The sequence below is a fragment of the Methylocystis sp. genome, assembly GCF_051061285.1.
Taxonomy (GTDB): Bacteria; Pseudomonadota; Alphaproteobacteria; order Rhizobiales; family Beijerinckiaceae; genus Methylocystis.
In genome coordinates, this window is the sequence record NZ_JBPFEA010000006.1 from 113,674 (window position 1) to 207,701 (window position 94,028).

The window sequence follows — 94,028 nt, forward strand, 5'->3', positions numbered from 1 at the left end:
ACGGCGTTCCGCAGTCATTCGCGATCGCGCTTCCCAATCTCAACGAAATTTTGGCCGATCTCGACGGCCGCCTGCTCCCCTTTGGCTGGGCGCGCGCGTTTAAGCGGTTCCGCTCGCATCAGTTCAAGTCGGCGCGGCTGTTGCTGCTTGGCACGCGCAAGACTCTGCAACGAAGCGCGACCGGCGGCGCGATCTTCCTGTCGCTCGTCGAAGAGATGCGGCGGCGCCACGCGAAAATCCGCGTTCCGCATCTCGAAGCGGGCTGGGTGTTGGAAAGCAACGCCGACATGCGCCGGCCGATCGAAATGTTCGGCGGCAAGGTCGACAAGATTCACCGCATCTATGAAAAGCGCCTCACGGTCGGCGGCGAGGCGATGCGTATGCGCGACGGCGTCACGGCAACTCAGCTACAGGATGCAACGTCATGAATGGCATATCCGTCACCGCCAATGGCGCTGACCGCTCGCATGTCGAACGGCGCAAGTTGATCCTCGAAAAATATCCGCAAGTGCGCCAGCTTTTCGGCAAGGACCCGGTGACCTTCAAGATCACAGCGGCGATTTTCGCCCTTCAGCTCGTCATCGCCGCGATCCTGGGTTCGCTCGGCCTCTCCTACTGGTGGCTGTCGCTCTTGATGGCGATCTGCGTTGGCGCCTTCGCCAATCACGCCAATTTCGTCATCATCCACGACGCCATCCACAATTGCGTCTTCGCGAGCCCGCTCGCCAATAAATGGACCGCGATCCTCGCCGATCTTCCCAACGCCTTTCCGACGGCGATGGGCTTTCGCTGCTATCACATCAAGCATCATTCGCATCTGTCGGCCTATGACTATGACGCCGACATTCCGAGTCGCTGGGAGGTCGAATGGGTCGGCAACAGCGCCTGGCGCAAGGCCGCTTGGCTCTTCTTCTTCCCCGCGATCCAGCTTGCGCGCCTGTCGCGTCTCAAGGGCACGGTGCCGATCTGGGGAACCTGGACCTATATCAATACCGCCGTCATCGCCGTCTTCGATCTTTTCGTGCTCTGGGCCTTTGGGCCGAACGCCCTGCTCTATCTTTTCTTTTCCTTCTGGTTCTCGGTCGGCGGGCTGCATCCCTTGAGCGCGCGCTGGCTGCAGGAGCATTTCGCCTTCGGCCCCGACCAGGGCACGTTCGACTATTACGGGCCGCTCAATACGCTCGCGCTCAACATCGGCTATCACAATGAGCACCACGATTTTCACGAGATCCCGTGGAACCGTTTGCCGGAGCTAAAGGCGATGGCGCCGGAGTTCTATGACGATCTGCGTTGCCATCGCTCCTGGGTGGCGCTGCTCGTCACCTTCATCTTCGATCCGACCTATTCGCTCGGCACGCGGTCGGAAAATGTGACGCAGGCGGCGGGGCGCGATGCCCCCATCGTCGCGCCGGCGGAGTAGCCCATGTCTCAGGACGCAAGAACGGAAGCGCTCGACGCTTCGCCCCGCCTCTTCGAGAGCGATCTCCTCGACAAGCTGTCGCGCGTGCACCATTTGACGCCGGTGATCGTCTATTGCCCGATCATTCTCGGCCTGCTGATCTATTCCCTCACGCTCAACAGCGTGACGCTGGTCGTGCTTGGCCTCGTCGTCGGCTATCTCGGCTGGACGCTCACCGAATATTTCGGCCACCGCTATCTCTTCCACACCGTGTTCGCCCTGCCCTTCGGCCTGGGGCCGCGCTTCCAGTTCCTCATTCACGGCGTGCATCACATCTATCCCAACGATCCGCTGCGGCTCGTCATGCCGCCGCTGCTCTCGGCGCCGATCATGCTGATCGCGCTCGTCTGCGCCCGCGTGCTCTTTGGCGCGACATTCGCGTGGCCGGCGCTCGCCGGCTTCATCACCGGCTATGTGATCTATGATTGCGTGCACTACTGGACGCATCACGGGCAGCCGAAATCGGAATTTGGCCGCTTAGTGAAGCGCCTGCACATGCTGCATCATTTCCGCGACGCCGAGAAAGGCTTCGGCGTTCACGCGATCTGGTGGGACTATGTGTTCGGCACCGCCTATCGGAAGGATGAGACGCCCGGCACGCGCGCGGTGTGACAAGAGAATTGACGGGACGCCCCTCGTGCTTCGAGACGCCTGCTGCGCAGGCTCCTCAGCATGAGGGGCTTTTTCGCTGCAATCGGTTAGGCCTCATCCTGAGGAGCGAGCGAAGCTCGCGTCTCGAAGGACGAGGCCGCCCTTCCGAGCTCCCCAGGCTCACCCCTGCCCCGTCCGCGCAAACCACTCGTCTTCGCTGATCACCTCGATCCCCAGCTCCGCCGCCTTTTTGAGCTTCGAGCCTGCGCCAGGACCGGCGACCACGAGATCGGTTTTCTTCGACACCGACGCCGCGACATGCGCGCCGAAACGCTCGGCCTGCGCCTTGGCTTCGTCGCGCGTGAGGCGTTCGAGAGAACCGGTGAAGACCACCGTCTTGCCGGCGACGGGCGACGTGGACGCGACCGCCGGCATCGGCTCCAGCGTGATGTGTTTGAGAAGCGCGTCGAGCTCGCGCTCATTATGCGGCTCGGCGAAAAAATCATGCAGCGCCTCGGCGACGACGGGTCCGACGCCGTCGATTGAATCGATGCGGGCGCGCGCCTCGCTGCCGGGCGCCGCATCGCGCGCCGTCTCGCGCAACGACTCGAAATCGTCGAAATGGCGCGCCAGCCGGCGGGCATTGGTCTCGCCGACATGGCGCATCCCGAGCGCAAAGATGAAGCGATTGATCGGAACGCTTCGGCGCGCCTCGATCGCCGCGAAGAGGTTGCGCACCGAGGTTTCGCCATAGCCCTCGCGCTCCGCCAGTCGCGGCGACATCTGCGCTTCGCGTTCGGGAAGCGCAAAAATGTCGGAAGCGGTTTTGATCAGACCTTCATCGTAGAAAAACTCGATCTGCTTGTCGCCGAGCCCTTCAATGTCCATGGCGTTGCGCGAGGCGAAATGTTTCAAGCGTTCGACCGCCTGCGCGGGACAGACGAGCGAACCCGTGCAGCGGCGCACGACATCCGCTTCGCCGGTCTTTGCATCGATTTCGCGCAGCGCCGCCGAGCCGCAGCGCGGGCAGACGTGGGGGAAATTGTAAGGCTCCGCGCCGTGCGGGCGCTTCTCCGTCACCACGGCGACGATCTGCGGAATGACGTCGCCCGCGCGCTGCACGACCACCGTATCGCCGATGCGAATATCCTTGCGCGCGATCTCGTCCTCATTGTGCAGCGTCGCGTTCTGCACGACGACGCCGCCGACCGTGACGGGTTCGAGCCTTGCGACCGGCGTCAGCGCGCCCGTGCGACCGACCTGAATTTCGATGTCGCGCAAAATTGTCGTGGCGCGTTCGGCGGGGAACTTGCGCGCCACCGCCCAGCGCGGGGCGCGCGAGACAAATCCAAGCCGCTCCTGCAGCGCGATGTCGTCGACCTTGTAAACGACGCCGTCGATGTCATAGCCGAGCGTCGCGCGTTGCGTTTCGATCGAACGGTAGTGCGACAGCATGTCTTCCGCGCGCTCGCAGAGAGTCGTCAGCGGATTGACCGGCAGCCCGTATCCGCGCAACGCCTCAAGCACGCCGATTTGCGTCTTCGCGGGCAGCGCGGACGTCTCGCCCCAACCATAGGCGAAGAAATGCAGCGGCCGTGATGCAGTGATCTTCGGATCGAGCTGTCGCAGAGAACCAGCGGCGGCGTTGCGCGGATTAGCGAAGAGAGTCTTGCCCGACTCCTTTTGCCGCACGTTGAGCGCGGCAAAATCCTTATGCGTCATATAGACTTCGCCCCGCACTTCAAAAACGTCGGAATGATCGCCCCGCAGCCGCTGCGGGATCTCGTCGATCGTTCGAACATTGGCGGTGACGTCTTCGCCCTCATAACCGTCGCCGCGCGTCGCCGCCTGCACGAGATGGCCTTTCTCGTAGCGCAGCGAACATGACAGCCCGTCGATCTTCGGCTCAAAGGTGAAGCGCAGTAGGCTTTCACCCAGGCCGAGAAAACGGCGCACGCGCGCGACGAATTCCAGGACCTCTTCGTCCGAGAAGACGTTGCCGAGCGAAAGCATCGGCACGGCGTGCTTCACTTTGGCGAATTTTTCCGACGGCTTGGCGCCGACTGCCTTCGTCAGCGACTGCGGGGTCGCGAGTTCGGGGAACGCCTTTTCCAATTCCTCGTAGCGACGGCGCAGGGCGTCATAGTCGGCGTCGGAGATCGTCGGCGCGTCTTCCCGGTAATAGCGGCGATCATGCGCCGTGATTTCTTCATGCAGCCGCGCATGTTCGGCGCGCGCTTCAGAAAGGGAAGGCTCGGGAGGCGAGTTGGCCATATGCTAGACTATCCGGTCGATAGGGCGCGCCAGGCGGCGCTTATTCTTTCAGGGCTGAAAGAGCGAGTTCTAATCGATCGCTACCCCAGAATAGTTCCTCCTTTGCAAAAAAGCTCGGCGCGCCGAACACGCCCCGACTCTTGGCCTCATCCGTGCGCGTTCTGAGCAATCGCTTTACGGACTCGTCATTGGCGCGGTTAAGAGTCGCCTCCGCGTCGAGCGAGAGACCCCGTAAAATTTCCTTCAGAACGGAGGGGTCCGAGATGTCGAGGTCATCGGAAAAATTGGCGCGATAAACGGCCCGAACGAAAGCAGCAAGCTTCTCCGCCCCATCCAACGCGGTTGCGATTCGAGCGGCCAAAAGGCCGTTGCGCGGAAAGGCGCTTGGCCGGCGCCACGCAATGCCCTTGCTCTGGCAGATACGTTCGATGTCGCGCCACATATAGGCGCCTTTTGCCGGAAAGAGATTAAACGGTGAATCCCGCCAGCCCTGCTCGGCGAAGATCGGCCCGAGAAGAAAGGGTCGCCACACCACCTCGATGCGAGCGGCGGCGGCCTTTTCCTCGATCTCTTCCGCGGCGACATAAGAATATGTGCTTGCGAATTCGAACCAGAACTCGATTTTCTCCGCCATCGTCGCCCTATGCCGCTTCCGGGGCGGCTCCGACGAGGCGGCGCGCATCCCGCGCGCTGATCGGGCGCCCAAAGGCGTAGCCCTGCGCGAAGCCGCAGCCGAGTTGATAAAGCTCGATCGCGTCCTGCTCGGTCTCCGCGCCCTCGGCGACGACGTCCATGCCGAGATCCTGCGCCAGCGCGATGATCGAGCGCAGAATGATGGGGCGCGCGCCCTTGCCGGACTGCTTGATGAAGGAACGATCGATCTTGATCGTGTCGAAGGGGAAGCGCTGCAAATAGGCGAGCGACGAATAACCGGCGCCGAAATCGTCGAGCGATAGCCCCGCGCCGAGTTCCTTGATGCGCGCCAGCATCTGCGCGGCATATTCGGGATTCTCCATCACCAGGCTCTCGGTCAGTTCGAGTTTCAAGCTGCCTTTGGCGATATCATTGCGCATCAACACGCTTTTGACGTCGCGCAGGAGGTCGTGACGCAAGAGCTGGCGCGACGAGACATTGACGGAGGCGAAAATCGGCGGATCGACCGCAAGCGCGCGCTGCCAGGCCGCGAGTTCGCGCGCCGTGCGCTCCAACGCCAAAAGTCCGAGATCGACGATCAGCCCCGTCTGCTCGGCGATGGGCAAGAATTCGGAAGGCTCGAGCCGACCCAGGCGCAGATGGTCCCACCGCAGCAAGGCCTCGAACCCGGCGATGGTGCGATCCTCGAGCCTGACGATCGGCTGAAAAAATACTTTGATCTCGCTGCGCTCCAGCGCCCGCCGCAGATCGGCCTCGAGCGTCAGCCGGTCGGAGCGCTGCGCGCGCATGGCCGGGCGGAACACTTCGATGCGGTTGCCGCCCGAGCGCTTGGCGTGGCGCATCGCGATCTGGGCGTCTTCCAGCATGTCGCCGGCGCCGGGATGCGTCTGCTGGTCGTAGAGCGCGATGCCGATCGAGGCGAACAGCGCGATCTCCCGGTCGGTGAAGCGCACCGGAATAGACAGCGAGCGGCGCACCGAATCGGCGATGGAGATGACATGGTCGGCGTGCGACTCCGAGACCAGGATGATCGCGAATGTATCGCCGGAAAGTCGCGCCAGCGTGTCTTGAGGCTGCAGCAGCCTCGTCAGGCGATGCGCCACGGTGAGCAGAATGCTGTCGCCCATGGCCATGCCGACCTGCTCATTGATCTGTTTGAAGCGGTCGATGTCGATGACGAGGATCGTCGGGCGCACGTCCTTTTCCATGCGCGCGAAAATCAGGGCGGCCTCCAGCCGGTCGAAGAAGAGTTCGCGGTTCGGCAGGCCCGTGAGATTGTCATGCACGGCGTCGTGCAGCAGCCGTTCCTGGGCGTTGCGCTCGTCGGTCACGTCATTGAGCGTGCCGACGACGCGGATCACCTCGCCGTCGGGGCCGACGACGGGCCGCGCCCGCAGCCGGTAGCAGAGATAGTGGCCGTCCGCGGCGCGCAGGCGGAAGTCCTGATTGATGCGGCCGCGCCGCTGCTCCAGGATGGCGTCGAGGCAGGCGCGATAGCGGTCCTGCTCGAAGGGATGCAGCAGATCGAGCCAGGAGGAAGCGGCGCCCTCGAGCCCGCCGCGGTCGAGCCCGAGGGCGGCTTCCGCTTCCGGGCTGACATAGATGTGATCCGAGGGCACGTCCCAGTCGAACACGATCTCATTCGCGCCGGTGAGCGCGAGGGCCTTGCGCTCGACGTCGCTGATGGCGCCATGCGACAGCCCGCCGGCCGCGAAGGCGTTTTGCATCACCGTGAAACCGATCAGCATCACGATGAGCACCAGGCCGCCGACGAGCGCCGGAGAGACAAGGTCGTTGGTGATCCAACCGGCGACCGCAAATCCCGCCGTCGCCACCCACACGGCCAGCAGGAACCATGTCGGGATCAGCATAATGGCCCGATCGAAGCCATGCGTCGCGAGATAGAGAATCAGCACGAAGCCGACGACGGCGGCCGTCGCCAGCGAGATGCGCGCGACGCCAGCGGCGACGGGCGCGTCGAACACCGCCAGGCCGACGAGGTCCAACAGGATCAGCAGCCACAGGGCGGCGACGTGCCAGGCGCGCACATGCCAGCGGTTGAGGTTCAGATAGGCGAAAAGGAAGACGACGAGCGTCGCCGAGAGAACCGTCTCGGCGCCGGCGCGCCAGATGCGGTTGGCGTTGGCGTCAAAGCCGAAAATCTTGTCCCAAAAGCCGAAATCGATGCACACATAGGCCAGCACCGCCCAGGCGAGCGCCGCCGCCGCCGGGAAAATGACGGCGCCTTTCACCACGAAGACGATGGTCAGAAACAGCGCGAGCAAGCCGGCGATGCCGATGACGATGCCCTTGTAGAGCGTCAGGCTCGTCACCTTGTCCTTATAGGCCGCGGGCTCCCACAAATAGAGCTGCGGCAGGTTGGGCGTGCGCAGCTCCGCGACATAGGTGACCGTGGTCCCGGGGTCGAGCGTCAGCCGGAAAACGTCGGCGTCCGACGCGTCTTCGGCCTCGGGCGGAAAGCCCTGGCTGGCCGTGATCGCCGTAATGCGCGTCGAGCCGAGATCGGGCCAGATGACGCCCGAGCCCTGCAGCCGATAATGCGGGGCGACGATCAGGCGCTCGATCTGCTCATCCGTGTCGTTGGTGAGCGCGAAAACGATCCAGTTGGGCTGGCTGCCAGCCTCCTTGGCGCCGACTTCGATACGGCGGACGATGCCGTCTGAGCCGGGCGCGGTCGAGACCTGCAGCCGGTCGCCCTGCGAGGAATGTTTCTCGATGACATTGGTGAGATCGATCGCCCGCGCGCCTTGCGGCACCCGCACCGACTCCATGGCGACGGCCTGAGCGGAGAGGACGAACAAAAAGAGCGCAATCAGGTATTTTTTCAGACGCACGAATTCTCTTCTCGATGCCGCAGGCTCGGAGAACGCGTCTGGCGCGGCCGATGGCGGGGGCCAAGCGCGTGGGCGGGCTGTCATCGCCAGACTCTGATCGGAAAGTGGTAGAGGCTTCGAGCCCTGCCGGCAAGCCGATTCGCCAAGCTTTGCAATAACGGTATGTTCCTTGCGTTGCTGCGCTTCTTGGCCGCGCTTGCGGAGCGCGGACGGCGCCAATATACGCTGCATGAAGGCCACCGTCGCAATCTGCAGGCGCATGGCGGTTTTTTTGCGGTGTGCACACCCGCGAAGTTCTGGGAAAACAGGAACGGATTGGATGCGAAGCGCTCTCGGCGGCCCTCGCCTTCTGCTGCGCCGCCTCCGCGAAATCAGCGCGGAACCGGTGAGCGCGCAGGCGCGGCTCGACAAGATCGTGGTGCAGATCGCCGCGAATATGGTCGCCGAGGTTTGTTCCGTTTATGTGCTGCGCGCCGACCAGCGCTTGGAGCTTTACGCCACGGAGGGCCTTAACCGCGAGGCCGTGCATCTCACCACGATGCACGCGGGCGAAGGACTTGTCGGCCTGATCGCCAAGAGCGCCGAGCCTCTCGCCCTCTCCGAGGCGCAGGAGCATCCCTCCTTCTCCTACAAGCCCGAGACGGGCGAAGACGCCTATCACTCCTTCCTTGGCGTGCCGATCCTACGCGGCGGCAACACGCTCGGCGTGCTTGTCGTGCAGAACAAGGTGCGCCGCGTCTATTCGGAAGAAGAGATCGAGGCGCTGCAGACGACGGCGATGCTGCTCGCCGAGCTGATCGCCTCGGGCGAATTGCAGGCGATCGAAGACCCGCGCGATCTCGCGCTTTATCGCCCGGCGTCGCTGAAAGGCGCGCCGATGGCGGAAGGCGTCGGCCTCGGCCATGTGCTGCTGCACGAGCCGCGCGTCGTCATCAAGCAGCTCGTCGCCGAGGACATGCCCTCTGAACTCGCAAGGCTCGAACATGCGATCGACGCGATGCGCCAATCGATCGACGAGCTCGTCGCGCATAGCGACCGCATCGCCGCCGGCGAGCCGCGCGACGTGCTCGAAACCGTGCGCATGGTCGCCTATGACCGCGGCTGGGTGCGCCGCCTGCGCGAAGCGGTGATGACCGGGCTGACGGCGGAGGCGGCGGTCGAGCGCGTCCAGAACGACGCGCGCGCGCGCATGCAGCGTCAGACCGATCCCTATCTGCGCGACCGCCTGCACGATCTCGACGATATCGCCAACCGGCTGCTGCATCAGCTGACGGGTCAGAGCTACGTCGCCGATCGCGACAGCGTGCCGGAAAACGCCATCATCGTGGCGCGCAACATGGGGCCGGCGGCGCTTCTCGACTATGACCCCAAGCGGCTGCGCGGGCTCGTGCTGGAGGAAGGCGGGCCGACGAGCCACGTCGCCATTGTCGCGCGCGCGCTTGGCGTCGCCACCGTGGGGCTCGTCGCCGGCCTGATCGACATCGTCGAAACCGGCGATCCGATCATCGTCGACGGCACCACCGGCGAAGTGCATGTCCGGCCGCAGCCCGACGTGCAGAGCGCTTATGCTGAAAAGGCGCGGCTGCGGGCCCGGCGTCAGGAGCAATACGCCAAGCTGCGCGACGTGCCGGCGGTCACCAAGGACGGCGTCGAAATCGGGCTGCACATGAACGCCGGCCTCGCGATCGACATGCCGCATCTGCGTGAGACCGGCGCGAATTCGATCGGACTCTTCCGCACCGAGCTGCAATTCATGCTCGCGCCGCGCTTTCCGCGCATGGACGAGCAATATCGCTTCTACAAAGCCGTGCTCGACGCCGCGCCGGATAAGCCGATCACGTTTCGCACGCTCGACATCGGCTCCGACAAGATCCTTCCCTACATGGCGAAGATCGAAGAGGAGAATCCTGCCCTCGGTTGGCGCGCCATCCGCATCGGCCTCGACAGGCCGGGGCTTTTGCGCATGCAGCTGCGCGCGATGTTGAAGGCGGGCGCCCATCGCGATCTGCGCATCATGTTTCCGATGATCGCCAATGTCGCCGAATTTGACGCGGCGAAAGCGATCGCGCTGCGGGAACTCGACCACATCACGCATCATCGCCATCCGCCGCCGAAACGCCTGGAGCTCGGCGCGATGGTGGAAGTGCCATCGCTCTTGTGGGAAATCGATCTTATCGCCGAGCGCGCGGATTTTCTGTCGGTCGGATCGAACGATCTGGTGCAATACATGTATGCGGCCGATCGCGACAACACGCGCGTTTCGAAGCGCTATGACAATCTCTCGCGGCCGGTGCTGCGCGCGCTCGAGCGCATCGTCACGGCGGGCGCGCGGCACAATGCGCCGGTGACGCTCTGCGGCGAGATGGGCGGCCGCCCGCTTGAGGCGCTGGCGCTGCTCGGCATCGGCTACCGCTCGTTGTCGATGGCGGCTTCCGCCATCGGACCGGTCAAGTCGATGATCCTCAGTCTCAATCTCGAAGAGACGCAGATGTATCTCGCCTCGCTGCTCGCGTCCGACGACGGCAGCGCTTCGGTGCGGGAGCAATTGCGCGATTATGCGATCGCGCGCGGCGTGCCCTTGTAGCGAGCCCCCTTTTCTTCTCGCCGTCGACGTCACCATTGCTCGGGAAGCCTCCTCTTCATGTTCGCTCAAGACAAGCTCGACCTCATTCTGCGCCGCTACGACGAGATCGGCGACAAGCTCGCCGTCGGCGCCGACGGGCAGGCGTTCGTCGCGCTCTCGCGCGAACGCGCGACGCTCGACGCGGTCGTCGACAGGATTCGCGCCTATCGCGCGGCGCAGAAGGAATCCAACGATCTTTCCGCCATGCTCGCTGACGCCTCGCTCGACGCCGAAATGCGCGCGCTGGCTGAAAGCGAGACGGAGGCCGCGCACGAACGACTCGCTGCGGCGGAAAGCGCGCTGAAACTGGCGCTGCTGCCGAAGGACGAAGCAGATGAGAAAGGCGTCATTCTCGAAGTGCGCGCCGGCACGGGCGGCGACGAGGCGGCGCTTTTTGGCGGCGATCTCTTCCGCGCCTATCAGAGATATGCGGCGCTCAAGGGCTGGCGCATTGAGATCGTGTCCGAAAGCCCTGGCCAGCTTGGCGGATTCAAGGAAGTCGTCGCCGAGATCATCGGTCGCGGAGTCTATGGCCGGCTGAAATTCGAGTCGGGCGTGCACCGCGTCCAGCGCGTCCCGGAAACCGAGACGCAGGGTCGCATCCACACGTCGGCCGCGACAGTCGCCGTGCTGCCGCAGGCCGAGGACGTTGACGTCGACATCGACGAGAAGGATTTGCAGATCGATACGATGCGCGCGCAAGGCGCCGGCGGCCAGCACGTCAACAAGACCGAGTCGGCCATCCGCATCACCCATATCCCATCCGGCATCGTGGTGATGATGCAGGAGGAGCGCTCCCAGCATCGCAACAGAGCCAAGGCGATGAACGTTCTTCGCTCGCGTCTCTATGACGCCGAACGACAGCGCCTCGACAAGGAGCGCTCGGACGATCGCAAGCAGCAGGTCGGCTCAGGCGATCGCTCCGAGCGTATCCGCACCTATAATTTCCCGCAGGGGCGCGTCACCGATCATCGCATCAATCTCACGCTCTATAAGCTCGACCGCGTGATGGAAGGCGAATTCGACGAGATCATCGACGCGCTGACGACCGATCATCAGCAAAAACTCCTCGCGCAGAGCGAGGCGTAGACGCGCGCCGTCAAATAACGTGCGCATGCGTCCTGTGCGCCGACGCACGAACGTCGTGGGAGGCTCTCGCTAGAGTGCGGCTACTCGCCAAATGACGAGTGAGAACGCCGAGGAGAACCTCATGTCCACGTTGAAAAAGATCATCTCTACGAGCCTTGCCGCCAGCGTCATGTTGGGGGCGGTCGCGAGCGCCACGCCGGCGTTGGCCTGGTCCAAGTGGCATCATCACGGCTATGGCTGGGCGCCTTTCGCCGTGGGCGGCGCGCTCGCGTTAGGCGCAGTGGCGGCGGCGGCCGCGAGCGAGCCGGATTGCGATTACGTTCGCGAGCCGATCTATAGCCGCCGCGGCTATGTCATCGGCTACCGCGCCGTGCCGATGTGCTGACGCGGCCAATATTCAATCGTCAGAATTCCAATCGTCAGGAAGGGGCCGGCCCACGCCGGCCTTTTCATGTCAAGCGCGCGCCGCTCACCAGCCGTAATCGAAATACTGACCGATTTCATTGTAGCGCTGCGGATCTTGCAGCGAGAAATCCTGCTGCTCCAAGAAGTAATTGTCGTTGGCGTAACGATTGGGCTGCAGATTTCCCTTCGCCGCGTCCGGCGCCGCGCCGTCGTCGAGCCAGTCTTTGCCGGTCGTCAGATTATGCGGCAGAGGAATCGGAAAATCATCGCCCTGCGTCGCGGTGACCTGCCCTGTCGCGACGGGCGCGCGTTGTTTCGATTTCGCCAGGGCGTCGCTCGAAGCAAGCGCGCAAATCAACGCGAGGCCCAACGCCATTGTCAAAGACTTACGCATTTTCGAACTCCGTTTCGCGTCAAGCGACCACTCTAGCTGGATCGCCCGCCGTATTGCTAGTGTCGGAAGTGGCGCACGCCGGTGAAAACCATGGCGAGACCCTGCGCGTCCGCCGCGGCGATCACGTCCTTATCATTCATAGAGCCGCCGGGCTGGATGACGGCCGTCACGCCTGCCTCCGCCGCAGCCAGCAATCCGTCGGCGAAGGGAAAGAAAGCATCGGAAGCGACGACGGCCCCTTCCGCGAGACTTGTCGTTGACCCCGCCGCGCGCGCGGCCTCTTGCGCCTTATGCGCGGCGATGCGCGATGAGTCGACGCGTGACATTTGTCCGGCGCCGATTCCTACCGTGGCGGCTCCCTTCGCGTAGACGATAGCGTTCGACTTGACGTGTTTCACGACGCGGAAAGCGAATTTGAGATCCGCGAGCTCCTCGGCCGTCGGCTGGCGCTTCGTCACAACTCGCAGATTCATCTCATCGACGACGGCGCTGTCGCGCGATTGCGCAAGAAAGCCGCCCGAAACTGAGCGATAGGTCAAGCCGGCCGCGCGCGCATCTGGAACGCCGCCGGTCAACAGCAGACGCAGATTCTTCTTGGCGCCGATGATCGAAATCGACTCTTCGTCGGCGTCTGGCGCGATGATCACCTCAGTGAAAATCTTGACGATCTCGCGCGCCGCGTCGGCGTCGAGCTTGCGATTGAGCGCGACGATGCCGCCGAAGGCGGACATCGGATCGCAGCGCAGCGCCTTGGCGTAGGCTTCGACAACAGTCGCGCCTTCGGCGACGCCGCAAGGATTGGCGTGTTTGACGATGACGACGGCCGCGGTGCGCGTCGGATCGAATTCCGCGACGCATTCGAAGGCTGCGTCGGTATCATTGACGTTGTTGTAAGAGAGCTGTTTGCCCTGAATCTGGCGCGCCGTGGCGACGCCCGGCCGCTTCTCGCCGGTGAGATAGAAGCCCGCGGATTGATGCGGGTTTTCGCCGTAGCGCATCGGCTCGGCGAGTCGTCCGCCGAAGGCGCGTAGCGGCGGCGAGGCTTCGCCGATCTGCTGCGCGAGCCAATTGGAGATCGCGGCGTCATAGGCGGCGGTGCGCGCGAACGCCTTCTGCGCGAGCCGCCGACGCGTCGCGAGCCGCGTTGCGCCCTTCGTCGTCGCGAGCTCCTCGACGAGCATCGCGTAATCATCGGAATCGACGACGACGGCGACGTCGTCGTGATTCTTCGACGCGGCGCGGATCATCGCCGGCCCGCCAATGTCGATGTTTTCGACGCATTCTTCGAACGGGGCGCCTTTCGCAAGCGCTGACTCGAAAGGGTAGAGATTGACGACGAGCAGATCGATCGGCCGGATGTCATGCGCAAGCATCGCCGCTTCATGTTCGGGATTCTCGCGGATCGCCAGAAGGCCGCCATGCACCTTGGGATGCAGAGTCTTCAGCCTTCCGTCCATCATCTCCGGAAACTGCGTGAGATCGGCCACATCGCGAACCGCAAGACCCGCCTCGGCGAGCGCTTTGCGCGTGCCGCCGGTGGAGACAAGCTCCACGCCATGCGTCGCCAGAACGCGCGCAAACTCGACAAGGCCGGTTTTGTCGGAAACGGAAATCAGCGCGCGCGCCACACGGCGCAAATCGACGGGCATTGCATACTCCTAACTCGCGCCGCGCTTATCATACCTTGCCGCCGGGAGGAACCTGCTCGCCGGCGCGCCGCCGGAAGCTCCAAGCGATCTCGGCCCCAGGAGCCGCCGCCCCTCGCACAATGATTTGGGCGCATTTGCGCGCGCCGCCGGGCGCGGCGAAAAAAATACTGTCTTCGATTTCGGGCGTCAGGTCTTGCGCTTCAAAGATGAGGAGTTCGCCATCGGCGAGCGTGAGCTCGATTGCGCCGTCGGCGTTCGGCGCGATGCGCACGCGCGGATGAATGTGAAAGCGCAGGGCGAAATCGCTCGCTGGCGCATGACTTCCGCCGCGCTCCGCAGCGATGAGCCGATCGACGCCCAGGAGAGCGGCGCCATCGGCCGGAAGGGTCAGTTCGCGCTGATGGACAAGGCCGAAATCGCGCACATAGCCGTCATGCGACAAAAGGAGCGTCGTCTCGCCGTCGAGACGGCGGCGCTCGACCTCGGTGTTGCGCGGGCCGCCAAGAACGCGCCCGGCGCGCCGGCGCGGCGCGCTCTGCGGCGCGATGCGGGCGCTGGAGCGGTCGCCGAGGACGAGCGTCGAATGCGCGGCGGTGGCGCGCGCCAGTTCACGGGCGTCGAGATGCGGCGCCGAGGGAGCGCCGCAATTGACGACGACCCGCTCGATTCCAAGCGAATATTCGAAAGACAGGCAGCCCGCGTGCGCGCATAGGGAAAATTCGAAAGGCGGCGGCCCGCCGGCGTCGACGAGGACGAGCGCGTCGCCAGCCTCCATGCGCTGATAACCGGCGTATGGGGCGTTGACGGGCGGCGCGCCGCGCGTGTCCTCGTGGGCGAGCGCGCTCGCCAGCCGGTCCAGCGCCGTCGCGCCCATGCCGTTGAACAGCGCCAGCGATCCGTCGCCATGCTGCAGCATCCGCAGCATCGGCATCATCCGGTCGATGGCGCGCAGGACGGCGGACGGCGTTTGCAGGCCGCGCGCCGCAATCACCTGCCGCAACGGCAACAGGTCGAGCAACAGGTCGACCGCGACCTGCGGATTGCGGCTGACATGGCCGCCATCGATGAGGATCTGGCGGTCGAGCTCCGCACTGAGCGCGCGCGACACATGCGGGGCGATTTTGCGGCCGGTGTCGGCGCAAACGGCGAATTCGGCAAGCGCGATGGCGCAGAAGGCGCGATCGGCGCCGCGCGCGCCATCGCCGGCCAGCGCCCGCCACAACAGCCGGGCGTTGCGCGCGAGCGCCAGCATGAACGCGTCATAAAAATCGACGTCGGCGCCGTCGAGCAGCGTCGGCGACTGCGAGAGAAATGAGAGGAGGCGCCGCGCGACGACGGCAGGCTCCATCGCCGGATCGTCAGCCGGCATTTTCGGAAGCGAAAGAAAATCCGCGACAAGCTCCTGCGCAGTGGCCAAGGCCACCCTGTTGTCCGAGGCCTGCAAATGCCGCAGCCAGGAGAAGCCTGCGAGGGAGCGCCGCCAGCATTCGGAAGGCGCGGCGATCAGAAAAGGCGATACGCCCCGCGCCTGTACGGTTTTGCCGTCGAAGGAGAAATAGCCGGCGTAAATCTGGTCGGCGACGGTCGAATCGGTGGTTCTGATGTCGGGAGGCGCGATGCGCAGCCGCTCCGGCGGCGCGATCGCCATCGACTTCATGAGGTGATAGGGCGCGGCGGCGCCTCGCGCGAAGGCCCCCGCCGCCCGCGCCGCGGAAACGCTCGCCAGCCGAACCCGATCCCGCAACATGATGGCGCTCAGTGGGCGTCCTCCGACAGCGGCTTTCGCGCGATAGATCCCCACCGGCAACGCGCCGACCGGCAATATCAAACCCCGCCGTCCGCTTATAGTCCAAATTTCCGTGACTTCCGAATGAGATCGCGCCGGCTTTGGCGCTACGCCATTGCATGCGAAAGGGGGAAAATGGCAATGTCGCGCCTCTTTTTTTAGGAGGCTTCGCCCATGCCGCTTTATACGATCGACGGAATCGCGCCGCGCCTACCGGCCCCCGGCCGGTTCTTCGTGGCTCCAGGCGCGCACGTCATCGGCCGCGTCGCGCTGGAGGAGGACGCCAATGTCTGGTTCGGCTGCGTGCTGCGTGGCGACAATGAGTGGATCACGGTCGGCGCCCGCACCAATATTCAGGAAAACAGCGTTCTCCACACCGACATGGGCTTTCCGCTCGTGATCGGGCCGGACTGCACGATCGGCCATGGCGTCATTCTGCATAGCTGCATCATCGGCGAAGCGACGTTGATCGGCATGGGCGCGACAATCCTCAATGGCGCGAAGATCGGCGCGAACTGCCTCGTCGGCGCCAATGCGCTGGTCACCGAAGGCAAGGAATTCCCGGACTTTTCGCTGATCGTCGGCTCGCCCGCCAAGGCGATCCGCACGCTCGACGAAGCGGCCCGCGACCGTCATCTCGACTCGGCGAAACATTATGTGGAGAACGGCCAACGCTACGCGAGCGGGCTGACGCTGATCGGCTGAAAGCGGCCTCACCGCGACACATACAGCGGGGCGCTGGTCGCCGGGCTGATCGCCACCCAGGCGTTCTGATTTTGCTGCGACTGACGCTTGACGAAGCGATAGGGAACGCGCGTCCAGGGCCGCATCTCGTTGGAAAGATTGTCGAGCACGAATTCGCCGCGATTGGTCTTGACCGTCAGGACCGAATGGCCGTCGCCGTTCTTCTCCTTCACCACCGTGAGCAGCAGCGCCTGCCGGGGAAAGCCTTCCTCGATCAGCATGCGGCGCTTTAAGAGCGCGAAATCCTCGCAGTCGCCTTTGCCGTCGCTGGGATAATCCCACTGATCGACCGCGCCCCAGTGCTCGGCGTCGGCGATCGGGTCGATATTCTCATTCACCCAGGCGTTGATGCGCGCGATCTTGCGGTAAACGGCGGCGGTGAGTTCGACATCCTGCGGCGCGGTTTCCTCGTTCTGGCATTCGCCCCGGTAGCGCTGGCAGAAGTCCACCCAGCCGTAAGGCACGCTTGTTTCGGGGCCGAGCGTGGCGAAGGTCGCGGTTTCGGGTCCAGCGAAACTTTTTGCATTGACGGCGACAAGCGCCGCGCCCGCCATCCCGAGAGCCACAACCGCCTTGCTAACGATGCCCAACATAACCCGCCTCCGTGACATGAGGCGAGGTTAGTTTTCTTGTTTTGCTGTCGATGAAAGTATTTCAGCCGCATTTTATCCGAATGCGTTCAGATTTTCCTGCGTCGTTGGTAAGTATAATTTCGTCTTATGGGAATGCATAAAATTTGATGTGATCTCCTATCACACTGAACTGCAACACATTTTTAGCCGCCTGGCGTCTCGTTTCCGGCCCTTCCGGCAAACCACACTTAAGCTTCGAGGAACGCCGGTTAATATACGACCGTGCTGGCGGTTAACGCGCCCGCTCGGCGCGAAAATTTTTTTAGCGCGTGTGACGGCGCGCCTTCGTGGAAGCGCAAATTCGTCACAGAGGTTTACGCGCTGGCCGAGGAATGGGACCGTCACGAGACCGGCTGACGCCCAGTTGGCGAGCAGGAAGCGGGCGAGCGCATTCCCGCGCGAATGCGTATAGCGTCGAAAAGAACAATCGGCCTTGGAGCGGATCTTGGAGAAGCAGCGGCTTGAAGCCTTCAGCGACGGCGTCATTGCGATCATCATCACGATCATGGTGCTCGAACTGAAGCCGCCGCATGAAGCGAGCTTCGCGGCGCTCGCGCAGCTCGCCCCGGTCTTTTTCAGCTATGTTTTGAGTTTCGCCTATATCGCAATCTACTGGAACAATCACCATCACCTGCTGCAGGCCTCGTCGCATGTGACAGGCCGGGTGCTGTGGGCCAATGTCCATTTGCTGTTCTGGCTGTCTCTCATTCCCTTCGCCAGCGCCTGGATGGCGGAGAACCATTTTGCTGGAGCGACGGTCGCGGTCTATGGCGCAGCGCTGCTGGCGCCGGCGATCGCCTATTTCATCCTCAGCCGAATGCTTCTGAAGACGCACGGACCCGAGTCGACGCTCGCGCGCGCGCTCGGCGTTGACGTCAAAGGCAAGGTCTCGGTGCTGTTTTATCTTCTCGCCATCGGGCTGACGTTCATCGATCCGCGAATTTCGCTGGCGATTTACGTGCTCGTGGCGTTGATGTGGCTTGCGCCAGATCCGAGAATCGAGCGCATTCTCACCGAGAAGCAACGAAGCGAAGCCGAACGGTAGAGCGCTTCCCGATCACATGGAATCATGTAATCGATAGGGAATCGCTCAAAATCAAAATGTTGGAGCAGGTTCTCATCGAAAAAGTCTGTCAACTTTTTCGGAACCTGCGCTAACGGTAAAGCCAGGCGTTGCGCGCCTGCATGCCGCCTCCGCCGAGCGCGCGGATCGCAAGATTGCGGGCGGCGGCCGGCAGTCCGCGCATATGGAAATAACCGCCCTGGCGACGCGAGACGCGCACGACCCGCTCGGCGCGGGGAAGCCTCGCATCCTCATAGGCGGCGAAGGCGGTTTCCACCGTCTCGCCCAATCGCATGAAGGCTTCCCCCAAAGCGTCGGCGTCTTCGATCGCCTGCGCCGCGCCCTGCGCCAGAAAGGGGACCATCGGATGCGCGGCGTCGCCGAGGAGCGTCACCGGTCCCTGCGTCCAGTGTTCCAGGGCCGGCCGCGTGAACAAAGGCCAATGCCGCCAAGAGGCGCCGGCTTCGATCAAGTCGCGCAGTTCTGCCGCGAATTTACGCGGCGCGAGTCGGCGCGCGAGCGCCGCGCCGTCAAGCGACAGGCTTGACGCGGCGTCCTCGGCCTCCGGCGGCGCTTCGATGATGACGACGGCGTTGATCAGCGAGGCGTCGCGCAGCGGATAATGCACGACATGGGCGCCCGGCAGCAGCCAGAGATTGGACGCGCGCGCGCGCAGCGCCGCCGGAACGCTCTCGGCGGGCAGAGTCGCGCGCCAGGCGACGCAGCCGGAATAGACGGGCGCGTCGCGCTCGGACGGAACGAGATGGCCGCGCACGCTCGAGCGCACGCCGTCGGCGCCGATCAGGCCCGCCGCCTCGATTTCCTCGACGCCGTCCTGGGTGTGCACGCGAAGGCGAACGCCTCGGGCGGTCGCTTCGAAATCGCCGACGCGGGCGCCGGCGCGGACATGAGTCTGCGGATTGTCCAGCGCCGCCTGCAGCAGCGCGCCCTGCAAATCGGCGCGGTGGAAAAGCCGGAACGGCGCGCCCCAGCGGGTCCTTGCGGCGGAAAGGTCAAGGCGCGCCAGAACTGCGCCGTCCCGCCCGCGGCGGATATTGATGGCCTCGGGCTCCAGAGCGACGGCGCCGAGGGCGGGCTCGAGCCCGAGCTTGGCGAGGATGCGCCCGGCGTTCGGCGCGATCTGCAGTCCCGCGCCGACCTCGTCGATCCGAGCAGCGCGCTCGAGCACCAGCGCGCGCTTGCCGGCGCGCGCCAGCGACAGGGCCGCGGCGAGGCCGCCAATGCCTGCGCCGGCGATGACGATCGGCGCGTTCACCCGCGATCTTCTATCAGACGGCGGTGTCTTCAGAGATGCGATAGACGCATTCGGCCGGGTCGGCGCCGCCGCGCAGCGCCGGCTCGTAGACGTAATGCGTCGAGCAATAGGGGCAGATCGCCTCCGAGCCCGCGCCCATGTCGAGATAGACATGCGGATGGTCGAAGGGCGGGAGCGCCCCGATGCACATGAATTCCTTGGCCCCGATCCTGATCTGCGCGACGCCGGGCTGATTGTGGAAATGGGGCGTGTAATGCTGGGCCATGATCCGCTCCTTGAGAGGCGCCGGGGCGGCGGGAACTGTCCCGCCCCTATAATCCAGCGGGCGTGCGTTGGATAGGGGCTTAGCTCAGGGGTTTAGCTCTTGGGCCGTTCCAAGTCCGAGACGCCCAGAGTTTTCAGTCGCGCGCGTTCTTCTTCACTGAGCGCCTTGGCGGGCGCGGCGGGGAAGCCTGCGCGTCGCCGCGCCGCCATCCAGATGGCGGCGGCGCCGGCGAGTAGCGCGATCAGCGGCGCGGCCCAGAGCAGCAGCGTGCCGGGCTTCACCGGCGGGCGGAGCAGCACGAAATCGCCATAGCGGGCATGGACGAATTCGCGCACCTGCGCGTCGCTCATCCCCTCCTTGAGCTTTTCGCGCACGAGCACGCGCAAATCCTTGGCGAGCGAGGCGTCGGAATCGTCGATCGACTGGTTCTGGCAGACGAGGCAGCGCAGCTCGGTGGTGATCGCCCGCGCCCGCGCTTCGAGCGCCGGATCGGCAAGCCTTTCGGCGGGCGTGACGGCGTGGGCGGCGAGCGGCAAGAGGAAGAGCGCAATAAACAAAATGGGGGCGCGCCCCCTCTCCCGGAGGGAGAGGGTGGCCCGGCGAAGCCGGGTCGGGTGAGGGGTTACGCCCTGCTCTTCAAAACCCTGTACGGTTCGTGCGACCGGCCGCGAAATTTTGCGAATAGGATACCCCTCACCCGGTCGCCTCCGGCGACCACCCTCTCCCGATGGGAGAGGGGCGCGCGAACCTACGTCATTCGCTGAAAGTCGGCTCATTCCGCCGGCTCCAGGGCTGGCGCAGCGGCGCGGCGGGCGACGCCGATGCGCAGACGCCGGTCGGCGAGCGACAGCGCGCCGCCCAAGGCCATGACCAGCGCGCCGATCCAGATCAGCGTCACCAGCGGCTTCCAGTACAGCCGCGCGTCGATCGTTCCATCCTCATGCGACTCGCCGATCGCGGCATAGACCTGGCCGAGGCCGAGCGTGACGATGCCCGCCTCCGAGCGCGACATGCGCCGCGCCTGATAGAAGCGCTTCGCCGGTTCGATCGTCGCGAGCGTCGCGCCGTCCTTGCGCACCGCCATCACCGCATAGACTTCCGAATAATTCGGTCCCTGGCGCGGCGAAACAGATTCGATGCCGATCTGATAGGGACCAACGTCATAGAAGCTCGCGGGCTTCATCGCGACGATGGTCTCGACGCCCCAGCCGGTCGCGGCGAGGCCAAGCAGCGTCAACCCCATGCCGGCATGAGCGATCGACGTGCCGAAGACGGACAGCGGCAGACCGGCGAACCGCTTCAAGCTCGCGCGCCCCGAGGTCCCCCGCACGCGCAGCGCAAGATCGCTCAAGGCGCCGACGACGAGATAGATCGCGATGCCGGCGGTAACGATGGAGAGGAAGGGCGTTCCGTACCAGGCGCCGAAAGCGGCCGTCGCAACGACGCCGACAACGAAGGCGATACGCAGCCGCTGCAAGGCGGCGGCGAGATCGCCGCGCTTCCAGGAGAGCATCTGGCCGATCGGCATCAACAAGGCGAGCGGCAGCGCGATCGGAACCAGCACGGTGTTGAAGAAAGGCGCGCCGACCGAAATCTTCTCGCCGGTGATCGCTTCGAGCGCCAGCGGATAGAGCGTGCCGACGACCACCGTCGCGCAGCACGCCGAAAGCAGCAGATTGTTGAGGACGAGCGCGCCTTCCCGCGAGATCGGCGAAAACAGGCCGCCGACGGGCAGCGCGCCGGCCCGCAGCGCAAACAGCGCGAGCGCGCCGCCGATGAAGAAGACCAGAATGGCGAGGATGAACACGCCGCGGTCGGGATCGCTCGCGAAGGCATGCACTGAGGTGAGCACGCCGGAGCGCACGAGGAACGTGCCGAGCAGAGAGAGCGAGAAGGCGAGGATCGCGAGAAAGATCGTCCAGACCTTCAGCGCCTCGCGCTTTTCCATCACGGCGGCGCTGTGCACGAGCGCGGTGCCGGCGATCCAGGGCATCAGCGAGGCGTTCTCGACCGGGTCCCAGAACCAGAAGCCGCCCCAGCCGAGCGTATAATAGGCCCAGTACGACCCCATCGCGATGCCGAGCGTCAGCGCGATCCAGGCGAAGAGAGTCCAGGGGCGAATGACCCGCGCCCAGCCGGCGTCGATGCGCCCGCCGATGAGCGCGGCGGCGGCGAAGGAGAATACGATCGAAAAGCCGACATAGCCGAGATAGAGCAGCGGCGGATGGATCGCGAGGCCGGGGTCCTGCAGGATCGGGTTGAGGTCGCGACCCTCCCACGGCGCCGGCGCGACGCGCGCGAATGGATTTGAGGTGAGCAGAATGAAAAGAAGAAAGGCCGCGCCGAGCAGGCCCTGCACGGCGAGCGCGTCGGCGCGCAGCCGGTCGGCCATCGACGTCGAGAAAATTGCGATCAGCGCGCCGCATAGCGAGAGAACGAGCACCCACAAAAGCATCGAGCCTTCGTGGTTTCCCCAGACGCCGGAGATTTTATAGATGAACGGCTTCAGCGAATGGGAATTCTCGATGACATTGACGAGCGAGAAATCGGAAACGACATGGGCGTAGGTCAGCGCGCCGTAGGAGAGCGCGACGAACAGGAATTGCGTGATCGCCGCAGGGCGCGCGACGCGCATCAGCGCGGCGTCATTCAAGCGAGCGCCGATGAAGGGGATGGCGAATTGCGCCAACGCCAGCGCCAGCGCCAGAACAAGCGCGTAATGTCCGGTTTCAACGATCATGCGAGGCTCGCGCGAATACCCTCTCCCATCGGGAGAGGGTCGGTCCGCAGGACCGGGGTGAGGGGTAACAATCTTTGGCGTCTTTCGCCGCCCTGATGTTCAGCGCCGCAACCCCTCACCCGGCCACTGCGCGGCCACCCTCTCCCGAAGGGAGAGGGCTGACGCGACCTTTCTTGACGCGCGCGAATATTGCTCACTTCGCGTCTCCCTGCCAGACGCCCTGCTTCTTCAAGGCGTCGGCGACGTCGCGTGGCATGTAGCGTTCGTCGTGCTTGGCGAGCACGCTGTCGGCCCGAAAGGCTCCGTCAGGCTGCAGCACGCCATCGACGACGACCCCCTGCCCTTCGCGGAAGAGATCCGGCAGTAGGCCTGTGTAGGACACCGTAAGATCGCTCGTCTTGTCGGTGACAGTGAAGCGCACATCTTGGCCATTCTTAACCACCGTGCCTTCCTTCACCAGTCCGCCGATGCGCAGCCGCGCACCGGAGGCCGTTTGCTTCTTCGCAAGCTCCGACGGCGTGTAGAAGAATACGATATTGTCGCGCAGCGCGAACAACATAAGCCCGGCGGCGAGGCCAAGAATCGCCATCGCTCCGGCAATCAACGTCAGCCGCTTTCCCTTACGCGTCATTATTCAGATCGCTCCCGTACGGCCACGCATGGCCGCTCTCGCGAAGAGGCAAAACGTCTAGCCTCCGATATTCAGCTCCTTCGCCAGCGCCTCGATGCGGGCCATGTCGTCCTGTTTGCTGGCGAGCGCCTTGCGCGCCTCGGTCACGGCCTTTTTGGCCTTTTCGGTCTCGGCGAGGACGCTATAGGCGCGAATGAGCTTTAGCCATCCCTCGACGTCGTCGCCCTTGGACTCGAGCCGCGAGGCAAGACGATCCACCATGCCGCGGATCATCGCCTGACGCTGATCGGCGGGCATCGCCGCGATCGCTTTACCCTGCTCGCTCGACGGCCCGCGCGCGACGACCGGCGGATTCGCCTCGCCGCGCAGAATGGCGAGTTGGGCGTTGACAGCCTTCAGATAAGCGGCGTCGGCCGGCGCGTCAGCAGCCATCTTGGAAAAGATGGCGATCGCCTTGTCCTTCTCGCCGGCCTGCGCCGCGGCGAGTCCAAGATAATACAGCGCCTCTGGCGCCGCCGCATCGAGCGCGAGCGCCGCCTCGAAATCTTTCTTGGCTTGGGGCGTCACCACGCCTTGAGCGACGACGACGCGCGCTTCGCCGAGCGCCGCATGTCGCGCCGCGGTTGCGCCCAAAAGTCGCAGCGCTTCCGAATAGGCGTGGACGGCGTCTTGGCCGCGCCCTGTGCGCAGCAGATATGGCGCGATGACTTCGAAGCCGCGGCCGTCTTCGGGATGCTCGCGCAAATGCTGTTCGATGCGCGCGACGGCGCCGGAGAGGTCATTGCGGTCCGGCGCGGAGTCGAGCCGCGCCGTCAGCGGCATGTCCGGCATGTCGGAATGGCCGAGCCGCGCATAAAGCATCAGCGCGACGGCGGGTATGACCACGATGGCCGCGAGCGCCGCGGCGAGCGCGAGTTTGCGCGAGGCGACGACCCTCGCCTTTGGCTCGGCTTCCGCGCGCAGCAGTCGGCGCGCCGCCTCGGTCTTCGCGGCGTCAGCGTCCGGCGCGTCGAGGCGCCCCTCCTCGCGCTCGCGCTCGATTTCGGCGATCTGCTCCTCGAAGAACGCAACGTCGGCGGCGCTTTCATCCTGCGCCCCATTCCGCATGGCGAGCGGCGCCAGCACCGCCATCACCGCGGCGCCGGTCAGCAAGGCGAAGATAAGCCAGATCATGCCTGCTCTTTAAGGCTTTGCGCTCCCTATTGGAAGGGCGGCCGTTGCCCGTTCGCGCCCGTCCATCGATATTGCCGCCAGGGAGGCATTGTGATCACGCGGCTCACGATTTCCGGCTATCGATCCATTCGCGATCTGGTCCTTGCGCCGGGGCGGCTCACGATCGTGACTGGCGCCAATGGCGCGGGCGAGTCCAGCCTCTATCTCGCCGGCCGTCACGGTAAGACTTGACTGACAGGCGCGCCTCATCGGAACTGCGCTGGATCCCGTCATGCGAGACCTCATGCTCCGAGACCCTCATGCTCATCTCCAACACGCCATCGATCGAACAGCTTTGATCTCGCAGGTCACTGGCGCCGCCTTCCTGCTTGCAGCCGAGGCGCAGCTCTTGTCGGTGCTCGTCTCACGGTTGGAGCGCATCGTCGATCGTTCGAGAAGCATCGACCGAACGGACAGTGACAGCGCCGAATACGCCGATGTGAAATCTGAACTGCGGATCCTCAGAAGGCGCGGCTTGCTGATGCATTACGCCATGTATTGGAGCGTGGCGAGCTGTATCGTGACGAGCGTTCTCGTCATCGTCAGCTTCGGGGCGGCTTACCTTCCTGTACGCCACGAGTATGGCGCGGGATTGCTGTTCGCCCTGGCGATGGCGCTCTTCACCGCCGCGCTGATCGCCTTCGCGAGAGAATTGCAGCTCGGATATATTGAGATTAGCGGCGGCGCTATGCCTCCCCAAACACCCGCGCGAAAATCGCGTCCACATGTTTGAAGTGATAAGAGAGGTCGAAGAGCGCGTCCAACTCTGACGGCGACAATTTCGCGCTCACGTCCTTGTCCTGTCGAAGCAGAGCGCGGAAATCCCCCTCGCCACGCCAAACCGGCATGGCGTTACGCTGCACCATGGCGTAGGCGTCTTCGCGCGAAACGCCTTTTTGGGTCAGCGCCAGAAGCACGCGCTGCGAATGAATGAGTCCGCCGAGCTTCTCCAGATTCTTGCGCATATTTTCGGGATAGACGACGAGATTGTCGATCACGCTCGTCAAACGCGCCAGCGCGAAGTCCAGAGTGACCGTCGCGTCAGGCCCGATCATGCGCTCGACGGAAGAATGCGAAATATCTCGCTCGTGCCAAAGCGCGACGTTTTCCATCGCGGGGATCGCCATGCCGCGCACCAGCCGCGCGAGGCCGGTCAGATTCTCGGTCAGCACCGGATTGCGTTTATGCGGCATGGCGGAAGAGCCCTTCTGCCCGGGGGAAAAATATTCCTCCGCCTCAAGCACCTCGGTGCGCTGAAGATGCCGGATTTCAATGGCGAGCCGTTCGACCGACGACGCCACGACGGCGAGCGTCGCAAAATAAGCCGCATGGCGGTCGCGCGGAATGACCTGCGTCGAGATCGGCTCGGGCGTAAGGCCCATCTTATGGGCGACATAGTCTTCGACGCGCGGATCGATATTGGCGAAAGTGCCGACGGCGCCTGAAATCGCGCAGGTCGATATTTCCCGGCGCGCCTCGACCAGCCGCTCCCGCGCGCGGGTGAATTCGGCATAGGCCTGCGCCAGTTTCAGCCCGAACGTCGTCGGCTCGGCGTGAATGCCGTGCGAGCGTCCGATCGTCGGCGTGTATTTGTGTTCGTACGCTCGCGTTTTGAGCGCCGACAGCAGCGCGTCGACGTCGGCGATCAGCAGATCCGCGGCGCGCGACAATTGCACGGCAAGACAAGTATCGAGCACGTCCGAAGACGTCATGCCCTGATGCACGAAGCGCGACTCGGCGCCGATGAATTCGGCGAGATGGGTCAAAAAGGCGATCACGTCATGCTTCGTCACCCGTTCGATCTCGTCGATTCGCGCGACGTCGAAGGTGACGAAATCCGCTTTGTCCCAGATCGCCTTGGCGCTCTCCCGGGGGATGACGCCAATCTCGGCGAGCGCGTCGCAGGCGTAGGCCTCGATCTCGAACCAGATGCGAAACCGCGTCTGCGGCTCCCAAATCACGGTCATCTCGGGTCTGGAATAGCGGGGGATCATCCGGCGCGCCTTGAAAATTTGAGGAAGAGAGAGGCGCCTAGCATGCGCGTTGCATCAAAGTCCATATATGGGCTGATCAGGTGGGAGGATTCATGCAGTCGACGGATGTCGTCGTTCTTGGCGCCGGAATTGTCGGGGTGAGCGCCGCGCTGCATTTGCAGGCCCGCGGCCGCGACGTCGCGCTCATCGATCGCGCCGGCACCGTGGGTCAGGAGACGAGCTTCGGCAACGCCGGCTTGATCGAACGCTCTTCGCTCATCCCCTATCTGTTCCCGCGCGATCCGGCGAAGCTCATCAAATATGCGCTGAACCTTCTCCCTGAGGCGCATTACCATTTCTCGGCGCTCCCGGCGGTGGGGCCATGGCTCCTGCGCTATTGGCGCGAGAGCGCGCCTGAACGGGTGCGGCGGAATATCGAAGCGCGGCGCCCGCTGATCGAACACAGCCTGAGCGAGCATGAGGCGCTGATCCAGCAGGCAGGCGCCGGCGAGCTGCTGCGCAGGACCGGCTGGATCAAGCTGCATCGCGGGGAGGCGACTCTGGCGCATGGCGTCGCCGACGCCGAGCGGCTGCGCGCCTATGGCTTACATATTGATACGCTCGACGCCGCCGGAGTCGCTTCGCTGGAGCCCGATCTCGCCCCGATCATGGGCGGTATCCATTACCGTGACACCGCCGCGATCATCGATCCCGCCGCGCTCTCGAAAGCCTACGCCGATCTGTTTGTCTCACGCGGCGGCCAGTTTCTTTCCGGAGACGCGCGCAGCCTTTCGCAAGAGCCGGATGGGCGTTGGCGCGTCGAGACGGCGAACGGGCCGCTCGTCGCGGGCGCGGCGGTGGCGGCGCTCGGCCCCTGGTCGGACGCCATCTACGGACCGCTCGGCTACCGCATTCCGCTTGGCTGGAAGCGCGGCTACCACATGCATTACGCCGCGAAGGACGGCGCAAAGCTCAATCATCCGATCCTCGACGCCGACGTCGGTTATCTTTTGGCGCCGATGCGGCGCGGCGTCCGGCTGACGAGCGGCGCCGAATTCGCCCGCCGCGACGCGCCGCCGACGCCGGTGCAGATCGAGGTTTGCGAACCGACGGCGCGCCGATTGTTTCCGCTGGCGGAGCGGCTGGACCCGGAACCCTGGCGCGGCGCGCGGCCCTGCCTGCCCGACATGCTGCCGATCGTCGGTCCGGCGCCGCGTCATCGCGGACTATGGTTCGATTTCGGCCATGCGCATCATGGGCTGACGCTTGGGCCGGTTTCCGGCCGGCTCCTCGCCGACATGATGACGGGCGAACAACCCTTCATCGATCCCGCGCCCTATCGCGCCGATCGCTTCTGATCTTTCCGCGCGCGGTTTTGTGAGATTTTCGCGAGCCTATTCGGCGCCGACAAGTTTAAGCGCGCGATCCAAAACCCGCACCACCCTCGAAAGATCATGGCCGCGCCGAAGCACGAGCCCCGTCGCTGCGATCACGGCATAGGCGCCTTGTCGACGCGAAAGCGCAGGATCCTTTTCGATTCGATACAGCGGCGCCTCGCTTGCGCGCCGAAAAATCGAGAACACGGCCTTCGCCGGCGTGAAGTCGATGGCATAGTCGCGCCATTCCCCCTGCGCGACTTTCGCTCCATAAACATTGAAGATGACGTTGAGTTCGGGGCGGCTGAACGAAACCGCCGCGCCGCGCTTGTCTCCCCGGGCCTGCGCCGCTTCCGGCGAAGCGCCGTTCACGACGACGAGCGCGGGTCGAACCCGGCTGGGCTCCGTCGTCTCCGACTCCGCCATGCGTCCGCTCTCCTCGATCTCTCTTAACCATGTTGGCCCGCAAGAATGCGCCGGGCAAGACTTAATGACTGGTTTACGACGAGAATCTTCGCGTCCTTGCGCGCTGATAAGATTTGGCTGGGAAGAATCATACTTTCGCCGACTTGGCGCCCCTTGCCAGCCAAACGCGCCGCCCAAAATGAAGTTCATTGCCTCGACAGCTCGAGGCCACGCGTTTTCGGTTTCGTCAGCCCCCCAGCCCCCCGAAGCGTGTGGTTCCGAGATATAGAGGTCGTGGCGATGGTCGGGCCGGCCGGGAGTTTCGCTCCCGCGCCGGCTCGTCTAGCTTTAGCGGGCTGCCTATCCGCCTTTAGCGGCCCCGCGGCGGCGCCCCGCCGCCGAGGCTCTTGCAAATTCCGCAACAATGACGAACTCAAGAGCCGCCGTCGCGTCGAGCGCGACGTGCCTTCTCTTTTTCTTTTCATCGGAGAGAACATGACCGACGACGCCGCATCCGTCGCCGCCGCGGCTCCCGCCGCCGATCCGCAAACCGCCGCCGACTTCGGTTTTGAGGCCGACGTCGCGCGGCTGCTCGAGCTGATGACGCACTCCGTCTATTCGGAGCGCGACGTCTTTCTACGGGAACTCGTCTCGAACGCCGCCGACGCCTGCGAAAAGCTGCGTTACGAGGCGCTTTCCGACGAAAAACTCGCCGCGCAAGCCGCCGCGCCGCTGGTCACGATCTCACTCGATAAGGAGAAGCGCACGCTGGCGATCGCCGACAATGGCGTGGGCATGTCGCGCGAGGAGCTGATCAGCGCCCTCGGCACCATCGCCAATTCGGGAACGCGCGCCTTTCTCGACAAGCTCGGGAAGGAGAAGGACGCCGGCTTCATCGGCCAGTTCGGCGTCGGCTTCTACTCCGCCTTCATGGTCGCCGACCGCGTCGAGGTCGCGACGCGGCGCGCCGGCCAGGATCAGGCCTGGCTGTGGAGTTCAGACGGCAAGGGCTCCTATCAGATCGCGGCTCTGCCGCTCGAAGCGGCGCCCGCCGTCGGCGCCCGCGTCACGCTGCATCTCAACGCCGAGAGCGATGAATTTCTCGACGGCTGGCGGGTTGAAAGCGTCGTGCGCGAGCACTCGGGCGCGATCACCGCGCCGATTGATCTCATCGCGGCGCCGGGCGAAGAGCCTCGGCGAATCGCCGAAGGCGTCGCCCTGTGGACGAAGCCCAAGTCCGAAATCACGCATGAGCAATATGTCGACTTCTATCGGCAATTGTCCGGTCAGCTGGACGAGCCCGCGCTGATCGCCCACTGGCGCGCCGAAGGACGCACCGAATATACGGTGCTCGCCTTTGTTCCTGGGACGCGGCCCTTCGATCTCTTCGACCCGGCGCGAAAGAGCAAATCCAAGCTGTATGTGCGGCGCGTGCTGATCTCGCGCGACATGGAGCTGCTGCCCGCCTGGCTGCGGTTCATGCGCATCGTCGTCGACAGCGCCGACATTCCGCTCAATGTCTCGCGCGAGATGGTGCAGAAAAGCCCCGTCGCCGGCGCGATCGGCAAGGCTATCGCAACGCGCATTTTGCAGGAACTCAAGAAGCTCGCCGACGCCGAGCCGGAAAAATTCGCGGACGTGTGGAAGAATTTCGGCTCGGTGATCAAGGAGGGGCTGCATGAAGACCCGAGCCGCCGCGACGCTCTGTTCGAAATTGCGCGGTTCGCCTCGACGAAGTCCGAGGAAAAAACCCGCACGCTCAGGGATTACGTCGCCGATCTGAGGGAAAATCAGACCGCGATCTATTATCTTGTCGGCGACGATATGAAGCGGCTGCGCGCCAGCCCGCAGCTTGAAGGCTTCCAGGCGAGAGGCGTCGAGGTGCTGCTTCTCGACGACGCGGTCGACGCCTTCTGGGTGACGAGCGCGCTCGGCTACGAGGGCAAGCCGTTCAAATCCGTCACGCAGGGCCAGGCCGACATCGACGCGGTCGCGCTCATCGACGAGGCGAAGACGGACACCGAGGCGCCCGCCGACGTCGCCGACCTGCTGGCGGCCCTCAAGGAGACGCTTGCCGAATATGTCGACGACGTGCGCGCCTCGACGCGGTTGACCGACAGCGCCGTTTGCCTGGTGGCGCCCGATACTGGATTTGATCGCCAATTGTCCCGCCTTCTGGCCGAACATGGACAACAGGCGGCCTTCGGAAAGCCAGTTTTGGAGATCAACCCGAGGCATGAAGCGATCGTCGCGCTGGCGACGGCCTTGCGCACAAAGGGGCGCGAAGCGACGCGCGACGAACAGCTCCTCCTGCTCGATCTCGCCCGCGTCGCCGACGGCGAGCATCCCATCGACGCAGCGGCTTTCGCAAAAAGGCTGACGGCGCTTCTCGCCAGCCGGGGGTAGAGATGAGTCTGGGCGCGAGGAAGGCCGCAACGAGCGATCCGCTGACGCGCGCCCAGGCGATCGCGACAGTTGCGGACTATCTCGGCGCGCGGGGGGTCGACGACGCGCAGGAGGACGCGCGCGTTCTGCTGCGCGCCGCCACAGGGCTAACGCGGCTCGAACTCGCCATGACGCCGCGCGCGCCGCTTTCTCAGGAGGAGGCGCGCGCCCTCTCCCGCTATGCGGCGCGACGGGCCGCCCGTGAGCCGGTGTCGCGCATTCTTGGAGAGCGCGGATTCTGGACGCTCGACCTCGCAGTCGCGCCGTCAGTGCTCGATCCGCGGCCCGACACCGAAACGCTGGTCGAGACGGCGTTGCGCTTCGTTGCGGAACGGCGCGACGCGCCGCTCTCGATTCTTGATCTCGGCGCCGGCTCGGGCGCTATCGCCTGCGCACTTCTCAGCGAGCTTCCGGCCGCGCGCGCCGTCGCCGTCGATCTCTCGGAGGACGCCTGCGCGGCGACCGCCGCAAATCTCGCCCGTTGCGGCCTGTCGGACCGCGCGGTGGTTGTGCGCGGCCGCTGGGCGGAGGCGCTTCAGGGGCGTTTCGACCTCATCGTGTCCAATCCCCCATACGTGCGCACGGAGGACATCGCAGGGCTCGATCCCGAGGTGCGGCTCCATGATCCGGCGCTGGCGCTCGACGGCGGGTCCGACGGGCTCGAGCGGTATCGGGAGATCATCGGCGACCTGCCGCGGCTTATTGACGAGGACACGGTCATCGTGTTCGAAGTCGGCTTCGATCAAGCTGCCAGCGTCGCGGCGCTGTTGGACGCCCAGGGCTTCAAAATCGAGCGTGTGGCGCGCGACATTGCAGGCCACGAGAGGGTTGTCGCGGCGCGGCTTTACCCGTCAAGGCCGTGACATATTGGCGACAGTGACCCCTTTTTTGGCCCCTCTCGCCGCGCTCGGCCTTGTTGGGGGCCACCCCCTCCACTATAGTCATCCCAGGTCCAACCGATCGCCAACTTCGAGAGTGAACTCGAAACGCTTTGGCTCCGCTTCGCGAACGGCAGCCCGAAACGACCGGCCAGGAGCAACGTCGAAATCGACATGAAAGCGCCGGAGTGAAGACCACTTCGATTGTCGGGGGCGTTGTGGTCCGTTAGGCAGGCATGCAGTCGCGTTGGACATCAAGCAGTTGCGCTGAGGGGAATTGGCGCAGAGCGACGTGGGGCCGCCGATTGCGGCCGACTTGAGGAAATCGACTCGCGCACAGCGTTATCGAAGCTTGAGGTCCGAAACGGATTGCTGTCGCCTGTCCGTTGGCGCATGCGCCGGGCGAAGGAATTTAGCGGCGACGTTGTTGGGAACGCCGCGCAGGCGGGGCCGAGCGCAGCAAGATTTCGGGGAGTTTGATGAGACCAGGGCAAAACAAGAGAATGCGCGGACGGAGCAACAACCGCAAGGGGCCCAATCCGCTTACACGATCCTATGAGTCGAATGGCCCCGACGTGAAGATCCGCGGCACGGCTCAGCATGTCGCCGAAAAATATCTTCAACTCGCGCGCGACGCGCAGTCTTCCGGCGACACGATCATGGCAGAGAGCCTGCTGCAGCATGCGGAGCACTATTTCCGGCTGATCGCCGCCGCGCAGCAACAGCAGCAAGTCAACGGCTATGGGCGCCCGCAGCTGGAAGCGGAAATCGACACCTCCGAGGACGATGACGATTTCGCCCCGCTTCCGGACCGTTTCGCGCCGCTCGCCGAACGGCTGCCGGCCCCGGCCTTCCAGCCGCCGCCGCCGTTCGCGCCGCAACCGCAGCCGCAGCCGCATTTTTCGCAGTCGCAGCCGCAGCCCCAGCCTTTCGAGGAGCGCCCGATCGGCGAAATGCGCGCCGGCGAACGCGCCGAGCGTCCTGAGCGGCAGCAGCGGCCGGAACGACCGCCGTTTAACCGGGACCGCAACGCCGAAGGCGGGGACCGTCCTCGCCACCAGGGATATGAGCGCGGCCGCGACCGCCGCTTCCAGCCGCGCCCCGAGGCCAGCGCCGCCGAGAGCGAAGCAGGGACGGCGCTTCCTTCATTCATCACCGCGCCAGTGGCGCGCGCCGCCCCTCCCAGCGAGAGCGCGGGAGCGGAACCCGTTCTCGAGCGCGAGAATGCGCCGCGTGAACACGAGGGCGGAGTCAATTATCATTTGAGTTCACGCCGGCGCCGGCGCCCGCGCCCGCCGATGGATGACGTCGCCGGCGGCGCACGGGACGATGACGCGCCGCAGGTGGGCGAACTTCCGCTCGAGCCAGATCGGTTCTAGAGCGGGTTCCGAAAAAGTTGACAGACTTTTTCGACGAGAACCTGCTCCAACATTTTGATGTTGTGCGATTCCTTATCGATCACATGAGTCCATGTGATCGGGAAGCGCTCAAGGGGCTTCGGGGTCGAAGCTGATCGCGTCGCCGGCCTTGATCCGGCCACCCTCGATCACCCGCGCGTAAACGCCGCAATCAATGTGGCCGAAGTTCTGGCGCAGCGTCTGAACGAGATCCATGTCGCGCCGCCCCGTGCCCGGCTCTATGCCGGTCGCCGCGCAGCGATCGGTCATTTTGAGCACCTCGAGCCGGGCGCCGCCGATCGACAGGGTTCGCCCCAGGAGCGCCGCTTCGGCCCATGCGCCGATGTCTGCGACATAGAGATTGGCGCGAAACCGCAGCGGATCGAGTGCGGCCCCCTGCGCCTGCGCAATCGCCGCGACGCTCGCCAAATTGACGATTGAGACAAATCCCGACTTTGAATCCGTGAAGCGAAAGCCGTCGGGCGCAGCCAGAAGCCGCACGCGGCCCCGGATTTCCGGCCCAAGAAAGCCGGTGAGGAAGGCCTCGATGGCGCCGCGCCCTTCGGCGGACCGCAAATCTCCTCGCGCGACCTCGCGCCCTGCCCTGGCGATCGTCAATGCGCCTGTCGCCTCGTCGTAACGCGTCGCAAGACCCGCAAGCGCGCCATTCCTCATCAGCATCAGGAATTTGATCTTGGGCTGATGCTCGGGCGCGGCGGGATCGAAGCCTGAAGGGCCGTTTTCCAGCGCAAACAGCCGATCTCCCGGAAAATAATCGCCAGTCCTCAGATCGGCGGCGTCCAGCGGCTCGGGCGAGAGGCCTTTGACGGGATAGCGGTAGAGAGTGGCGAGTCGCATGGACGTCCCTGTTTCGATGACAAGTCGAGGCGGTTTGCCTACACCCGCCCGCCCGTTAGGAAAACAGACTCGGCCATCGCCTCGGGCTTGGTCTATGCGATGACGTCGCTTGTGGCGCTCGCGCTCTATGGGGATGGCGCGCTGTCGGGGCGGGCGCGGTTAACCGATACATCTTTCCTTGCGGCCGAGTCCGCGCTTTCGCGCCGCACCCCCTTTACCAACGCCTAGCCGTTCCCATATCGACCACGAGGGCCGCCGCAAGGGGCCTTGAACGAGAAAATTTTGGACGCGAGGCGCGCCGCTAATTAAAGGGCCGCCTCATGGTCAGAGGGGCTAAAAATGAACTTTGAGAAATACACCGAACGCGCGCGCGGATTCGTGCAGTCGGCGCAGTCGATGGCGACGCGCGAAGGCCACCAGCAGTTTACGCCCGAGCACATCCTGAAAGTCCTGCTCGATGACGACCAGGGCCTGTCCGCCGGGCTGATCGACCGCGCCGGCGGGCGCTCGCGCGAGGCGCTGGCGAAAACCGAAGCCGCGCTCGCGAAATTGCCGAAAGTGATGGGGGCCGGCGCCGGCCAGCTCTATCTCGCGCCGGCGACCGCCCGGCTTTTCGACAACGCCGAGAAGATCGCCCAGAAGGCGGGCGATTCTTACGTCACCGTCGAGCGGCTGCTGTTGGCGCTGGCGATGGAGAAGGACTCCGAGGCCGCGAAAATTCTTGCCGCCGCCGGCGTGACGCCGCAGACGCTCAACGCCGCGATCGAAGATCTGCGCAAGGGCCGCACGGCGGATTCCGCTTCCGCCGAAAACGCCTATGACGCGCTGAAGAAATACGCCCGCGACCTCACCGAAGCGGCGCGCGAGGGCAAGCTCGATCCGGTGATCGGCCGCGACGAGGAGATCCGCCGCGCGATTCAGGTGCTGTCGCGCCGCACCAAGAACAATCCCGTGCTCATCGGCGAGCCCGGCGTCGGCAAGACCGCGATCGTCGAGGGTCTGGCGCTGCGCATCGTCAATGGCGACGTGCCGGAATCGCTCGAGGATAAGAAGCTGCTCGCGCTCGATATGGGCGCGCTGATCGCCGGCGCGAAATATCGCGGCGAATTCGAGGAGCGGCTGAAGGCGGTGCTGAACGAAGTCACCGCCGCCGAAGGCAATATCATCCTGTTCATCGACGAGATGCACACGCTCGTCGGCGCCGGCAAGGCCGATGGCGCGATGGACGCCTCCAATCTGCTCAAACCCGCGCTGGCGCGCGGCGAATTGCATTGCGTCGGCGCGACGACGCTCAATGAATACCGCAAACATGTCGAAAAGGACGCGGCGCTCGCCCGGCGCTTCCAGCCTGTCTTTGTCGACGAGCCGACCGTCGAGGATACGATCTCGATCCTGCGCGGCCTGAAGGAGAAATACGAACTCCATCACGGCGTGCGCATCACCGATAGCGCGATCGTCGCCGCGGCGACTTTGTCGAACCGCTACATCTCCGACCGCTTCCTGCCGGACAAGGCGATCGATCTCATCGACGAGGCGTCGTCGCGGCTGCGCATGCAGATCGACTCGAAGCCCGAGGAGCTCGACGAACTCGACCGGCGCATCATTCAGCTGAAGATCGAGCAGGAAGCGCTCAAAAAGGAAACGGACACGGCGTCAAAGGATCGCCTGGCGAAGCTCGAAGGCGAACTCGCGGACCTCGAAGAAAAATCGGCGGCGCTCACCGCGCGCTGGCGAGCCGAGAAGGACAAGCTCGGCGCGGCGCAGAAGCTAAAGGAGCAGCTTGAAGCGGCGCGTAACGAACTGGCGCAGGCGCAGCGGCGCGGCGAATATCAGCGCGCCGGCGAACTTACCTATGGCGTAATTCCCGATCTCGAAAGGAAGTTGGCGGAGACGGAAACCGAAGCCGACACGCTCGTCGACGAGGAGGTCACCGCCAATGACGTGGCGCAGGTCGTCTCGCGTTGGACCGGCGTGCCCGTCGACAAGATGCTCGAAGGCGAACGCGAGAAGCTGCTGCACATGGAGGACGAGCTCGCAAAGCGCGTCGTCGGCCAGCATGACGCGGTCGTCGCCGTGTCGACCGCCGTGCGCCGCGCGCGGGCCGGACTGCAAGACCCGAACCGCCCGATCGGCAGTTTCATCTTCCTTGGCCCCACGGGCGTCGGCAAGACCGAGCTGACGAAGGCGCTCGCGGCGTTTCTGTTCGACGACGAGACGGCCATGGTGCGGCTCGACATGTCCGAATATATGGAAAAGCATTCGGTCGCGCGGCTGATCGGCGCGCCGCCCGGCTATGTCGGCTATGAGGAAGGCGGCGCGTTGACCGAAGCCGTCCGCCGCCGGCCGTATCAGGTCGTGCTCTTCGACGAAATCGAGAAGGCGCATCCCGACGTCTTCAACGTGCTGCTGCAGGTGCTCGACGACGGCCGCCTGACCGACGGCCAAGGCCGCACGGTGGATTTCAAGAACACGCTGATCATCATGACGTCGAATCTCGGCTCGGAATTCCTCGTCATGCAGAAGGAGGGCGAGGATTCCTCCGCCGTGCACAGCGAAGTCATGCAGGTCGTGCGAGCGCATTTCAGGCCGGAGTTCCTGAACCGGGTCGACGAGATCATCCTGTTCAACCGCCTGCGGCGCGAGGACATGGGCGCCATCGTCGACATCCAGGTCAAGCGGCTGCAGAAGCTCCTCGAAGATCGCAAGATCACGCTGCATCTTGACGCCAAGGCGCGTGATTGGCTCGCGGCGAAGGGTTACGATCCGACCTATGGCGCAAGGCCGTTGAAGCGCGTCATGCAGAAGGAATTGCAGGACACGCTTGCCGAGCGGCTGCTCGCGGGCGAGATCATCGACGGCGCGAGCGTCGAAGTGTCGGCCGACGCCTCAGGCCTCGTCATCGACGGCAAGTCGGCGCATCGACATGCCGCGCCGCCGCTGCTGCGAACGGTGGGGAACGCGTAACCCCCTCCCCAACCCTCCCCCGCTGCGCAAACCGGGTGTTCCCGGTTTGGGCGGCGACGCCGAAGCCGGCAACAGCCGACTTCGGACGGGAGAGGGAGCAGAGCGCGCCCTCTTTTGTCCTGATCGCCAACGCCGGTCGTTAGCGTCCCCTCTCCCGCGAAGCGGGCGAGGGACAGGGAGGGGGCTCTTCACATTTCCCGAGCGCCGCATTCTTGACGCGGCGCGTCGCCCTACCCCAGCCGCTCTTTCCTCCGATTCAGCACATCCGCTTCGCGCAGATCGAGTTCGCGCTCAATCCGACGGCGGGCTTCGTCGGTGAGTTTGCCTTCCGGCAGCATGCCGTTGATCAGGTTACGCTCCTCGGCGATGAGCCGCAGGTCGATCTCGTCGTGAAGCGCCGTCAGCGCGCGGCGTTCTTCATTTTCCTCGCATTTCATGCGGACGCGCGACAGAAAGTAGTCCTGTTGCGCGAGCAGCGAGTTCATCGCTTCTTCGGGGACCTCATTCTCCGCGCCAAAGCGCGCGAGTTTCGCGCTCGACGCCTCGATCGCGGCGTGGCGGGCGCGCAGCTCTTCAGCGCGGTCGAGGACGCGTTCCCTCATGCCGGTTTTAACGAGGCCGAGTTTGCGAATGATCCAGGGCAACACCGACCCTTGGAAAACGAGCGTCACCATCACGACGCAGAAGGTGAGAAAAAAGATCGAGTCGCGATAGGGAAACGGCTCGCCGTCCGCGGCGGCGAGCGGGATCGCCAGCGCCGCGGCGAGCGAGACAATCCCGCGCACGCCGGTGAAGGAAATGATGAACGGCCATTGCCAGGGCGGCGAAGGATCGCGTCGCGCCAGCGGCGGAATGAGCCAGCGCGGCAGATAGGTGAGCGGAAAAATCCACACGAAGCGCGCAAGGATCACGACGAGCGAAACGATCGCGGCGGACGTCGTCAGTTCGTACATCGAATGGTCCTGGATACGCGCAAAGAGCGCCTGCGCCTGCAGACCGGTGAAGAGAAAAACCAGACCTTCGATCAAAAACAGAAAGAAATCCCAGAAGAACACGCCTTGCAGACGCGTCGCCGCGCTGATCAGCCTCGGCCCTTTCCAGCTGATGTAGAGACCGGCCGCAACCGTCGCGATGACGCCCGAGCCGCCGAGATGCTCAGGCGGCCAATAGGCCAAGAACGGCGTGATCAGCGAGAGGGTGATTTCGATGCGCGGATCGCGCATGAAGCGACGCAGCCGCAGCATCGTCCAGCCGACGCCAAGACCCCACACGATCTCGCCGGCGATAATCGCCGCGAACGTCTCGCCCCCCTGCGCCAGGGAAAAGGAGCCGACGCTGACCGCCGCCACCGCGAAGCGATAAAGCACAAGCGCCGTGGCGTCATTGGCGAGACCCTCTCCCTCCAAAATGACCGAAATGCGCCGCGGCAATTGCATGCGTCGCGCAATGGCGAGCGGCGCGACGGCGTCGGGAGGCGATACGATCGCGCCGAGGACGAAACCAACCGCCAAAGGCCAGCCGAGCAGCCAATTCGTCGCAACCGAAACGGAAATTGTGGTGAAAACGACGCAGCCGACGGCGAGCAGAAGTATTGGCCGCAGATTGGACCGAAACTCCCGCCAGCTCATGTTGATCGCGGAAATGTAGATCACCGGCGGCAGCACGAGGAGCAGCACAAATTGCGGCTCCAGCACGAAGGCGGGCACGCCAGGCGCCACTGCGATCAGCACGCCCGATGCGACAAGCAGGATCGGCGAGGCGACGCCGGAGCGCAAGGCGATGAAGGCGACGAACGCCACCGCCGCGAGAAGAAAGACGAGGATTTGCAAACCCGCCAGCATGCGCTCACCTCTTTGCCGCGCCCCAGCGGCAGAGCGAGCTCCGCGACGCCGATGAAGCCAAGCTTACAACTTCCGAAGCGCCACTTCCTCGATCCTGTGATCGGCGTCCTTGGTGAGGATCAAACTCGCGCGCGGACGCGTCGGGGCGATGTTCTGGCGCAGATTCTCGAGGTTGATGCGCGTCCATATGTCTTTTGCGACGCGCGTCGTCTCCTCTGCGTCGAGATCGGCATAGACGCGGAAGTAGGATTGCGGATCGCGGAACGCCGTCTGCTGAAGCCGCCGAAAGCGCTCCACATACCATCGCTCCAGCACGTCTTCGGGCGCGTCGAGATAGACCGAAAAATCGAAGAAGTCGGAGACGAAGGGAATTTCGCGGCCGTCGCGCATGCGCGGCGCAAGCAGAACGTTGACGCCTTCGACGATGAGAATGTCGGGCCGGTCGACGCAGCTCGCTTCGCCCTCGACGACGTCATAGGTCATATGCGAATAGACCGGCGCGCAGACGTTGCGCCGTCCCGCCTTCACGTCGGAGAGAAATCGCAGCAGCGATTTGTTGTCGTAGCTTTCCGGAAAGCCCTTCTTGTCCATGAGACTTTCGGCTTCAAGGATTCTGTTGGGCAAGAGAAATCCGTCGGTGGTGATGAGCTCCACTTTCGGCGTATTCGGCCAGCGCGACAGCAGGGCGCGCAAGACGCGCGCCGTCGTGGACTTCCCCACGGCGACGGAACCGGCGACGCCAATGATGTAGGGAACCTTGCCGTCCTCGGCGCCGAGAAAGCGCTGCGTCGCCTTGAAGAGGCCTTGCGTCGCCGCAACGTAAAGAGCGAGCAGGCGCGACAGCGGCAGATAGATTTCGATGACCTCTTCGAGCGAGATCGGATCGTTGAGCGATTTCAGCCGGACGAGATCATCGAGCGTCAGCGTCAGCGGCGTATCGGCGCGCAGCGACGCCCATTCGGCGCGCGTAAAATGCCGGTAGGGGGAAAGAGCCTCGTTGTTGGGGACGAGCTCCGCCACCGTCATTCCTTTGCTCCGCGCGCGGCTTTCTCCGCAAGCCCGGACTGTTTCGTGCGCCGCTCCAGTTCGCGCCACACGTCGCCCAGCGAAATATCCCGCGCTTCGAGCATGACCAGAAGATGGTAGAATGTGTCCGCGGCTTCATTGATGAGCGCGCTTCGGTCGCCCTCCATCGCCGCGATCACCGTTTCGACCGCCTCTTCGCCGAATTTCTTGGCGATGCGCGGCATTCCGGCGTCGAGCAGGGTCTTCGTATAGGAGGTCGAGGCGCTGTCGTTGCGCCGTGCTTTGATGAGCGCCGCGAGATCGTCGAGCGTGAAACTCATGACAGGCCCCCTCCCCAACCCTCCCCCGCTGCGCGGGAGAGGGAGTAGATTCCGCGCTTCATCGGGATTTCGATAACGCCGATCGTTAGCGTCCCCTCTCCCGCGAGCGAAGCGAAGCGGGGGAGGGACAGGGAGGGGGTCGTGGCGACGGCGCGATGACATTTTTGGCTCATCCCATCGCCTCCAGGCCGTCGAGGCGCATCGGCAGCCCCGCCGCCGCCATATGAAGCTTCGCCTGCGGGATCGAATATTCGCCGAAATGGAAGATCGACGCGGCGAGCACGGCGCTCGCATGGCCTTCCTTGACCCCGGCGACGAGATGATCGAGCGTCCCAACGCCGCCCGAGGCGATGACCGGCACCTGCACCGCGTCGGCGACGGCCCGCGTCAGCGCGATATCGAAGCCGCTTTTCGTGCCGTCGCGATCCATCGAGGTGAGCAGGATTTCGCCGGCGCCGAGTTCGCTGACCTCTCGCGCGTATTGCACTGCGTCGATCCCCGTTGCGCGGCGCCCGCCATGGGTGAAGATTTCCCAGCGTCCCTCGGCTGCGCGCTTGGCGTCAATGGCGACGACGATGCATTGCGCGCCAAATTTTTCCGACGCTTCGCGAACGAAGCCGGGATTGGCCACGGCGGCGGAATTGATCGAGACCTTGTCGGCGCCGGCGAGCAGCAGATTGCGGATGTCGTCCAGCGTGCGCACGCCGCCGCCCACAGTCAGCGGCATGAAGCAGGCTTCCGCCGTGCGCTGCACGACGTCCAGCAGAATGCCGCGGTCTTCATGGCTTGCGGTGATGTCGAGGAAGCAGAGTTCGTCGGCGCCGGCGGCGTCATAGGCGATGGCGCATTCGACCGGATCGCCGGCGTCGCGCAGATCGACGAAATTGACGCCTTTGACGACGCGTCCTCCTTTCACGTCCAAGCAGGGAATGACGCGCGCTTTCAGCATTAGGCGGCTGGCGCCAGAGTTTCCGCTTCGCGCAGATAGCTCCAGAATTTGGGCGCCATATTGCCCGCGCGAGCGGTTTCGCTGACGTCCGCGAGAAAAAACTGCGCCTTACCAGTCAGGCTCGACTTAAGACGCTCGGTGAGCGTTTCTACATTCTGCGCCGTCTTTAGAAACAGGATGTTTCCATCCAAAACATAAATGCCGTCGCCGTCGTTCAAGATGCCGGCAATCGGCTTAGCTTCCGTATGCACCCATGCCGCGTCAGGCGAGAAAACGAGGATGTATACTTTACGATTCATCGCTGTTGCTCCCAGGGTTGGGCTCGATTTCAAGGCGCGGCTCTTCGTCGACAACTTCCACGACTTCACTCTCCGCCTCCTTCCTATAAAGTATTTGCATGGCCTGGTGGCGCAACAAATATTCTTCCGATTGAAGGCGGTCGGGGTCTTTGAACAGAAAGATAAAGTAAGAAATAATTGTCACGAGCACAGGGATGGCGCCAAATGCTGCAAGCGCGTATTTCAGAACTACGTCATCGCGGAAAAAATACGCCGCGAGCAAACTCGTCGGAAAGACAACCGCCGTGGTCCAAAGCATGGGATTGAGCGCGTTTCGCACGCGCACGATTCCAGCACGGGAGGTGAAATTTCCGATTGCGTCGCCGGGCCTCACGTCGGCTGCGCCTCCCTCGCCATTCGAATCATCGCCAACGCCTGCCCCGGATCGAGCCGCCCGTCGTAGAGCGCCCGCCCGGTGATGGCGCCGGCGAGCTTGCGGCAGTCGGGCTGCAGCAGCCGCTCCACGTCGGCGAGCGACGCGAGGCCGCCGGAGGCGATAACGGGAATCGTCAAGGCGTCGGCGAGCGCCAAGGTCGCCTCGATATTGAGACCGGTCAAAACGCCGTCGCGAGAGATGTCGGTGTAGATGATGGCGCTCACGCCCGCGTCTTCGAAGCTCTTGCCGAGATCGAGCGCCGACATGCGTGTCGCCCGCGACCAGCCGTCGACGGCGACAAAACCATTCTTGGCGTCGACCCCTACGGCGACGCGGCCCGGGTGAAGGCGCGCCGCCTCGCGCACGAAAGACGGATCCTTGACGGCCGCCGTGCCGATGATGACGCGCGCAACGCCTTTTTCCAACCAGCGCGACAGCGTGCGCATGTCGCGAATGCCGCCGCCAAGCTGCACGGGAATCGTCAGCGCGGCGAGAATGGATTCGACCGCCCGAGCGTTGCGCGGCGCCCCCGCGAAGGCGCCGTCGAGATCGACGACATGCAGATATTCGAACCCGACCCGCTGGAAGGCGCGGGCCTGCTCGGCGGGGTCGTCATTGAACACCGTCGCGCGGTCCATATCGCCCTGGGCCAAGCGCACGCACTGACCTTCCTTCAAATCGATTGCGGGAAACAGAATCACGGACGCCACCTCAGGAAATTGCCGATCAGCGCTAGGCCCAGCCTCTGGCTTTTTTCGGGATGGAACTGCACGCCGACGAGATTGTCGCGCGCCACGGCCGCGGTGAGCGGCGCGCCATAGTCGGTCGTCGCCAGGACGTGGTCCGGCGACGCCGGCGTCAGCTGAAACGAGTGCACGAAATAGGCGTGCAATCCACGCTCTCCCGTCGGCACGCCGGCAAAGAGCGGATGTTCCCGGCTCAACGTCAGCGTATTCCAGCCCATATGCGGGATTTTCAGCGAAGGATTCGCAGGCTCGATCGCCGCGACGTCGCCTCGAATCCAGCCGAGGCCCGGCGTTTCGCCATGTTCAAGGCCGCGCGCGCCCATGAGCTGCATCCCAACGCAAATCCCTAAGAACGGCCGGCCACGGTCGATGACCGCCTCTTGCAGGGCGGCGTAAAGACCCTCGATCGCCATCAGGCCGCGGCGACAATCGGCGAAAGCGCCGACGCCCGGCAGCACGACGCGCTCGGCGGCGCGCACGACGTCGGGGTCGCTGGTGACGCGAATGTCGCCTTGCGCCTGCGACTCGCGGGCGGCGCGCTCAAAGGCTTTCAAGGCGGAATGCAGATTGCCCGACCCATAGTCAATGATCGCGGTCGTCAAGGAGCGGGCTCCCCAGCGACATCGTCTTTCGCGATCGGCTGAGACGGGCGATGGCGGTGGAAATAGGCCGCCTCCGCCTCGTCGAGGTCATCGCCAATGACGAGATCCTGCTCGACATAGCCGCGACGCGCCAAATTCCAGCCGACGAGCCGCTCCCCCTCGAAACCGAGCCAGACAGCGAGCCCGAGCGTCAGCCAGGACATCGCGTCGCGCGACACCCGCAGCTTCCAGGCGATGAGCGCGAGGGTGACGAGAAGAAGCGTCCACAGCCCCGCGACGAGCCAAGCTCTGCGCCAGGCCAGCCAGAACGGACCAAAAATAAAGGCCGGCCAGGAAAAGCCGTCGCGCAAGAAGACGATCTTGTCCGGCGCGGGAGGCTGGCCCGACGCCATTCGCGGAAAATGAACAGTGAATATCGCCATCGGCCGTCCCCTCGTCGGCGTCACCCGCCTCTTTTCAGGCGGTGAGCGTTCCCTTGGTGGAAGGCGCTTCCCCCTGCGTGCGGCGCGGATCGATCGCCACCGCCTTGCCGAAGGCGCGCGCGAAGCCCTTGAAGGCGCTTTCGGCGATATGGTGGCTGTTGACGCCGCGCAGACATTCGATGTGCAGCCCGACGCGGGCGTGAACCGCAAAGGCCTGGAAGAATTCGCGCATCAGCTCGGTGTCAAAGCCGCCGATCCGCTGCGCCGGAAATGCGACCTCGTAAACGAGGAAGGGCCGGCCCGAGACGTCCACGACGACGCGGGTCAGCGCCTCGTCGAGCGGCACATGCGCGTCGCCATAGCGGGAAATGCCCTTGCGGTCTGCAAGCGCGCGATCCACCGCCTGGCCGATGGCGATGCCGACGTCCTCAACCGTGTGATGACCGTCGATATGCAGATCGCCCTCAGCGCGCACGGTAAGATCCAGCGGCGCATGACGGGCGATCTGGTCGAGCATATGATCGAAAAATCCCACCCCGGTCGATATGTCCGAGCGGCCGTCCCCGTCGAGGTCGACGGTGACCGAGATTTTGGTTTCCTTGGTGTTGCGCTCGAGCGTGGCGCTGCGCATTTCCAGCCTTTTCTTGGGCCCTACCGGCGTTTCCGGCGACTGCGGCCGCAAGCGGCCAGCTTGTAGCAACTCCGCCCCGGATTCGCCACCCGAACCGCTCGGGCGTCAAAGAGAAGCGAGATGCGCGCCAACCAACGCCGCTTGTCGGCACATCGGACGCAAAACAAAGAATGCTCCGTCTATTCGCGTCGATTCCCTGGTTAAGCGCGACCACGGCAATTCAACCGACGCCGGCAGGCGCTTGTAGCTTGGCGACAACGCATCAAGAAGACGCTAAATGCCGCAGCGGCGGCGACTTCGGCCGGTGGCGGCCGGCGGAATCGCGAAGTCGCGGCGAGAAATCTATGGCGCCGCGGCGCCGTAAGGAGGCTTAAACATGCGACTTAGGCTCGGTTTCGCGCTCCTCGCGGCGTCTTTGATGTCCATTCCGGCGATCGCCGAGCCTTGGCGGGACGGCTTCGTGTCGCGCATCGAAGCGCTGGCGCTCATGCAAACGCTCAACGCCTCCCTGCTCGCAAGCCGCAGCGCGACGGCGACGCTTGAGAAATGGTGCGCCGATCACAAGATGTCCGCCGAGCCCAAGATCGTCGCCCGCCGCGTCGCTGGAATCGACCGGCGGCCGAGCGCGGAGACGCGCCGGCGGCTCGACGTCAGCGACGAGGAGCCGGTGAACTACCGGCGCGTGCAGCTCGCTTGCGGCGATCACGTGCTCTCGGAGGCTGACAATTGGTATGTGCCTGGACGGCTTTCCGATGAAATGAACCACGCGCTGGAGACGACGGAAACGCCCTTCGGCAAGGCCATCGCCCCGCTGCAGCCGTTCCGTCGCACTGTCGAAATGAAAGTGCGCTGGTCGCCCTTGCCCGAGGGCTGGGAGTTCTCGGCCATCCCGACGGCCTCGCCTGAAAATGCCGGCGGCGCGCTCTCCATTCCGCACGACCTCTTCGAGCACACGGCCGTGGTCTATGCGCGCGATCAACGTCCTCTCTCCGAGGTGCATGAGACCTATACGCGCGAGGTCCTGGATTTTCCCGCGCCGCTCGCCGGCGCCCCGCGCAAGTGAGTCTTGCAGTGAACCCCAGCCCAACTGGCGAATGGCGCGGCCGCCCTGTTACCGCTCCGCCCTTGCTCAAATCGCCGCCAAACCTTACATCGGCTGAACATCTCAGGCTGGATACGGCGAATGGATAGCGAAAAACACCGCTTTGCGGCCATGCACGCGACGACAATCATCCTCGTCAAGAAAGCCGGAGAAACGGTGATCGCCGGCGACGGCCAGGTCAGCCTCGGCCAGACGATCATGAAAGGCAACGCCAAGAAAGTGCGCCGTTTGGGCAAGGGCGACGTGATCGCCGGTTTCGCCGGCGCCACCGCCGACGCCTTCACGCTCTTCGAACGGCTCGAATCGAAGCTCGAGCAATATCCCGGGCAATTGATGCGCGCCTGCGTCGAACTCGCCAAGGACTGGCGCATGGACCGCTATCTGCGGCGCCTGGAGGCGATGATGCTCGTCGCCGACAAGAGCGTCGGCCTCGTGCTCACCGGCTCCGGCGACGTGCTTGAGCCGGAAGGCACGGGCGAAGGCGCGGTGGCCGCCATTGGTTCGGGCGGAAACTACGCGCTCGCCGCCGGGCGCGCCCTGCTCGATTCGTCCCTCGACGCCGAAACCATCGCGCGACGGGCGATGATTATCGCTTCAGAAATTTGCGTCTACACCAACCAGAATGTGGTGGTGGAGAAGATTTAGGGCAGTCGGTGTTCGGCAGTGGGATGATACGACTGCCGACTGCCTAATGCCGTTCCGAAGGAACTTCCCATGGCCGACTTCTCGCCGCGCGAGATCGTTTCCGAACTTGATCGCTACATCGTTGGACAAAGCGACGCCAAGCGCGCCGTCGCCATCGCGCTGCGCAACCGCTGGCGGCGGCTGCAGCTCGAAGGCCAGATGCGCGAAGAGGTGCTGCCCAAGAACATCCTGATGATCGGCCCGACCGGCTGCGGCAAGACCGAAATCGCGCGACGTCTCGCGCGTCTCGCCAATGCGCCCTTCATCAAAGTCGAAGCGACGAAATTCACCGAGGTCGGCTATGTCGGCCGCGACGTCGAACAGATTGTGCGCGATCTGGTCGAGGTCGCCATCCTGATGGTCAAGGAGCGCCGCCGTAAGGACGTGCAGGCGCGCGCGCAGCAAGCGGCCGAAGAGCGCACGCTCGACGCGCTGGTGGGGCCCGCCGCGTCGCCCGGCACGCGTGAAACGTTTCGCCGTCGCCTGCGCGCGGGCGAACTCGACGACAAGGAAATCGAAGTCGAGCTGACGCAGTCGGGCTCCTCGATGCCGATGTTCGAACTGCCGAACATGCCCGGCGCGAGCGTCTCCGCCTTTTCGCTTGGCGATATTTTCGGCAAGGCGATGCAGCGCGGCAAACCGCGCAAACTCTCGGTGAAAGAGGCGCAGGGGCCTCTGATCGCCGAAGAGAGCGACAAGCTGATTGATCAGGAAGCGAGCGTCCGCGAGGCGATCCACGAGGTCGAGAACAACGGCATTGTTTTCATCGACGAGATGGACAAGATCTGCGCGCGCGAAGGCCGCGGCGGCGCCGATGTCTCGCGCGAAGGCGTGCAGCGTGACCTGCTGCCGCTGATCGAAGGCACGACGGTCGCGACGAAACATGGAACGGTGAAGACCGACCACGTGCTGTTCATCGCCTCCGGCGCCTTCCATGTGGCGAAGCCCTCCGACCTGCTGCCGGAACTGCAGGGGCGCCTGCCGATTCGCGTCGAACTCGCCTCGCTCAACGAAGACGACTTCCGTCGCATATTGACCGAAACCGAGGCCTGCCTGACGAAGCAATATTCCGCGCTGCTGGGCACCGAGGGCATGACGCTCGAATTTGCGCCATCCGCCGTCGACGCCATCGCCAAGGTCGCCGTACAGGTGAACACTTCCGTCGAGAACATCGGCGCGCGGCGCCTGCAGACGGTGATGGAGCGCGTGCTCGACGACATCAGCTTTTCGGCGTCGGACCGCGCGGGCGACAGTGTCGTGATCGACGGCGCCTATGTCGAGGAGCATATCGGCGATCTGGCGAAGAACCGGGATTTGAGCCGTTTTATTTTGTGATCTTGCCTTGTGCGGCGAGGGCGCGTGCTCGATAGGCGTTGAGGCGCTGCTCTAACTCCGGCGCGGATAATGTCCGCAGGTCGGGCAGTTCGCCATCAGCCAGTTCACCTTCAGGCGCAAAGAACTGGCTCATGAATGCCCGTTTTTTTGGGCTACGACCTGCAACGCAACCCCAGGCGACCGATTGAGGGCTGGGAACCCAGGAACTACGTATCAAAAATCGCTCGACGTCGCGCCATGCCGTTTTTTGGGGCTTCAAGGATGTTCCGCCGGAAAGCGTAAAGCCTTCGTCGTCCAGCAGCAATTTATAGGGGCGAAGCAAAAGCCAGAGCAGCCTCAAGAGAGGAACGGCCAAAAATACGATGGCAAAAAGGCCAGCGGCGCGGGTAACGAAAAAAGACCCGACGATTAACACGCAGCCCAACAGCAGCATGAAAGAGACTTTGCGGGCTGATGTGACGTAGCGCTCCGGCCCGAAGATGACCGAATTCTCCACTTCGACGTTCGGTCGTTCACTCGCTGGCGGCTCCGAAACAACATGCAATTCGTCTGGATCGCCGGCGGACGCGAGGGCGCGCTCCCGATAGGCATTGAGGCGCGCGACCATCTCCTGGGTCGGCAATTCCCACTCGCCCGGCAATATCCTTGCCCCTGGAAGCCCGCGATAACGCAGACCGACCGTTCGAGATGAGGGAAAACCTTCGTGATTAACAAAGAATCGCTCAACATGGCGCCATGCCGTTTTCTGCGGCGTAAGGTTCAAGCCGCCGGCCAGCGTGAAGCCCGCGCTGTTCAACAGCAACGTCTCAGGACGCGCCAGAAGCGCTAGAGAGAGGCAAACGCCAAGACCAAAGAAGGCAACGGCAAACCAACCAAACATTGCGCCCCACGCACCTTCAGGGCGGTTAGAAGCGTTGATGAGAAGAAGAATGTAGATTGACGCTCCGGTCATCACGCAACTGAGCAGCAACATCAATAGCGTCCAACGAGGCGACTGGACGTAGCGCTCCTCCGATAGCGGCCGCTGATCCACCGAAATCTTCCCGTCCACGAAGTTCAATGGAAGTCCGGATACCACGACGCGTCTTCAAGCAAAAGCCGTCTCCATTCGGTCGCAAATCCGGGGCAAAGACTGCGCAGGCGCCTCGGACTTGCGCCTTCGCGCGCTTCTCGCCATAAGACCGGCCAAACCCAAAACCCTTGGCCGATCACATGTCCACATTTCCTCAGCGCGTCTTCTCGGGCGTGCAGTCCACCGGCAATCTGCATCTCGGCAACTATCTCGGCGCGATCGTCAAATTCGTCGAGCTGCAGAAGAACTTCGACTGCATGTATTGCGTCGTCGACCTGCATGCGATCACGGTGCCACAGGACCCGATCGCGCTGAAGGCGAATACGCGCGAAATCGCCGCCGCCTTCATCGCCTGCGGGATCGACCCGAAAGAGAACATCGTCTTCAATCAGAGCCAGGTGCCGGAGCACGCCGAGCTCGCCTGGGTGTTGAATTGCGTCGCGCGCATCGGCTGGCTCAATCGCATGACCCAGTTCAAGGACAAGGCGGGCAAGGATCGCGAGAACGCCTCGATGGGCCTGCTCGACTATCCGGTGCTGATGGCCGCCGACATTTTGATCTATCGGGCGACGCATGTGCCGGTCGGCGACGACCAGAAGCAGCATCTCGAACTCGCGCGCGACATCGCCCAGAAGTTCAACAATGATTTCTCGGAATCGATCGCCCGCAACGGCTTTGGCGAGGCGTTCTTTCCCCTGCCCGAGCCGCTGATCTCCGGCCCGGCGACGCGGGTGATGAGCCTGCGCGACGGCACGAAAAAAATGTCGAAGTCCGACGCTTCGGATTATTCGCGCATCAATCTCTCCGACGACGCCGACCAGATCGCGCAGAAGGTGAGGAAGGCCAAGACCGACCCCGACGCGCTGCCCTCCGAGGAAAAAGGCCTCGAAGGGCGCCCCGAGGCCTATAATCTCGTCGGCATATTCGCGGCGCTTTCGGGGCGCAGCAAAGCGGATGTGCTCGGCGAATTCGGCGGCGCCAATTTCTCGAGCTTCAAGAGCGCGCTCGTCGATCTCGCCGTCGCCAAGCTCGCCCCGATCACCGACAAAATGCGCCGCATTCGCGAGGATGAGAGCTATGTCGACGGCGTGCTGCGCGACGGCGCCGAACGCGCCCGCGCCATCGCCCGCGAGAACATGAATGCGGTGAAGGATATTGTTGGGTTTTTGCGTTAGCGACCGCTACTTCCCTGGATCTCTCCGAGAAGGCGCTCGGCTTCCGATTTCAGCGACGGGAGTTCGTTTCTCACGACGTCCCATACAAGCACGAGATCCACGCCCCAATAGGCGTGAATCAGTCGGTTGCGAAACGCGATAATTCTTTTCCAGGGGACGGGCGCGCCAGAGCGCAGTTCCGGCGTTAACCGGTTCGCAGCTTCCCCTATGATCTCGAAATTTCGGATGACCGCGTCTTGGATGATTCTCTCGCGCAGAAATGACTCTTCGCCATCGCTCACGTAGGTCTCAATGGCGGCGATGCTGTCGAGAATATGTTGAAGGTATAGGCAGTCAGATTTCACAGACTGAAAATTTCCTCTTCAATAAGTGGTTTCATATACGGACTGAGGCCACGCGAAGTGACGAGGTCGACTTTTCGACCTATCAGCTCTTCCAACTCCTCGGCGAGCGCAAGGAAATCAGAGAAGCCGCGGTCTCGCGCCAGATCGATCAAAATATCCACATCGCTTGAGGGCGTTTCAGACCTTCGAGCGACCGATCCGAAAAGCCGGACATTCGAGGCGCCGTGCCGACTCGCGGCGTTCAGAACTTCCGCGCGTTTGGCGAGCAATGTATCCAGCAGTGGCATCGCGATCATCCTCTGCCGCAAATCATATCAGATTTTCGTTAGCGCTGTAGGGTTTGGCCCCCCGCTCCCCCAGTCGAGCAATTCCACTGTGTGGACGACTGGCACGGGCGTACCCGACCTGATCTGTACGATGCAGCCAATGTTGCCGGCGGCCACAAGGTCCGGCGCGACGCTATCGATATTCGCGACTTTTCGCGACAGCAGCTCTCCCGCGAATTCTGGCTGCAGCACATTGTAGGTTCCCGCCGAGCCGCAGCAGATATGTCCCTCGGGAACGGCGACGACGTCAAAGCCCGCGGCGGCGAGCAGCGCGACCGGCTCTTGCGATATCTTCTGACCATGTTGCAGCGAGCAGGCGGAATGGTAGGCGACCCGAAGTTTCGGCGCGTCGCCCGACGGCGCAAAGCCAATCTCAGTCATCAGCTCCGTCACGTCTCTCGTCGTCCCCGAGATGTGCGCGGCTTTATCCGCGAGAGCCGGATCATTGCGGAACATATGGCCGTAGTCCTTCACGCTCGTTCCGCAGCCTGACGCGTTGACGACGACATGATCCAGCCCGCCGGAGTCGATTTCGCGCGTCCAGGCTTCGATGTTCGCGCGCGCATAGCGTAGAGAATCGTTGACCTTGCCGAGATGATGCGGCAGCGCCCCACAGCAGCCGGCGCCTTTCGCGACGACGACCTCGACGCCGTGGCGCGTCAGCAGCCGTATCGTCGCTTCGTTGATGGACGTGTCGATGACCGTCTGGACGCAGCCGCTCAGCATCGCAACGCGCATCTTGCGCGCGCCTTGCGCGGCAAAGACCTGCGGCGCATCGACGATTGAAGCGGGCGGAAGCTGCGAGGGCGCCAGCGCGAGCGCCGCCGCGATGCGGCGCGGCAGCGAGCGCGCCAAGGGGCGGATCGCGGCTGCGACGCGAAACAGCGGTCGCGCGAGCGAAGGTCGAGGCAAGACGAAAGCGAGCGCCGCGCGCATGGCGCGCTCCGTGAACGGTCGCGAATATGTCTTTTCGATATGCGCCCGGGCGTGATCGACGAGATGCATGAAATGCACGCCCGAAGGACAGGTCGTCATGCAGGAGAGACAGGACAGACAGCGATCGATATGTCGCGCCGTGCGCGCGTCAGCCGGCCGCTCCTTCTCGAACATCTCCTTGATGAGATAGATTCGGCCGCGCGGCCCGTCGAGTTCGTCGCCGGTGAGGAGATAGGTCGGACATGTCGCCGAGCAGAATCCGCAATGCACGCAGGCGCGCAGAATCTTCTCCGTTTCCGCCATTTCGGGATCGGCGAGCGCCCGCAGCGAGAAAAACGTCTGCATCGTCTCTTAAAACTCCGCGCGCATGCGGCCGCGCTCCAAAATATGCGCCGGATCGAAGCTTTCCTTGACGCGGCGCGTCAGCGCGGCGAGCGCCGCCGGTTGCGGATGGAAGACGTCGACCGTCGCGCGAGTCTCTTCACGCGCGCGGATCAGCGTCGCATGGCCGCCGCTGGCGTCCACCGCGCAGCGCACGACGGCGGCATGGGCGTCAGGCGCAGTCTCGAGGCGCAGCCAGATCAGTCCGCCGGCCCAGTCGTAGAAATGCGCGAGGATCGGCGCGCCGGCGCGGCGGATGCGCGCGACGACCGCAAAACCGTCAGTGGGCGCGACGGAAATGCGCCAGATTTGACCGGAGTGAGCGGCGACGGGCGCGGCGTCGCGCAGCCCGCGCCATAGCGCCATGGAGTCGCGCGCATCGAGCGTTTCGAATCGAACGCCGTCGTCCGCCAAGCGCGCCACGAGATCGTCGCGGCGCGCCGTTACGGAAATCGCCGGACCCTCGAGGCGAATCGCGGCCGCATCGGCGTCCAGCGCTAAGGGCGCGGCGCCGGCCGGCAGCATGGCGAGCGCCGAAGGCTCGCAGGGCGTCGCGGCAGCGCGGCGCAAGAGCGCGAGGCTATCCGCCTCAGCCGCCCCGATCGCCAGCAGCGTGCATTCCGTCTCAGGCTTCGGCAGCACCTTGAGCGTCAGCTCCGTCAGAAGCGCCAGCGTGCCGTACGAGCCGCAGACAAGCTTCGAAAGGTCGTAGCCGGTGACGTTCTTCATCACCCGGCCGCCGGATTTCACCTGCTCGCCGCGACCGGTGACGCAGCGGAACCCGAGCAGATGATCGCGCGCCGCGCCGGCTTTGATCCGCCGCGGCCCGGCGGCGTTCACCGCGATCACGCCGCCGATCGTGGCGCCGCCCGCTTCTGCGCCAAAGAGCAGTCCGTAATCCATTGGCTCGAAGGCAAGCTGTTGTCCATGCTGGTCCAATAGCGCTTCGATCTCGCTCAGAGGAACGCCGGCGCGCGCCGAGAGCACGAGTTCATTGGGCTCATAGAGCGTCACGCCGGTCAGCGCGGCTGTGGAGAGCGCCTGCGCTTGCGGCGCGAAGCGGCCGAGCCCCGACTTGGAGCCGCCGCCGACGATGGCGCAGCAGTCGCCTTTCGCCTTTGCCGCGCAAATGGCGTCAACCGCGTCCGCCTCGTCGCGGATTTCGAGCCTCGCGCAAGCGGAGTGCATCGCTAAAATCTCGGCAGGTCGGGAAAGGGCATTTTACCGCCCGAGACATGCATCATCCCGATTTCAGCGCAACGATGCAGCGTCGGAAACACCTTGCCCGGATTGAGCCGGCCCTCCGGGTCAAAGGCGCATTTGAGCCGCATCTGCTGCGCGAGATCCACCTCGGTGAACATCTCCCCCATGAGGTCACGCTTCTCGACGCCGACGCCATGTTCGCCGGTCAGAACGCCGCCCAGCGAGACGCACAGGCGCAAGATGTCGAAACCGAGCTTTTCCGCGCGTTCGACGTCGCCCTCTTTCGACGCGTCATAGAGAATAAGCGGGTGGAGATTGCCGTCGCCGGCGTGAAAGACATTGGCGACGCTCAGCCCCTGCGCCTTTGCGAGCCGATCCATGCCGGCGAGCGCTTCCGGCAGCCGCGTCCGCGGGATCGTGCCGTCCATGCAAAGATAGTCGGGCGCGATGCAGCTCACCGCCGGGAAGGCGTTCTTGCGGCCGGCCCAGAACTGCAGCCGCTCGGCCTCGCTCGTCGAAGCCCGTATCGTGGTTGCGCCTTCCTCGCGCGCGATATCCTGCACGACGCCGACGAGATGATCGACTTCGGCCTGCGGCCCGTCGAGTTCGACGATGACGAGCGCTGCGGCATCGAGCGGATAGCCGCAGGGCTGGAAGCGCTCGACCGCATGAATCGTCGCCTTGTCCATCATTTCGAGGCCAGCGGGGATGACGCCGCGCGCAATGATCGCGCCGACGCAGCGCGCCCCCGCCGCGACACTCGCAAAGCCGAGCAGCAGCCCCCGCGCCACGGGCGGCTTTTGGAGCAGACGCACCGTCACCTCGGTGACGACGCCGAGCAATCCTTCGGAGCCGGTCATCAGGCCGATGAGGTCATATCCCTCGCTGTCGAGATGCTTGCCGCCGAGCCGGATGAACTCGCCGCCCATCAGCACGACGTCGAGTCCGAGGATATTATTGGTCGTCAGTCCGTATTTCAGACAGTGAACGCCGCCGGCGTTCTCGGCGACATTGCCGCCGATCGAACAGGCGATCTGTGACGACGGATCCGGCGCATAATAGAAGCCCTGCGCTTCAACGGCCTTGGAGATCGCGAGATTTTGAACGCCAGGCTGGACGCGCGCGCAGCGGTTCTCATAGTCGATTTCGAGAATGCGATTGAACTTGGACATGCCGAGAAGAATGCCGTCCTCGAGCGGCATCGAACCGCCAGACAGCGACGTGCCGGCGCCGCGGGGCACGAGTTTGACGTTCATGTCGGCGGCGAGCGCCATAATCGCGCGCACCTGTTCAACGCTCTCCGGCAGCGTGACGACGAGCGGCAGCGCCCGATACATGGTGAAGGCGTCGCATTCGTAGGCGCGACGCGCGACCTCGTCGACGATCAGGCTTTCGCGCGGCAGTATGGCCCCGAGTCGCGCAATGAGTTCATTACGCCGCGACATAATCGCCGGCTCGGGCTTCGGCATGAGAAGCGTCATCGACTCAGAAGCGTCATGGACTCGCGCCTCCAACGCGAGCGAGAGCGCCGCTGAATCTGCAGCTTCGCCTAAGCGGAGCATGGAGCCTGCTCCGGGCCGCGCCCTATGGTCCGAACCGTTTAGAGGAGCCTCGAAGCGCCCGCAAGCGCGGCCCGATCGCGCAACCATTAGAAATGCGCGGATTTCTGGCGCTTTTCATTAATCCGCCTATGCTAGGTGAGATCGATCGCACGACGAAACACGGGCCGAAGGGAAATGACCAAGACCATCCTCATCGTCGAGGATAACGAGCTCAACATGAAGCTCTTTAATGATCTCTTGGAAGCCAACGGCCATGCGACGCTGCAAACAAAGAGCGGCTTCGAGGCGATATCCCTCGCGCGCAGCCATCAGCCGGATCTGATCCTGATGGATATCCAGCTGCCCGAGATCAGCGGCCTGGAGGTCACCCGCATGCTCAAGGAGGACGATGATCTGCGCGCCATTCCCGTCATCGCGATCACCGCCTTTGCGATGAAGGGCGACGAGGAAAAAATCCTTCAGGGCGGCTGCGAAGCCTATTTGTCGAAACCGATCTCCGTGGCGAAATTCTTGGAGACCGTGAATTCCTTTCTCGCAGAGAAGCGCTGAGAGCTCTGTCTTCACCAGCGCGCGTTCGCGTCATTGACGATCTGCCCGCAAGGGTCGCGCAGCCGTTACCATAACGGCTCTTGATCACCCGTCGATGGTCCGGCCACGGTAGAGCGGCGGCCTTTTCAAGCGGGCTTGCAGGCGACGCGCGGCTGAACTATACAGCGCGCGACGACGTCACGCCGTCCGGCCTCCCCCAAGAGGCGTCCGAATAGAACGGGGCCATAGCTCAGTTGGGAGAGCGCTTCAATGGCATTGAAGAGGTCGTCGGTTCGATTCCGTCTGGCTCCACCACTATCCTAGTTCGCTGTTTTAACGTGGCTTTTTCGAAGAACCAGCGAAATGGTTCTCGACAATCCGGGACTTGGCCCTAGCCGAATCGCAAGAACGCCTCGCAGCCTCTGAACCTGGCGGCCGGTCTCGGCGCGGGCAAATTGTTCTCGCGTCCAAACAGGTGATCCCGCGACGAAGCCCCGGCGCGAGAGACCCGTTCAAAGACGCTCACCAAATGGACGAACTGAATCCGAAATGCGTTCTCAAAGATTGGGTTGGCGCCGATCTCGCGACAACGGCGCTGCCTGCCAGCGACATCTGTTGACGCCCATCGGCGCACGCAGGGCGACACTTCCAAAGAAAAGGACATGCGAAATGAAATCACGACTATCCATTGCGACGATCATATCTTTGTTCTGCTCGGGTTGGGCCTTCGCTGAAGATGCGCCGGTGACATTTCAATGCGAGGTCTCGGCTCAACAGAGCGACTCAAGCCAGTCCGCGCCGTTTTCCATCGAAATAAGAGGCGCCGCGGTGAAGCTCAGCAACGTCAGCGCCCTCGATGGCAATTTTTCTCTCATTCGAAAGAATGACGCCTTTTACGTATTCAAAAATAAGAAGAATCAGGGAGGCAACCTCAACCGTTCCAACGGCGCAGTGGAATTATACGCCGTGAACGCCGCCTCCCATAAGATGACGGTCTCGATCAACGGCGCGTGTGTCGAACAGAAATAGACCCAGGATTTCGGGCGCCTCGACCACTCCTCCAAGATATCGATGCGATCCAGCGCCGGACGGCGCTGCAAGAACCCGTCCGGCATCGTGCTCACCACGGCCGCCTCCCACCAACTCGGGCGCGACACGTGAGCCTGGAAGCATATTCTCAATCTGAGTTGCGAATCGTCTCCTGAAGCTGCAAGGGAACCAATCCCGATGCTGGCGGTTCTAGTTCCGCGTTCTCGGATCAGCCATGCAGGGAAGACCACAGGCGACATCGCACCTTCCTGAGCGAAGCTTGCCGCCGAAGCTCGAGGTGGGCTTGCGCGTCAATGGCGTGGAACGCCGCGTGTTGCTGCGGCCGTGGACCACCCTGCTTGACGCCCTTCGTGAACATCTAGACCTCACCGGAACCAAGAAGGGTTGCGACCACGGTCAATGCGGCGCCTGCACGGTGCTCATCGACGGGCGGCGCGTCCTTTCATGTCTCACGCTCGCTGTGACGAAGGACGGCGCCGAGATCACCACCATTGAAGGATTGGCGCAAAACGGCGAGCTGCATCCGCTTCAGACCGCCTTCATTTCGCATGACGGCTTTCAATGCGGCTACTGCACGCCCGGACAGATCTGCTCGGCCGTGGGACTGATCGCCGAGGGCCGCGCCAAGACGCGCGATGAAATCAGAGAATTGATGAGCGGCAATATCTGTCGCTGCGGCTGCTATCCCAACATTCTCGCGGCGATCGAGGCGGTCATGCAAGGAGCCGAGACATGATCGATTTTGATTATGTCCGGGCGAACGACGTCGGCGACGCTCTTAGCCAGATCACGAAACACCAGGCTGCGAAGTTCATTGCGGGCGGCACCAACCTCATCGATCTGATGAAGGAGGACGTCGAGCAACCGTCCCGCTTAATCGACATCACAGGGCTGCCGCTTAACGAAATTCATGAGACGCAGACAGGCGGGCTGAAGATTGGCGCCCTGATGCCCAACAGCGACCTTGCTTACGACGAACGCATCACAAAGCGCTATCCCCTTCTCTCGAGCGCCATTCTTGCAGGAGCCTCGCCTCAACTGCGCAACATGGCGTCGACCGGCGGCAATTTGTTGCAGCGAACGCGTTGTCTCTATTTTTACGACACCGCGACTCCCTGCAATAAGCGACGTCCGGGGTCGGGCTGCGGCGCTACCGAAGGGTTCAACCGCATGAATGCGATATTGGGTTGGAGCAAATCCTGTATCGCCGTGCACCCCTCGGATATGTGCGTCGCGCTTTCTGCGCTTGACGCCGTGGTTCACGTGGCCGGACCCAAGGGCGATCGCGCGATAAAATTCCCCGATTTTCACCGTCTGCCGGGCGACACGCCCGAAATCGACACCAATCTCGCTCGCGATGAAATCATAACGGCGATTGAGCTGCCATCCGAGGAATTCCCTCGCAATTACAGCTATCTGAAAATCAGAGATCGGTTGTCCTACGCTTTCGCACTTGTTTCCGTCGCTGCTGCTCTGCGGATTGAAGCAGGCGCGATGACATGCGCTCGCGTCGCATTGGGTGGGGTCGCCCACAAGCCCTGGCGCGCGCCTGTCGCCGAGCAGAGTCTCAAGGGCAAGCAGCCTGATCGAAAGGCGTTCGTCGAAGCAGCCGATATCATCTTGCAGGCCGCTGTCGGCTTTGCCCATAATCGCTTCAAGATCGAACTTGCGCGGCGGGCGATCGTCCGCGCCCTCGAGCAGGCAGCCGCCGGAACGCCGCAGTCCCAGTCCGTGAAAGTGATCGTTTAGGTCGCGCTATGTCTGTCGGAACGAACAGCATCGGAAAGCCGGTCTCGCGAATTGATGGCCCGGCAAAGGTCACGGGCCGGGCGACATACGCCGCTGAATTCAGCGCGCCCGACCTCGCATATGGCTTTGTGGTCTCAAGCGTGGTCGCCAAAGGCCGAATTCAAAGCATAGACCGAAGCGCGGCGCTCACTGTGCCTGGCGTGATCGAAGTGTTCGCGCACGACAACAGGCCCTCCCTCCCCTCTTCGCATGAAAAATATACGGACCAAGTCGCCGCGCCGGGCTCGCCCTTCCGGCCACTTTATAACGATGAGATTTTGTTTTCAGGACAACCGGTGGCGCTGGTGATTGCGGAGGAGCCCGAGATCGCGCGATTTGCCGCTGGTTTGGTTGAAATTAAATATGAGACTGAAACGACGATCACCGATCTTGATACGCAGATCGACAAAGCTTTTGAGCCGCCGGAGAAGCGAGCGCCGGACTGGGATCCGCCCGCCCGCGGAGATGTCGACAGCGCCTTGTCGCGAGCGCAAAACCTCATTCGGAAGGAATATCGCACGCCCGTCGAGCACCATAACCCGATGGAAACCTTCGGAAGCACGGCGGTTTGGGAGAACGACGGCCGCCTCACGATTTACGACAAAACGCAGGGCGCGCCCAATTGCCAGGAATATTTGTGCAGCGTGTTCGGCCTGGCCAAGGACAAAGTGCGGGTCTTGTCTCCTTATGTCGGAGGCGCCTTTGGCGTCGGTCTTAGGCCAAACTATCAGCTGTTCATGGCGGCGCTCGCCGCCATTGGCCTCAAGCGATCGGTCAGGGTCACGCTGACGCGCCAGCAGATGTTCACGCTTGGCTATCGTCCGCAAACAATCCAGACGCTAACACTGGGAGCGGAGAACGATGGACGATTGGTGGCCGTGAAGCATGATGCAATCGCCAATACGTCCCGCTTTGAAGACTATCAGGAGCCCACCATCGTTTGGTCTGGAGCGCTTTATCCATGCGATCACTCGACGGTCGCTTCAAGGCTCGCGCGGCTCGATCTATTCACGCCTTGTGACATGCGGGCGCCCGGCGGCGCTGTCGGCATGTATGCGCTTGAAAGCGCTATGGACGAACTCAGCTATGCGGTTGGAATCGATCCAATAGAACTTCGCCTCAAGAATTATTCCGAGAGGGATCAGAACCAAAACAGGCCTATTTCGAGCAAGGCGTTGAAGGACTGCTACCTTCAGGGCGCCGAGCGCTTCGGCTGGTCCAAGCGGAAGCCCGCACCGCGTTCGATGCGCGAGGGGCGCGAACTGATCGGCTACGGAATGGCGACGGGGATCTGGTCAGCGTTTTTTGTGCCGACGAGCGCCAGGGCGATTCTCGCGCCTGACGGGACCTTGGAAATCGCCTGCGCCACGGCCGACATTGGCACCGGGACCTACACGATTCTGGCCCAGATTGGCGCTGAGATGCTCGGCCTTCCGCTCGACAAAGTCATTGTCAAAATTGGCGATTCCGATTTGCCGAGCGCTCCTGTCGAAGGCGGATCCTGGACGGCCGGCTCCGCCGGCTCAGCGGTGATGGAGGCATGTAACGGCATACGCAAAGAACTTCTCAAGCACGCCGGCGCGATCAATAACTCACCACTCCAGGGTGTCGACGTTGCGGATGTGACGATGGTCGATGGTCAAATCCGAATGAAGAGCGATCCCTCTCGCGCCATGCCGCTGTCGGAAGTAGTGATGGGTCTCAAGGAGCCCATCAGGTCGGAAGTGTCGGCGGCGCCAGATGAGCGGGTCTTGCAGGATTATTCACATTATGCGCATTCGGCAGTGTTTGCCGAGGTGAGGCTCGATGAGGAGCTTGGCATGCTGCGCGTCGCGCGCGTGGTCAGCGCGGTCGCCGCGGGCCGAATTTTGAATCCCAAAACGGCCAGGAGTCAGATCCTTGGCGCCGTCGTCGGCGGCATTGGCATGGCGCTACACGAAGAGACGGTGATCGATCATCGCTACGGTCGGTTCATGAATCATAGTCTCGCCGAATACCATGTGCCGGTGCATGCCGACGTGCACGCCATCGACGTTATTTTTGTCGACGAGCAGGAGCATCGTTTAAACCCGCTCGGCGTGAAAGGCGTCGGCGAAATCGGCATCGTCGGCACGGCCGCCGCGATCGCCAATGCAGTCTTCCACGCCACCGGCGTGCGAGTCCGCGATCTTCCAATCACCATCGATAAGCTGCTCGAGCTGAGGCAGCCCACGAACGACCACGCGGCGTAAATGAATTATGTCCCAGACCCCTGCCAGCCGAGAGACGCACTCACCAGCGCCCGCAGATGGCTGGAGGAATTCGGACAAGCGGCGCTGGCGACCGTCGTCTCCACCTGGGGCTCGTCGCCCGTACCGGTCGGCGGCCAAATGGCTATCGGACCAGGCGAACAATTCGAGGGCTCGGTGTCCGGCGGTTGCGTCGAAGTGGACGTGATTACCGAAGCGGCGAACGTTCTGGCGCGCGACAGGCCGAAGCTGTTGGAGTTCGGAGTCGGAGAGGAACTGGCGTGGAGGGCCGGCCTGCCCTGCGGCGGCGCTATCAGCATCTACGTCGAGCCGCTGCGTCGTGAACGAGATTCAGCTTTTCTGGAGAGGGTGTTTTCAGCGCGCCGCGCGCGGACGTCGCTTGCCGTGCTCACGACGCTTGCGACCGGCAAGCGGCGCCTATTCGACGCCAGGGAGCCGATGCCGGCAGAGATCGCCCAATGCCTCAATTCGAATGAGAGCCGGCTTCTCTCGCTCGGCGATGCTCCAGTCTTCTTGCACGCGCTCACCCCGCCAGTTCGCGTGGTCATTGTCGGCGCCACGCATGTCGGCCAGGTGCTTGCTGATCTGGCGAACCGCATTGGTTACGACGTCGTCGTCGTCGACCCGCGCGCCGCATTTGCGAGCGTCGACCGCCTCGGCGATTTCAAAAGTCTGACCGACTGGCCTGAAATCTCGCTGAAGTCCTTGGGGCTCGACCCTAGGACCGCAGTCGTCACCCTGACCCACGCCGCCGCGATTGACGATGAAGCGCTCACCGAGGCGCTGCGCTCGCACTGCCTGTATATTGGCGCCCTGGGCTCGACACGAACACACGCCAAGCGCTTGCAGCGTCTCGCCGCCGCAGGCTTCAACGATGCGGCGCTGGCGCGAATCAGCGCCCCGGTCGGACTGCCGATTGGCGCGAAGGGACCGGCTGAGATCGCCGTCTCGATTCTCGCTGAAATCGTCAAGGTCGCGCGAGAAACGGGGCAAGGGTGAATATTGCAGCTGTGCTTTTGGCTGCTGGAGCCTCAAAGCGGTTCGGGGAGAACAACAAGCTTCTCTCTAACCTCGACGGAAAGCCGCTCATCCGCAGGGTGGCCGAAGCAATCGTCTGCAGCGGCGTTGAAGTTGTCGTTGTTACCGGCTGCGATCGCCCGCAGATCGAAAAAGCCCTCGAAGGGTTGCCGCTGCGATTTGCACACAATTTGAACTGGGAAAGCGGCATGGGATCGTCGATCGCCGTCGGCGTAATGGCGCTCGGCCAGCAAACACAAGGGGCGTTTGTGGTCCCGGGCGATCTGCCCTTTTTGACATCAGATCTGATCAAAGACCTGACGGCCGTCTTTATGGAGAGCCGGGGAGCTTTGATCACTTATCCAACCACGCGCATGGGCGAGCAACGCAACCCTGTTTTGTGGCCCAGACGATTCTTCCCTTCGCTGGCGGTGCTTTCTGGGTCGTCGGGCGCCAAGCAGTTGCTGCAGAACTGCGAGGATTCTCAAAAGCAGGCGGCGCACGTCCTCGACGAAGGCGCTTTTATCGACGTTGATTTGCCTACGGATTTGGAAGCTGCCCGTTCGCGATGGACAATCGCGAGTCCTTAAAGGGCTTTTGCGCCGCGCATTGGTCAAGCGAGCGGAACCCTCGAGAGAGCCCTTACGACCCGCAAAGGTCGCGTAATGCCTCTCATCCCGTCTTCGCTGCGGCTATCGCTGGCGCTACTCGGTCCCGAAGGCGTTTAGCGAAGTTTGCTTCTTGGATCGTCGTTAGCGTCCATGTATTCGAGGCCCAAGGGACCAATGGCCGTCACCTGCGTGACGTACTCGCCCGACTTTGCCCAATGAAAATGCGCCGTATCGCCGGGCAGAACGATGACGCTGCCTGGTGGATAGGCGCTGATCTTATCCCCGTCGAATTGATCGCCGAGGCCGATATAGAACACGCCTGACATGACCGTGTAGACTCGGTCCTCAGGATGTCTATGCGGCATGAGTTTCACGCCCGAAGGCACCCTTACCCTTATCAAGTACGGTCCTGCTTGTGTGGGATCTCCAACAAGCACGGCCAGTCGCGCCTCTGGAGGAAAAGCAGGAAAAGGCTTCCAGTCGATGTCTTCCGGTAGAATCGTTCTGAAATCGGCTTGGCCTGGCTGGTGGCTTCGAAACATCGCACCCTCCGGCCGCGAGGGAGCCACGCGACTGCGTCCGGGCTCCATGCACCTCAAGAGCTGCGCGACCTTGATGTGTGCGGCTCAAGGAATATGTTGCAGCGTAAGCGGCCATCAAGCGATCAACGTTCGAGACGACCTCCGGCGCGGGATGGTTCCGGCGCCGCCGAAACTGCAGGCCCAGTCATGCCCTATGAGCTCTATTATTGGCCCGGCATTCAAGGACGTGGAGAGTTCGTCAGGCTCGTGTTGGAAGAGGCTGGCGCCAGCTACATTGATATGGCGCGTGAGCCAAACGCCGAGGCGGCGCTTGTAGCTTTTCTCGAACGAACCGACCTCGCCCATCCGTCATTCGCACCGCCGTTCTTGAAAGACAGACATGTGATCGTCGGACAGACCGCCGCAATATTGCTTTATCTCGGCGATCGTCACGATCTCGCCCCGAGAGACGCGGCGCGCAGACTTTGGGTTCACCAAATTCAGTTGACGATCGCCGATTTGGTTGGCGAGGCTCACGACACACATCACCCGTTGGGAGGCGATTTGTACTACGAGGAGCAGAAGCCCGAGGCCTCACGCAGAGCGAAGTGGTTCCGTAGGGAACGGATACAAAAATATCTTGATTGGTTCGAAATGATTCTCGCACGCAATCCCGACGGCGACTCGCATCTTGTCGGCGATACCTTAAGCTACGCCGACCTTTCCCTGTTCCAGGTTCTCGAAGGCTTGCTCTATGCGTTTCCCAAGACAACGAAAGCCGTTCTCGCCGAGTCGCCGCGCGTGTCCGCTCTTCACGTGAAGGTCGCGCAACGCCCGCGCGTTCGCGCGTACCTCGATAGCGATCGCCGGGTGAAATTCAATGAGCAAGGTATATTTCGTCACTATGCTGAACTCGATGACTGATCAGCGAGATCCGTCCTTACACGGATCTTAGATTGATCGGCTCGCCCTATATGCTCATCTTGTCGGGCGTCGCAGTTCGGGTTCGGCTTGCTTCCTGGAGAGATATTTATGGGCGGATTAGCCTCGATCCTCGATACGCAGCTTTCGGCGAGCGCCCACAGCGCCTTGAGCGACCGTCTTTTTGAAACCCGCAGACTTTCCATCGAACTTGCGGCCCCACTCAGCGCCGAAGACATGGTCGTCCAAGCGATGGATGACGCCAGTCCGACCAAATGGCATCTCGCTCATACAACTTGGTTTTTCGAAACCTTTGTCCTGACGCCCTATCTGACTGGCTATCCGCTGTTCGACGAGGCGTTCAACTATTGCTTCAACTCCTACTATGAGCACCAGGGCCCCCGGCAACCTCGGCCGAAGCGCGGACTTCTCACCAGACCGTCGCTCGATCGAGTCTTCGCCTATCGGCAGCATGTCGACCTGGCGTTGGCGCAGCTCCTTGCCGATCAAACCGACCCGCCGCCAGCCTTGATCCATACGCTCGAAGTCGGAATTCATCACGAGCAGCAGCATCAGGAGCTGATGCTCACAGACATCCTCTCACTTTTCGCTGCAAATCCCCTCAGGCCAGCCTACCGCCCGACCCAGCCGCGCTCCGTTCCGGCGCCATGCGAACCGCCACGCTGGATTGATATTGCCGGCGGCGTCTACCAGATCGGACACGAGGGAAAAGATTTCGCTTGGGACAATGAGGAGCCCCGCCACGAAGCGCTCCTCCGCCCGTTTCGGCTTGCTGACCGCCTGGTCACAAACCGCGAGTGGTTGGCGTTCGTCGCCGACGGCGGCTACGCGACGGCGACCCTATGGCTGTCCGATGGCTGGGCCTTGATCATGCGCGAAAACTGGCATGCGCCACTTTATTGGGAGTCTCGTGACGGAGAGTGGTTGGAGATGTCGCTCGAAGGACTACAGCCGCTAAGCCTCGATGCGCCGGTTGCGCATGTGAGCTACTACGAAGCCGACGCTTTTGCGCGCTGGTCCGGCAAGCGGTTGCCGACCGAATTCGAATGGGAGGTCGCGGCGGCCAAAGCGCCAAAGCAGGGAAACTTCCTTGGAACGGCGGCATTGCGTCCGATGCCGGCTAAAGCCGAGCCCGAGGGATCGCCTCGTCAGATGTTCGGCGATGTCTGGGAATGGACTCAGAGCGCCTATCTGCCCTATCCGGGCTATCGCGCCCCTGAAGGAGCGCTCGGGGAATACAACGGCAAGTTCATGGTTGGTCAGCACGTGTTGCGCGGCGGCTCCTGCGTGACGCCGCGAGATCACATCCGCCCGAGCTACCGCAATTTCTTTTACCCCCATCAGCGTTGGCAATTTCTGGGCCTGCGCCTCGCCTCGGAGGTTGCCTAATGTCAAAGGCGACGGAACGCTCAGCGCCGCTCGTACGGCAAGCGGACGACTTCGCCGTTAGCGTGCTGGAGGGCCTGTCCCGGCCAAAGAAGAGTCTTCCCTGTCGCTTCTTTTATGACGCTAAAGGCAGCGCGCTTTTCGAAGAGATTACGCGCCAGCCCGAGTACTATCCCACAAGAGTCGAGCTTGGGATTCTCACAGCCAATGCGACGCAGATGCTCGAGGGAGCGCTCGGAGAGACGGTTCTCGTCGAGTTTGGCTCGGGTTCGAGCATCAAGACGGAAATCCTGCTCGGACACATGCGGCGTCTACACGCCTATGTGCCGATCGATATCTCGGAGAGCGCTCTTACAGATGCTCGAGAGCGGCTGACGGCTCGATTTTCCGGACTCAACATTCAGCTGCTCTTGGCTGATTTTTCGCATCCGATCGAGCTTCCTCCCGAACTTGCGCCACGGCCTAAGCTGGGATTTTTCCCTGGGTCGACGATCGGCAATTTCGTCCCCGCGGAGGCGACGCGGTTGCTACGAGCGATGCGAGAGACGCTTTCGCCGCGCGGAAAGCTGATCATCGGCGTCGATCTGAAAAAGGACGTTCGCCAGCTTGTTGCAGCTTACGATGATGCCAATGGCGTCACCGCCGCATTCAATCTCAATCTCCTGGCGCGCATCAATCGTGAACTCGATGCGACGTTCGATCTTCAAGCTTTTCGCCATGCGGCGACCTACGAGCCCTTCGAAGGACGCATTGAAATGCATCTCGTCAGTGTGAAGGATCAGGACGTCTGGGTGGCGGGAAGAAAAATTCGCTTCCGGGAAGCGGAGACGATTCATACCGAGAGCGCGTACAAATACACGATCGAGGAGTTCCATCTGATCGCGCAGGCGGCCGGGTGGACGCCTCTGCGCGTGTGGAAGGATGAGCTAAATCTGTTCAGCGTACATGAATTGGTCGCGCCTTAAACGGAAGGCGACACAGCCGGGACCAGCTGAATGACTGCCACGAAGGTGAGCGAAGCAGAGCGAGACGCGTGGCCAGCATTGCCTTACTTCGCTTGGCGAGAGACCTATACGACTCTGCATCTTTGGACTCAGATCGTCGGTAAGATCCGGTTGTCGCTGACTCCCTGGCAAAACCACTCCTGGCATGTTGCGCTGTATGTGACGACGCGTGGCCTCACCACGTCGCCCATCGCATATGACGCAAGAGCCTTCCAAATCGATTTCGATTTCATAGACCATGTGCTGCGTATAACGACGAGCTATGGCGGAGAACGCCAAATGCAGCTCCAATCTCAAACTGTCGCCGATTTTTTCGCGCATCTGTTCAGCACGCTCGAGGAGTTGAACATTTGTGTCCATATCAATGAGCATCCCAACGAGATGCCTGATGCGCTTCCCTTCTCCATGGACCGGATTCATTCGGCTTACGATCCTGTTTATGCAAACTGCTTTTGGAGATTGCTTGTGCAAGCCGACCGCGTATTCAAAATCTTTCGCACGGGCTTCATTGGCAAGGCCAGCCCTGTGCATTTTTTCTGGGGCAGTTTTGACTTGGCGGTGACGAGGTTTTCTGGTCGCCGTGCGCCGCGCCATCCTGGGGGCGTTCCAAATCTTGCAGACGCCGTTGTGCGCGAAGCTTATTCGCATGAGGTGAGCAGCGCCGGCTTCTGGCCTGGCGGCGGCTCGATCGATTTTCCCGCTTTTTATTCCTATGCCTATCCCGCGCGGCCTGGATTCGACCGCGCGCCGGTTGCGCCGGACGGCGCGTTTTTTAGCCAAGATCTCAAGGAATTCATCTTGCCCTATGACATCGTGCGCAAAGCCGAGCATCCAGACGCGACGCTACTTCGCTTTTTGCAGAGCACATATGAGGCGGCCGCCGACGCCGGCGGATGGGACCGCGCCGCGCTCGAATGTCCGTTAGGACATGTCGGCGTCCCGCGTCCAGTTCAAGGATAAGGTCTTCGAGCGCTGCTCTCTGTCCTTTCCCACTCGGATCTCGGAGCACGGCGCGGGCCCCGCTTGGCGACGCCGCGGCGACTCGGCCCTCGACAGACCAAGGCTTTGCGCTAGATTTTGCTTAATTCACAGATTCATTGGTTCACCGACTGATGGAGAACTTAAATGCGGCATTCTCTTACACGCAAGCTTCTGGCTGAATTTCTTGGGACTTTTTGGCTCGTGTTCGGCGGCTGCGGCAGCGCGGTGATTTCCGCCAGCTTTCCACAGCTCGGCATTGGCTTCCTGGGCGTGGCGCTAGCCTTCGGACTCACGGTGCTGACGGGCGCTTACGCATTCGGCCCCATTTCCGGCGGTCATTTCAATCCAGCGGTGACGCTCGGCGTCGCGACGGCCGGCCGCTTCTCCTGGAAGGAGGTCGGACCGTTTTGGGTGGTGCAGCTTCTCGGCGCGACTTTTGCGGCTTTCGTGCTGCTCAAGATCGCGCAGGGCAACATCGATTTTTCGCTCACGAGCGGCTTTGCCGCTAACGGCTATGACGAACATTCGCCCAATGGCTACACATGGCAGTCTGGCCTGCTTGCCGAAATCGTGCTGACGGCTTTTTTTCTGCTCGTCATCCTGGGAACGACCGAAGGCCGTGCGCCAGTCGGCTTCGCGCCGATCGCCATCGGATTGGCGCTGGCGCTGATCCATCTGGTCGACATCCCCATCACCAACGCTTCCGTGAACCCTGCGCGTTCGACAAGCCAGGCGCTCTTCGTCGGCGGCTGGGCCCTCGAACAACTTTGGCTGTTCTGGGTCGCGCCGCTAGTCGGCGCCGTCATCGGGGGGCTCATTCATCGCTTCACGCTCGCTGATGACTGAGTGACACGAACCGCCACGGTCGTTGCGTGAAAAGCAGCTGATTCTAGACGCATTCAGTGGACGCTCGGCTTCGCCGCAGCGTCCCTGACACACTTCTTCGTGAAGCTCGTCCGAGCTGCGCCTGCCAGTTTCTTTTCAGCCGCAGCGGCGTCGCAGGCGCTTGCAGCGGCGTCTCTGTCGCACTTTCTCATGAAACTTTTCAGCGCGGCGCCGCGCAGCTTCTTTTCCGTCGCCTGGGCGGCGCAGTCCGGGCCAGCTGGCGTTGTTTGAGCGAAAGCAGCAGCCGAAATCAAAACGCCAGCGACGCAAATCCCGGCGGTCAAAATTCTTACCGACATGCTGTCCTCGCAAAAATTCCCGTAGCTCGGCGAAGAGACTAAGGTAAGTTGGCACGATGGCGACGCGATCTGCTGACTTGACCTGAGCCATGACAGACGACCCTGGCGCCAACGATGTCAGCGCTCTATGAGCGCATGATCGGCGTCGCTGTCTTCGCGCGCTCGCGCTTCCGCTAAAAAGAACGGCCTGTCCATTTCCAGCCCCTCCAACAGATCGCGCAGCCGATCGGGGAGCGGCTCTCGAAGAACGTCGTCGTACGTTTGCCGTAGCAATTCGGCAATTTGGTCGCCGACCTTTTGGCCAGACATAGGGGACCGACGCATGTTACGCCTCCACTCGCCCACAGCGGACGTCAGAGCGTCGACATAGGTTGCGGCCATAATGTGAGCGACGCTCCCCGGCGGGCCGGCAAAGGACGATTTGTACGATTTATGGTAAATTAGACACATCCAATCTTCTCAGTCTCGCGACAACTCGTCTTGGGGTCACTGTCCGAGGCTACGCCGCGCCGCGCGTGTTTAGTGCGTTACTTCGTCCCGGACGCGTGATGTTATTGATTGGCGCCGCTCTCGTTCTGCCCGACGATCTGCGCGAAACGTTCCCAATCGGGGCGCCCACGGGCAACACTCAAGACACATTCGAGCAAAAAGCTCTACGCGCTCTTCTGCTACAAAGATTTCCGCCACTTACATGATGATCCGGTAGCGGACGCCCGCTCCCCGTCTTTGCCCGCTATGCTACCGACTTGAGGCGGGCCTTTCGAGGCTTGCCTCTTTTTCTTGCACGGATCCGGTCGACGACGTTGCAGTCCGATTTGAGGAATATAGATGCTTGAATTGCTCGGCTTCATATTCAGCGAGGACGATCCGCAGGCTACGCATTATCGTGATGGTCGAAGCTACTATTTCTGGGAAGCGCGGCGCGGAAGAGAGTTGATTCACGTTTATGTCCGTCGCGCGGCCTTGGAAGAACGGTTCGGGCGCGCGCCAGGCGAGCGATATCGCCAGTGCCTGCTGAGATCGCGCCGAGATATTCAGGACGCGGCGAGCAACAAGTGGCGTCCTGGAGACGGCGAGGTCTTTCTCGAAGAGAATGATTTTTGAGCGCTCACATACACAAAGGGCTCACATCTCTCGATGATTGATGGCTCTGGCGGCAAAAAATGCTACCATTAGCGAAGCGTTTTTGCTCATCGCGGAGGATCGCGCATGTGTCAGGCTTGTGGCTTTGCCGATATCGTTCATGGAAGCAAAATGCGCCGCAGAGCCTTTGTCTTTGGCGCCGCCACGGCGGGAGCGCTGACCGTCGTCGCAAACGCGCACGCGCAGGATCTCAAATCCCAGTCAAAACAAACCAAGCAGAGTAGTGCGCCGCCCAAGCCTGAGAACGTGATGACTCCAGACGACGCGTTGGCGCGCCTGATGGAAGGCAATAGACGATATCAGAAAGGCATCGCAAAACGGCACGACTTCGTCGCGGAACGCGAGGCGCTCGTCGGCGGACAAAATCCTTACGCCGCGATTCTCAGCTGCGCGGATTCGCGGATCGCGCCGGAATACGCGTTTGACAGTTCGCGCGGAGATCTCTTCGTCGTTCGCGTCGCCGGCAACTTCGCCAACCCAGACAATATTGCGAGCATGGAATATGCCGTCGAGGTCCTAAAGACGCCTCTCATTCTGGTGCTCTGTCACGAAGCCTGCGGCGCTGTAAAATCGGCGATTTCCTCAATCCAGGATCATACGACTTTGCCTGGCCACCTTCCTTCGCTCGTCGCCGCTCTTGCCCCGGCGGTCAAAGCCGCCGCTGGGCGTCCAGGCGATCAATTAGAAAACGCGACGATGGAAAATGCCCGGCTCGGCGTTGAGACGCTCAAGACCGCAACGCCTTTGCTGAACGCCGCGTTCAATGAAAAGCGCTTCAAAATCGCAAGCGGCATTTACCGGCTTGGCGACGGTCGGGTCGATCTTTTTGCGTGAGGCTGAGGAGCTGACGCTGGCTTGTCGGCGCGGTCATGAAACGTAACGTCGATCGCGGCGCAGGAACGTCAATCGAGCGCGAAAGGCCAAGCGCGCCTGCCATCAAGCGAGAATCCGCCGATCGATCTGCGCAACCGAAGTGACGCCCGTCAACGTCATCGCCACGCGCATTTCCTTGGCGAAGATCTCGAGCATATTCTCGACGCCCGCCTGTCCGGCCGCAGCCAGCGCATAGGCGGCCACCCGGCCGAGCAGGACGCCCTTTGCGCCGAGCGCCAGCATACGCACCACGTCCAGTCCGGATCGAACGCCTGAATCGACAAATACTTCAAGATCGCTTCCGACGGCGTCGGCGATTGGAGGCAAGGCTTTGACTGTCGACAGCGCCCCATCGAGCTGCCGTCCGCCGTGATTGGAAACGATGATCCCGTTCGCGCCGAAGCGCACGGCGTCCCGTGCGTCCTCGGGATCCAATATGCCCTTGAGGATCAAGGGCCCTTTCCAGAAATCGCGGATCCATTCCAGATCCGACCAGCTGATCGACGGGTCAATGTTTTTTCCAAGCCAGCCGATGTAATCCTGCAGTCCGGTCGCCTTGCCGAGATAATTTGAGATATTGCCCAGATCGTGCGGTCGTCCGCGGATCCCGACGTCAAAGGCCCAAGCGGGTTTTGTTATCGCCTGCAGTATGCGCCGCGGCGCGGCGTAGGGTCCTGACAGCCCGGAATGGGCGTCGCGGTAGCGCGATCCATGCACGGGAAGGTCTACCGTAAAGACAAGTTTTTTTACGCCTGCGCGCTGGGCGCGCTCCAACATCGACTGCATGAATCCACGGTCTTTGAGCACGTAGAGCTGGAACCAGATGGTTCCTGCGCTGCATTGCGACGTAACTTCTTCGAGCGAACAGACCGAGAGCGTCGATAACACGTAAGGAACGCCCTTCGTCGCCGCAGCATTGGCCGCCTGGACCTCGCCTCGACGGGCAAACATTCCGCTCAGCCCGACAGGCGCCAGGATCACGGGGAGCTCAGAAGCCTGACCGAACCACTCCGTCGCGAGACTGAGGTCGGAAACGTTCTTCAGCACGCGCTGTCTGAGATTCACCGCTCTCAAATCAGCGACATTGGCCTGCAGGGTGTCTTCAGCGTTCGCCCCGCCGTCGATATAATCAAAGAGGAAGCGCGGCAGCTTTCGCTGCGCGACCTTTCGATAATCCGAAGCTGACGAAACGATCATTCGATTCTCCAAAGAGAGGTTGGACGCCGAAACGCTCGGAGCGGGCGTCCGTGCATGAACGCTCGGGGCGCGCCTCAGGCGCTCGCCCCGCTCCTTTGATCGCAGCCGCGCGGCGCCTCGTCAAACCGATCTATCGTCTTGGGATGTTTGCCGCTTCGCCACAGCTCAAGAGCGCTTCGCCTGCGAGCTGGCCTGGCGCCGCGAATGAATGGATTAGCAACATGCGGCGCGCGGCGCGGCGGAGGCGGCGTGCCGCTGCGCGTGATCCATGAGAAGATTTTGGACAAAGCCCAGTTTGTCTTTTACGACCGGCGAAATCACGAAGGGATAGATATCTGGCTGCCCCATCGATCGGTTGATGTTGTTCAACGCGAACGAAATGTCCAGCCAACTATCGACCATCTCATTGATGTCGGGATAGCCGTAAGGATCGAAATCGACCCGCGCCGGGGAACCGTCTTCCCGCCGCACGACGAGCCCTGCGCTGCGACCCGTTTCGAGCGTGTCGACGATATGGAGATAATGCGCGAATGTTTCCGCAAAATCTTCCCACGCATGACAGGAGGCGTAGGCGCTTATGTGCTTTTGTCGCCAGTCGGCTGGAGGCCCCTCCTCGTAATGTCTCTTGAGGGCGGCGGCATAGTCTTGCCGCTCGTCCCCAAAGAGCTCACGAAACGGCCGAAGATGTTCGGAGTGCGGCACGATGCGATCCCAATAATAGTGGCCGATCTCATGCCTGAAATGCCCGAGCAACGTACGATAGGGTTCCCCCATCTCGTCGCGCAGTTTTTCCCGAACCGGATCGTCCGCTTCCTTCAAGGCGATCGTAATCAGGCCCGAGCTATGGCCGGTCAGGACAGGCTTTTGCGATGGCTCCTCCGCCAAAAAATCGAAGATGAGCGGTTCGCCGTCGTTCGCGGACGCCGTTGGCGCAGGAAGATTCAGCCTGATCAGGCTGTAAAATAGCCGCCGTTTAGCGGCTTCGACTTTTTGCCAGTCGGCGTGGCGCTTCTCGTCCGACAAGTCGGGCACGGTTCGATTGTGCTGGCAGGCGAGGCAATATTCCGAAGGGCCGCCCTTCTCCACCATCCAATTACATCCGTGCAGCTCCCAGTTCTTGCAGAAGCGATATTCGCGGGTTCCGTCTGCGAGCGCGCGCCATCCGTCACCGACGGGTTCGACAGCGGTCATCTCGCCATGCGTCGGCAAATAGCCGAGCGCGCGCCCGCAACTTTCGCATTTGGCGTTCTCGAAAAGTATGCTTTGGCGGCAAACCTGGCATCGAAAGGCTTTCATGGAGGATCTTTTCCGAACCGCGCTTGGCGCCTTAACTGCGCTGCAGGCGGAATGTTCCTGGTCAAGCAGAGCGGTGATCGCTGGGGAGCCTCGGTCTTCCGGAGCATCCTATACCGGCGCCAGTTGAATGCGCAGCCCCTATTCACCCGCTAGGCTTATTGCCGCAATTTCGGACAAAGCCGCCATTTTGGCTGCTCTTCAGATTGACACTGCGCGGCGCGGCCCCGCTAAACTCTCAGTCGTGGCCATGCGCCAATTCGTAAGAGAATGGCGCTGAAATGAGACGCTGATTAACGTGTCGATCCAGATCGCCCTTCACCATATCACCCACTACAAATACGACCGCCCGGTCGCGCTCGGTCCGCAGATCATCCGCCTGCGCCCCGCTCCACATTGCCGCACGAAAATCTTGAGCTACTCGCTCAAAATCGTACCTTCGGAAAATTTCATAAACTGGCAGCAGGACCCCCACGGCAATTGGCTGGCGCGTCTGGTGTTCCCCGATAGCGCGAGTGAATTTAAGATTGAGGTCGACCTGCTGGCGGATCTCGCCGTCTATAATCCATTCGATTTCTTCATCGAGCCTTATGCCGAAGAATTTTCGTTCGCTTATCCCGACGAACAGAAAATTGAGCTTGCCGCCTATCTTAAACCCGAAGACGTCGGGCCTCTGACGGAAGACTTCGTCCGAAGCCTTCCGCGGCAAAAAATGCGGACAATTGATTTTCTCGTCGAACTTAATGCGCGGCTGCACCGCGATATTCGCTACGTCATCCGGATGGAGCCTGGCGTGCAGGCGCCGGAAGAGACTCTCGCGCTGGGGACGGGATCGTGCCGCGATTCCGCTTGGCTTCTCGTGCAGATCTTGCGCAAGCTCGGTCTCGCGGCGCGTTTCGTCTCCGGCTACCTCATCCAGTTAAAGGCCGATGTCGATCCTATTGAAGGCCCGAAGGGAACCGATCACGACTTCACAGATCTGCACGCCTGGGCAGAAGTTTTTCTGCCCGGCGCTGGTTGGATCGGTCTTGACGCGACGTCGGGACTGTTCTGTGGCGAAGGTCATCTGCCGCTATGCAGCGCGCCGCACTATCGCTCCGCCGCGCCTCTGTCGGGCCTCGTAGAGCCCGCCCAAGTCGAATTCGGTTTCGAGATGCGTGTCGATCGCATCAATGAGGCGCCGCGCATCACAGCGCCTTTTTCGGACGACGCATGGCGCCGGCTCGATGCGCTAGGCGAAAAGGTCGACGCCGATCTCGGCGCGCTGGACGTTCGCCTCACCATGGGCGGCGAGCCGACGTTCGTCTCGATCGACGATTTCGAATCCCCCGAGTGGAATACGGCGGCGACCGGCCCGACCAAGCGCGACCGCGCCGACGATCTTATTCGCAGGCTGCGCGAGCGCTTTGCGCCAAACGGGTTTCTGCATTACGGCCAAGGCAAATGGTATCCCGGCGAAAGCCTGCCGCGCTGGGCGTTTGGGCTTTACTGGCGCCGCGACGGCAAGCCGATTTGGTCGCAGCCGCAATTGATCGCCGATATCGCGGAACCGAAGGGCGCGACCACGGCGGAAGCGGAAGTCTTTGTGCAGGATCTGGCCGAGCGTCTCGGGGTGGGCGCCGAACATGCGTTGCCGGCCTACGAAGATCCTGCGCATTGGATGGTCAAGGAGAGCGTCCTCCCGATCAATGTCGATCCCTCCGATCCCAAGATCGACGATGCGGAGGAACGCTCGCGCATGATGCGGGTGTTCGAGCGCGGCCTGAGCAAGCCGACGGGTTTCGTCCTGCCGATTCAGCGCTGGAACGCGCGCGCCGAGTCTCAGTCGCGCTGGACCTCGGAGAAGTGGACGCTGCGACGCGGAAAGCTGTTCTTGGCGCCGGGCGATTCGCCTATCGGACTGCGGCTCCCGGTCGCGTCCTTGCCCAAGCTGCCCGAAGGCGAATATCCGTTCATCTATCCGCAGGACCCGTTTGCGCCCCGCGAGCCGCTGCCGGAACCCGGACATTTTCGCCGCATTCAAGGCGGCGGGGCGACGTTCGGCGGTCACGCGCGCCAGGACGTGCATGAACAGTCCATTGTCGAAGGGGCCGTGCGCACCGCCTTCACCATAGAACCACGAGACGGCAATCTCTGCGTGTTCATGCCGCCGGTCGAAACGCTCGAGGATTATCTCGAGCTGCTCGAGGCGGTGGAAGAGAGCGCCAAAGCGACCGGGCTGCCGCTCTATATCGAAGGCTATCCGCCGCCCGACGATCCGCGCCTCGAAGTGATCAAGGTGACGCCTGATCCTGGCGTCATCGAAGTCAATATTCACCCGGCCGCAACATGGCGGGAGGCCGTCGAAACGACGACCGCACTCTATGAGGACGCGCGGCGGGCGCGGTTGACGACGGCCAAATTCATGATCGACGGACGGCAGATCGGCTCGGGCGGCGGCAATCACGTCGTGCTTGGGGGCAAAGCGCCAGCCGACTCGCCCTTTCTGCGCCGGCCCGACCTGCTGAAGAGCCTTGTGCTTTATTGGCAGCGGCATCCCTCGCTATCCTATCTGTTCTCCGGACTATTCATCGGTCCCACCAGCCAGTCGCCCCGCGTTGACGAGGCCCGGCACGACTCGCTTTATGAGCTGGAGATCGCGCTGGCGCAGGTGCCGTCTCCCGGCGAGGGCCATGTGCCCCCGTGGCTGGTCGATCGGCTGTTCCGCAATCTGCTGGTCGATGTCGGCGGCAACACCCATCGCGCCGAAATCTGCATCGACAAGCTCTATTCGCCCGACGGACCGACCGGGCGTCTCGGGCTGGTCGAATTCCGCGCTTTCGAAATGCCTCCCGACGCCCGCATGAGTCTGGCGCAGCAGCTGTTGCTGCGCGCGCTCGTCGCCTGGTTCTGGCGGGAGCCGCAGCACGGCGATCTGGTGCGCTGGGGGACGGCGCTGCACGACAAATTCATGCTGCCGCATTTCGTATGGCAGGACTTCCTCGGCGTTATCGATGATCTGCGCCGCGCCGGCTACGCCTTCGAGCCGGAATGGTTCGAGGCGCAGCGCGAGTTCCGCTTCCCGCTCGCCGGAAGCGTCGAGCACGGCGGCGTTCATTTGGAAATCCGCGGCGCGCTCGAACCCTGGCATGTGATGGGTGAAGAAGGCGCGAACGGCGCCACCGTGCGCTACGTTGACTCATCGCTTGAGCGCCTGCAGGTCAAAGCGAAGGGTCTCGTTCCGGGCCGACACGTCATCGCCTGCAACGGACGTCGGGTCCCGATGACCGGCGTCGGAGTTCCCGGCGAGGCGGTGGCGGGCGTGCGCTTCAAGGCCTGGCAGCCGCCCTCCGGCCTGCACCCAACGCTGCCGGTCCATGCGCCATTGACCTTCGACGTCATCGACTGCTGGAGCAAGCGTTCACTGGGCGGTTGCGTATATCACGCGACGCACCCCGGGGGCCGCAATTACGACGCCTTCCCCGTCAACAGTAACGAAGCTGAAGCGCGGCGCTTGGCGCGATTTCAGGATCATGGGCACACGCCCGGGCCTGTCGATCCGCCGCGCGAGGAGCCGGGCCAAGAGTTTCCGCTGACATTGGATCTTCGGAGGAGCATTGTCCGCTGAGCGCCCCATCGAAACGGACAAGGCGTCGCAGCGCGTTGCCGCCTGGATCGCTCAATATGCGCCGATGCGCGACGCGCCGGATGAGCTTCTCGACCCAGAAGGACGGCCGCGCGCGCACTGGCTCCAATTCCTCGAATCGCTCGCCGCATTCGGCGATATCGGCCTTGAGCAACGCTTCGCCGCAGCCGGCCGCCGCATCGACGACATGGGCATTTCCTACCGGGTTCACGGAGAAACCAAGGAGCGCAGCTGGCCGTTAGGGCGTTTGCCGCTTCTGATCCCCGAATCCGAGTGGCGCGATATCGCGGCGGGCGTTGCACAACGCGCCGAACTTCTCGATCAGATCCTGCATGACGTCTACGGCGAGGCGCGCCTTGTCGCTGGGGGCGTCCTGCCGGCTGCAGCCATCACCGGGTCGCCGGACTTCATCCGACCGATGCGCGGAGTCGCGCCGCCCGGCGGACGCTGGCTTCGCTTTTACGCCGCCGATATCGGGCGCGGGCCCGATGGCGCCTGGCGGGTGCTCGGCGATCGCGCGCAGGCGCCTTCGGGAGCTGGTTACGCCTTAGAAAATCGGATGATCCTGTCGCGCGCTCTGCCGAGTCTCTATCGAGACATGAACGTCGAGCGCCTGGCGCCGTTTTTCCGAGAATTCCGTGCGAGCATTTCCGGCGCCGCGCAACGCGCCGATCCGCGCATTTGCCTGCTGACGCCTGGCCCTTGGAGCGAGACCTATTCCGAACAGGTGAATCTCGCACGCTATCTCGGCCTTACGCTGGTCGAAGGCGAAGATCTCGTCATGAGCGACGGCAAGCTGCATGTGCGCACCATCGCTGGCTTGAAGCGCGCCGATGCGATTTGGCGTCGCGTCGACGCGGACTGGTGCGATCCGCTGGAGCAGAACGCCGCGTCGCGTCTGGGCGTCGCCGGCATGTTTGAAGCCATCCGTCGCGGCGCCGTTGTCGTCGCCAACATGCCCGGCGCCGGTCTCATCGAATCGCGCGCGCTGATGAGCTTCCTGCCGGAGCTGTCTGAACGCGTGCTCGGCGAGAGCCTCAAACTTCCCAATGTCGCGACATGGTGGTGCGGACGCGAAAGCGAACGCAGTCAGGTTGTCGAGGCCTTGAGCGACTACGCGATCAGCGGGGCGTTCAACGACATGGTCCCGGGATTTGGCGAACGTCGTGAGGCGCTCGGCCATGCGCTCTCCGGCGAGGAGCGCGCGCGGCTGATCGAGGCCATAAATCAGCGCGGCGTCGACTATGTCGCTCAGGAACCGACCAACCTCTCCACGACGCCGGCCTGGGCCGACGGCAGGCTGACGCCGAGACCTTTCGCCTTGCGCGTGTTCGCGGCCGCGACGGCTGACGGTTGGACGGTGATGCCCGGCGGGTTCTGCCGAGTCTCCAACCGGCTTAATGCGCGCGCCGTGTCGATGGACGCCGGCGCGCAATCGAGCGACGTCTGGGTGTTAACGAGCCGTCCGATCGAATGGTCGACGCTGTTGCCTTCCGATGAAAATCCGCCGATCGTGCGCGCGCTCGGCAATCTGCCGAGCCGCGCCGCCGATAATCTTTTCTGGATGGGACGCTATCTCGAGCGCGCCGAAGCGACGTTGCGCGTCGTACGTTCGCTCGGCGCACGGCTGGGCGAACTCCAGCACATTGATCTGCATGGGCGCCAGTCGATCGAACGGCTTGCGCGACTGCTGATCGCCTGGGGCGCCGCGCCCGAAGACGCGCCGGACATGGACCCGACGCAGATCGCATGGGCGGCGGCCGCAAGCGCCGACAATTACGGTTCAGCGCTCTCTGTCGTGCGCTATGCAAGACGCGCTGCCTCGATCGTGCGCGAGCGTTTGTCCCAAGATGTCTGGCACCTCGTCGGACGTATCGAGACGCGTCTGACGCGCGCCGGCGCCGGCGCGATAACGGAGCCCGAGGCGCTCGAGATTGTGGAGCGTTCGCTCCATACGCTGGCGGCTTTGTCCGGACTGATCGACGAAAACTTTAATCGCGTCGCCGGCTGGAGTTTTGTTGATCTTGGTCGGAGAATCGAACGCGCCATCGGAACGTGCCGCTTTGCCCGACAGTTCGCCGGCGACGATGCGACCGTCGAGACGTTGGACGCTCTGCTGGATCTGCTCGATTCGCAGATCACCTATCGCTCCCGCTACATCGCCGGCGCCGCGCTGGCGCCCGTCCTCGACATGGCCATGCTCGACCCGTTCAATCCGCGATCCGTCCTCTTCCAGGCGATGCGTATTGACGAACATCTCGCGGCGCTGCCGAATCTGCGCGACGATGGAGTCATGGAGCCGCCGCGGCGACTCTCCGTCAAGCTGCGCGCCGAGCTCGAGTCGGAGGATGCGCGCCGCTTGGACGCGGCGATCATTCTAGCGTTTGAACAACGCCTGATGTCTCTCGCCGACAAAATCGCCGAGCGCTATTTCACGCATGGCGCCGATGGCGCCGCAAACTCTCAGCCGTCGCGGATCGCGTGATTTACGATATCGCCCATCGCACGATCTACAAATATGACGCGCCGGTCGCTTCGGCGCGCTGCGCGATGCGCCTGATCCCGCGCAACGATCGTGGCCAAACACTGCTGTCCCATCGAATTGAGCTGTCGCCATCGGCCGAAATCCTCAATGAGAGGATTGACTTTCACGGAAATCGGGTCTGCGAAGCGCGCATTCTCAAGCCCCACACGAAGCTGCAGATCGCCCTCGCGGCGCGCGTCGCCGTCGAGCGGGCGCCGCCGCCTGCTCCGGCGCTGACGCCGGCTTGGGAAATCGTGAGGAACGCCGCCTATGCGTCCGACTCGCTCGCCGCGACCTCTCCCGCCCATTACATTTATGCAAGCCGCTTTGCGCCGCTGTTCGATGCGGCGACGCATTACGCGCGCGAAAGCTTTTCGCCGGGGCGGCCGATTCTCGAAGGCGCCCTCGAATTGACGCAGCGCATTCACGCCGACTTCGCCTATGATCCGGAGGCGACGCATATTGCGACGCCGATCGCGCAGGCGTTCGAACGCCGTCGCGGCGTCTGCCAGGATTTCGCGCATATCATGATCGCGGCTTTACGCGGTCTCGGATTGGCGGCGTCCTATGTCAGCGGCTATCTTCGAACCTTTGCCGCGCCAGGCCAGGCCCGGCTGGACGGCGCCGATTCGACCCATGCGTGGATTTCTGTTTGGTGCGGGTCGGAATTTGGCTTCTTCGACCTTGATCCGACGAACGCCATTGTCGTCGGAAACGACCATATCGCCATCGCCATCGGACGCGACTATGCGGATGTTTCGCCGATCGACGGCGTGATTATCGGCGCCGGCGACCAAGATTTGGATGTCAGCGTCGACGTCAAGGAAGCGGCGATTTAGGAAGAACTCCTTTGCCGCTGTCTTTACACAAGCGCCTGTTCCTTCACCGCCATCCGTTGCGCGCGAATCCAGTCGTAGAGCGTCTGCATGCCCGCGCCGGTCTTGGCGGAGACTTCAACGATTTCAGCATCCGGATTGACGCGGAGGACGTTCTCCCTGGCCCGCTCCATCGAGAAATCGAGATGCGGCAGAAGGTCGATCTTGTTGAAGATGACGAGCTTCGCGGCGCTGAACATATGCGGATATTTGAGCGGCTTGTCTTCGCCTTCCGTGGTCGAAAAGATTACCGCCTTGGCGTGTTCGCCGAGATCGAACAGCGCCGGACAGACGAGATTGCCAACGTTTTCGATGAATAGGAGCGAACCGACGCTCGGCTTGAGTTCAGAGAGGGCGCGCGCGATCATCTCCGCGTCGAGATGGCAGCCCGTGCCGGTGTTGACCTGAACCACCGGCGCGCCCGCCGCGCGAATGCGTTCGCCGTCATTCGACGTCGCCTGATCTCCCTCGATGACGAACAGCGGCAGTTCGCCCGAAAGATCCGCAATGGCGCGCTCCAGCAGCGCCGTCTTTCCGGCGCCGGGCGAGCTGACAAGATTGAGCGCCACGATTTCGCGACCCGCGAGCCAGGCGCGGCATTTGGCGGCGATCGCGTCGTTCTTCGCGAGAATGCGCGCTTCCAGGTCGACGCGCCGGTGTGAGTGAACGTCAGCATCCGTGTGATCATGGGCGTGAGCGTGAGCATGTTCGTGATGGCTATGATCGTGCTCATGCGCATGATGATCATGTCCATCACGATGATGCTCATCATCAGCATGATGCGCGCCATGAAAATGACCATGGCCGTGGTCCCCAAGCGAATGGCCCACGCCGTCTTGCTCGGGCAGCGCCGCGATCTCCGCGCGTGCGCCGGTCTGCAAATTGGTCATCGTGGTCCCCTGCCCTTGGCAGCCGCAACTCGTGCACATTACGCAGCCTCCTCGACTTCGATGCTTTTGATGTTCAGCTCTTCGCCGCGCAGGCGCTGGAATTGACGAGAGCCGCATGGGCATGCCGAGAGCATGTCGGGTGTGGGAAACTCAGCGCCGCAAACATCACAGCGCGCCTCGGCGTCGACTTCACGGATGTCCAGCGTCGCGTCTTCAACCGGCGTGCCTCGGGCGACTTCCGGGAAACAGAAGGCGACGGCGTCCGGCTCGACGCCCGACAATTTGCCGATCTCGATCGTTACGCGGCGCACGCTGCGCCCTTCTGCGGCCTGCGACGCCAATTCGACGATGCTGCAAACGATCGAGAGTTCGTGCACGTCGGCTCCTTTCAGCAGATGCGCGGCAATTGCTCGCCGACCAGCATGTCGATGATGCGGCGGCCGCCGAAGATCGTGCGCATGGTGACGCGACCCGGTTCGCCCGCGACGACATTGCCGATTATGGCCGCCTGTCCGCCCAGCGGATGCGCCCGCATGGCTTCGAGCGCCTGTTCGGCCTCATCGGGCGGGACAATCGCGACGATCTTGCCTTCATTGGCGAGATAGAGCGGATCGAGACCGAGAATTTCACAAAAGCCACGCACCTCGTCCCGAAGCGGCGTCGCCGCCTCGTCGATGTCGATGGCGATCTGAGCGGCTTCGGCGATTTCATTGAGCACGGTCGCCACTCCGCCGCGCGTCGGATCACGAAGAAAACGCGTGTTCGGCGCCGCATTGAGCAGGCTTGCGATAAGACCCTGCAGCGGCGCGCAGTCGCTCTCGATCGGCGACTGCAACGCCATGTCGCCGCGCGCGCCAAGAATTGCCGCGCCATGATCGCCGAGCAGTCCGTTGACGAGTATGGCGTCGCCCAGTCGCGCGCGATGCGCGCCAAGCTCGACGCCGGCGGCGACGACGCCAACGCCGGTCGTGGTGATGAACATCTGGTCACAGGCGCCCTTGTTCACGACCTTGGTGTCGCCGGTGACGATCTTCACTCCGGCCTCCTGCGCCGTCGCTGCCATAGACCTGGCAATCTGACGTAGAAAATCGACAGAGACGCCCTCCTCGACGATCACCGCGCAAGAGAGATAGAGGGGAAGCGCCCCGCCCACGGCGAGATCGTTCACCGTGCCGCAGACCGCAAGCTTGCCGATGTCGCCGCCGGGGAAGACCAATGGGTCGACGACGAATGAGTCGGTCGTGAAGGCAAGTCGGTCGCCATATTGGGCGAGGTCCAGAAGATCGATGCGCGCTTGATCATCGAGCGGCGCGAGCAGCGGATTGTCGAAAGCCGCGACAAACACGTCGTCGATCAAATCCTTCATTGCCTTGCCGCCGCCGCCATGCGCCAGCGTGACGGTCGGCACATGCACTTTGCCGAGCGGACGTCGGGGCGGAAAGGAGATCATGTTCATGCGGCGCTCGCCTCGTCGTCGCGGCCCCGTTTTATGCCGCCATATTGATAATAGGCCGCGCATGCGCCCTCGGACGACACCATCAACGCGCCGAGCGGCGTCTCGGGCGTGCAGGCGCGGCCAAATACTTTACATTGCCATGGCTTGATGACGCCCTTGAGGACCTCGCCGCACTGGCAGGATTTGGGGTCGGCTATTTTGGCATTGGGCACCGCGAATTTGCGCTCGGCGTCAAAGACCGCATAGGCGTCGCGCACTTTGACGCCAGAGTGATCAATGGAGCCGAGCCCGCGCCATTCAAAGAATTCGCGCAGTTCATACACCTGCGCGACCGCCTGCAGCGCGACGGCGTTGCCTCCTGCCGGCGCGACGCGCGCATATTGATTTTCTATCTCGCAGCGTCCTTCGTCGATTTGCCTCAGCAGCATCCAGATCGACTGCAGCATGTCGAGGGGTTCGAACCCCGCGATCACCATCGGCCTCTTGTAGTAGCGCGCGATAAATTCATAGGGCGCGTCGCCGATCACCATGGAAACATGGCCAGGTCCGAGAAATCCGTCGAGGCGCAGGTCCGGACTATCGAGAATCGCCTTGATCGTCGGGACGATGGTGATGTGATTGCAGAAGATCGAAAAGTTCTTGATCCCTTCGCGCTCCGCCTGCAGCACCGTCAACGCGGTCGACGGCATGGTCGTCTCGAAGCCGATGCCGAAGAAGACGACCTCGCGATCAGGATTCTGGCGCGCAAGCGCCAGCGCGTCCATCGGCGAATAGACCATGCGCACATCACAGCCGTCGGCCTTCGCCTGCAACAGGCTCTTGCGTGAGCCCGGCACGCGCATGGCGTCGCCGAAAGTGGTGAAGATCACCTTCGGATGCTCGGCGATGGCGACGCAATCGTCGACGCGTCCCATTGGCAGCACGCAAACGGGGCAGCCGGGCCCATGCACCAACTCGATGGATTTCGGCAGCATCCCTTCAACGCCGTAGCGGAAAATCGTATGCGTGTGCCCGCCGCAGACTTCCATGATCTGCAGCGGCCGACTTTCATCACGCCCAATTCGCGCGAGCACCCGCTCAATCTCCTTGATCAGAACATCGGCCTTCGCCCGATCACGAAATTCGTCGACATATTTCATGCCGCGACATCCTTGTTCATGGCCGATCCGCGATCGTCGGCGAGCAGCGTATGAACGAGATCCCACAGTATGTGATAGGCGGCGACGTGACACTCCTGGATGCGGTGGACAGACGTCGTCGGCACGACGAGGCAGTGATCGCAGACGTGCGCGGAGGCCATCTTGCCCCCGTCGCCGCCGCTAAGACCGATCGTCGTCAGGCCCATCTCCTTCGCCTTGGCGAAGGCGGCGATGAGATTCGCCGAATTGCCGCTGGTCGAGAGGCCGACGAGCGCGTCTCCCGATCGGGCGTGAGCGATAAGCTGGCGCACGTAGATATGCTCGAACCCTACGTCGTTCCCCACGGCCGACGTCATCGCCACATCGGCGGTGAGATTTATCGCTGCAAGCGCCGGCCGGCCGGCGGTGATCGGATGGAGGAACTCGACGGCGATATGCGAGGCGTCACAACTCGAGCCGCCATTGCCCATGGTGAACATCCGGCCGCCGCGTCGATAAACGCCGGCGAGCGCCTTCGCCGCGTCGAGCAGGACCGGCGCCTGCTCGGCGAAGAATCTCACGCTTGTCTCGCGCGACTCGCGCGCTTTCTCTTCGATGGAGTGCAATAACCCCGCATCGACGGCGGCAGGATCCTGTTCCTTGCCATGTAGGAACGGATAAAGGACCTCCAGTGCGCTCTTGCTGGTCATGATCCTTATTCCTCCGCAGCGACAGCATCGGTCAGCGCTTGCATCGTCTCAAGCTCGGCTTGAAGCTCGCCGAGCTCTTGAAGCAATCTTAGCGTTTCCGCCGCCTCCGCCTCGTTGATCCGGCTCATCGCAAAACCGACATGGACAAGAACCCAATCGCCCACGCATGACTCGACAGGATGCTCTTCATCCACGATGCAGCTGATATTGATCTGACGACGCACCCCGCTCACGTCGACGGTCGCGACGAGATCGTCGGCATTGTCTATGCGAACGATGCAGCCGGGAATGCCGAGACACATGCGCCGTCCTTTCCATCTCTTGTCATGTCGGTTCTCATCAGATGCGCGGCGCCGATGGCGGCCTGACCCAGCGAGAGCCCGCCATCATTGGCGGGCGCGTCAGCATGGGTGAGCACCACGAAGCCAGCTTCGCACAAACCGTCGTAGACGCTTTCGAAAAGCAGGCGATTTTGGAAGCAGCCGCCCGACAGCGCCACCGTTTCAAATCGTCGCGCAGCCGCCAGCCGCACGGCGACTTCAGTGATCGACTGAGCCAGACCAAGGTGAAACCGGCGCGCAATGGTCTGCGCTGAAACGCCGTGCCGGAGGTCATCAAGAATTGCGCGCCACATCGGCGCCGCATCGATGTCGATGAGCTCGGACTCGGTAATCCTAAGCGCGTAGCCGCGCGCGTCGTTTGGCGCCGTCGCCGCAAGCGCCTCAAGTCGCGCCGCGGCTTCGCCCTCGTAGGCCTGACGATCGGCGCAGACGCCGAGCGCGGCGGCGACCGCATCGAACAGCCGACCGCACGAGGAGGCTAATGGCGAATTGAGGCCTTGCGCGACCATCCGGTCGATCGTGGCAAGCGGTTTGCCGTTCAAGGCGCTCCAATCGCCGGACGCAGAAGGCGTCGCATCGAACGCGCCCGCGGCCTTAAGATGCGAATAGAGGTTTCGCCACGGTTCGCGCACCGCCTGTGCGCCGCCGGGCATGGCGACCGGCTTCAAACGCGCTAGCCGCTCGTAGCCAAGATAGTCGGCGAGCAGGAACTCGCCACCCCATATCGCGCCGTCATCGCCAAAACCGAGTCCATCGAGCACGATCCCGAGCGCCGGCGGCGCATGGGGCGGTCGGCCGTTCTCAGCAAGGCAGGCGGCGACATGGGCGTGATGGTGTTGAACCTCAATCAGCGGCGCGCCGTGGTTTTCGGCCTCGGCGCGGCCGCGCTTCGACGAGAGATATTCCGGATGCCGGTCGACGACGATCGCCGACGGCGCGTGATCGAACAGGCTCCGATAGAGCGCCAGATTCTTTTTGTAATCATCTAACGTCGCCGCGTTCTCGAGATCGCCCTGATGCTGTGACAGGATCGCCTGCCCATCCTTGAGCAGACAGAATGTGGCCTTGAGCTCTCCGCCCATCGCCAACAAGTCGGGCGCATTCTCGAAGCCGCTCGGCAACCGCAGCGGCGCGGGCGCATAGCCGCGGGCGCGGCGAAGAACGCGCGATCGCCCGGCCATGACCCGCACGACCGAGTCGTCAATGCGATTGGCGATGGCGCGATCATGCGTCAATGCGAAGGAGGCGATTTCGGCAAGCTGTCGGTACGCCTCCGCGTCGTCGACGACGGCGGGTTCGTCCGAAATATTGCCGCTCGTCATCACGAGCGGATGTTCGAACTGATTCATCAATAGCAGATGCAACGGCGTCGTCGGCAACATGAAGCCGAGCATGGCAAGTCCAGGCGCGACGGCCTCGGGCAGACGCTCCTGGCCTGTTGCGCGTAGCAGCACGATCGGCGCCTTCACGCTTGTGAGTTCGCGTTCCTCGACGGCGTCGATTGCACAGTAGCGCCGCATGACATCAAGATCGCGCGCCATCAGCGCGAAGGGCTTTGCGTCACGACGCTTCAATCCCCGCAGGCGCACGACGGCCTCAGGGCTGGCCGCGTCGCACGCGAGATGATAGCCGCCGAGTCCCTTGACCGCGATGATATCGCCCCGAGCTATAAGCTCAGCGGCAAGTTTGACCGCGTCGGCGGCGCCGTCGCGCGGCTCTCCCTCCCGCCCGAAGGCAACGAGCGATGCGGTCGGACCGCAGGACGGGCAGGCTATAGCTTCTGCGTGAAAACGGCGATCATTCGGATTGCGATATTCCGCCTCACACGCCGCGCACAAGGCGAAGGGCGCCATCGTCGTCGTCGCGCGGTCGTAGGGAATGGCCTTCGCGATGCTGAGGCGCGGTCCGCAATGGGTGCAATTCGTGAACGGATAGCGATAGCGGCGTTCGTCCGGATCGCGTAGCTCCGCTGCGCATGCGCCGCAAAGCGCCGCATCGGGCGCGACCTGGGTGCGGGCGGGTCCGCCGATGCTCTCGGCGATACGGAACTCCTGTGGGAGCCGGCCGCTGTAGCGCCGCCTTTCGATGCTGTCGATATGCCCGAGCGGCGGCGGGTCTCCTTCGATTCGTCGAAGCAGCGCAGCGATCCGCGACTGGTCGCCGCTGACGCGCACCAATACGCCCTCGCCGTCGTTGAGAACCTCGCCGGCAAGCCCAAGTTCGCGCGCCATACGCCAGACAGTCGGGCGAAAGCCGACGCCCTGAACGCGGCCGCGCACCCTAAATTCGAGCGCCTGCGATGGCTCTACCGCCGCAAAACTCATGATCGCTGTCAGCCTCACATGTTGCTGATCTTGATATAGCGCCAAAGATCCTTCGCATTGATGACCAGCAATATGAGGACGATAATCCCCAGGACGATTCCTGTAATCTCCCATCCGCTCATGACGTTTCTCCCTTTGCCGATACGCGGCGCTTGTGCGAATTGCGCCGTGTTACGCCGCCATCATTCCATCGATCAGCTCTTCTACCGTCTCGGCGGCGACAGCCACCGCCGCCGTGACAGGCTCACTCAAACCCATGACGCCTTCCTCGCCGCCAAGCGTCAGGGGTTCGCAGGCGACCAGGAGCACGCGCCGGCAAGTTCCGCCGAGCGCCGACACCAGACGAAGAACTTTCGCCGGATCGAGCTCATGCGGCGAAAGCGCCAGATCCTCGGGTGTGGGGCCTCCCGCCTCGATGAGGTCGGGCTCGACCACTGAGACGACGCCCGGCGCTTGCCCCCGCTGCGCCGCGTCGACGAGAATCACGGCGTCATAGCCATCCATCAGCGCATAAGTGAGATCGATTCCGCGAATGCCGAAATCGATCACTCGAACGCCGTCCGGGAGCGTGACCTGTGAGAGCCGGCGCGCCACCTCGACTCCGAAGGCGTCATCGCCATTAAAGATGTTGCCGACGCAGGCGACGAGGATCGAGGTCATGGCCCATCTCCCGCGGCAATCGGCTCGATCTCCTCCTGACTGAAAAAGAACCGGTGTCCGGGAAAGCCCGCCGCGCCGAGATCCCGGCCCGGATCGTCAATCAACGTCACCGCGACATGGATCCGGTCCTCGAAATCGCGCTCAATCGCCTCGACGACCGCGATCTTGTCTTTAAGCGCAATATCCATGATGTCGCCGCCCGATTTTGGACGTAGCCGCACGCGGGCGCCGACACATAGACTGCGTCCGCTGTCGAGCAACGAGACGAGGCGAGGCTTCTCTTGGTCCCTGCCCATCCGCGGCGGTTCAATTTGGCTGGCCTGAGAGGGGTGATCGCGCATGACGCCATGAAGCCGCGCCATGTCCTCGGCGGTCAATGCATGCGTGCGCTCCAGAAGCGCGCGCGCACGGGCGTCGACAGACGCCATCTCGCGTTTTTCGGCGTCGGTCATCGCGAGGATTCGAAGCGTCAAAATTTCATCGATCTCAGTGCCGTCAAAGAGATCGCCGGGACTTTCCGGCGCAATCGCCGGATGATCATAGAGGATGATCGGCGAAGCGAGCATGGCGCTGTTGTCTTGTCTCCCGACCAGCACCGGAAAGGCGCCGACATTTCGGCACTGCGCCGCAGCCTCACGCAGATCGTCCGGAGGATCGAGCAACGAAACGAACGCGCCATCTTGAACGGTGAGGATTGCATGGGTTGACGCAAAGGCGCGAATTTGTGCGGCGGCGCGCTCTTCACGATCCGAGCCAGTAAGCGGCGTGACGTTCTCGATTCCTATCGTGAGCTTCCATACATCCGGCGCGAGCTTCTGTGCCTTCGCATCGATGACGCCCTGAATCTTATGCGACGTACGAATGAGAACGGCGGCTATGCAGCCGTCCTGGGCGCTCACCGGCTCGATTTCGCGCGCGCCTTCGAAGCGGAACGGCAAGACAGTCGCAACCTCTTGAATATCTGCCGGCCGCAGCGGCCCTAAGGCGATCTCCCGTTCGATCGCCTCCTCCCACGCCAGCAACTCCCGACCGTCGACGTTGAGACTCGGAACGCGCGTCAGCGCCGGTTCGCCCTCTTCCGGAAGCTCTTGCGCCGGCGTCGCCAACTGTCCGACCTCGCGCGTCATGACCTGCAAGAATCGAAAATGGACGTTGAACGCCGCTTGCTCTCCGCCCCGCAAGAGAACCTGCGTCTCCATGCGCGAGGCGTCGCCCTGCTGATCGAACGCCTTCGGAAAGACGCCCCCGATCGTCCAGCGCTGACGATTCTTTATTGACGATGGCCGATAGGGATAAAGGATGTAGCCTTCGTAAAGAACGGCGTTGGCGATCGCTTTGATGGAGTCGAGTTTCATGTCGCCTCCGCCGCGTTGGCTTCGAGTAGCGCCTGCAAGGCGCGTTCAAATGTCGGAAGTCCTTGCCGGCGCCGGTAACGGTCCAGGTCCTCAAAAGCGTCGCGATGCAGGCAGAGCCACATGCTCTGCGGATAGTAATGCTCCATCATCGCGCGCCATACGCCTAATGGCAGGCGATACGCGCATTCCTTGCTCCACGCGACCTGCTCAATCTGCAACCTGCCTTCGCTGTCGCGGTAAAAAATCGAGCCGCTGAACAGAAAATTGAGCGGAACGTCGCCCTGCTGCAGGCCATGAAAATATTTCGTCGCGGCAATATTGAAATCATAACTGCAAGGCGCCGGCAGATCGACTGTGCGCTCAGAGTCGACGGCGGGAATGGAAACGCTCGCATGCGTCCAAAGGAAACTCCGCATCGTCTCGCCCCAGCGCGACGGCTGACCGAAGAGATCGGAGAGCCGATCGTGCTCATCGCCGTCATAGCGCCGCCGCGCAGGCTGGATGCGGATCTGGCAGTTCAACATCACGTTGAGAATGGGCAGATCAGGCGTCTTGTTTACGACATGCAACGCAAACAGCAGCAGCGGCGCCGCCGAATATTTCTCGACTTTGACGTCTTCGATGCGAAAGTCGAGATCAACCATGAACCCTGTCCTTCGTCTCGACGTCGTCTTGCAGGTTCGTAAAATAGTCGCGAACAGCCTCCCAGACCTCTGCGCCGCCCGACAATCCGCGCCAGTGCCTTCGGATCAACCCGACGAGCGCATAGCAGCGATCAATCGAAACGAGATAGTATTCCCGTGCGCCATTCACTCGATTGACGAGCAACGCCTCAACGTCCGGATCAAGATGCGCCAACATCGGATTGGCGGCGATCAGTCGCGACCAGCCATCGGCGGCAAAAGGAGACTCGATCGCTCCGGCCGGACCTGGATAGATCGCCATGGGCCCCTGGGCCGGCGTGCTGCGGAACACGAAGGCGAGATCAATTGGGATGTGAAAACCCTCCCATTCGTCGTCGCTCAGATCGAAGTCGTGCAGCGCATCGGCGCGCGCGCGCAAGGCGGCAAAACGCTCTCCTCCGCCCAAGAGGAACGCACATTGGGGACAAGCGCAAAAGAACTTTCGTGTCGCGCGCTCGACCAAATGCGCGTGCCGAGACTCGATTGTCTTCGAGCAGAACTCGCAATGCTCTTCTTCGGTCGCGCGCAGGAAGCGCCGCAGCCGAGACGCCCAATTCCCCGATTCTATTCTTTCCATGCTGTCGCGCCTCTTTAGGCTCTAGGCGGCGGTTTCGGCGTAAAGGGCTGTCATGTCCATTTCGATCAAAATATCGTCGAGGTCGGGCGCGGCGTCGGTGAGAGCGTTCTCGATCTCTAGCCGCAACTGGTCGGTGGGCTCAGCAACGCCATTCCTTTGCAGCTGAACCATTGCAAAGGCTTTACCCGCGCTCATGAGACTCACATGGAGGCCGCGCGCGCTCCATTGCGGCAGCATGCGCGCGATGACATCCTGTAGACGATCCTCCACGCTCTGCGGATGTAGCCCGTGGAGGAGCAATATTGCCCGAAGGTCCCGATCCTCGACGATCTTCTCGAGTAAGGCGGCGCCATCGTTCGATGCTGCAATGATTGTGCTCAGTCGCGCGAGCGAACGCGCGTGCAAATCGAGCACGAGCGCCAGCAACTCGCGCGCCGCCTCCCGCCCCGTTTCGTCGGCGATCCCCTCAAGCGCGGCCGTCAGCTTCTCCAGCCGGGCTAGAGACTGCTCCAGCGTCTCCGTCTCGCGCGCCTCACCACTCATGGCGACGGCTTTCGCGACGCGCCGAACATGGGCGAATGCGTGGTCTTAACGGTTTTGCCGCCGCCAACATACATATGCACGCCGCATGGCAGACAAGGATCGAAACTGCGCACCGCGCGCATGATGTCGATACCCTTAAACTTGTCCGGACCGTTCTCTTCGAAGATCGGGGTATTCTGAACCGCGTCCTCGTAAGGTCCAGGCGTTCCGAAATCATCTCGCGGCGTCGCGTTCCACGGCGTCGGCGGATAGGGATGATAATTGGCGATCTTCTTGTCTTTTATGACGAGATGGTGCGACAGCACGCCGCGCACCGCCTCGTGGAAGCCACAGCCGATCGCCTCATCCGGAACCTGGAACTCCGTCCAGGTCTTTGTGCGGCCCGCCTGAATTTCTGTGAAGGCCTGTTCCAGGAAGTAATACGCCGCGGCGGCGCAGTAGGCTTGAAAATAGGTGCGCGCCCGGTCGCGTTCGATCGCGTTGCTCCACTTTGGGACCTTCCACTCGAACTCCACTGCAGGCTTGAGCGCCGTCTTGGGGAGATTAATCTTCACACTGTCGCCCGTCGCTTTGACATAGCCGTTCATGTCAACCAGACCCGCCAGCGCTGTCGAGAACAGACGCGCAAAGGCGCCGCCGCCGGTGTCAAGCGGAAGATGATCTCCGCTGCTCTTGTCGAGCCAGCGCGGACACATCACCCAGGAATAATTCTTGTCAAAATCTCGCTTCTGCGGTCTTGGAATCGTCGTCTGATTCCATGGGTGCTTTTGGTCGACCGGATTGCCCAGCGGATCCGTCTTGACGAAGGTTTCACAATTGTCCCAGTCGTCGTAGTAGGACTGCCCGCGCAATATGCGAATCTGCAAATTGATGTCGACGAGGTCGGTCGTGACAAGCTTGCCGTCGACGACAACGCCTGGAGTAACGAACATTTTTCGACCCCAGTCGGTCATGTGCTTATAATTGTAATCGCAATGGTTCGGATCCTGAAACGCGCCCCAGCAACCCAGCAGAATTCGTCGACGTCCGACTTCCTCGTAACCCGGCAGCGCTTCGTAAAAGAAGTCGAACAAATCATCGTGCAGCGGCACGCATTTTTTCATGAATTCGGCGTAGCGCACGAGGCGTGTCAGATATTCTGTAAAGAGCTGGTTCGACGGCACGGTGCCGACTCCGCCCGGATAAAGGGTGGAGGGGTGCACATGGCGCCCCTCCATCAGGCTGAACATCTCACGCGTGTATCGGCTTACAATCAATGTCTCACGATAGAATTCGCCGGAAAATGGATTGAGCGCGGTCATGATCTCGGCGATCGTGCGATATCCATGAGCGTCCGCGTTCCGCGCCGGCGTCCGTTGCGCCTTGACCCAGACGCTTGGATTAGTTTCCTTGACCATCTGCTCGCAGAAATCGACCCCGACGAGATTGTCCTGAAAGATGTTGTGGTCGAACATATACTCCGCGGCTTCGCCGAGATTGATGATCCAATCGGCGAGCGGCGGCGGCTTAATTCCGTAGGCCATATTCTGCGCATAGACAGAGCACGTCGCGTGATTGTCGCCGCAGATTCCGCAGATGCGGCTGGTGATGAAGTGGGAATCACGAGGATCTTTGCCCTTCATGAAAATGCTGTAGCCGCGAAAGATCGACGACGTGCTGTAACATTCGGCAACCAGCCGGTTGTCGAAATCAATCTTGGTAAAAATTCCCAGACTGCCGACGATTCGGGTAATCGGATCCCAATTCATCTCGACGAGATTGGGCGACGCTTTATTGGCGCGCGGAGGCGTGGCAGGACGGGTTGCCAGATCGACCATGGTCGCGGATCCCTTAATTAGAGTGGATGAGTCTTGTTCGGCCGATCGGGCTCATAACCGGTTGTGTAGGTCGGCTCCTTGTTGCGCCACTTTGGCTCCTTGTTGAGCGTGTGATTGGTGATTTTCCGCAAATTGCGGATCAGCATGCCGTAAGGCTTGATGAGAACCGATGAGATGCGGGCGCCGGGCGGTTCGTCCATGAACGGCATGAACTTGTCGGGAAAGCCCGGCATGGTGCAGCCGATGCAGATGCCGCCGACATTTGGGCACCCTCCAAGACCCGCGATCCAACCGCGCTTGGGCACGTTGCATTGAACAACCGGGCCCCAGCATCCGATCTTCACCAGGCACTTCCGCGAGCCATACTCCTGCGCGAAATCGGCCTCTTCGTAGTATGCGGCGCGGTCGCATCCCTCATGAACGGTGGGGCCAAACAGCCAGCGTGGGCGGCCGTGTCCGTCGACGGGAATCATCGGCGCCAGACCGGCGAGCTGGCGCAGCAGATAGAGGAATGTCTCCATGAAATTGTCGGGCTGGACAGGACAGCCCGGGACATTGACGATTGGCAGACCGGCTTTTGATTTCCACTCGGCGCCCAGATAATCCTGAAGGCCCATGCAGCCGGTTGGATTGCCTTTCATCGCGTGGATGCCGCCAAATGTCGCGCATGTTCCGGCGCCAATTACGGCAAGCGCCTTTGGCGCTAATCGGTCGATCCATTCAGTGGTTCTGATCGGCTGACCCGTCGCCGCATCCGTGCCAACTGCCGCCCAATAGCCATCGCCGCTGAGCTTCTCGTTCGGGATGGAGCCTTCGACCACAAGCACGAAGTTTTCAAGTTCGCCCCGCGCGCCTTGATAAAAGGCCTTCATGAAGTCATCGCCCACTTCGTAGGAGAGCACTGCATTGTGCAAGCGCACCTTCGGTAGGCCGGGGATCGCTCCGAGAATGACGTCTTCTATGCTCGGTTCGCTGGCGGCGGTGATTGAGACCGAGTCGCCGTCGCAACTCAGTCCCGCCGTAAGCCAGAGCACATCAAGCTCTTCAATTGTGGAGGAAGGCCGTTCTTGTCCTTTTGGGGCTGGATCGGAATCTGGAGCCATCGGTCAATCCTTTCACCAAAAGACGTGGCGAGGGGCGACACAAAGTTTCAACCCGGGCCAGCTTGCTCAGCTTTTGCTTGGCGACGCGCGCGCAACCATCGCCGACACGCAGCGGCGGCGGACAGGCCCGTCAGAGGCTGAAGGAAAACTCTGGAACTTGAGAAATGTTCCTAGGTGGGAACAAAATGCACAGCTCGTGCGTCCTCACGACCGTGGGAGCGAATTTCATTGTTGGACGTGATGGTTCGATCGCCTATGTCCGCTACCGCCCAATGCCTCTCGAGGAATTCGTTACTTTATCGAGACTCTCGCAGCCAAGTCGCCATTTCAGATTTCTCTCATGACTTGAGCGTATGAGATTAACGCGAACAGCACGGTTCCGCCGATGATATTGCCCGCCAGGACGGGCATTATGAAACGCCCAACCAGCGGGCCAGTCCCAAGTTCGCCCCTCAGCACAAGAAGAAAGGCCTCGACGCTCCCCGCGACGATATGGGTGAAGCCGCCGACCGCGATGAGATAGGTCAACAGGCTAATCATGTGAAATCGGGCAGTGTCGGCGTTAGGAACAAGCCAGACCATCGCCGCGATGAGGAAACCGGAAGGAATAGCCCGGAAAAACATCTCGCTTGAGCTGTTCATCAGCATCTGACGGCTGATCTCCAAGGCGCCGTCACGTAGTTCCGCCGAGAGCGCGGGCGTGAATGCAAAGAACAGAGCGGCGACGAACGCGCCGAGCATGTTCGCCGCGAAGACGACGCTCCACAGTCGAATAACGCGGCCAAGGTTCAGAGCGGTGAAGCTCTTGAACAGCGGCAACACGGCTGTAATCGTGTTCTCGGTGAAGAGCTGCTGGCGAGAGAGAATGACCAGCAAAAAGCCAGCTGGGTAGCCGGCTGCGACGACTAAAGGAGTCCAACTCTTCTCAGGAAGATGCGTTTGAAGCACCGCCTGAGCGAGAAGCGAGAAACTTATCGAAAGACCTGCCGCAACGCCGGACCACCAGAGCGAGACTGCCGGGCGCGCAAGTTCTTCTTCGCCCGTGCGACGCACCACCTCGTAGATGACGGGCGTGCGCGGCTGCGCGCGCTCCTCAATATCGATGATTTCACGCTTCGTAATGCCCTTTATGTCGCCCGAATCTGCCGGCTCGCGCGGAGCGGCGTGGCCCGGAGGCAAAGGCTCCTCTTGGGAGGTCTGCAGTTGTTGTTCGGGCAGTGGCACGTGTCGACCTTTCAACCACGTTCGCCAACATTTTCTTCCAGCATGGCAGGCGCAGTGTTGAACCGTGCAGCTGCAATCGCAGTTCCCGGCCGAAGGAAATTGAAGCCGAGAGCGCGACTGAAGCGCCCACGCAAGCGCGCTTCAGAAATGCACTGACGTTGCCTTAACTGACGCAGCGCCTCGCACTCCAGTTTGAGCCTACTTTGCTTCTGCGACGCTGATGAGATCGAAGTGACGGTTGACGCCGGCATGGATCAGGTTGCCGTTGAAGCGGGTCGAACTTGTCGCGCCGTAAGCGTAAACGCCGGTCGATTGCGCCGCGTAATTGAACCCTTGAGCGGCCCCGAGATCGTAGCGAAGATAGTCGATCTTGACGCTCCAGTCGGGCGTGAACATCCATTCAGCGCCGCCGCCCGCCGTCCAGCCG

At 62.6% G+C, this 94,028-nt stretch carries 88 protein-coding genes, 1 tRNA gene and 1 pseudogene (1 of these 90 running past the window's edge); 37 read left to right on the forward strand and 53 right to left on the reverse strand.

The genetic code is table 11. The annotated features are described in order from the left end of the window. The 3 genes in view from ACR65T_RS01485 to ACR65T_RS01495 are tightly spaced (at most 3 nt apart) and all read left to right on the forward strand, a layout consistent with a single transcriptional unit that may run on beyond the window. Nucleotides 1-428: the final stretch of a hypothetical protein gene (locus ACR65T_RS01485; protein WP_434494815.1), read on the forward strand. 781 nt of this gene lie to the left of the window's left edge; the window shows 428 of its 1,209 coding nt (coding positions 782-1,209); its start codon lies beyond the left edge, outside the window; the stop codon is at nt 426-428. Beyond that, complete coding sequence (locus ACR65T_RS01490; protein ID WP_434494816.1) at nt 425-1,420, forward strand: fatty acid desaturase; 996 nt, start codon at nt 425-427, stop codon at nt 1,418-1,420. Before ACR65T_RS01485 ends, ACR65T_RS01490 begins: the two co-directional genes overlap by 4 nt. 3 nt (nt 1,421-1,423) lie before the next feature. Next, complete coding sequence (locus tag ACR65T_RS01495) at nt 1,424-2,071, forward strand: sterol desaturase family protein (protein WP_434494817.1); 648 nt, start codon at nt 1,424-1,426, stop codon at nt 2,069-2,071. Nucleotides 2,072-2,230: 159 nt separating this feature from the next. Here ACR65T_RS01495 and ligA read toward each other — a convergent pair whose 3' ends face one another. From ligA to ACR65T_RS01510, 3 genes are read right to left on the reverse strand one after another with little or no spacing between them, the layout of a single operon-like run. Beyond that, nucleotides 2,231-4,324 carry an NAD-dependent DNA ligase LigA gene (ligA, locus tag ACR65T_RS01500; RefSeq protein WP_434494818.1) on the reverse strand — a complete coding sequence of 698 codons (2,094 nt, stop codon included), beginning with the start codon at nt 4,322-4,324 and terminating at the stop codon, nt 2,231-2,233. Nucleotides 4,325-4,364: 40 nt separating this feature from the next. Then, a complete protein-coding gene (locus ACR65T_RS01505; RefSeq protein ID WP_434494819.1) occupies nt 4,365-4,958 on the reverse strand; it encodes a 2-hydroxychromene-2-carboxylate isomerase in 594 nt (197 codons plus the stop codon). 7 nt (nt 4,959-4,965) lie between these two features. Continuing rightward, nucleotides 4,966-7,833 (reverse strand): EAL domain-containing protein, encoded by a 2,868-nt coding sequence (locus ACR65T_RS01510; RefSeq protein ID WP_434494820.1) that lies wholly within the window; start codon nt 7,831-7,833, stop codon nt 4,966-4,968. A gap of 319 nt (nt 7,834-8,152) precedes the next feature. On the opposite strand from ACR65T_RS01510, the gene ptsP reads away from it, so the two are divergent. The 3 genes from ptsP (at nt 8,153) to ACR65T_RS01525 (ending at nt 11,930) form a co-directional block, all read left to right on the forward strand. After that, nucleotides 8,153-10,417, forward strand: a complete 2,265-nt coding sequence (gene ptsP, locus ACR65T_RS01515; RefSeq protein ID WP_434494821.1) for a phosphoenolpyruvate--protein phosphotransferase — start codon at nt 8,153-8,155, stop codon at nt 10,415-10,417. A gap of 57 nt (nt 10,418-10,474) precedes the next feature. After that, nucleotides 10,475-11,545 (forward strand): peptide chain release factor 1, encoded by a 1,071-nt coding sequence (gene prfA, locus ACR65T_RS01520; RefSeq protein WP_434494822.1) that lies wholly within the window; start codon nt 10,475-10,477, stop codon nt 11,543-11,545. Nucleotides 11,546-11,666: 121 nt separating this feature from the next. Continuing rightward, the gene (locus tag ACR65T_RS01525) at nt 11,667-11,930 is read left to right on the forward strand and encodes a hypothetical protein (RefSeq protein ID WP_434494823.1); all 264 of its coding nucleotides are present in this window, start codon (nt 11,667-11,669) and stop codon (nt 11,928-11,930) included. 84 nt (nt 11,931-12,014) lie between these two features. On the opposite strand, the gene ACR65T_RS01530 is transcribed toward ACR65T_RS01525, so the two are convergent. The 3 genes from ACR65T_RS01530 to ACR65T_RS01540 are packed head-to-tail and all read right to left on the reverse strand — an operon-like array spanning nt 12,015 to nt 15,740. Then, a complete protein-coding gene (locus ACR65T_RS01530; RefSeq protein ID WP_434494824.1) occupies nt 12,015-12,344 on the reverse strand; it encodes a cellulose-binding protein in 330 nt (109 codons plus the stop codon). Between the two features lie 56 nt (nt 12,345-12,400). Next, entirely contained in the window at nt 12,401-13,993 is a 1,593-nt protein-coding gene (purH, locus tag ACR65T_RS01535) for a bifunctional phosphoribosylaminoimidazolecarboxamide formyltransferase/IMP cyclohydrolase (RefSeq protein ID WP_434494825.1), read from the reverse strand. Nucleotides 13,994-14,021: 28 nt separating this feature from the next. Beyond that, nucleotides 14,022-15,740 (reverse strand): heparinase II/III family protein, encoded by a 1,719-nt coding sequence (locus tag ACR65T_RS01540; protein WP_434494826.1) that lies wholly within the window; start codon nt 15,738-15,740, stop codon nt 14,022-14,024. Between the two features lie 213 nt (nt 15,741-15,953). On the opposite strand from ACR65T_RS01540, the gene ACR65T_RS01545 reads away from it, so the two are divergent. Next, nucleotides 15,954-16,484: a gamma carbonic anhydrase family protein gene (locus tag ACR65T_RS01545; RefSeq protein WP_434494827.1), complete on the forward strand. Its 531-nt coding sequence runs from the start codon at nt 15,954-15,956 to the stop codon at nt 16,482-16,484. 8 nt (nt 16,485-16,492) lie between these two features. Here the strand turns inward: ACR65T_RS01545 and ACR65T_RS01550 are convergent, their stop codons facing one another. Beyond that, the gene (locus ACR65T_RS01550; RefSeq protein WP_434494828.1) at nt 16,493-17,116 is read right to left on the reverse strand and encodes a transglutaminase-like cysteine peptidase; all 624 of its coding nucleotides are present in this window, start codon (nt 17,114-17,116) and stop codon (nt 16,493-16,495) included. A 484-nt stretch (nt 17,117-17,600) separates the two neighbouring features. Here ACR65T_RS01550 and ACR65T_RS01555 point away from each other — a divergent pair, with 484 nt between their 5' ends. Next, complete coding sequence (locus ACR65T_RS01555; protein WP_434494829.1) at nt 17,601-18,200, forward strand: TMEM175 family protein; 600 nt, start codon at nt 17,601-17,603, stop codon at nt 18,198-18,200. A gap of 109 nt (nt 18,201-18,309) precedes the next feature. On the opposite strand, the gene ACR65T_RS01560 is transcribed toward ACR65T_RS01555, so the two are convergent. From ACR65T_RS01560 to ccmI, 6 genes are all read right to left on the reverse strand, one after another. Beyond that, nucleotides 18,310-19,494 (reverse strand): FAD-dependent monooxygenase, encoded by a 1,185-nt coding sequence (locus ACR65T_RS01560; protein WP_434494830.1) that lies wholly within the window; start codon nt 19,492-19,494, stop codon nt 18,310-18,312. Between the two features lie 13 nt (nt 19,495-19,507). Then, entirely contained in the window at nt 19,508-19,759 is a 252-nt protein-coding gene (locus tag ACR65T_RS01565; protein WP_434494831.1) for a zinc-finger domain-containing protein, read from the reverse strand. Nucleotides 19,760-19,851: 92 nt separating this feature from the next. Beyond that, nucleotides 19,852-20,316, reverse strand: coding sequence for a cytochrome c-type biogenesis protein (locus ACR65T_RS01570; protein WP_434494832.1), 465 nt, complete (start codon nt 20,314-20,316; stop codon nt 19,852-19,854). 215 nt (nt 20,317-20,531) lie between these two features. Next, nucleotides 20,532-22,499: a heme lyase CcmF/NrfE family subunit gene (locus tag ACR65T_RS01575; protein ID WP_434494833.1), complete on the reverse strand. Its 1,968-nt coding sequence runs from the start codon at nt 22,497-22,499 to the stop codon at nt 20,532-20,534. Between the two features lie 193 nt (nt 22,500-22,692). After that, entirely contained in the window at nt 22,693-23,130 is a 438-nt protein-coding gene (gene ccmE / locus ACR65T_RS01580; protein WP_434494834.1) for a cytochrome c maturation protein CcmE, read from the reverse strand. A 57-nt stretch (nt 23,131-23,187) separates the two neighbouring features. After that, nucleotides 23,188-24,303 carry a c-type cytochrome biogenesis protein CcmI gene (gene ccmI, locus ACR65T_RS01585; RefSeq protein WP_434494835.1) on the reverse strand — a complete coding sequence of 372 codons (1,116 nt, stop codon included), beginning with the start codon at nt 24,301-24,303 and terminating at the stop codon, nt 23,188-23,190. Between the two features lie 90 nt (nt 24,304-24,393). On the opposite strand from ccmI, the pseudogene ACR65T_RS01590 reads away from it, so the two are divergent. Beyond that, a pseudogene (locus ACR65T_RS01590) lies at nt 24,394-24,519 on the forward strand (AAA family ATPase); the annotation flags it as partial. A 67-nt stretch (nt 24,520-24,586) separates the two neighbouring features. After that, entirely contained in the window at nt 24,587-25,075 is a 489-nt protein-coding gene (locus ACR65T_RS01595) for a DUF2721 domain-containing protein (RefSeq protein WP_434494836.1), read from the forward strand. On the opposite strand, the gene purB is transcribed toward ACR65T_RS01595, so the two are convergent. Beyond that, complete coding sequence (purB, locus tag ACR65T_RS01600) at nt 25,029-26,336, reverse strand: adenylosuccinate lyase (RefSeq protein WP_434494837.1); 1,308 nt, start codon at nt 26,334-26,336, stop codon at nt 25,029-25,031. The two genes, ACR65T_RS01595 and purB, sit on opposite strands and share 47 nt — an antisense overlap. A 92-nt stretch (nt 26,337-26,428) precedes the next feature. Here purB and ACR65T_RS01605 point away from each other — a divergent pair, with 92 nt between their 5' ends. After that, complete coding sequence (locus ACR65T_RS01605) at nt 26,429-27,673, forward strand: NAD(P)/FAD-dependent oxidoreductase (protein ID WP_434494838.1); 1,245 nt, start codon at nt 26,429-26,431, stop codon at nt 27,671-27,673. Nucleotides 27,674-27,709: 36 nt separating this feature from the next. Here ACR65T_RS01605 and ACR65T_RS01610 read toward each other — a convergent pair whose 3' ends face one another. Next, nucleotides 27,710-28,117 carry a DUF2794 domain-containing protein gene (locus ACR65T_RS01610; RefSeq protein WP_434494839.1) on the reverse strand — a complete coding sequence of 136 codons (408 nt, stop codon included), beginning with the start codon at nt 28,115-28,117 and terminating at the stop codon, nt 27,710-27,712. 474 nt (nt 28,118-28,591) lie between these two features. Here ACR65T_RS01610 and htpG point away from each other — a divergent pair, with 474 nt between their 5' ends. From htpG to ACR65T_RS01625, 3 genes are all read left to right on the forward strand, one after another. After that, nucleotides 28,592-30,502, forward strand: coding sequence for a molecular chaperone HtpG (htpG, locus tag ACR65T_RS01615; RefSeq protein ID WP_434494840.1), 1,911 nt, complete (start codon nt 28,592-28,594; stop codon nt 30,500-30,502). Nucleotides 30,503-30,504: 2 nt separating this feature from the next. Then, a complete protein-coding gene (gene prmC, locus ACR65T_RS01620) occupies nt 30,505-31,404 on the forward strand; it encodes a peptide chain release factor N(5)-glutamine methyltransferase (RefSeq protein ID WP_434494841.1) in 900 nt (299 codons plus the stop codon). Between the two features lie 518 nt (nt 31,405-31,922). Beyond that, nucleotides 31,923-32,798: a DUF4167 domain-containing protein gene (locus ACR65T_RS01625; protein WP_434494842.1), complete on the forward strand. Its 876-nt coding sequence runs from the start codon at nt 31,923-31,925 to the stop codon at nt 32,796-32,798. 108 nt (nt 32,799-32,906) lie between these two features. Here ACR65T_RS01625 and ACR65T_RS01630 read toward each other — a convergent pair whose 3' ends face one another. Continuing rightward, nucleotides 32,907-33,674 carry an MOSC domain-containing protein gene (locus ACR65T_RS01630; RefSeq protein ID WP_434494843.1) on the reverse strand — a complete coding sequence of 256 codons (768 nt, stop codon included), beginning with the start codon at nt 33,672-33,674 and terminating at the stop codon, nt 32,907-32,909. Between the two features lie 339 nt (nt 33,675-34,013). Here ACR65T_RS01630 and clpB point away from each other — a divergent pair, with 339 nt between their 5' ends. Further along, on the forward strand, nt 34,014-36,638 hold the full coding sequence (gene clpB / locus ACR65T_RS01635) for an ATP-dependent chaperone ClpB (protein WP_434494844.1): 2,625 nt from the start codon (nt 34,014-34,016) through the stop codon (nt 36,636-36,638). Between the two features lie 230 nt (nt 36,639-36,868). Here the strand turns inward: clpB and ACR65T_RS01640 are convergent, their stop codons facing one another. The 10 genes from ACR65T_RS01640 to hisB form a co-directional block, all read right to left on the reverse strand. Continuing rightward, nucleotides 36,869-38,479 carry a Na+/H+ antiporter gene (locus tag ACR65T_RS01640; protein WP_434494845.1) on the reverse strand — a complete coding sequence of 537 codons (1,611 nt, stop codon included), beginning with the start codon at nt 38,477-38,479 and terminating at the stop codon, nt 36,869-36,871. Between the two features lie 63 nt (nt 38,480-38,542). Continuing rightward, nucleotides 38,543-39,505: a type I pantothenate kinase gene (gene coaA, locus ACR65T_RS01645; protein WP_434494846.1), complete on the reverse strand. Its 963-nt coding sequence runs from the start codon at nt 39,503-39,505 to the stop codon at nt 38,543-38,545. After that, nucleotides 39,502-39,825: a phosphoribosyl-ATP diphosphatase gene (locus tag ACR65T_RS01650; RefSeq protein ID WP_434494847.1), complete on the reverse strand. Its 324-nt coding sequence runs from the start codon at nt 39,823-39,825 to the stop codon at nt 39,502-39,504. Before ACR65T_RS01650 ends, coaA begins: the two co-directional genes overlap by 4 nt. 169 nt (nt 39,826-39,994) lie before the next feature. Then, entirely contained in the window at nt 39,995-40,774 is a 780-nt protein-coding gene (hisF, locus tag ACR65T_RS01655) for an imidazole glycerol phosphate synthase subunit HisF (RefSeq protein WP_434494848.1), read from the reverse strand. Next, a complete protein-coding gene (locus ACR65T_RS01660; protein ID WP_434494849.1) occupies nt 40,774-41,073 on the reverse strand; it encodes a hypothetical protein in 300 nt (99 codons plus the stop codon). The genes hisF and ACR65T_RS01660 overlap by 1 nt, the downstream gene beginning before the upstream one ends. Next, nucleotides 41,063-41,446 carry a hypothetical protein gene (locus ACR65T_RS01665; RefSeq protein WP_434494850.1) on the reverse strand — a complete coding sequence of 128 codons (384 nt, stop codon included), beginning with the start codon at nt 41,444-41,446 and terminating at the stop codon, nt 41,063-41,065. Before ACR65T_RS01665 ends, ACR65T_RS01660 begins: the two co-directional genes overlap by 11 nt. Continuing rightward, entirely contained in the window at nt 41,443-42,189 is a 747-nt protein-coding gene (hisA, locus tag ACR65T_RS01670; protein WP_434494851.1) for a 1-(5-phosphoribosyl)-5-[(5-phosphoribosylamino)methylideneamino]imidazole-4-carboxamide isomerase, read from the reverse strand. Before hisA ends, ACR65T_RS01665 begins: the two co-directional genes overlap by 4 nt. Further along, entirely contained in the window at nt 42,186-42,836 is a 651-nt protein-coding gene (gene hisH, locus ACR65T_RS01675) for an imidazole glycerol phosphate synthase subunit HisH (protein ID WP_434494852.1), read from the reverse strand. Before hisH ends, hisA begins: the two co-directional genes overlap by 4 nt. Then, nucleotides 42,833-43,258 (reverse strand): DUF2628 domain-containing protein, encoded by a 426-nt coding sequence (locus ACR65T_RS01680; protein ID WP_434494853.1) that lies wholly within the window; start codon nt 43,256-43,258, stop codon nt 42,833-42,835. Before ACR65T_RS01680 ends, hisH begins: the two co-directional genes overlap by 4 nt. Nucleotides 43,259-43,292: 34 nt before the next feature. After that, nucleotides 43,293-43,889 carry an imidazoleglycerol-phosphate dehydratase HisB gene (gene hisB / locus ACR65T_RS01685; protein WP_434494854.1) on the reverse strand — a complete coding sequence of 199 codons (597 nt, stop codon included), beginning with the start codon at nt 43,887-43,889 and terminating at the stop codon, nt 43,293-43,295. Between the two features lie 376 nt (nt 43,890-44,265). Between hisB and ACR65T_RS01690 the strand changes: the two genes are divergently transcribed. The 3 genes from ACR65T_RS01690 (at nt 44,266) to hslU (ending at nt 47,010) form a co-directional block, all read left to right on the forward strand. Further along, nucleotides 44,266-44,952, forward strand: a complete 687-nt coding sequence (locus ACR65T_RS01690; RefSeq protein WP_434494855.1) for a hypothetical protein — start codon at nt 44,266-44,268, stop codon at nt 44,950-44,952. 120 nt (nt 44,953-45,072) lie between these two features. Next, nucleotides 45,073-45,636 carry an ATP-dependent protease subunit HslV gene (gene hslV / locus ACR65T_RS01695; protein WP_434494856.1) on the forward strand — a complete coding sequence of 188 codons (564 nt, stop codon included), beginning with the start codon at nt 45,073-45,075 and terminating at the stop codon, nt 45,634-45,636. A 69-nt stretch (nt 45,637-45,705) separates the two neighbouring features. Further along, nucleotides 45,706-47,010, forward strand: a complete 1,305-nt coding sequence (gene hslU, locus ACR65T_RS01700; RefSeq protein WP_029651373.1) for an ATP-dependent protease ATPase subunit HslU — start codon at nt 45,706-45,708, stop codon at nt 47,008-47,010. Here the strand turns inward: hslU and ACR65T_RS01705 are convergent. Beyond that, nucleotides 47,000-48,070, reverse strand: coding sequence for a hypothetical protein (locus ACR65T_RS01705; RefSeq protein WP_434494857.1), 1,071 nt, complete (start codon nt 48,068-48,070; stop codon nt 47,000-47,002). The two genes, hslU and ACR65T_RS01705, sit on opposite strands and share 11 nt — an antisense overlap. A gap of 152 nt (nt 48,071-48,222) precedes the next feature. Between ACR65T_RS01705 and trpS the strand changes: the two genes are divergently transcribed. After that, nucleotides 48,223-49,257: a tryptophan--tRNA ligase gene (trpS, locus tag ACR65T_RS01710; protein ID WP_124738799.1), complete on the forward strand. Its 1,035-nt coding sequence runs from the start codon at nt 48,223-48,225 to the stop codon at nt 49,255-49,257. Here the strand turns inward: trpS and ACR65T_RS01715 are convergent. The 5 genes from ACR65T_RS01715 to ACR65T_RS01735 are packed head-to-tail and all read right to left on the reverse strand — an operon-like array spanning nt 49,254 to nt 53,928. Further along, nucleotides 49,254-49,601: a HepT-like ribonuclease domain-containing protein gene (locus tag ACR65T_RS01715; RefSeq protein ID WP_434494858.1), complete on the reverse strand. Its 348-nt coding sequence runs from the start codon at nt 49,599-49,601 to the stop codon at nt 49,254-49,256. The genes trpS and ACR65T_RS01715 overlap by 4 nt on opposite strands. Further along, nucleotides 49,598-49,888: a nucleotidyltransferase family protein gene (locus ACR65T_RS01720; RefSeq protein ID WP_434494859.1), complete on the reverse strand. Its 291-nt coding sequence runs from the start codon at nt 49,886-49,888 to the stop codon at nt 49,598-49,600. The genes ACR65T_RS01715 and ACR65T_RS01720 overlap by 4 nt, the downstream gene beginning before the upstream one ends. A 27-nt stretch (nt 49,889-49,915) precedes the next feature. Beyond that, on the reverse strand, nt 49,916-51,208 hold the full coding sequence (glcF, locus tag ACR65T_RS01725) for a glycolate oxidase subunit GlcF (protein WP_434494860.1): 1,293 nt from the start codon (nt 51,206-51,208) through the stop codon (nt 49,916-49,918). A 6-nt stretch (nt 51,209-51,214) separates the two neighbouring features. Then, on the reverse strand, nt 51,215-52,432 hold the full coding sequence (glcE, locus tag ACR65T_RS01730; RefSeq protein WP_434494861.1) for a glycolate oxidase subunit GlcE: 1,218 nt from the start codon (nt 52,430-52,432) through the stop codon (nt 51,215-51,217). A gap of 2 nt (nt 52,433-52,434) precedes the next feature. Further along, nucleotides 52,435-53,928, reverse strand: coding sequence for an FAD-linked oxidase C-terminal domain-containing protein (locus ACR65T_RS01735; protein ID WP_434494904.1), 1,494 nt, complete (start codon nt 53,926-53,928; stop codon nt 52,435-52,437). 255 nt (nt 53,929-54,183) lie between these two features. On the opposite strand from ACR65T_RS01735, the gene ACR65T_RS01740 reads away from it, so the two are divergent. The 8 genes from ACR65T_RS01740 (at nt 54,184) to ACR65T_RS01775 (ending at nt 61,231) form a co-directional block, all read left to right on the forward strand. Continuing rightward, nucleotides 54,184-54,558: a response regulator gene (locus ACR65T_RS01740; RefSeq protein ID WP_175092602.1), complete on the forward strand. Its 375-nt coding sequence runs from the start codon at nt 54,184-54,186 to the stop codon at nt 54,556-54,558. A gap of 218 nt (nt 54,559-54,776) precedes the next feature. Beyond that, a tRNA-Ala gene (locus tag ACR65T_RS01745) sits at nt 54,777-54,852 on the forward strand. A 300-nt stretch (nt 54,853-55,152) separates the two neighbouring features. Further along, nucleotides 55,153-55,566: a hypothetical protein gene (locus ACR65T_RS01750; protein WP_434494862.1), complete on the forward strand. Its 414-nt coding sequence runs from the start codon at nt 55,153-55,155 to the stop codon at nt 55,564-55,566. A 235-nt stretch (nt 55,567-55,801) separates the two neighbouring features. Next, nucleotides 55,802-56,323, forward strand: a complete 522-nt coding sequence (locus ACR65T_RS01755; RefSeq protein WP_434494863.1) for a (2Fe-2S)-binding protein — start codon at nt 55,802-55,804, stop codon at nt 56,321-56,323. Continuing rightward, on the forward strand, nt 56,320-57,336 hold the full coding sequence (locus tag ACR65T_RS01760; RefSeq protein WP_434494864.1) for an FAD binding domain-containing protein: 1,017 nt from the start codon (nt 56,320-56,322) through the stop codon (nt 57,334-57,336). Before ACR65T_RS01755 ends, ACR65T_RS01760 begins: the two co-directional genes overlap by 4 nt. Nucleotides 57,337-57,344: 8 nt before the next feature. Further along, nucleotides 57,345-59,606 carry a xanthine dehydrogenase family protein molybdopterin-binding subunit gene (locus tag ACR65T_RS01765; protein ID WP_434494865.1) on the forward strand — a complete coding sequence of 754 codons (2,262 nt, stop codon included), beginning with the start codon at nt 57,345-57,347 and terminating at the stop codon, nt 59,604-59,606. Further along, nucleotides 59,607-60,623, forward strand: a complete 1,017-nt coding sequence (locus ACR65T_RS01770) for an XdhC family protein (protein WP_434494866.1) — start codon at nt 59,607-59,609, stop codon at nt 60,621-60,623. Next, nucleotides 60,620-61,231: a nucleotidyltransferase family protein gene (locus ACR65T_RS01775; RefSeq protein ID WP_434494867.1), complete on the forward strand. Its 612-nt coding sequence runs from the start codon at nt 60,620-60,622 to the stop codon at nt 61,229-61,231. Before ACR65T_RS01770 ends, ACR65T_RS01775 begins: the two co-directional genes overlap by 4 nt. A gap of 134 nt (nt 61,232-61,365) precedes the next feature. Here the strand turns inward: ACR65T_RS01775 and ACR65T_RS01780 are convergent, their stop codons facing one another. Then, complete coding sequence (locus tag ACR65T_RS01780) at nt 61,366-61,617, reverse strand: cupin domain-containing protein (RefSeq protein ID WP_434494868.1); 252 nt, start codon at nt 61,615-61,617, stop codon at nt 61,366-61,368. 363 nt (nt 61,618-61,980) lie between these two features. Here ACR65T_RS01780 and ACR65T_RS01785 point away from each other — a divergent pair, with 363 nt between their 5' ends. The 5 genes from ACR65T_RS01785 to aqpZ all read left to right on the forward strand — a co-directional run bounded on the left by ACR65T_RS01785 (nt 61,981) and on the right by aqpZ (nt 66,932). Beyond that, nucleotides 61,981-62,697, forward strand: a complete 717-nt coding sequence (locus ACR65T_RS01785) for a glutathione S-transferase (RefSeq protein ID WP_434494869.1) — start codon at nt 61,981-61,983, stop codon at nt 62,695-62,697. A 108-nt stretch (nt 62,698-62,805) separates the two neighbouring features. After that, entirely contained in the window at nt 62,806-64,104 is a 1,299-nt protein-coding gene (egtB, locus tag ACR65T_RS01790; RefSeq protein ID WP_434494870.1) for an ergothioneine biosynthesis protein EgtB, read from the forward strand. Further along, the gene (gene egtD / locus ACR65T_RS01795; protein WP_434494871.1) at nt 64,104-65,066 is read left to right on the forward strand and encodes an L-histidine N(alpha)-methyltransferase; all 963 of its coding nucleotides are present in this window, start codon (nt 64,104-64,106) and stop codon (nt 65,064-65,066) included. Before egtB ends, egtD begins: the two co-directional genes overlap by 1 nt. A 30-nt stretch (nt 65,067-65,096) precedes the next feature. Further along, nucleotides 65,097-66,065 carry a DUF5996 family protein gene (locus ACR65T_RS01800; RefSeq protein ID WP_434494872.1) on the forward strand — a complete coding sequence of 323 codons (969 nt, stop codon included), beginning with the start codon at nt 65,097-65,099 and terminating at the stop codon, nt 66,063-66,065. 165 nt (nt 66,066-66,230) lie between these two features. Continuing rightward, a complete protein-coding gene (gene aqpZ, locus ACR65T_RS01805) occupies nt 66,231-66,932 on the forward strand; it encodes an aquaporin Z (RefSeq protein WP_434494873.1) in 702 nt (233 codons plus the stop codon). Nucleotides 66,933-66,985: 53 nt separating this feature from the next. Here the strand turns inward: aqpZ and ACR65T_RS01810 are convergent, their stop codons facing one another. Together ACR65T_RS01810 and ACR65T_RS01815 are read right to left on the reverse strand one after the other, a co-directional pair. Beyond that, nucleotides 66,986-67,270: a PsiF family protein gene (locus tag ACR65T_RS01810; protein WP_434494874.1), complete on the reverse strand. Its 285-nt coding sequence runs from the start codon at nt 67,268-67,270 to the stop codon at nt 66,986-66,988. Between the two features lie 117 nt (nt 67,271-67,387). Beyond that, nucleotides 67,388-67,594, reverse strand: a complete 207-nt coding sequence (locus ACR65T_RS01815) for a NepR family anti-sigma factor (RefSeq protein ID WP_434494875.1) — start codon at nt 67,592-67,594, stop codon at nt 67,388-67,390. Between the two features lie 504 nt (nt 67,595-68,098). On the opposite strand from ACR65T_RS01815, the gene ACR65T_RS01820 reads away from it, so the two are divergent. Next, nucleotides 68,099-68,374 (forward strand): hypothetical protein, encoded by a 276-nt coding sequence (locus tag ACR65T_RS01820; protein ID WP_434494876.1) that lies wholly within the window; start codon nt 68,099-68,101, stop codon nt 68,372-68,374. 105 nt (nt 68,375-68,479) lie between these two features. After that, a complete protein-coding gene (locus ACR65T_RS01825; RefSeq protein WP_434494877.1) occupies nt 68,480-69,247 on the forward strand; it encodes a carbonic anhydrase in 768 nt (255 codons plus the stop codon). A 102-nt stretch (nt 69,248-69,349) separates the two neighbouring features. Here ACR65T_RS01825 and lldD read toward each other — a convergent pair whose 3' ends face one another. Both lldD and ACR65T_RS01835 read right to left on the reverse strand, forming a co-directional pair. Then, nucleotides 69,350-70,483, reverse strand: coding sequence for an FMN-dependent L-lactate dehydrogenase LldD (gene lldD / locus ACR65T_RS01830; protein WP_434494878.1), 1,134 nt, complete (start codon nt 70,481-70,483; stop codon nt 69,350-69,352). A 213-nt stretch (nt 70,484-70,696) separates the two neighbouring features. Further along, nucleotides 70,697-71,779, reverse strand: coding sequence for a zinc-binding metallopeptidase family protein (locus ACR65T_RS01835; RefSeq protein ID WP_434494879.1), 1,083 nt, complete (start codon nt 71,777-71,779; stop codon nt 70,697-70,699). 295 nt (nt 71,780-72,074) lie between these two features. Between ACR65T_RS01835 and ACR65T_RS01840 the strand changes: the two genes are divergently transcribed. The 3 genes from ACR65T_RS01840 to ACR65T_RS01850 are packed head-to-tail and all read left to right on the forward strand — an operon-like array spanning nt 72,075 to nt 78,764. Further along, nucleotides 72,075-75,383 (forward strand): DUF2126 domain-containing protein, encoded by a 3,309-nt coding sequence (locus tag ACR65T_RS01840; RefSeq protein WP_434494880.1) that lies wholly within the window; start codon nt 72,075-72,077, stop codon nt 75,381-75,383. Further along, nucleotides 75,373-77,886, forward strand: coding sequence for a circularly permuted type 2 ATP-grasp protein (locus ACR65T_RS01845; RefSeq protein WP_434494881.1), 2,514 nt, complete (start codon nt 75,373-75,375; stop codon nt 77,884-77,886). The genes ACR65T_RS01840 and ACR65T_RS01845 overlap by 11 nt, the downstream gene beginning before the upstream one ends. After that, nucleotides 77,883-78,764 carry a transglutaminase family protein gene (locus tag ACR65T_RS01850; protein WP_434494882.1) on the forward strand — a complete coding sequence of 294 codons (882 nt, stop codon included), beginning with the start codon at nt 77,883-77,885 and terminating at the stop codon, nt 78,762-78,764. The genes ACR65T_RS01845 and ACR65T_RS01850 overlap by 4 nt, the downstream gene beginning before the upstream one ends. A 23-nt stretch (nt 78,765-78,787) precedes the next feature. On the opposite strand, the gene hypB is transcribed toward ACR65T_RS01850, so the two are convergent. The 16 genes from hypB to ACR65T_RS01930 all read right to left on the reverse strand — a co-directional run. Beyond that, nucleotides 78,788-79,729, reverse strand: a complete 942-nt coding sequence (gene hypB / locus ACR65T_RS01855) for a hydrogenase nickel incorporation protein HypB (RefSeq protein WP_434494883.1) — start codon at nt 79,727-79,729, stop codon at nt 78,788-78,790. Next, nucleotides 79,729-80,067: a hydrogenase maturation nickel metallochaperone HypA gene (locus ACR65T_RS01860; protein WP_434494884.1), complete on the reverse strand. Its 339-nt coding sequence runs from the start codon at nt 80,065-80,067 to the stop codon at nt 79,729-79,731. Before ACR65T_RS01860 ends, hypB begins: the two co-directional genes overlap by 1 nt. Before the next feature lie 11 nt (nt 80,068-80,078). Then, nucleotides 80,079-81,146: a hydrogenase expression/formation protein HypE gene (gene hypE, locus ACR65T_RS01865; RefSeq protein WP_434494885.1), complete on the reverse strand. Its 1,068-nt coding sequence runs from the start codon at nt 81,144-81,146 to the stop codon at nt 80,079-80,081. Further along, nucleotides 81,143-82,285 (reverse strand): hydrogenase formation protein HypD, encoded by a 1,143-nt coding sequence (hypD, locus tag ACR65T_RS01870; protein WP_434494886.1) that lies wholly within the window; start codon nt 82,283-82,285, stop codon nt 81,143-81,145. Before hypD ends, hypE begins: the two co-directional genes overlap by 4 nt. Continuing rightward, entirely contained in the window at nt 82,282-82,974 is a 693-nt protein-coding gene (locus ACR65T_RS01875; protein WP_434494887.1) for a D-sedoheptulose-7-phosphate isomerase, read from the reverse strand. Before ACR65T_RS01875 ends, hypD begins: the two co-directional genes overlap by 4 nt. 5 nt (nt 82,975-82,979) lie before the next feature. Further along, nucleotides 82,980-83,276, reverse strand: a complete 297-nt coding sequence (locus tag ACR65T_RS01880; protein ID WP_434494888.1) for a HypC/HybG/HupF family hydrogenase formation chaperone — start codon at nt 83,274-83,276, stop codon at nt 82,980-82,982. Then, nucleotides 83,240-85,639, reverse strand: coding sequence for a carbamoyltransferase HypF (gene hypF / locus ACR65T_RS01885; RefSeq protein ID WP_434494889.1), 2,400 nt, complete (start codon nt 85,637-85,639; stop codon nt 83,240-83,242). Before hypF ends, ACR65T_RS01880 begins: the two co-directional genes overlap by 37 nt. Nucleotides 85,640-85,810: 171 nt before the next feature. Then, complete coding sequence (locus ACR65T_RS01890) at nt 85,811-86,299, reverse strand: hydrogenase maturation protease (RefSeq protein ID WP_434494890.1); 489 nt, start codon at nt 86,297-86,299, stop codon at nt 85,811-85,813. Further along, a complete protein-coding gene (locus tag ACR65T_RS01895) occupies nt 86,296-87,654 on the reverse strand; it encodes a hypothetical protein (protein WP_434494891.1) in 1,359 nt (452 codons plus the stop codon). The genes ACR65T_RS01890 and ACR65T_RS01895 overlap by 4 nt, the downstream gene beginning before the upstream one ends. Beyond that, the gene (locus ACR65T_RS01900; protein ID WP_434494892.1) at nt 87,651-88,298 is read right to left on the reverse strand and encodes a DUF6084 family protein; all 648 of its coding nucleotides are present in this window, start codon (nt 88,296-88,298) and stop codon (nt 87,651-87,653) included. The genes ACR65T_RS01895 and ACR65T_RS01900 overlap by 4 nt, the downstream gene beginning before the upstream one ends. Next, nucleotides 88,291-88,914, reverse strand: a complete 624-nt coding sequence (locus ACR65T_RS01905) for a DUF5947 family protein (RefSeq protein ID WP_434494893.1) — start codon at nt 88,912-88,914, stop codon at nt 88,291-88,293. The genes ACR65T_RS01900 and ACR65T_RS01905 overlap by 8 nt, the downstream gene beginning before the upstream one ends. A gap of 21 nt (nt 88,915-88,935) precedes the next feature. Then, a complete protein-coding gene (locus ACR65T_RS01910; protein ID WP_434494894.1) occupies nt 88,936-89,457 on the reverse strand; it encodes a nitrogen fixation protein NifU in 522 nt (173 codons plus the stop codon). After that, the gene (locus ACR65T_RS01915; protein WP_434494895.1) at nt 89,454-91,274 is read right to left on the reverse strand and encodes a nickel-dependent hydrogenase large subunit; all 1,821 of its coding nucleotides are present in this window, start codon (nt 91,272-91,274) and stop codon (nt 89,454-89,456) included. The genes ACR65T_RS01910 and ACR65T_RS01915 overlap by 4 nt, the downstream gene beginning before the upstream one ends. 17 nt (nt 91,275-91,291) lie before the next feature. Beyond that, nucleotides 91,292-92,308 (reverse strand): hydrogenase expression protein HypE, encoded by a 1,017-nt coding sequence (locus tag ACR65T_RS01920; RefSeq protein ID WP_434494896.1) that lies wholly within the window; start codon nt 92,306-92,308, stop codon nt 91,292-91,294. A gap of 396 nt (nt 92,309-92,704) precedes the next feature. After that, nucleotides 92,705-93,601 carry a formate/nitrite transporter family protein gene (locus ACR65T_RS01925; protein ID WP_434494897.1) on the reverse strand — a complete coding sequence of 299 codons (897 nt, stop codon included), beginning with the start codon at nt 93,599-93,601 and terminating at the stop codon, nt 92,705-92,707. A gap of 198 nt (nt 93,602-93,799) precedes the next feature. Beyond that, nucleotides 93,800-94,028 (reverse strand): outer membrane protein (locus tag ACR65T_RS01930; RefSeq protein WP_434494898.1); only part of this gene is annotated, 229 nt, incomplete at its 5' end.

Bases quoted from the DNA above. Each gene is read 5' to 3' on its own strand.
- ACR65T_RS01490 (WP_434494816.1), top strand. From the start codon at position 425: ATGAATGGCATATCCGTCACCGCCAATGGCGCTGACCGCTCGCATGTC.
- ACR65T_RS01495 (WP_434494817.1), top strand. From the start codon at position 1,424: ATGTCTCAGGACGCAAGAACGGAAGCGCTCGACGCTTCGCCCCGCCTC.
- ligA (WP_434494818.1), bottom strand. From the start codon at position 4,324: ATGGCCAACTCGCCTCCCGAGCCTTCCCTTTCTGAAGCGCGCGCCGAA.
- ACR65T_RS01505 (WP_434494819.1), bottom strand. From the start codon at position 4,958: ATGGCGGAGAAAATCGAGTTCTGGTTCGAATTCGCAAGCACATATTCT.
- ptsP (WP_434494821.1), top strand. From the start codon at position 8,153: ATGCGAAGCGCTCTCGGCGGCCCTCGCCTTCTGCTGCGCCGCCTCCGC.
- prfA (WP_434494822.1), top strand. From the start codon at position 10,475: ATGTTCGCTCAAGACAAGCTCGACCTCATTCTGCGCCGCTACGACGAG.
- ACR65T_RS01525 (WP_434494823.1), top strand. From the start codon at position 11,667: ATGTCCACGTTGAAAAAGATCATCTCTACGAGCCTTGCCGCCAGCGTC.
- ACR65T_RS01530 (WP_434494824.1), bottom strand. From the start codon at position 12,344: ATGCGTAAGTCTTTGACAATGGCGTTGGGCCTCGCGTTGATTTGCGCG.
- purH (WP_434494825.1), bottom strand. From the start codon at position 13,993: ATGCCCGTCGATTTGCGCCGTGTGGCGCGCGCGCTGATTTCCGTTTCC.
- ACR65T_RS01540 (WP_434494826.1), bottom strand. From the start codon at position 15,740: ATGTTGCGGGATCGGGTTCGGCTGGCGAGCGTTTCCGCGGCGCGGGCG.
- ACR65T_RS01545 (WP_434494827.1), top strand. From the start codon at position 15,954: ATGCCGCTTTATACGATCGACGGAATCGCGCCGCGCCTACCGGCCCCC.
- ACR65T_RS01550 (WP_434494828.1), bottom strand. From the start codon at position 17,116: ATGTTGGGCATCGTTAGCAAGGCGGTTGTGGCTCTCGGGATGGCGGGC.
- ACR65T_RS01565 (WP_434494831.1), bottom strand. From the start codon at position 19,759: ATGGCCCAGCATTACACGCCCCATTTCCACAATCAGCCCGGCGTCGCG.
- ACR65T_RS01575 (WP_434494833.1), bottom strand. From the start codon at position 22,499: ATGATCGTTGAAACCGGACATTACGCGCTTGTTCTGGCGCTGGCGCTG.
- ccmE (WP_434494834.1), bottom strand. From the start codon at position 23,130: ATGACGCGTAAGGGAAAGCGGCTGACGTTGATTGCCGGAGCGATGGCG.
- ccmI (WP_434494835.1), bottom strand. From the start codon at position 24,303: ATGATCTGGCTTATCTTCGCCTTGCTGACCGGCGCCGCGGTGATGGCG.
- ACR65T_RS01595 (WP_434494836.1), top strand. From the start codon at position 24,587: ATGCTCCGAGACCCTCATGCTCATCTCCAACACGCCATCGATCGAACA.
- purB (WP_434494837.1), bottom strand. From the start codon at position 26,336: ATGATCCCCCGCTATTCCAGACCCGAGATGACCGTGATTTGGGAGCCG.
- ACR65T_RS01605 (WP_434494838.1), top strand. From the start codon at position 26,429: ATGCAGTCGACGGATGTCGTCGTTCTTGGCGCCGGAATTGTCGGGGTG.
- ACR65T_RS01610 (WP_434494839.1), bottom strand. From the start codon at position 28,117: ATGGCGGAGTCGGAGACGACGGAGCCCAGCCGGGTTCGACCCGCGCTC.
- htpG (WP_434494840.1), top strand. From the start codon at position 28,592: ATGACCGACGACGCCGCATCCGTCGCCGCCGCGGCTCCCGCCGCCGAT.
- prmC (WP_434494841.1), top strand. From the start codon at position 30,505: ATGAGTCTGGGCGCGAGGAAGGCCGCAACGAGCGATCCGCTGACGCGC.
- ACR65T_RS01625 (WP_434494842.1), top strand. From the start codon at position 31,923: ATGCGCGGACGGAGCAACAACCGCAAGGGGCCCAATCCGCTTACACGA.
- ACR65T_RS01630 (WP_434494843.1), bottom strand. From the start codon at position 33,674: ATGCGACTCGCCACTCTCTACCGCTATCCCGTCAAAGGCCTCTCGCCC.
- clpB (WP_434494844.1), top strand. From the start codon at position 34,014: ATGAACTTTGAGAAATACACCGAACGCGCGCGCGGATTCGTGCAGTCG.
- ACR65T_RS01640 (WP_434494845.1), bottom strand. From the start codon at position 38,479: ATGCTGGCGGGTTTGCAAATCCTCGTCTTTCTTCTCGCGGCGGTGGCG.
- coaA (WP_434494846.1), bottom strand. From the start codon at position 39,505: ATGACGGTGGCGGAGCTCGTCCCCAACAACGAGGCTCTTTCCCCCTAC.
- ACR65T_RS01650 (WP_434494847.1), bottom strand. From the start codon at position 39,825: ATGAGTTTCACGCTCGACGATCTCGCGGCGCTCATCAAAGCACGGCGC.
- hisF (WP_434494848.1), bottom strand. From the start codon at position 40,774: ATGCTGAAAGCGCGCGTCATTCCCTGCTTGGACGTGAAAGGAGGACGC.
- ACR65T_RS01660 (WP_434494849.1), bottom strand. From the start codon at position 41,073: ATGAATCGTAAAGTATACATCCTCGTTTTCTCGCCTGACGCGGCATGG.
- ACR65T_RS01680 (WP_434494853.1), bottom strand. From the start codon at position 43,258: ATGGCGATATTCACTGTTCATTTTCCGCGAATGGCGTCGGGCCAGCCT.
- hisB (WP_434494854.1), bottom strand. From the start codon at position 43,889: ATGCGCAGCGCCACGCTCGAGCGCAACACCAAGGAAACCAAAATCTCG.
- ACR65T_RS01690 (WP_434494855.1), top strand. From the start codon at position 44,266: ATGCGACTTAGGCTCGGTTTCGCGCTCCTCGCGGCGTCTTTGATGTCC.
- hslV (WP_434494856.1), top strand. From the start codon at position 45,073: ATGGATAGCGAAAAACACCGCTTTGCGGCCATGCACGCGACGACAATC.
- hslU (WP_029651373.1), top strand. From the start codon at position 45,706: ATGGCCGACTTCTCGCCGCGCGAGATCGTTTCCGAACTTGATCGCTAC.
- trpS (WP_124738799.1), top strand. From the start codon at position 48,223: ATGTCCACATTTCCTCAGCGCGTCTTCTCGGGCGTGCAGTCCACCGGC.
- ACR65T_RS01720 (WP_434494859.1), bottom strand. From the start codon at position 49,888: ATGCCACTGCTGGATACATTGCTCGCCAAACGCGCGGAAGTTCTGAAC.
- glcF (WP_434494860.1), bottom strand. From the start codon at position 51,208: ATGCAGACGTTTTTCTCGCTGCGGGCGCTCGCCGATCCCGAAATGGCG.
- glcE (WP_434494861.1), bottom strand. From the start codon at position 52,432: ATGCACTCCGCTTGCGCGAGGCTCGAAATCCGCGACGAGGCGGACGCG.
- ACR65T_RS01735 (WP_434494904.1), bottom strand. From the start codon at position 53,928: ATGACGCTTCTCATGCCGAAGCCCGAGCCGGCGATTATGTCGCGGCGT.
- ACR65T_RS01740 (WP_175092602.1), top strand. From the start codon at position 54,184: ATGACCAAGACCATCCTCATCGTCGAGGATAACGAGCTCAACATGAAG.
- ACR65T_RS01755 (WP_434494863.1), top strand. From the start codon at position 55,802: ATGCAGGGAAGACCACAGGCGACATCGCACCTTCCTGAGCGAAGCTTG.
- ACR65T_RS01760 (WP_434494864.1), top strand. From the start codon at position 56,320: ATGATCGATTTTGATTATGTCCGGGCGAACGACGTCGGCGACGCTCTT.
- ACR65T_RS01765 (WP_434494865.1), top strand. From the start codon at position 57,345: ATGTCTGTCGGAACGAACAGCATCGGAAAGCCGGTCTCGCGAATTGAT.
- ACR65T_RS01770 (WP_434494866.1), top strand. From the start codon at position 59,607: ATGAATTATGTCCCAGACCCCTGCCAGCCGAGAGACGCACTCACCAGC.
- ACR65T_RS01780 (WP_434494868.1), bottom strand. From the start codon at position 61,617: ATGCCGCATAGACATCCTGAGGACCGAGTCTACACGGTCATGTCAGGC.
- ACR65T_RS01785 (WP_434494869.1), top strand. From the start codon at position 61,981: ATGCCCTATGAGCTCTATTATTGGCCCGGCATTCAAGGACGTGGAGAG.
- egtB (WP_434494870.1), top strand. From the start codon at position 62,806: ATGGGCGGATTAGCCTCGATCCTCGATACGCAGCTTTCGGCGAGCGCC.
- egtD (WP_434494871.1), top strand. From the start codon at position 64,104: ATGTCAAAGGCGACGGAACGCTCAGCGCCGCTCGTACGGCAAGCGGAC.
- ACR65T_RS01800 (WP_434494872.1), top strand. From the start codon at position 65,097: ATGACTGCCACGAAGGTGAGCGAAGCAGAGCGAGACGCGTGGCCAGCA.
- aqpZ (WP_434494873.1), top strand. From the start codon at position 66,231: ATGCGGCATTCTCTTACACGCAAGCTTCTGGCTGAATTTCTTGGGACT.
- ACR65T_RS01810 (WP_434494874.1), bottom strand. From the start codon at position 67,270: ATGTCGGTAAGAATTTTGACCGCCGGGATTTGCGTCGCTGGCGTTTTG.
- ACR65T_RS01815 (WP_434494875.1), bottom strand. From the start codon at position 67,594: ATGCGTCGGTCCCCTATGTCTGGCCAAAAGGTCGGCGACCAAATTGCC.
- ACR65T_RS01820 (WP_434494876.1), top strand. From the start codon at position 68,099: ATGCTTGAATTGCTCGGCTTCATATTCAGCGAGGACGATCCGCAGGCT.
- ACR65T_RS01825 (WP_434494877.1), top strand. From the start codon at position 68,480: ATGTGTCAGGCTTGTGGCTTTGCCGATATCGTTCATGGAAGCAAAATG.
- lldD (WP_434494878.1), bottom strand. From the start codon at position 70,483: ATGATCGTTTCGTCAGCTTCGGATTATCGAAAGGTCGCGCAGCGAAAG.
- ACR65T_RS01835 (WP_434494879.1), bottom strand. From the start codon at position 71,779: ATGAAAGCCTTTCGATGCCAGGTTTGCCGCCAAAGCATACTTTTCGAG.
- hypB (WP_434494883.1), bottom strand. From the start codon at position 79,729: ATGTGCACGAGTTGCGGCTGCCAAGGGCAGGGGACCACGATGACCAAT.
- hypE (WP_434494885.1), bottom strand. From the start codon at position 81,146: ATGAACATGATCTCCTTTCCGCCCCGACGTCCGCTCGGCAAAGTGCAT.
- hypD (WP_434494886.1), bottom strand. From the start codon at position 82,285: ATGAAATATGTCGACGAATTTCGTGATCGGGCGAAGGCCGATGTTCTG.
- ACR65T_RS01875 (WP_434494887.1), bottom strand. From the start codon at position 82,974: ATGACCAGCAAGAGCGCACTGGAGGTCCTTTATCCGTTCCTACATGGC.
- ACR65T_RS01880 (WP_434494888.1), bottom strand. From the start codon at position 83,276: ATGTGTCTCGGCATTCCCGGCTGCATCGTTCGCATAGACAATGCCGAC.
- hypF (WP_434494889.1), bottom strand. From the start codon at position 85,639: ATGAGTTTTGCGGCGGTAGAGCCATCGCAGGCGCTCGAATTTAGGGTG.
- ACR65T_RS01890 (WP_434494890.1), bottom strand. From the start codon at position 86,299: ATGACCTCGATCCTCGTCGCCTGCGTCGGCAACATCTTTAATGGCGAT.
- ACR65T_RS01895 (WP_434494891.1), bottom strand. From the start codon at position 87,654: ATGAAACTCGACTCCATCAAAGCGATCGCCAACGCCGTTCTTTACGAA.
- ACR65T_RS01900 (WP_434494892.1), bottom strand. From the start codon at position 88,298: ATGGTTGATCTCGACTTTCGCATCGAAGACGTCAAAGTCGAGAAATAT.
- ACR65T_RS01905 (WP_434494893.1), bottom strand. From the start codon at position 88,914: ATGGAAAGAATAGAATCGGGGAATTGGGCGTCTCGGCTGCGGCGCTTC.
- ACR65T_RS01910 (WP_434494894.1), bottom strand. From the start codon at position 89,457: ATGAGTGGTGAGGCGCGCGAGACGGAGACGCTGGAGCAGTCTCTAGCC.
- ACR65T_RS01915 (WP_434494895.1), bottom strand. From the start codon at position 91,274: ATGGTCGATCTGGCAACCCGTCCTGCCACGCCTCCGCGCGCCAATAAA.